At 70.6% G+C, this 83,785-nt stretch carries 82 protein-coding genes (1 of these 82 cut by a window edge); 41 read left to right on the top strand and 41 right to left on the bottom strand.

What is annotated here, in order from left to right; translation table 11 throughout:
• The coding region (locus DEJ31_RS17765; RefSeq protein WP_375537617.1) for an IS3 family transposase at positions 1-74 on the top strand (74 nt) is incomplete at its 5' end.
• Between the two features lie 72 nt (positions 75-146).
• Here the strand turns inward: DEJ31_RS17765 and DEJ31_RS08840 are convergent.
• Both DEJ31_RS08840 and DEJ31_RS08835 read right to left on the bottom strand, forming a co-directional pair.
• On the bottom strand, positions 147-2,357 hold the full coding sequence (locus tag DEJ31_RS08840) for an NADP-dependent isocitrate dehydrogenase (RefSeq protein WP_110902782.1): 2,211 nt from the start codon (positions 2,355-2,357) through the stop codon (positions 147-149).
• 151 nt (positions 2,358-2,508) lie between these two features.
• A complete protein-coding gene (locus tag DEJ31_RS08835) occupies positions 2,509-2,997 on the bottom strand; it encodes a hypothetical protein (RefSeq protein ID WP_110902783.1) in 489 nt (162 codons plus the stop codon).
• 147 nt (positions 2,998-3,144) lie between these two features.
• On the opposite strand from DEJ31_RS08835, the gene DEJ31_RS08830 reads away from it, so the two are divergent.
• The 4 genes from DEJ31_RS08830 (at position 3,145) to DEJ31_RS08815 (ending at position 6,597) form a co-directional block, all read left to right on the top strand.
• A complete protein-coding gene (locus DEJ31_RS08830) occupies positions 3,145-4,167 on the top strand; it encodes a M23 family metallopeptidase (protein WP_111121667.1) in 1,023 nt (340 codons plus the stop codon).
• Between the two features lie 70 nt (positions 4,168-4,237).
• Positions 4,238-5,146 (top strand): helix-turn-helix transcriptional regulator, encoded by a 909-nt coding sequence (locus DEJ31_RS08825; protein WP_181421486.1) that lies wholly within the window; start codon positions 4,238-4,240, stop codon positions 5,144-5,146.
• A gap of 59 nt (positions 5,147-5,205) precedes the next feature.
• Positions 5,206-5,952, top strand: coding sequence for a class I SAM-dependent methyltransferase (locus tag DEJ31_RS08820; RefSeq protein ID WP_111043564.1), 747 nt, complete (start codon positions 5,206-5,208; stop codon positions 5,950-5,952).
• 165 nt (positions 5,953-6,117) lie between these two features.
• Complete coding sequence (locus DEJ31_RS08815) at positions 6,118-6,597, top strand: FBP domain-containing protein (RefSeq protein WP_111043565.1); 480 nt, start codon at positions 6,118-6,120, stop codon at positions 6,595-6,597.
• A gap of 70 nt (positions 6,598-6,667) precedes the next feature.
• Here the strand turns inward: DEJ31_RS08815 and DEJ31_RS08810 are convergent, their stop codons facing one another.
• Complete coding sequence (locus DEJ31_RS08810; protein WP_110902787.1) at positions 6,668-7,087, bottom strand: nuclear transport factor 2 family protein; 420 nt, start codon at positions 7,085-7,087, stop codon at positions 6,668-6,670.
• Positions 7,084-8,094: an NADP-dependent oxidoreductase gene (locus tag DEJ31_RS08805; protein WP_181433483.1), complete on the bottom strand. Its 1,011-nt coding sequence runs from the start codon at positions 8,092-8,094 to the stop codon at positions 7,084-7,086. Before DEJ31_RS08805 ends, DEJ31_RS08810 begins: the two co-directional genes overlap by 4 nt.
• A gap of 93 nt (positions 8,095-8,187) precedes the next feature.
• Here DEJ31_RS08805 and DEJ31_RS08800 point away from each other — a divergent pair, with 93 nt between their 5' ends.
• Positions 8,188-8,730, top strand: coding sequence for a TetR/AcrR family transcriptional regulator (locus DEJ31_RS08800; RefSeq protein WP_110902788.1), 543 nt, complete (start codon positions 8,188-8,190; stop codon positions 8,728-8,730).
• Between the two features lie 114 nt (positions 8,731-8,844).
• Here the strand turns inward: DEJ31_RS08800 and DEJ31_RS08795 are convergent, their stop codons facing one another.
• On the bottom strand, positions 8,845-9,831 hold the full coding sequence (locus DEJ31_RS08795; RefSeq protein ID WP_110902789.1) for an aldo/keto reductase: 987 nt from the start codon (positions 9,829-9,831) through the stop codon (positions 8,845-8,847).
• 184 nt (positions 9,832-10,015) lie between these two features.
• Positions 10,016-10,402, bottom strand: a complete 387-nt coding sequence (locus DEJ31_RS08790; protein WP_111043566.1) for a hypothetical protein — start codon at positions 10,400-10,402, stop codon at positions 10,016-10,018.
• A gap of 94 nt (positions 10,403-10,496) precedes the next feature.
• Here DEJ31_RS08790 and DEJ31_RS08785 point away from each other — a divergent pair, with 94 nt between their 5' ends.
• The 6 genes from DEJ31_RS08785 to DEJ31_RS08760 all read left to right on the top strand — a co-directional run bounded on the left by DEJ31_RS08785 (position 10,497) and on the right by DEJ31_RS08760 (position 16,855).
• Positions 10,497-11,033, top strand: coding sequence for a thioesterase family protein (locus tag DEJ31_RS08785; RefSeq protein ID WP_110902791.1), 537 nt, complete (start codon positions 10,497-10,499; stop codon positions 11,031-11,033).
• 16 nt (positions 11,034-11,049) lie between these two features.
• Positions 11,050-11,664, top strand: coding sequence for a YdeI family protein (locus DEJ31_RS08780; RefSeq protein ID WP_110902792.1), 615 nt, complete (start codon positions 11,050-11,052; stop codon positions 11,662-11,664).
• A gap of 9 nt (positions 11,665-11,673) precedes the next feature.
• A complete protein-coding gene (locus DEJ31_RS08775; RefSeq protein ID WP_110902793.1) occupies positions 11,674-12,555 on the top strand; it encodes an aldo/keto reductase in 882 nt (293 codons plus the stop codon).
• 159 nt (positions 12,556-12,714) lie between these two features.
• Positions 12,715-13,317, top strand: a complete 603-nt coding sequence (locus DEJ31_RS08770) for a PadR family transcriptional regulator (RefSeq protein ID WP_110902794.1) — start codon at positions 12,715-12,717, stop codon at positions 13,315-13,317.
• Positions 13,314-14,045 (top strand): ABC transporter ATP-binding protein, encoded by a 732-nt coding sequence (locus DEJ31_RS08765; RefSeq protein ID WP_111121666.1) that lies wholly within the window; start codon positions 13,314-13,316, stop codon positions 14,043-14,045. Before DEJ31_RS08770 ends, DEJ31_RS08765 begins: the two co-directional genes overlap by 4 nt.
• Positions 14,042-16,855 (top strand): FtsX-like permease family protein, encoded by a 2,814-nt coding sequence (locus DEJ31_RS08760; protein WP_111121665.1) that lies wholly within the window; start codon positions 14,042-14,044, stop codon positions 16,853-16,855. The genes DEJ31_RS08765 and DEJ31_RS08760 overlap by 4 nt, the downstream gene beginning before the upstream one ends.
• Before the next feature lie 80 nt (positions 16,856-16,935).
• Here the strand turns inward: DEJ31_RS08760 and DEJ31_RS08755 are convergent, their stop codons facing one another.
• The 3 genes from DEJ31_RS08755 to DEJ31_RS08745 all read right to left on the bottom strand — a co-directional run bounded on the left by DEJ31_RS08755 (position 16,936) and on the right by DEJ31_RS08745 (position 18,668).
• The gene (locus tag DEJ31_RS08755) at positions 16,936-17,220 is read right to left on the bottom strand and encodes a hypothetical protein (RefSeq protein WP_110902797.1); all 285 of its coding nucleotides are present in this window, start codon (positions 17,218-17,220) and stop codon (positions 16,936-16,938) included.
• Between the two features lie 296 nt (positions 17,221-17,516).
• Positions 17,517-18,182: an SDR family oxidoreductase gene (locus DEJ31_RS08750; RefSeq protein WP_110902798.1), complete on the bottom strand. Its 666-nt coding sequence runs from the start codon at positions 18,180-18,182 to the stop codon at positions 17,517-17,519.
• 105 nt (positions 18,183-18,287) lie between these two features.
• Entirely contained in the window at positions 18,288-18,668 is a 381-nt protein-coding gene (locus tag DEJ31_RS08745) for a hypothetical protein (protein WP_110902799.1), read from the bottom strand.
• Positions 18,669-18,748: 80 nt separating this feature from the next.
• On the opposite strand from DEJ31_RS08745, the gene DEJ31_RS08740 reads away from it, so the two are divergent.
• Both DEJ31_RS08740 and DEJ31_RS08735 read left to right on the top strand, forming a co-directional pair.
• On the top strand, positions 18,749-20,107 hold the full coding sequence (locus DEJ31_RS08740) for a DUF2254 domain-containing protein (protein ID WP_181433482.1): 1,359 nt from the start codon (positions 18,749-18,751) through the stop codon (positions 20,105-20,107).
• Between the two features lie 86 nt (positions 20,108-20,193).
• Positions 20,194-21,312 (top strand): sorbosone dehydrogenase family protein, encoded by a 1,119-nt coding sequence (locus DEJ31_RS08735; RefSeq protein WP_111121663.1) that lies wholly within the window; start codon positions 20,194-20,196, stop codon positions 21,310-21,312.
• Between the two features lie 21 nt (positions 21,313-21,333).
• Here DEJ31_RS08735 and DEJ31_RS08730 read toward each other — a convergent pair whose 3' ends face one another.
• The 5 genes from DEJ31_RS08730 to DEJ31_RS08710 form a co-directional block, all read right to left on the bottom strand.
• On the bottom strand, positions 21,334-22,401 hold the full coding sequence (locus DEJ31_RS08730; RefSeq protein WP_111121662.1) for an SDR family oxidoreductase: 1,068 nt from the start codon (positions 22,399-22,401) through the stop codon (positions 21,334-21,336).
• 146 nt (positions 22,402-22,547) lie between these two features.
• Entirely contained in the window at positions 22,548-23,186 is a 639-nt protein-coding gene (locus DEJ31_RS08725) for an ABC transporter ATP-binding protein (RefSeq protein ID WP_111121677.1), read from the bottom strand.
• Positions 23,186-25,213, bottom strand: a complete 2,028-nt coding sequence (locus tag DEJ31_RS08720; protein ID WP_111121661.1) for a hypothetical protein — start codon at positions 25,211-25,213, stop codon at positions 23,186-23,188. Before DEJ31_RS08720 ends, DEJ31_RS08725 begins: the two co-directional genes overlap by 1 nt.
• A gap of 74 nt (positions 25,214-25,287) precedes the next feature.
• Positions 25,288-25,683, bottom strand: a complete 396-nt coding sequence (locus DEJ31_RS08715; RefSeq protein ID WP_111121660.1) for a lactococcin 972 family bacteriocin — start codon at positions 25,681-25,683, stop codon at positions 25,288-25,290.
• 98 nt (positions 25,684-25,781) lie between these two features.
• Positions 25,782-26,762: an NAD(P)-dependent oxidoreductase gene (locus tag DEJ31_RS08710; protein WP_111121676.1), complete on the bottom strand. Its 981-nt coding sequence runs from the start codon at positions 26,760-26,762 to the stop codon at positions 25,782-25,784.
• Between the two features lie 88 nt (positions 26,763-26,850).
• On the opposite strand from DEJ31_RS08710, the gene DEJ31_RS08705 reads away from it, so the two are divergent.
• Positions 26,851-27,831, top strand: a complete 981-nt coding sequence (locus DEJ31_RS08705; RefSeq protein ID WP_111121659.1) for an aldo/keto reductase — start codon at positions 26,851-26,853, stop codon at positions 27,829-27,831.
• Positions 27,832-27,908: 77 nt separating this feature from the next.
• Here DEJ31_RS08705 and DEJ31_RS08700 read toward each other — a convergent pair whose 3' ends face one another.
• From DEJ31_RS08700 to DEJ31_RS08680, 5 genes are all read right to left on the bottom strand, one after another.
• The gene (locus DEJ31_RS08700; RefSeq protein ID WP_111043576.1) at positions 27,909-28,403 is read right to left on the bottom strand and encodes a DUF4126 family protein; all 495 of its coding nucleotides are present in this window, start codon (positions 28,401-28,403) and stop codon (positions 27,909-27,911) included.
• Positions 28,404-28,460: 57 nt separating this feature from the next.
• On the bottom strand, positions 28,461-29,387 hold the full coding sequence (locus tag DEJ31_RS08695; protein WP_220034852.1) for a carbohydrate ABC transporter permease: 927 nt from the start codon (positions 29,385-29,387) through the stop codon (positions 28,461-28,463).
• Positions 29,384-30,367 carry a carbohydrate ABC transporter permease gene (locus DEJ31_RS08690; protein WP_110902806.1) on the bottom strand — a complete coding sequence of 328 codons (984 nt, stop codon included), beginning with the start codon at positions 30,365-30,367 and terminating at the stop codon, positions 29,384-29,386. The genes DEJ31_RS08695 and DEJ31_RS08690 overlap by 4 nt, the downstream gene beginning before the upstream one ends.
• 90 nt (positions 30,368-30,457) lie before the next feature.
• On the bottom strand, positions 30,458-31,786 hold the full coding sequence (locus DEJ31_RS08685) for a sugar ABC transporter substrate-binding protein (protein ID WP_110902807.1): 1,329 nt from the start codon (positions 31,784-31,786) through the stop codon (positions 30,458-30,460).
• 40 nt (positions 31,787-31,826) lie between these two features.
• Complete coding sequence (locus DEJ31_RS08680) at positions 31,827-32,972, bottom strand: ROK family transcriptional regulator (protein ID WP_111121658.1); 1,146 nt, start codon at positions 32,970-32,972, stop codon at positions 31,827-31,829.
• Between the two features lie 216 nt (positions 32,973-33,188).
• Between DEJ31_RS08680 and DEJ31_RS08675 the strand changes: the two genes are divergently transcribed.
• Positions 33,189-34,094, top strand: coding sequence for an ROK family protein (locus tag DEJ31_RS08675; protein ID WP_111121657.1), 906 nt, complete (start codon positions 33,189-33,191; stop codon positions 34,092-34,094).
• A 168-nt stretch (positions 34,095-34,262) separates the two neighbouring features.
• On the opposite strand, the gene DEJ31_RS08670 is transcribed toward DEJ31_RS08675, so the two are convergent.
• Complete coding sequence (locus DEJ31_RS08670; RefSeq protein ID WP_111121656.1) at positions 34,263-34,820, bottom strand: MarR family winged helix-turn-helix transcriptional regulator; 558 nt, start codon at positions 34,818-34,820, stop codon at positions 34,263-34,265.
• A gap of 320 nt (positions 34,821-35,140) precedes the next feature.
• On the opposite strand from DEJ31_RS08670, the gene DEJ31_RS17580 reads away from it, so the two are divergent.
• Together DEJ31_RS17580 and DEJ31_RS08665 are read left to right on the top strand one after the other, a co-directional pair.
• A complete protein-coding gene (locus DEJ31_RS17580) occupies positions 35,141-35,266 on the top strand; it encodes a hypothetical protein (RefSeq protein WP_258366233.1) in 126 nt (41 codons plus the stop codon).
• Positions 35,267-35,391: 125 nt separating this feature from the next.
• Entirely contained in the window at positions 35,392-35,919 is a 528-nt protein-coding gene (locus DEJ31_RS08665) for a hypothetical protein (protein ID WP_111121655.1), read from the top strand.
• 13 nt (positions 35,920-35,932) lie between these two features.
• Here the strand turns inward: DEJ31_RS08665 and DEJ31_RS08660 are convergent, their stop codons facing one another.
• Entirely contained in the window at positions 35,933-36,511 is a 579-nt protein-coding gene (locus DEJ31_RS08660) for a TetR/AcrR family transcriptional regulator (RefSeq protein WP_110902812.1), read from the bottom strand.
• Between the two features lie 88 nt (positions 36,512-36,599).
• On the opposite strand from DEJ31_RS08660, the gene DEJ31_RS08655 reads away from it, so the two are divergent.
• Complete coding sequence (locus DEJ31_RS08655; RefSeq protein WP_111121654.1) at positions 36,600-37,481, top strand: SDR family oxidoreductase; 882 nt, start codon at positions 36,600-36,602, stop codon at positions 37,479-37,481.
• Positions 37,482-37,676: 195 nt separating this feature from the next.
• Entirely contained in the window at positions 37,677-39,134 is a 1,458-nt protein-coding gene (locus DEJ31_RS08650; protein WP_111043583.1) for a sugar porter family MFS transporter, read from the top strand.
• An 85-nt stretch (positions 39,135-39,219) separates the two neighbouring features.
• On the opposite strand, the gene DEJ31_RS08645 is transcribed toward DEJ31_RS08650, so the two are convergent.
• The gene (locus DEJ31_RS08645) at positions 39,220-40,986 is read right to left on the bottom strand and encodes a hypothetical protein (protein WP_111121653.1); all 1,767 of its coding nucleotides are present in this window, start codon (positions 40,984-40,986) and stop codon (positions 39,220-39,222) included.
• A gap of 303 nt (positions 40,987-41,289) precedes the next feature.
• Positions 41,290-42,342, bottom strand: coding sequence for a BLUF domain-containing protein (locus tag DEJ31_RS08640; protein ID WP_111121652.1), 1,053 nt, complete (start codon positions 42,340-42,342; stop codon positions 41,290-41,292).
• A 219-nt stretch (positions 42,343-42,561) separates the two neighbouring features.
• On the opposite strand from DEJ31_RS08640, the gene DEJ31_RS08635 reads away from it, so the two are divergent.
• The 6 genes from DEJ31_RS08635 to DEJ31_RS08610 all read left to right on the top strand — a co-directional run bounded on the left by DEJ31_RS08635 (position 42,562) and on the right by DEJ31_RS08610 (position 46,205).
• Positions 42,562-43,158, top strand: coding sequence for a hypothetical protein (locus DEJ31_RS08635; protein WP_111121651.1), 597 nt, complete (start codon positions 42,562-42,564; stop codon positions 43,156-43,158).
• 42 nt (positions 43,159-43,200) lie between these two features.
• Positions 43,201-44,520, top strand: a complete 1,320-nt coding sequence (locus DEJ31_RS08630; RefSeq protein ID WP_111121650.1) for an alpha/beta hydrolase — start codon at positions 43,201-43,203, stop codon at positions 44,518-44,520.
• Positions 44,521-44,522: 2 nt separating this feature from the next.
• Positions 44,523-45,029 (top strand): hypothetical protein, encoded by a 507-nt coding sequence (locus DEJ31_RS08625; protein WP_110902819.1) that lies wholly within the window; start codon positions 44,523-44,525, stop codon positions 45,027-45,029.
• Positions 45,026-45,226 (top strand): hypothetical protein, encoded by a 201-nt coding sequence (locus tag DEJ31_RS08620; RefSeq protein ID WP_110902820.1) that lies wholly within the window; start codon positions 45,026-45,028, stop codon positions 45,224-45,226. Before DEJ31_RS08625 ends, DEJ31_RS08620 begins: the two co-directional genes overlap by 4 nt.
• Before the next feature lie 116 nt (positions 45,227-45,342).
• Positions 45,343-45,702, top strand: coding sequence for a hypothetical protein (locus tag DEJ31_RS08615; protein ID WP_146236673.1), 360 nt, complete (start codon positions 45,343-45,345; stop codon positions 45,700-45,702).
• Between the two features lie 50 nt (positions 45,703-45,752).
• Positions 45,753-46,205 (top strand): hypothetical protein, encoded by a 453-nt coding sequence (locus DEJ31_RS08610; protein WP_146243122.1) that lies wholly within the window; start codon positions 45,753-45,755, stop codon positions 46,203-46,205.
• A gap of 99 nt (positions 46,206-46,304) precedes the next feature.
• On the opposite strand, the gene DEJ31_RS17170 is transcribed toward DEJ31_RS08610, so the two are convergent.
• The 9 genes from DEJ31_RS17170 to DEJ31_RS08565 all read right to left on the bottom strand — a co-directional run bounded on the left by DEJ31_RS17170 (position 46,305) and on the right by DEJ31_RS08565 (position 57,086).
• Entirely contained in the window at positions 46,305-49,853 is a 3,549-nt protein-coding gene (locus DEJ31_RS17170; RefSeq protein WP_181433481.1) for an Ig-like domain repeat protein, read from the bottom strand.
• Positions 49,854-50,016: 163 nt separating this feature from the next.
• Positions 50,017-50,301, bottom strand: coding sequence for a hypothetical protein (locus DEJ31_RS08600; RefSeq protein ID WP_111043587.1), 285 nt, complete (start codon positions 50,299-50,301; stop codon positions 50,017-50,019).
• Between the two features lie 80 nt (positions 50,302-50,381).
• On the bottom strand, positions 50,382-51,302 hold the full coding sequence (locus DEJ31_RS08595) for a PfkB family carbohydrate kinase (RefSeq protein ID WP_111121648.1): 921 nt from the start codon (positions 51,300-51,302) through the stop codon (positions 50,382-50,384).
• On the bottom strand, positions 51,299-52,807 hold the full coding sequence (locus DEJ31_RS08590; protein ID WP_110902826.1) for a cytosine permease: 1,509 nt from the start codon (positions 52,805-52,807) through the stop codon (positions 51,299-51,301). Before DEJ31_RS08590 ends, DEJ31_RS08595 begins: the two co-directional genes overlap by 4 nt.
• 90 nt (positions 52,808-52,897) lie before the next feature.
• Complete coding sequence (locus DEJ31_RS08585; RefSeq protein WP_111121647.1) at positions 52,898-53,941, bottom strand: ADP-ribosylglycohydrolase family protein; 1,044 nt, start codon at positions 53,939-53,941, stop codon at positions 52,898-52,900.
• On the bottom strand, positions 53,938-54,648 hold the full coding sequence (locus tag DEJ31_RS08580; RefSeq protein WP_111121646.1) for a GntR family transcriptional regulator: 711 nt from the start codon (positions 54,646-54,648) through the stop codon (positions 53,938-53,940). The genes DEJ31_RS08585 and DEJ31_RS08580 overlap by 4 nt, the downstream gene beginning before the upstream one ends.
• Positions 54,649-54,706: 58 nt before the next feature.
• Positions 54,707-55,273: a hypothetical protein gene (locus tag DEJ31_RS08575; protein WP_146243121.1), complete on the bottom strand. Its 567-nt coding sequence runs from the start codon at positions 55,271-55,273 to the stop codon at positions 54,707-54,709.
• A 155-nt stretch (positions 55,274-55,428) separates the two neighbouring features.
• Positions 55,429-56,466 carry a zinc-binding dehydrogenase gene (locus DEJ31_RS08570; RefSeq protein WP_111121644.1) on the bottom strand — a complete coding sequence of 346 codons (1,038 nt, stop codon included), beginning with the start codon at positions 56,464-56,466 and terminating at the stop codon, positions 55,429-55,431.
• A 53-nt stretch (positions 56,467-56,519) separates the two neighbouring features.
• Complete coding sequence (locus DEJ31_RS08565) at positions 56,520-57,086, bottom strand: TetR/AcrR family transcriptional regulator (protein ID WP_111043594.1); 567 nt, start codon at positions 57,084-57,086, stop codon at positions 56,520-56,522.
• A 92-nt stretch (positions 57,087-57,178) separates the two neighbouring features.
• On the opposite strand from DEJ31_RS08565, the gene DEJ31_RS08560 reads away from it, so the two are divergent.
• The 6 genes from DEJ31_RS08560 to DEJ31_RS08525 all read left to right on the top strand — a co-directional run bounded on the left by DEJ31_RS08560 (position 57,179) and on the right by DEJ31_RS08525 (position 64,104).
• Positions 57,179-58,255 (top strand): zinc-binding alcohol dehydrogenase family protein, encoded by a 1,077-nt coding sequence (locus DEJ31_RS08560; RefSeq protein ID WP_111121643.1) that lies wholly within the window; start codon positions 57,179-57,181, stop codon positions 58,253-58,255.
• Positions 58,255-58,959: an NAD(P)-dependent oxidoreductase gene (locus DEJ31_RS08555; RefSeq protein WP_111043596.1), complete on the top strand. Its 705-nt coding sequence runs from the start codon at positions 58,255-58,257 to the stop codon at positions 58,957-58,959. The genes DEJ31_RS08560 and DEJ31_RS08555 overlap by 1 nt, the downstream gene beginning before the upstream one ends.
• 1,067 nt (positions 58,960-60,026) lie before the next feature.
• Entirely contained in the window at positions 60,027-60,503 is a 477-nt protein-coding gene (locus DEJ31_RS08540; protein WP_111043598.1) for an ASCH domain-containing protein, read from the top strand.
• Positions 60,500-61,024, top strand: a complete 525-nt coding sequence (locus DEJ31_RS08535) for a hypothetical protein (protein WP_111121640.1) — start codon at positions 60,500-60,502, stop codon at positions 61,022-61,024. The genes DEJ31_RS08540 and DEJ31_RS08535 overlap by 4 nt, the downstream gene beginning before the upstream one ends.
• An 89-nt stretch (positions 61,025-61,113) precedes the next feature.
• A complete protein-coding gene (locus tag DEJ31_RS08530; RefSeq protein WP_309147276.1) occupies positions 61,114-61,989 on the top strand; it encodes an alpha/beta fold hydrolase in 876 nt (291 codons plus the stop codon).
• Between the two features lie 213 nt (positions 61,990-62,202).
• On the top strand, positions 62,203-64,104 hold the full coding sequence (locus DEJ31_RS08525) for an ABC transporter ATP-binding protein (protein ID WP_111043601.1): 1,902 nt from the start codon (positions 62,203-62,205) through the stop codon (positions 64,102-64,104).
• Between the two features lie 91 nt (positions 64,105-64,195).
• Here the strand turns inward: DEJ31_RS08525 and DEJ31_RS08520 are convergent, their stop codons facing one another.
• Entirely contained in the window at positions 64,196-64,435 is a 240-nt protein-coding gene (locus tag DEJ31_RS08520) for a PLDc N-terminal domain-containing protein (protein ID WP_111043602.1), read from the bottom strand.
• 545 nt (positions 64,436-64,980) lie between these two features.
• On the opposite strand from DEJ31_RS08520, the gene DEJ31_RS08515 reads away from it, so the two are divergent.
• Both DEJ31_RS08515 and DEJ31_RS08510 read left to right on the top strand, forming a co-directional pair.
• Positions 64,981-66,921 (top strand): alpha/beta hydrolase, encoded by a 1,941-nt coding sequence (locus DEJ31_RS08515; protein WP_111121639.1) that lies wholly within the window; start codon positions 64,981-64,983, stop codon positions 66,919-66,921.
• 33 nt (positions 66,922-66,954) lie between these two features.
• Positions 66,955-67,443, top strand: a complete 489-nt coding sequence (locus DEJ31_RS08510) for a hypothetical protein (protein WP_146240596.1) — start codon at positions 66,955-66,957, stop codon at positions 67,441-67,443.
• 391 nt (positions 67,444-67,834) lie between these two features.
• Here DEJ31_RS08510 and DEJ31_RS08505 read toward each other — a convergent pair whose 3' ends face one another.
• Positions 67,835-68,482, bottom strand: coding sequence for a hypothetical protein (locus DEJ31_RS08505; protein WP_111043605.1), 648 nt, complete (start codon positions 68,480-68,482; stop codon positions 67,835-67,837).
• 220 nt (positions 68,483-68,702) lie between these two features.
• Complete coding sequence (locus DEJ31_RS08500; protein ID WP_111043606.1) at positions 68,703-69,440, bottom strand: SDR family NAD(P)-dependent oxidoreductase; 738 nt, start codon at positions 69,438-69,440, stop codon at positions 68,703-68,705.
• A 135-nt stretch (positions 69,441-69,575) separates the two neighbouring features.
• On the opposite strand from DEJ31_RS08500, the gene DEJ31_RS08495 reads away from it, so the two are divergent.
• Positions 69,576-70,499: an AraC family transcriptional regulator gene (locus DEJ31_RS08495; RefSeq protein ID WP_111121638.1), complete on the top strand. Its 924-nt coding sequence runs from the start codon at positions 69,576-69,578 to the stop codon at positions 70,497-70,499.
• A gap of 203 nt (positions 70,500-70,702) precedes the next feature.
• A complete protein-coding gene (locus tag DEJ31_RS08490) occupies positions 70,703-71,227 on the top strand; it encodes a hypothetical protein (RefSeq protein WP_111043608.1) in 525 nt (174 codons plus the stop codon).
• Here DEJ31_RS08490 and DEJ31_RS08485 read toward each other — a convergent pair.
• Positions 71,191-71,991 (bottom strand): LuxR C-terminal-related transcriptional regulator, encoded by an 801-nt coding sequence (locus DEJ31_RS08485; protein ID WP_258366232.1) that lies wholly within the window; start codon positions 71,989-71,991, stop codon positions 71,191-71,193. The two genes, DEJ31_RS08490 and DEJ31_RS08485, sit on opposite strands and share 37 nt — an antisense overlap.
• 157 nt (positions 71,992-72,148) lie before the next feature.
• Between DEJ31_RS08485 and DEJ31_RS08480 the strand changes: the two genes are divergently transcribed.
• Positions 72,149-72,793, top strand: a complete 645-nt coding sequence (locus DEJ31_RS08480) for a VanZ family protein (protein ID WP_258366231.1) — start codon at positions 72,149-72,151, stop codon at positions 72,791-72,793.
• 64 nt (positions 72,794-72,857) lie between these two features.
• Here DEJ31_RS08480 and DEJ31_RS08475 read toward each other — a convergent pair whose 3' ends face one another.
• From DEJ31_RS08475 to DEJ31_RS08465, 3 genes are read right to left on the bottom strand one after another with little or no spacing between them, the layout of a single operon-like run.
• On the bottom strand, positions 72,858-73,631 hold the full coding sequence (locus DEJ31_RS08475) for an SDR family NAD(P)-dependent oxidoreductase (protein ID WP_110902854.1): 774 nt from the start codon (positions 73,629-73,631) through the stop codon (positions 72,858-72,860).
• Entirely contained in the window at positions 73,624-74,214 is a 591-nt protein-coding gene (locus DEJ31_RS08470; protein ID WP_111121636.1) for a TetR/AcrR family transcriptional regulator, read from the bottom strand. The genes DEJ31_RS08475 and DEJ31_RS08470 overlap by 8 nt, the downstream gene beginning before the upstream one ends.
• A 54-nt stretch (positions 74,215-74,268) precedes the next feature.
• Positions 74,269-75,153 carry a CPBP family intramembrane glutamic endopeptidase gene (locus DEJ31_RS08465; RefSeq protein WP_111121635.1) on the bottom strand — a complete coding sequence of 295 codons (885 nt, stop codon included), beginning with the start codon at positions 75,151-75,153 and terminating at the stop codon, positions 74,269-74,271.
• Between the two features lie 131 nt (positions 75,154-75,284).
• On the opposite strand from DEJ31_RS08465, the gene DEJ31_RS08460 reads away from it, so the two are divergent.
• Both DEJ31_RS08460 and DEJ31_RS08455 read left to right on the top strand, forming a co-directional pair.
• Entirely contained in the window at positions 75,285-76,439 is a 1,155-nt protein-coding gene (locus DEJ31_RS08460) for a sensor histidine kinase (protein WP_111121634.1), read from the top strand.
• Entirely contained in the window at positions 76,436-77,110 is a 675-nt protein-coding gene (locus DEJ31_RS08455; protein WP_258366230.1) for a response regulator transcription factor, read from the top strand. Before DEJ31_RS08460 ends, DEJ31_RS08455 begins: the two co-directional genes overlap by 4 nt.
• 495 nt (positions 77,111-77,605) lie before the next feature.
• Here the strand turns inward: DEJ31_RS08455 and DEJ31_RS08445 are convergent, their stop codons facing one another.
• The gene (locus DEJ31_RS08445) at positions 77,606-79,813 is read right to left on the bottom strand and encodes an MMPL family transporter (RefSeq protein WP_111121633.1); all 2,208 of its coding nucleotides are present in this window, start codon (positions 79,811-79,813) and stop codon (positions 77,606-77,608) included.
• Between the two features lie 387 nt (positions 79,814-80,200).
• On the opposite strand from DEJ31_RS08445, the gene DEJ31_RS08440 reads away from it, so the two are divergent.
• Both DEJ31_RS08440 and DEJ31_RS08435 read left to right on the top strand, forming a co-directional pair.
• The gene (locus DEJ31_RS08440) at positions 80,201-81,214 is read left to right on the top strand and encodes an SDR family NAD(P)-dependent oxidoreductase (protein WP_111121632.1); all 1,014 of its coding nucleotides are present in this window, start codon (positions 80,201-80,203) and stop codon (positions 81,212-81,214) included.
• 65 nt (positions 81,215-81,279) lie between these two features.
• Positions 81,280-83,067, top strand: a complete 1,788-nt coding sequence (locus DEJ31_RS08435) for a glycerophosphodiester phosphodiesterase family protein (protein WP_181433480.1) — start codon at positions 81,280-81,282, stop codon at positions 83,065-83,067.
• Between the two features lie 18 nt (positions 83,068-83,085).
• Here the strand turns inward: DEJ31_RS08435 and DEJ31_RS08430 are convergent, their stop codons facing one another.
• Positions 83,086-83,785: the 3' portion of an SMP-30/gluconolactonase/LRE family protein gene (locus DEJ31_RS08430; protein ID WP_258366229.1), read on the bottom strand. Its footprint extends 293 nt past the window's final position; only the last 700 of its 993 coding nucleotides appear in the window; the start codon falls outside the window, past its right edge; the stop codon is at positions 83,086-83,088.

Here is an 83,785-nt window from a genome sequence, read left to right as displayed (position 1 = left end):
ACACCACCCGCATCCAGGAACGCCTCGAGGGCATGAGCCCGGTCCAATACCGAGCCCATGCCCTCGCGGCATAACCTGAATTCACAGTCCAACAAACAGGGACCAGTTCACTGGCACCGGGCCTCCCGTCCGTCGTGTGGTCGCGCCTACAGGCTCGCGAGCGCCGCGTTCAGCGTCGCCGACGGACGCATGACCGCACTGGTCTTGGCGTCGTCGGGCCGGTAGTACCCGCCGATGTCCGCCGGCTGGCCCTGCACCGCGACGAGCTCGTCGACGATCGTCTCTTCCTGGTCGGCGAGGGTCGTCGCGAGCCCCTGGAACGCCGCGGCGAGCTCGGTGTCCTCGGTCTGCGCGGCGAGCTCCTCGGCCCAGTACTTCGCCAGGTAGAAGTGGCTGCCACGGTTGTCGATCGAGCCGAGCTTGCGGCCGGGCGACTTGTCCTCGTCGAGGAAGGTCCCGGTGGCGCGGTCGAGCGTGTCCGCCAGCACCTTCGCGCGGGCGTTGCCGGTCACACCGGCCAGGTGCTCGAGGCTGACCGCGAGGGCCAGGAACTCGCCCAGGCTGTCCCAGCGCAGGTAGTTCTGCTGCACGAGCTGCTGCACGTGCTTCGGCGCGGAACCGCCGGCACCGGTCTCGAACAGACCACCGCCGCCGAGGAGCGGGACGACGGAGAGCATCTTCGCCGAGGTGCCGAGCTCCATGATCGGGAACAGGTCGGTCAGGTAGTCGCGCAGGACGTTGCCGGTGACCGAGATGGTGTCCTCACCACGCCGGATGCGGTCGAGCGAGAAGCGCATGGCTTCTTCCGGCGACAGGATCTCGATCTGCAGCCCGTCGGTGTCGTGCTCCTGCAGGTAGGTGCGGACCAGGCCGATCAGGACGGCGTCGTGCGACCGGGTCTCGTCCAGCCAGAAGACCGCGGGCGTCGCGCTGGCACGGGCGCGGGTGACGGCGAGCTTCACCCAGTCGCGGATCGCGATGTCCTTCGTCTGGCAGGCGCGCCAGATGTCGCCCTGCTCGACGTCGTGCTCGAGGACCGTGTCCCCGGCGGCGTTCGTGACGCGGACGACGCCGTCGCCCGGCAGCTCGAAGGTCTTGTCGTGGGAGCCGTACTCCTCGGCCTTCAGCGCCATGAGCCCGACGTTCGGCACCGAACCCATGGTCGCCGGGTCGAAGGCGCCGTGGGCGCGGCAGTCCTCGATGACGGCCTGGTAGATGCCGGCGTAGCTGGAGTCCGGGATGACCGCGACGGTGTCGTGTTCGTCACCGTCCGGGCCCCACATGTGCCCGGAGGTGCGGATCATCGCGGGCATCGAGGCGTCCACGATGACGTCGCTCGGGACGTGCAGGTTCGTGATGCCCTTGTCCGAGTCGACCATGGCCAGGTCCGGGCCGGCGTCGATGCCGTCCTGGAACGCCTGCTTGATCTCGGCACCGTTCGGCAGCGCGTCGAGCCCGGCGAGGACCGAGCCGAGGCCGTCGTTCGGCGTGAGCCCGGCGGCGGCGAGGTCGGCTCCGTAGCGCGCGAACACGTCGGGGAAGAACGCCCGGATGACGTGCCCGAAGATGATCGGGTCGGAGACCTTCATCATCGTGGCCTTGAGGTGGACGGAGAACAGGATGCCCTCGTCCGCCGCGCGCTGGATCTGCTTGCGGAGGAACTGCTCGAGCGCGGCGACGTGCAGCACGGTGCCGTCCACGACCTCACCGGCGACGACGGGGATCGACTGCTTGAGCACCTGCTCGCTGCCGTCCTGCCCGACGAAGGTGATCGTCAGGATGTCGTCGGCCGGGGCGACCCAGGTCTTCTCGTTGGAGCGGAAGTCGTCGACGCCCATGGTCACGACGTTCGTCTTGGAGTCCGAGCTCCACTTGCCCATGCGGTGCGGGTGCTTGCGGGCGTAGTTCTTCACGGACAGCGGCGCGCGGCGGTCCGAGTTGCCTTCGCGCAGGACCGGGTTGACGGCGCTGCCCTTGACGCGGTCGTAGCGGGCCCGGACGTCGCGCTCGTCGTCCGTGCTCGGCTCGTCGGGGTAGTCCGGCAGGTCGTAGCCCTGCGACTGCAGCTCGGCGATGGCGACCTTGAGCTGTGGGATCGAGGCCGAGATGTTCGGCAGCTTGATGATGTTCGCCTCGGGCGTCCCGGCGAGCTCGCCGAGCTCCGCCAGGGCGTCGTCCAGGCGCTGCTCAGCACTGAGCCGCTCCGGGAACAGGGCGATGATCCGGCCCGAGAGCGAGATGTCTCGGGTCTCCACGTCGACGCCCGCGGTCTTCGCGAAGGACGCGATGACGGGCAGGAAGGAGTGGGTGGCGAGGAACGGGGCCTCGTCGGTGAGCGTGTAGATGATCTTGGCCATGCTGGCGGGTACTCCCTTGTTCGCGCGGTCCGTGCCCCCCACGCTACTCGCGGCGTGAGATGTCTCGACATCAAGATACCCGTCCTGTGGACGGGCACCACTGCCGGCCGCACCTGTGGAGGAAGGGCACAGCACCGCAGGGCTCCGGGGCTCAGACCGTCAGGCGGAACACCCGGAGGCCGGCGGCCCGCAGCCCTGCCGTCCCGAGCCGTGTGCGCAGGTTCCGGAAGGGTCGGCGGAACCCCGACTCCGCCGTGGCCACACCGAGCTGGTGCAGGACCTCTGCCGTCAGGGCGTGTTCGAGCTTCGGCGCGAGCCTGGTGACCCGCGAGACGGTGATGACGATGCGGACCGCGCCCGGGCGGAGCAGGGGCTCGAGCATCTCGGCGGCTTCCTGCGCACGGTGGAACGCGGGGTCCTCGCCGGGCCGGCGGATCGCGATGACGGCGAGTTCGGCACTTCCGCTCCCGTCCACCTCGGGCACGTCGTCGACACCGACGACGTGCATCCGTGTCGCGTCGACCCCGGCACGGACGGCAGCCGCCCGCAGGACGGGGAGCAGGTCCTGGGTACCGGCGAGCACGACCTCCGCCGACCGCAGGTCGATGGGTTCGTGCCGCTCCCGCGGCGATCGGGCCATGAGGGGTCCTCTCCGTCGCTTGCCTCGACCCTACTGATCCACAGCCGGGAGGCCCGGATCCGGTCGCTCTCCGCACTCCCCACCGCAGATGGCCGCGGAACGAGGGGCTGTACAACCGGACAGCTTCGTGCAGAATGGGCTCCGGCCATGACTCCCCCAGATGCAGACCACCCCAGCAGCACGCCCGTCGTGCACCTGACGCGTCGCGCTGCCCTGGCGGCGGAGCGGGCCGAGCAGGCCGCCGCGACGAAGCCGCGCCTGCGAGCTGCGCGACCGGCAGCCGTCCCGGACGTCGCGACCCGGGACGTCACCACCCCGGTCGTCGCGACCCCGGACGTCACCGCCCCGGTCGTCGCGGCCCCGGTCGTCACGCAAGCCGACACCCGCATCCGCCGGGTCCCGCGGCGGGCTGTCGCGATCGCCAGCACGACGACGGTCGGCACCGGCACCGCGAGCACCAAGACTCCCGTCAGCCGCCGACGCGGAGCCCGGGCCAGCCAGCTCACCCTGACGAGCGCCGCCGCCGCCCTCGCCATGTTCGGTGCCGCCGCGATGCCCGCTCACGCCGGCACCGGGGGGTCCTCGGCGATCGCGACCCTCGCCCCCGCGGTGAGCACCCAGGACTTCGCCGTCACCCAGGTGGCGCTCCCGAGCACCTCGCGCGACGGCTTCACGGTCGGCGGCGGTGTCGCGTCGACGGACGCCGGCGCCGTGGTGGCCGGTGAGACGGTGACCTACGGCGACGCGATCCGCTCCCCGTTCCCGGGCCCGGTCCGGATGAGTTCGGGCTTCGGGTACCGCTCCGCTCCTTGCGGCGCGTGCTCGTCCCTGCACCAGGGGCTCGACTTCAACCCGGGCATGGGCGCTCCGATCGGCGCCGTCGCCGCGGGCACCGTCCGGGTGTCGGGGATCTACTTCTCGTACGGCGAGACCGTCATCATCGACCACCAGGTGGACGGCCGGAAGGTCTCGACCCTGTACGGCCACATGATCCCCGGGTCGTCGCCCCTGCAGGTCGGCGACCGCGTGGAGCCCGGACAGTTCATCGGCAGCGTCGGGTCCTCCGGTGTCTCGACCGGAGCCCACCTGCACCTCGAGGTCCTGATGGACGGCACCCTGCCGGTCGACCCGGCCGCCTGGCTCGCCGCCCACACCGGCCGCGCACTCTAACGAGCAGGTCTCCGAACCGGTACCGGGCCTCCCGTCCGGTGCCGGAGGGACGCACACGTAGCCTTGGCGCATGGGTATCGACGTCCGCAACGAGATCCGCGACTTCCTGTCCAGCCGTCGAGCCCGGCTCACCCCGGACCAGGCCGGCATGCCGGCCTTCGGCGGAGGCACCCGGCGCGTCCCGGGACTCCGACGACACGAGGTCGCGATGCTCGCCGGCGTCAGCGTCGACTACTACACACGGCTCGAACGAGGCACCCTGAAAGGCGTCTCCGAGGGCGTGCTCGACGGCCTCGCCACGGCGCTCCAGCTGGACGAGGCAGAGCGGGCGCACCTGGCGGACCTCGCGCACCTGGCGAACGCCGGTGTGAAGACCACCCACCGTCCGGTGCCGACGTCGGTGCGCCCGGCGGTGCAGCGACTACTCGACGCGATCACCGGCGCCCCGGCGTGGGTGCGCAACGAGCGGCTCGACATCGTCGCCGCGAACACCCTCGGCCACGCGCTCTACGCCCCCGTCTTCGCCGGCGCCGGACGTCCGGTGAACACGGCGCGCTTCGCGTTCCTCGACCCCGCGGCCCGCGACTTCTTCCCCCGCTGGGAGCAGACCGCCCGCGACGCCGTGGCCGTCCTCCGCACCACGGCGGCATCGAACCCGTGCGAGCCCGGGCTGATGACACTGGTCAGCGAGCTCTCGGCGAAGAGCGAGGAGTTCCGCACCTGGTGGGCCGAGCACGACGTCCACGTGCACCGCTCGGGCCGGAAGCACCTACACCACCCGATCGTCGGTGACCTCGAGCTGACGTTCGAGGCGCTCGACCTGGTGGCCGACCCCGGGCTGACGGTGTTCACGTACGGCGCCGACGCCGGGTCGGAGTCCGAACGGTCCCTGTCGCTCCTCGGCACCTGGGCCGCCACCGAGCTGGCCGAGCAGCGTGCGGCGGCCCGGACCTCGGAGCCGGTCGACCAGGTCGACTGAGACCGGCTTCGACAGACCGGGACCGGGTGCCGACGACGTCACCGCCGTAGGCTGACGGCGTGACGAGGACTGCGGACGGACCCGCCGGCGAGGCCGAGCACGGCAGGGCCGACAGCACCGCCGACAGCGCGTCCCGTCACCGCCGGCCGGAGCCGGTCTTCGAACGGGCGATCCGGGTGGCGCTCGGGCAGGCCCGCACGGTCCTCCACGTCCGAGCCGGTGCGGATGCGGGCGCTGGTGCCGGCGCGTACGAGCCGCGCGACCGGGACCTGACCGCCGTCGAGCCTCCCGACGAGGCCCTGCCCTTCGCCGACGACTCGTTCGACGCCGCCTCGTCGGCCTTCGCACTGCCCGTGTGGCCCGACCTGGAACGGGGTCTCGCCGAGGTCCGTCGGGTCACCCGTGGGCCGGTCGTCCTGCTCACCCGCGACCCGGCCCGCATCGAGGACCACTGGCTCGCCGACTACGCCCCGGACGTCCTGGCGAACGAGGCCCGGCGCTGGCCGACACTCGACCGGATCGGCGACGCCCTCGGCGGGGTGGTCACGACGACGCCCGTGCCGATCCCCTTCACGTGCGTCGACGGGTTCTCCGAGGCGTACTACGCCCGGCCGGAACGACTGCTCGACGCCAGCGCGCGCCGGGCCGACCCGGCGTGGGTCTCGGTCGACGAGATGACCGCCGCCCGCTCGGTCGCCGCCCTCCGCACCGCGATCGAGGACGGCTCGTGGGACGCCCGGTACGGCCGGCTCCGCGTGCAGCCGTCGTACGAGGGCTCGCTGGTGCTCGTCGTCGCCCAGCCGTAAGGTGAGGCCGTGAGCAACCGTTCCGAGGAGGTCGTCGGCGCCTGCGCCGACATCAGGGCCTGACGCCCCTGCCGTGTCATCGACACGGCTTCGTCGTCGACCCCTCCAGAACGAACGCACCTGAGACGCACACTGCTGCGCCGGTGCCAGAACGACAGGTTCACCATGCTCCCGATCACCATCGAGGCCCTCCGCGCCTCCTTCGTCAACGCCTCCCGCCGCGAGGTCACCGACATGACCGTCCCCGACCTCGACGCCGTCGACTGGGAGGACCTGACCTTCCTCGGGTGGCGTGACCCGAAGACCTCGCGTCGGGCCTACGCGGTCATCCCGACCCTCGACGGCGCCCTGATCGGCATCGTGTTCCGGCAGGCCGAAGCGTCGCCACGCTCCCGTGCCCAGTGCTCGTGGTGTCAGGACGTGAAGCTGCCGAACGACGTGGTCTTCTACTCGGCCAAGCGCTCCGGTCCGGCGGGTCGGAAGGGAGACACCGTCGGCACCCTGGTCTGCCAGGACTTCCAGTGCTCGCGGAACGTCCGGAAGACCCCGCCGCCGGCGTACGAGGGCTACGACGTCGAGGCCGCACGGCTCCGGCGCATCGAGGACCTGCAGCTCCGCGTCGCGGGCTTCGCCGCCGAGGTCTGACCCCGGGACCTGGACCGCTCAGGGACGGACGGGAGGCGCGGTGCCGGCCCGCACCGCGCCTCCCGTCCGGTCAGTGCGGCAGCGGTGGGTTGTCGAACGCGATGCGGAGCGTTGCGATCCGCCACACCTCGTCGGCCACGCTGAGCGTGAAGGTGGCCGTGCCCGTCGCGACGATGACCGGCGTGGTGCCGTCGACGGCGATCAGCGTCAGGAGGGCGGTCGCCCGGCTGGTCCCGTCCGCGGCACCCGTGATGACGGTGTTCGTGAGCAGGTGCCGCTGCTGGACGGGCGGCCCGTCCGGTGGTGCGGAAGCGAAACCGATGATGGCGTCCCGCCCGCGGATCGGGCCCATGACGACCTGGTCCCTGACGGCGAAAGACCATTCGGCGTCGTCCCGGTGCACGGCGGCGAGGGCGTCGAGGTCGTGCGTATCGAGCGCCGAGCCGTACTGCGCGATGACCTGCTGGATCTCGTGGGTGGCGGCGCTCATGCGACGGTGAGCACGATCTTGCCTTCGAGGTGGCCTGCGGCGGCCCGCTCGTGCGCGAGCTGCGCGTCGGCCAGGGTAAAGGTGCTGTCGATCGCGACGCGCACGACCCCCGTCTCGAGGAGTTCGGCGAGCTGGGCGAGCTGGGCACCGCTCGCGCGCACCTGGGTGCTCGAGACCGACACCTCCGCGGCCGCGGCCTGCTCGGGGTCGACGGGACCGGAGAAGACCGGGAAGAGCGCACCACCGCGCGTGACGTTCGCGAGGAACCGACCGGTGGCCGGCCCGCCGACACTGTCGAGGACGAGGTCGAACTCCGCACCGGATTCCTCGGGGGGCGTCACCGTGTAGTCGAGGAACTCGTCCGCTCCGAGTTCCTCGAGGAACTGTCGGTGCGCTCCCGAAGCGACCGCGACGACGTACGCGCCCTTCCACTTCGCGAGCTGGACGGCGATGTGGCCCACACCGCCGGCGGCTCCGTTGACCAGGACCCGGGTTCCCTCGTGCAGCGGCACCGGGCGGTGCAGCTCCGCTTGGAACGACGGCACGGTGTCGTGCCCGAGCTCGATGAGGAACTGCCAGGCCGTCAGCCCCGCCATCGGCGCCGCGGCCGCGTGGACGTGGTCGATGCTCGCCGGCTTGTGCGCCAGGTCGGTCGCCGGTGCCGCGACGTACTCCGCGTACGCGTTCGCCGGGGCGTCCGGGAAGCGGATCAGGCCGAAGACCTCGTCGCCGGGCACGAAGTCCGTGACGTCGGGGGCGACCGCTTCGACCACGCCGGAGATGTCCGAGCCGAGGATCAGGGGGTAGGCGAGGACGGGTCGCCACTCCGGCGGCAGGATCGTCATGCCGTCCCGCATGTACCAGTCCGGTGGGTTGAGCCCGATGGCGTGGACCCGGACGAGCACCTCGCCCGCCTGCGGCTCCGGCCGGGTCACCTGCTCGTACCGCAGGACCTCCGGTCCGCCCGGGGTGTGGACCTGGACTGCGTGCATCATCAACTCGGTCATCGTGTCTGCCTGTCGGTCATCTAGACTGGACCGAAGTGGACCAGTGGTCCGAATATATGGACCACTGATCCAGATAGCAAACGAGGTGCCCGGATGCGAGCAGACGCACGCAAGAACCACGATGCCCTGGTGGACGCGGCTGCCGCCGTCTTCGCTGAGGACGGGGCCGACGCGTCCCTCCGCGTCATCGCCCGTCGTGCTGACGTCGGCCTGGCGACGCTCCTCCGGAACTTCCCGACCCGGGACGCCCTGCTCGAGGTGCTGCTCCGCACCGGCTTCACGGAACTGGCTGAGCACGGACGAGCCCTGATGACGGCGGACGACCCCCGCGCTGCGCTGCTCACCTGGGTCCGGGAGTTCGTCAGGAGCGCCGACGTCTACCGTGGTGTCATCGACGTCATGGCCTCGGCGATCCACGACCCGGACTCCGCCCTGCATGCCGCGTGCGTCGAGATGCGGACGTCGGGCGCGGAGCTGCTCGCACGCGCGCAGCAGGCCGGGGTCGCTCGGTCCGACCTGGACGGCGACGACCTGTTCATCCTCGCCGCCGGCTTCGCGTGGACGCGCAGCCAGGCTTCCGCACCCGCTCGCCGCGAGCACGTCCTCGACGTGCAGCTCGCGTCGCTCGGGACCTGATCGCGGCCCCCCGGGCCCGACGACGAGTGGCCGTCCGCGCGACGCCCCACGCGGAGACGGACGGGAGGCCCGGTGCCAGCTGGCACCGGGCCTCCCGTCCGACCGGTGGTCGCGTCAGCGACCGATGCTGGACATGTCCGGGTAGCGGTCGCCGGTCGGCAGCGGCAGCGACGTCAGGCGCTCGACCTGCTCGGCCGTGAGGGTGAGGTCGGCGCCGCCGACGTTCTCCTCGAGGCGCGTGACGCGCTTCGTGCCGGGGATCGGGACGATGTCGTCGCCCTGGGCGAGCAGCCAGGCGAGCGCGACCTGCGCCGGGGTGCCGCCGACCTCGTCCGCGATGCCCTTCACGACGTCGACGATCTTCATGTTCGCCGCGAATGCCTCCTGCTGGAAGCGCGGGTTCGCGGAGCGGAAGTCGTCGTCACCCAGGTCGGACGGCTTCGTGATGGCTCCGGTGAGGAACCCACGGCCGAGCGGCGAGTACGGCACCAGACCGATGCCGAGCTCACGGAGGGTGTCGAGCACGTCACCCTCGGGGTCCCGCGTCCAGAGCGAGTACTCGCTCTGGAGGGCCGTGATCGGGTGGACGGCGTGGGCCTTCCGGATCGTGGCGGCACTGGCCTCGGAGAGACCGATGTGGCGGATCTTGCCCTCCTGCACGAAGCCGGCGAGCTGTCCGATGACGTCCTCGATCGGCACGGCCGGGTCGACGCGGTGCTGGTAGTAGAGGTCGATGTGGTCGGTGCCGAGCCGGCGGAGCGAGCCCTCGAGGGCGACGCGGACGGACTCCGGCGCACTGGAGATCGCGCGGGTCTGGGTCGGCGTCTGCTCGTCGGCCTCGTGGTGGTACAGGCCGAACTTGGTGGCGATGACGACCTCGTCGCGGCGGCCGTGCAGGGCCTCGGCGAGGAGCTCCTCGTTCGTGTACGGGCCGTACGCCTCGGCGGTGTCGAAGAGCGTGACGCCGAGGTCGATGGCGCGGTGGATGGTGCGGATGGACTCGGCGTCGTCCGAGCCGGCACCCGAGTAGAAGGCACTCATGCCCATGGTGCCGAGGCCGATCGCACCGACCTGGAGGTCGGCGAGTGTGCGTGTCTGCATGCGTGGTCCTTTCGTTCGCAGTCCCCGGTGTACTCGCCTCCGCCGGAGCCGAGGGAGGCACTGACCGTGCCCGCCTGACGGGAATGCACGGCAGCGGCGTCTGCGCACGAGACCACGAACGCCGACGGACCCGGTCCGCGCGATGTGCGCGGTACCGGGTCCGTCGGGTGGTGCGAGCTGGTCGTCAGTGCTTGCGGAAGTACGCGTTCGACGCCGGCAGGAACATCAGTACGGTGGCGACGATGACCAGGATCAACGTGATCGTCCCGAAGACCGAGAAGGCGGCGAAGATGCCGAGCAGCTGCAGGATCGCCAGGACGAGCAGCACGATGCGGGCCCAGTTCCGGCCGTCACGCATCTTGAAGACGATGAAGAGCTCGACGAGTGCGATGACGATCGCGATGACCGCGCCGACCGTCAGCCCCGCGCGCATGGTCGTGTCGTCCGTCTGCGATCCGACACCGATGACGTTGATGATGCCGCCGATGATGCCGACGACGACGACGATCAGCCAGAGGATGAACGAGACGGTGACCGTGGTCGGACGACCGGTCGCGGAGGTGGTGCTCATGCTGAGGATCCCTTCGTGGCTCGGCGAGCCTGTTGAAGCTGAACGTAGTCTTCGAAACAGCTGATGTCCGTTCTCCGCGTGGTCGGATCGGGGCGTGAACCTGACCTTCCGGCTCCTGTTGCTGACGCTGCGCGTGCGCCTCTCCCCGCGTCGCCGGCTGTCGCTGTGGGACGAGTCGCGGACCCCGTTCCGCGTGACGCTCACGGACCTGGACCCGCTCCGGCACGTGAACAACGGCAAGTACCTGTCGCTGCTCGACCTCGGCCGCTTCGAGCTGATGCTCCGGTCGGGTGCCTGGCGCACCTTCGGTGAGCACGGGTGGTACCCGGTCGTCGCCGCGCAGACGATCACCTACAAGCGGTCGCTGACGCTCGGGCAGCGCTTCGAGTTGCGGTCGCGGGTGCTCGGTGTGGACGAGCGCGCCGTGTACATGGAGCAGACCTTCGTCCGCCACGAGGACGTCATAGCCCGGGCCGTCGTGCAGGCCCGGTTCCTCCGTCGGACGGGAGGCACGGTGCAGCCCGACGAGCTGCTCCCGGCCGTCGGTGGGTCACCCCGCGACCTGACCCTGCCGGGCTGGGTGACGGCCTGGGCCGACGCCGTGCGGGTCAGCGGCGCCGGGAGGGCCTGAGTCCTACCATCGGGCCATGGAGATCGAGCCGTTCGTCGTCGCCGACGCCGCTGCCTGGCGCGCCTGGTTGGACGGCCACGAGGACCTGTCCGACGGGGTGTGGCTGGTGCTCGCGAAGAAGGGCACCACGAGTCCGACGAGCCTGACGTACGCGCAGGCCCTCGACGAGGCGCTCTGCTCGGGGTGGATCGACGGGTCCAAGCGCGGGCTCGACGCGGCCACGTTCCTCCAGCGGTTCACCCCGCGGCGGAAGGCGTCGCTGTGGTCGCAGCGGAACGTCGGGTTGGTCGCGGGGCTGATCGCGGCCGGACGGATGCGGTCCCGTGGGCAGGCGGAGATCGACCGGGCGCAGGCCGACGGCCGGTGGGACCGGGCGTACGCGGGTGCGGCGACCGCCGAGGTGCCCACCGACCTCCGTGTGGCGCTCGACGTGGTGCCGACGGCGGCTGCGCTGTTCGCGGACCTCGACGCGACGAACCGGTACGCCGTCGTGCACCGGGTGGTGACTGCTCCGAGTCCGACGGCGCGAGCGAACCGGGTGGCGAAGCTGGTCGGGATGCTCGAGCGCGGTGAGACGCCGTACCCCCGTGCCCGGGCGGACCCTCAGGAACGTGGTGCCGGGCAGGCGTAGACCGGGTGGATGACCACTGGCACTGACACCACGAACCGTCCGGCCGCATCTTCCGGCACCTTCCGCATCGGCGGGGACCTCGAGGTCAACCGCCTCGGCTACGGCACCATGCAGCTCACGGGCCCCGGCGTGTGGGGACCGCCGAAGGACCACGACGAGGCGATCCGCGTCCTCAAGCGCGCCGTCGAACTCGGGGTGAACTTCTTCGACACCGCGGACTCCTACGGCCCCTACGTCGCCGAGGAGCTCCTCAAGGAGGCCCTCCACCCCTACGGCGACGACGTCGTCATCGCGACCAAGGCCGGCCTGACCCGCACCGGCCCGAACGAGTGGCCGCCGGTCGGCCGCCCGGAGTACCTGCGCCAGGAGGCCGAGATGAGCCTCCGCCGCCTGGGTCTCGAGCGCATCGACCTGTTCCAGCTGCACCGCATCGACCCGAAGGTCCCGCTCGAGGACCAGATCGGTGAACTCAAGAAGCTGCAGGACGAAGGCAAGATCCGCCACATCGGGCTGTCCGAGGTCTCCGTCGACGACGTGAAGGCCGCGCAGGAGATCGCCACGATCGTCTCCGTGCAGAACCTCTACAACCTCACCGACCGGTCGGCCGAGGAGCTCCTCGACTGGTCCGAGCAGCAGGGCATCGGGTTCATCCCGTGGTTCCCGCTCGCGACCGGTGGGCTGACCGGCGATGACTCGCCGCTGACCGAGCTGGCGAAGCAGAAGGACGCCACCCCGGCGCAGGTCGCACTGGCCTGGCTGCTCAAGCGTTCGCCCGTCATGCTGCCGATCCCGGGCACGTCGAGCGTCGACCACCTCGAGGACAACCTGCAGGGCGCGACGATCGAGCTCTCCGACGACGAGTTCCAGGAGCTGTCGAAGCTGCACAGCTGACGCACCGAACCGCATGACAGGAGGCTCCCCACCGGTCCGGTGGGGAGCCTCCTGTCCGTCGTCCGGATGATCTCCGTCCCGACCGCTTGCCGAACCATACCGGGTATGTGCATACTCGGTATGCCCGAGGGGAAGTGCTCCGACGGTCGAGGGGGAACGATGAGCGTTCGCATGGGCGTACTCGCACTGCTGGTGGCCGAGCCGGGCTACGGCTACCAGCTCCGGGGGGAGTTCGAGCACCGCACGGGGGGCAGCTGGCCGCTGAACATCGGCCAGGTCTACACGACGCTCGACCGGTTGGAACGCGACGGTCTCGTGGCCCGCGGCGACGCCGACGACGACGGACACGTCGTCTACACGGCGACCGACGCCGGGCGTGAGGCCGTCGACCGCTGGTTCAACGAGCCGGTCCCCACCAAGCGCGGTCGCGACGAGCTGGCGATCAAGTTCGCGATCGCGGTCACCGTGCCCGACGTGGACGTCCGACACCTGGTGCAGGTGCAGCGGACTGCGGCGCTCCGGGCGCTGCAGGACCTGACCCGACTGAAGCGCACGACGGACCCGGCGACGGAACTGGCGTGGTCACTCGTGCTCGAGTCGATGGTGTTCCAGGCGGAGTCCGAGGTCCGGTGGCTCGACCACGTCGAGTCGAGCGTCGCGCGGTACCAGCCGGCGCCCCGAGCCACGATCGACACCCCCGACGACGAGGACGCCTACGGCAGCGAGCCAACCGGCCGCCGTGGCACGGGAGCCGTCCGATGAGCACCGCACCGCTGCTGGAACTCGACGCCGTCGCCGTGCAGTACGGCAGCGGCGCGCAGGCTGTGACCGCCCTGGCCGGTGTCGACCTGACGATCCGACCGGGCGAGATGGTCGCCGTGATGGGCACCTCAGGCTCGGGCAAGTCGACACTGCTGTCCGTCGCCGGCACCCTGATGCCCCCGACGAGCGGCGAGGTCCGCATCGACGGCGAATGGGTGTCCGACCGGCCCGCCCGTGAACTCGCAGCGCTGCGGCGACGGGTGCTCGGGTTCGTGTTCCAGGACTTCAACCTCATCCCCTCCCTGACCGCGGTCGAGAACGTGGCGCTGCCGCTGGAGCTCGACGGCTGGCGGACCGGGCGTGCACGGAAGGCCGCGGAGCTCGCGCTCGAGAGCGTCGAACTCGGACACCGTCTGGACGCCTGGCCGGACGACCTCTCCGGTGGTCAGCGACAGCGCGTCGCCATCGCCCGCGGGGTCGTCGGGGACCGCAAGCTCGTCCTCGCCGACGAGCCGACCGGTGCCCTCGACTCGCAGACCGGCGAGGTCGTCCTCCGCATGCTCCGTCGGCACGTCGACTCCGGCGCCGGGGCACTGCTCGTCACGCACGACGCCCGGCACGCCGCGTGGGCGGACCGCATCGTGTTCCTCCGCGACGGCCGGATCGTCGACGAGTCGTCGTACGCCGGCGTCGAGCTGGTCCTGACCGACTTGCAGGAGCAACCGTGAGCGAGCGGCCCCGGCGGGACACACACCGTCCGACGATCCGCAGCCGCTCCCCGTTCGCCGTCCGCCCGGCACTGCTGCTGGCCCGACGTCTGGCGTTCGCCCGGCCCGGGCGTGCGGTGCTCGTCGCGGCGCTCATCGGCTTGCCGATCGCCGGCCTGGCCGCGGGCGGGGTGGTCATCGCGTCGAGCACGCAGAGCACCGAGGACCGGTTGACCGTCGAGCTCGGGCAGTCCGCGGCGATGCTCGAGGCGAACGGCCCGGACCTCGCCGGCATGCGGCAGGACCCGGTGGACCGGTACACGTCGACCATCGCGAAGAAGAGCCCGCTGCAGCGGTACTACGACCGTCCGGACACCTCCGACGCCGACGCCAGCGCCTTCCCGACGCCCGACCTGCTGGGCTCGGTACCCGACGGCGCGGCGTCGATCCCGGTCCGGCAGGGCACCGCGGTCGTCAGCGGCCCCCGCGTCCCGGTCACGGTCAACGCCGTCGAGGGCCAGACCTGGGCCGGCGCACTCCAGGGGCACTGGGAGCGCATCGACGGCGGTGTCCCGCGGTCCGGGGACGAGGTCCTCGTCACCCCGGCGACCCTCGATCGTCTGGACATCGCCGTCGGCCAGACGCTCCAGCTCAACGACCCCGTCCAACGGCAGGTCACCGTCGTCGGGACGCTCCGCGACCTGGGTGTGCCGAGTTCGACCCTCGCGGTCTTCGGCCAGTGGGGGTCGCTCGGGCTCGAGGACGACGGCACCGCACAGGTGTTCCTGCCCGACCGCAGCGTCACCTGGCCCGAGATCCAGCGGTACAACGACCACGGCATCGTCGTCGAGTCGCGTGCCGTCGTGCTCCACCCGCCGTTCCCGAGCACGAGCACGCGCGGCGCGGGGTCCCTCATCAGCTACGGGTACGTCGGCCTGGCCGGGGTGTTCGCCCTCTTCGAGGTCGGGCTGCTCGCCGCTGCCGCGTTCCTGGTCAGCTCTCGAGCCGACACCCGGACCCACGCGGTGCTCGCCAGCGTCGGCGGGGACCGGCGCTTCCTGTTCACCGTGGTGTCCTCGTCCGGGCTCGTGCTCGGTGCCGTGGGGGCCGTCGTCGGCAGCGCGCTCGGCATCGTCGGCGGTGTCATCGCGTTCCACCTGCTCGACTCCGGCGACCGCGCGCAGTACCCCGGCGTCCACCTGCCCTGGCTGGTGCTGCTCGTCGTCCTGGTCCTCGGGCTCCTGGCCGGCTGGGCGGCGTCGCTCGTCGCCGCCCGGAGCGCCAGCCGGGTCGACGTGGACAGCGCCCTCCGTGGTGCGACCCGCCCCGCCCCGGTGTCGCGTCGACGACGGGCCGCGGCGGCCGGACCGGTGCTCGCCGTCGTCGGCATCGTGATGACCCTGGCCTGCGGCATCGGGGTCCTCGCCCTGAACGCCCGCCCCGTCCAGGAGGACCACCTGGCCCTCGTCGTCGGCGCCGGGGTCGCGCTCGGGCCGTGCCTGGCGCAGCTCGGCATCGTCATGGCCGCCCGTCGACTGCTCGGCGCGGTCGCCCGCGTCGGCGAACGATTCGGCCTGCCCGCCCGGATCGCCGTGCGGGACGCCGTCCGCAACCCGGTCCGGACCGTCCCGGTGCTCGCGAGCGTGATGAGCGTCGTGTTCGTCGCGACCGTCGTCCTGACCTTCACCGCGTCGCAGTCGACCCAGAGCAACGAGCAGTACGAGTTCAGGACCGCGACGGGCGTCGGGACGACCGCGGTCACCGACGTCGACGGGGTGCCGGACGCCGACCTCACCGCGCGGGCGGTCCGCGTCGTGCGACAGGTCGTCCCGGAAGCCCACCTCCGCGTGCTCGGCGCGGGCATCGAGAACCGCTCGGACGACGCCCCGGTGACGTTGCCGGTCGACGTGCACCGCCCCGACTGCACGAGCGCCGGCAGCGGACCCTGCGCCGGGTGGTTGGTGGGGCCGGACAGCACCAGCCCGCACGTCCTGACCGGCAGCGCCGACGACCTCGGCGTGCTGATCGGACACCGGCCCTCCCGGGCCGCCCGGGCAGCGCTCGAGCGCGGTGACGCCGTCGCCGTCCGCCCCGAGTTCGTCCAGGACGGTGTCGTCCGGTTCGACACCCGCAAGGCATCGCAGTTCGCGATGTACGGGGAACGACCGACCGGTCGCCCCCTGCACACCATGACCGTCCCGGCCGTGGTCGAGCACACCGAGGAGCCGCTGCAGATCGCCGTCTTCCTCACTCCGCAGGGTGCCGCACGACACGGCCTGGAGACCGAGCCGAACTACCTGGTCGGGAGCTTCCCCGACGGCATGTCGACGGAACGCTCCGACGCCCTCGCCGCCACCTGGCAGGCCTCCGCCGGACAACAGGCGGACTCCTGGTACCCGTCGTTCAACGTCGAGGCCGGACCGCAGGACCCGTTCCGTCCGATCGCCCTGGTCGTCGTCCTGCTCGCCGGCATCGTCACCCTCGGGGCCACGACCGTCGCGATCGGACTGGCCCGCGCCGACGGCCGCCGCGACGACGAGGTCCTCGACGCTATCGGCGCCTCCCCCGGGGTCCGTCGTCGGGTCTCCACCTGGCAGGCCGCGGTGCTGACCCTGGTCGGTTCGCTGGTGGGCGTCGCGCTGGGGGTCCTGCCGCTCCGGGCACTCACGCTGCGGTTCACCCCCACCCCGCTCGGCGTCTCGCACCTGCCGTTCGCGCCGGACCCGACCTCGCTCGTCGTGCTCGCGCTCGGCCTGCCGCTGCTGGTCACCGCCGGGGTGTGGGCCGTCGCGGGGCGTCGGCGGAAGGTGGCGGTGCGCCGGACGGCCTGACGGCGGACGGCCTGCACGCCGGACGGGAGGCGCGGTGCCAGCTGAAACCGGGCCTCCCGTCCGGTGTGCGGTCGCCGCCGCTACTCGGTGAGCTTGATGAGCAGGGGCAGGAAGAGCCCGGCGAGCCAGGAGAGCACGAGCACGGAGGCGCCGATCGCAAGGAGCCGACGGCGACGACGCTGCCTGGGGCTCTCGGCGACGCCCCAGACGCCGGCACGGACCAGCAGGCGGTTCGCCTCGCCGACCAGGCGGCGGACCTCCGGGTCCTCCATGTCGAGGTGCCCGTTCTCGGCGTGCTCCGCGATCGCGGTGGCCTCGTCGACCGTCAGCGCGGTGTCACCCGTCGCGCGGTCCCTGCGTCGCATGCGCCCACGGTAGCCCGCGGGTGCCCGGAGGGCCACCGGTGGCGCCGGGCGGCACCCGCGGCGTGCTCCCGCGGCGCGCTCCCGCGGCGCGGTCAGGCTGCGCACAACAGGAACCGGCTCGAACCGCGGACTCCCGTGGCTCGAGCCGGTTCCTGTTGTGCGGCGGCAGTGCGCCTCGGTGGCGGGGCGCGCCGGTGGCGGGGCGCGCCAGTGGCGGGCTGCCACCGGCGGCGCCGAGGTGGGCGGCGACGGACGGGAGGCGCGGCGCGGTCCGGCACCGCGCCTCCCGTCGGCGGTCACTCGGGCAGCGGCTCAGCGTAGGTGCGGAACTCGCCGCGCTCCGTGTGGATCGCCCACAGTCGCTCGGCGATCGACTCACCCGAGTGGTCGTCCTGGCCGTCGTCGATGCCGAACGGGATGATGAGCTGGCCGACGTGCACGTCCTCGTCGCGGACGGCGTCGTGGAGCAGCTGCGCGTAGGCGCTCTCGCCGGCGAACGCGACCGAGGTACCGGTCACGCGCGCTCCCGGGCGGACGGCACTGCCGCCGTTGACGAACAGGATCGTGCCGTGCCCGAGCGACCGCATGCCCGGCAGGACCTGGCGGACGGCGTTCACCGAGCCGTAGACGGAGAACTCGATCGGGCCGACGAGGTCTTCCGCGGTCGTCTCGAGGACCGGCCGCATGTACTCCTTCGCCGGCAGCGGGCTGTACTGCAGGACCTCGATCGGGCCGAGCTGCTCGGTGGCCTGCTCGAGCGCGTGCCGGAGCGAGTCGCCGTCCCGGACGTTCGCGGCGAACCCGGCGGCCTGGTGGCCCTGCTCACGGAGCGACGCGGCGAGTTCGTCGAGCCGCGCCTGGTTGCGGGAGATCAGGGCGACGGCGAAGCCCTCGCGGGCGAAGCGTTCCGCGACGGCGAGCCCGAGGCCCTTGCCGGCGCCGACGATGGCGATGGTGGTCATGTGTCCTCCAAGGACAGTGAGGTGGTCCTCCCACTGAACCAGGCCACCTGGTCCGGCCACTCGGGCAGGTCGAGGCCCGCGGGCGCGCCGGTGGCAGCCGGATGGTCACGGCAGCGGCCGGGAGATCGGGTCGAGTCGGCATCCCTCCCCCTCGACCGCGAGGCGGCACCTCGGCGGCAGCGCCGAGATGAACTCGATCTCGAAGACCCCGGCACCCTCGATGGTCGCGGTCTCGATGTCCAGGAGGAACTCGACCTCGGCCCAGCCCGGGTTCCCCGGACCCGCCGGTGCTGGCAGCACACGCGCCGAGAAACCCGCGACCCAGGCCCGGTGCAGGACGCCCGGGAGGCTCCGCGATCGGACACGACGCGGCAGGACGACACGCATCCACATCCGGAGCACCTCCACCTGCACGGTCCGCCGCGAGCCACGACGTCCCTGGATCGAACCTCGGTCGTCCTCCGGGCGTCGATCAGCGTCGCGCATCCCGGATGGGGACCGTGAACTCCACCGGCGAGCGCGGCTCCTGCGTGCACGCCGAGGTCTCCACCCGCAGCGTGGCAGGCATGTCCCGTCCCACCTCTCCCCACCGGATCACCCGGGAGAGCGCTCGTGCGGCGCTCTGGTTCTGGCCGTCCGTCTGGGCAGGCGTCGCCGTGGTCGTGACCCTGCTGCTGCTCGTGGTGCGTCCGGGCCCGTCCGGGTGGCGCTGGCCGGGCGGGCAGGAATCCGCCGGTGTCCTGCTCCAGGTGGTCGCATCGAGCGTGATGGCCGCGACGACGGTCACGTTCTCGCTGACGGTCGTCGCGCTGCAGTTGTCGTCACAGCAGTTCTCCCCGCGGCTGCTCCGCGAGTTCGCTCGTGACCGGGTCACGCAGGCCGTGCTCGGGATCCTGCTCGCCACCTTCGTGTCCGCCCTCACCTGCGTGCTCGGGATCGGCGGCACCCGGCTCCCGGTGTTCGCCCTCGCGCTGGTCTTCGTCCTGGGGATCGCGTCCGCCGGCGCGCTCATCGCGTTCGTCGGGCACATCGTCCGGTCGCTCCGGATCGACTCGCTCATGCGGGCGGTCCACGGTGAGACGGCGGCGATGATCTCGGCGACGTACCCGCCGAGGACCGACGGGAGGCCCGGGGCCGGCTCCGACGGACTCCCGGACGACCGGCGGGACCCGAGCCGATCCCTGCCGGACCGCGTGCCGGAACTCGACCTGAGGGCGCGTCGCACCGGGTTCGTCCGACGCATCGACACGGAAGCGCTGACACGCGCCGCCCGGCGGGACGACGTCGTGGTGCAACTCCGGGTCATGCCCGGGGACCACGTCACCCTCGGCGCACCGATCGCACGGATGTGGTTCCGGAGCCGCCCAGCCGACCCGTGGGACGTCGTCGAGCGGGCCCTCGAGATCGGGTACGAGCGGACGATGGAGCAGGACATCGCGTACGGGTTCCGCCAGCTCACGGACATCGGGGTGAAGGCGGTGTCCCCGGCGATCAACGACCCGGTCACCGCCGTGCACGCGATCGGCTACTGCGCCGACCTGCTCGTGCGGCTGGAAGGTGTCGTCATCCGCGACCGCCGGGTGCAGGACGGAACCAGTGTGCTGCGGCTCGTCGTCCCGGACCGGGACCGGCGGTATTGGCTCGACCTGGTCTGCGGTCCGCTCCGCCGCTACGGTTCTGCCGAGCCGATCGTCCTGGGTGCACTGCTGCGGATGCTCCGGGACTGTGCGGCCTCCACCCAGGACCCGCTCGACGGCGAGGAGTTGCTCCGGCAGGCCGACCTGGTGCTCGAACAGGCGTCGACCACGCTCGCGGCGGTCGACCTCGAGGAGCTCGCCGATCGGCACCGGCGGGTCGGTGCTGCGGTCCGGGGCGACCTCGACGCAGCGTACGACGACCGGGCCGGCGAGACGAGGTCGGTCTGATCCCGTGGCTGCTCGGAGCCGTCAGCACCCAGCGGTTCCGCACCTCCGCGGGGTGCAATCGAGGGACATCGCCCGGGAGGCTCACCATGGGAAGAACCCGTCGCACCGTCTCGGCCGCGAGCGTCGCGCTCGTCGCCCTGGCGCTGACCGCCTGCACGAGCGAGGACGGGACCGACCCCTCGGACGCACCCCGGGCCTCCGCCCCGGCCGACCTGGCAGCCGGGCAGGTCGCACCGGACGGTGCCACGACCGACGTGGTGGCCGGACTGGAGGCCCCTTGGTCCGTCGTGCGCACCGGTGACGGTGCCGACGCCCTCGTCAGCCTGCGGGACTCGGCGGAGGTCCTCGAACTGTCGGAGGACGGCGAGCGACGCACCGTCGGCACCGTCCCCGGCGTCCGACACGGCGGGGAGGGCGGCCTGCTCGGACTCGCACTGCAGGACGACGGGCTGTTCGTGTACTCGACCGGGGAGGACGGCAACCGCATCGAGCGCTACGACCTGCAGGGGTCGACGGGTTCGTACGAGCTCGGTGACGCCACGACGGTCATCGACGGGTTGCCCGCCAACACGTTCCACGACGGAGGGCGGATAGCGTTCGGCCCGGACGGCATGCTCTACGCCAGCGTCGGCGACGCGGGGGCGAGCGAGGACGCCCAGGACCGGGACTCCCTCGCCGGCAAGATCCTCCGGCTCACCCCGGACGGCGACGTGCCCGCTGACAACCCGTTCCCGGACTCCCCCGTGTGGAGCCTCGGACACCGGAACGTGCAGGGTCTGGGGTGGAGCGCGGACGGGACGATGTTCGCCTCCGAGTTCGGGCAGGACGCCCGCGACGAGCTCAACGTCATCGAACCCGGCAGCGACTACGGCTGGCCCGAGGTCGAGGGCACCGGCGGCGAGGACCAGGGGTTCGTCGACCCCGTGCAGCAGTGGGCCACCGACGACGCGAGCCCGAGCGGCCTGACCGTCGTCGGCGACACCGTCTTCATCGCCAACCTGCAGGGCCGGATGCTCCGCGGGGTACCCGTCGACGACCCGAGCAGTGCGCAGGAGTACTTCGTCGGTGAGTACGGCCGCATCCGGACGGTCCTGGCAGGGCCCGACGACACGTTGTGGTTCGTCACGAACAACACCGACGGACGCGGCGACCCCGGCGAGGACGACGACCGGATCGTGCAGGTCCCGCTGACCACGGGCTCGTGAGCCCCACCGGGGTTCGCTCCGTCAGGGGACGAGCCGCTCCGCGCGGTAGCGGTCGAACAGCCGGGTGAACGAGTCGAGCGTCCGGTGGTGCTCGGTGAAGCCGGCGAGTCGGCTCTTCGACATGTCGGTCATCACCTCGATGTCCCGCCCGAGGTCGGCGTCGGTGTGCCACCAGGACGCCAGCCGCTCCAGGTCCGGCTCGACCAGGCCGTGCTCGGCGACGATCTCGGCCCAGACGGGGGCGGCGTCGACCATCTGCTCCTCGAAGGGGCGGGGTGCGGTGTCGAAGCCCTCGGCCTCGACGCCCAGGTGCGCAGCGAGCCGCGGCCACATCCAGCGCCAGCGGAAGACGTCGCCGTTCGCGGTGTTGAACGCCTCGTCCGACCCGGCCGGGTCCGTCGCCGCCCACACCATCTGCGCGGCGAGCAGGTCGGCGTCGGTGACGTCGGTCAGGCCGTTCCACTGCGTCTCGCTGCCGGGGAAGACCATCGGTCGGCCGGTGTGGCGGCTGATCGCAGCGGCGACGGCGATGGTGAGCCCCATGTTCATCGCGTTCCCGACCGCGTACCCGAGCACGGTGTGCGAGCGGTGCACCGACCACGTGAAGCCCTGGCGCGCGGCGGCGGCGAAGAGCTCGTCCTCCTGCGCGTAGTAGAAGTTGTCGACCTCCAGGCGTGGCTCGTCCTCGTGGAACGGAGTGTCCGGCATCGCGCCCTGCCCGTACGCCTCGAACGGACCGAGGTAGTGCTTCAGGCCGGTCATCAGCGCCACGTGCTGCACGGGTGCGTCGGCGTGCGCCGCGAGCAGGTCGCGGACCATGCCCCCGTTGACGGCGATGTTCTCGACTTCGGTCGCCTGCCGTGACCACGCCGTGAAGAACACGTGGGTGGCCGGGACGTCCGCCAGGGTCGAGTTCAGCGACTCCGCGGAACGCAGGTCGGCGGAGCGCCAGGTGACGCCCGGCCGATCGGCTCCCGGGCGGCGGGACAGTGCGGTGACGGTCCAGCCGTCGGCGACGAGGTGGCCGACGATCGCCGATCCGGCGATGCCGGTGGCACCGACGACGAGGGCGTGCGGGGTCGCGGTCATGCGGGTCCTTCCGGTGGAGGGCGGTGAACCGGAGACAACACCTGTCGGCTGTGTGCATTCCGTCCCGCGGGTGGTCCTCGGACGGGAGGCGCGGCGGACAGGGGTACGGACGTCACCTCCCTCGTGTGGTCGCCTCCGCGCTCGGGTCACCGTGGGTCGATCGGCCCGAGCCGCAGGACGGTCGCCGCCCAGTCCTCGACTGCCGGCGCATGGGTCGCCACGATCACCGTGGCCCCGGCTGATGCGAAGTCGGCGAGCGCCTCCAGCACCATCCGCGCGTTGTCGTCGTCGAGTGCGCTCGTCGGTTCGTCGGCCAGGATGACGTCGGGCTGCTTCACGAGGAGTCGAGCGAGGGCGACGCGCTGCTGCTCGCCGCCGCTGAGGTCGTGTGCCCGGTCGCTCCCACGCCCCGCGAGTCCCACCCGCTCCAGCGCCTCGGCTACGGACGTCCGGAGTCCGGTCCGTGCACGACCCGGACGGCCGATCCGGATGTTGGCGTCGACCGTCATGTCGGGGACGAGGCCGAAGTCCTGGAAGAGGTAGCCGAGGTGGTCGCGCCGGAGTCGTCTGGCTCGACCGGGGCTCCTGCCCGCGTTGGTCCCGTCGATGCGGACCGTTCCGGAGTCCAGCGAGTCGATGAGCCCGATGCAGTCGAGGAGGGTCGACTTGCCGGAGCCGCTCGGCCCGGTGAGCGCGAGCACCTCCCCGCACGCCACACCGAACGACAGGTCCCGCCAGAGCAGCCGTCCGCCACGGTGCTTCGCGGCGCGGTGGACCTCGAGCATCACGAACCACTCCCCCGGGACCGGACGACCGCCCTCGTCGAGACGGCGACCACAGCGACGGCGACCACCGTGAGCACGACGAGCGCTGCGACTGCGGAGACTCCGCTCACGCCAGCGGCACGCGCAGCGGGATCGAGCGCCGAGACGGCTCCTGACCCGTCAGCTCGCGTCTGCCACCAGCGATGCACGACGGCGATCCCGCCGGCTGACAGCAGGAGACCCTCGACCAGCAGGAGGTCGCCGTTCACGCGAGCCGGTGGTCGACCGGCGGCGATGCCGGCGAAGAGCCGACGGCCGTGACGTCGGTGATGTGCCGCGGTACTGATCACGGCGAGGACGACGGCGACGGTGAGACCGCTGATCACCGCGAGGACCCCGATGCCGACGGCGGTCGCGGCCTGCCGTTGGCGTTCAGCCACCGCCTGCCCCACGGAGACGACCGCGCTGAACTCGTCGCCGAGACCAGCGGCCTCGATCGCACGGTCGGCGACGGCCTCGGAGGTGAAGACGACGTCGCCGGTGGACAACCAGGCACCGAGTTGGTCCGGCGTGAAGACACCGGAGGCATCGGGGACGACGACCACCACGGCGTCGGTCGACCAGGAGGCCGCCGAGGAGTCACCTGCGTACGTGTACGCCCCGGTCGATCGGAGGGCCCCGCCGCCGATGTGCCGTCGTTGCTCGTCGGGCGCCCCGCGGAGTTCCCAACCCACCAGCGCACGGATCACCGCCCTTCGGTCGAGGTCCGACCCCGGCGGGGTCCAGACGGTGATGCGGTCGTCCGTCACGGTGATGCGGTCACCGTTTTCGGCGCGGAGGTCCTGATGACGCAGGTACTCGGCGTCGACGAACAGTCCCGGCACCGAACCCGGACCGGTTCCCGTGCCCACCTCGACCGCAGCGGTGAGCAGGGCATCGTGCCGGTCCAGGGCGCCGCCGACGAAGTCGCCGATCCGGTCCCAGTAGCCCTGCGTCTCGGATCCGGGCCGCGGGTCCGGGGTCACCCAGAGCTGGACGGCGTCCCCGGCTGCCTGCAGCTCGCGGTCGCCGGAGTCCGACCTGGCCGCGGCGACGGCAGCCGTCACGTCGAACACCGCGGCGACCAGCAGCAAGACCGCTGGCAGTCGAGCGGCATGTGCCACCAGGACGAGCGCGCCCGGAAGCCGAGCTCCCCGCAGGGTGGCCGCGATGGGCCGGCGAACGGCGATGAGCGTGCCGACGACGTGGGCTGCCACGACCGGGACGAGCAGCGCTGTGGTGAACACCGCGGCCGACATCGCGAACGTCTCCCACGACGCGAGCCCGTTGTGGAACCAGAGGAGGAGTCCCACGACTGGTACGCCGACCAGCACGACGGTCAGGGTCGCTCGGACCTCGGACAGCTCGGCGCACACGATCGCGCCTGCGCTGCGGCCGTGCAGTCGGCGCACCGCGGTCCGTCGCGGTGCGCCGATCGTGCCGACGAAGCAGAGCGCCACGCAGCCGAGCACGAGGGTGCCGGTGAGCTGGGACGTGTTCTGGACGCCGCCGGTCACGCCGATGCGATCCAGGACCGGCACCGTCTCGGAGCTGGTCGTGAAACCAGCACCACGGAGTGCTGCGGCGGTCGCACGCTCGGCTCCGTGGTCGCCGATGACCTCGTACGAGCCGGTGGGGTCGTAGCGGTCGAGTGCTGCCATCGGTCGCACCGCCGTGCGCACCGTCCGGGAGAAGTCGGGGTAGCCGTCACGCAACCAACCGGCCCCGTCGGTCCCCGGAGCAGCGGTCACCAGAGCAGTGCGCCGGGTGGTCGGTGCCGACCGGTCGGCGACGGTCCGGACGATCGTGGCGTGGTGTCGTCGAGCGACGTCCTCGAGGGAGACGGCGATGCGGCCGTTCGACGTCGTCCCTGTCCCGGCCGCCGCCGTCACGACCGACGAGACACCGACCACTCCGGAGTCGCTCAGTCGCAGCATGCCGAGGAAGGCGAGGACGACGGCGAGCAGGGGTGGGATGACGTAGGCGAGTCGCACTGACCGCATCCGCATGGAGTCTCCTTCCGGTCCGCGGCAGGACCGCGGCCGCGAGCGGGGCGTTCCGACGGGAACGCCCCGCTGTCCGGTCAGCAGTTGTGGTAGTACGCCTTGTTGCCGCTCCGGGCCTTGGGTGCCGTGGCGAGCGCGTACCTGCCACCTGCCACTCCGGTGACGCGCTTCGACTTCACACCGACAGCTGTGGCTCCGTGACACCGACGCTCGCGGAAGAAGTTCGACCAGGCGTCGTCCTTCCCGACACCCCACTGCCAGAAGCTCCCACCGCCACCGTCGTCCTTGCGTGCCGTGCTGCCGCGGGTCTCACCGCTCGAGCCAGGACCGTCGTCCGTCATCAGGACGCCGCCCGCTTCAGACCCGTGCCCGAGTACCTCGGTCGGTGAGGCCGATGCGACGGCGGCGGGTCCGACGACGAGTGCGGACGCCAGCGCGAGTCCGACCACCAGTGCTGGTTTCTTCTTCTCCATGTCTGTTCCTCTTCCTGCCCCCCGATGGGGCAGGAAGAGGCTGTCAGCACGAGAGCGACGACGTCGAGTACTTCGTATTCCAGAGGATGCGAAGCGGCTCACACGACGAGCGGCCCCGCCACCTCGACCTCGCCGCGCTCCACGAGCCACCGCACGGCGTCCAGCACGGTCTCCTCCGCCGTGTACCGGGGCGCGTAACCGAGCAGCCGCCGGGCCTTGTCGATGCTGAACACGTGACTGCGCGACAGGTGCTCCCAGCTCGCGTCGGCGTGCTCCGCAGCGGTGGCGGCGCGGAACCGGTCCCACGTGACGGACTCGAGTCGGGCCTCCCGTCCGAACCAGGACGCGGCGAGCGCGGCGTACCCGCGGGCGGTGAGCGCGGTGGGGGCGACGACGGAGAAGTCCTCGCCTGACGCCGCATCGCGGTGTTCGACGGCGAGCGCGAAGGCCTGGGCGACGTCGTCGGCGTGCACGTGGTGCATGGTCTCGGCGCCGAGGCCGGGCACGAGCAGGGGTTCCCCGGCGGAGAGCGTGCGCCAGACCGACGGGTCGAGGTTGCCGACCGGGCCGATCGGCGCCCAGCCGGGGCCGCTGATGTGGCCGGGGTGCAGCGACGTCGTCGCAAGACCCCCACGGGCGGTTTCCTCCTTGAGCATCCGGGCGATCGCGTCCTTCTCGATGCCGTACTCGCCCTGCGGCGGGGTCGCGTTCTCCTCGGTGACGGGCAGCACTGCGCTGGGTCCGGCGCGCCAGATCGAGCCGCAGTGGATCAGGTGCGCGTCGGTTCCGCGGAGCGCCGTGACGAGTGCGGTGGCGGACTCGAGGGTGAAGCAGACGAGGTCGATGACGACGTCGGGTCGCAGCGCGACGATGCGGTCGCCGAGGACGCCGTCGCGGTCCTCCAGCTCGCGGTCGGCGGTGACCTGCTCGACCTGCTGCCACTCCGGGGCGTCGACGTAGGCCGAGCGGGTGCCGCGGCTGATGGTGACGACGTCGTGGCCGGCACGCACCAGACGCGGGACGAGGAAGGTGCCGATGTGGCCGGTGGCCCCGATCACGACGACGCGCTGTCTGCTCATGCCGTCACCGTACGCGCGGCCGACCCGCAGCCACGCGCAGCGGACGATGCCGTCGTCCGCCCGGTGGTGAGGGGCTACCGTCGATCCCATGCAGCGACGCACACTGGGCCGTACCGGCCGTGAGACCTCCGTGATCGGACTGGGCACCTGGCAGTTCGGCGGTGACTGGGGTCCGGTCGCCGCGGAGGACGCCTTCGCCGTGATGGACGCCTCCGCCGAGGCCGGCATCACCCTGTTCGACACCGCCGACGTGTACGGCGACGGCCGGAGCGAGCAGCTCATCGGCCGCTGGACCGCCGCGCACCCCGATGCCGGGGTCACGGTCGCCACGAAGATGGGTCGCCGCGTCGACCAGGTCCCGTCGAACTACGTCGCCGCGAACTTCCGGCAGTGGGTCGACCGGTCGCGCGAGAACCTCGGCCAGGACACGCTCGACCTCGTCCAGCTGCACTGCCCGCCGACTCCGGTGTTCGAGGACGACGCCGTGTACGACGCCCTGGACGCGCTGGTGTCCGACGGCTCGATCGCCGCGTACGGCGTCTCGGTCGAGACCGCCGACCAGGCCCTCACCGCGATCGCCCGTCCCGGGGTCGCGAGCGTCCAGGTCATCCTCAACGCGTTCCGGCTGAAGCCGCTCGACCGCGTGCTGCCCGCCGCCCGGGAGGCCGGGGTCGCGATCCTGGCACGGGTCCCGCTGGCCTCGGGGCTGCTGACCGGCAAGTACACGACCGAGACGACGTTCGCACCGGAGGACCACCGCACGTACAACCGTGACGGTCAGGCCTTCGACCAGGGCGAGACCTTCAGCGGTGTCCCGTTCGCGGACGGCGTCCGTGCCGCGCAGGAGTTCGCCGCGGCTCTGCCCGAGGGCGTCTCGGTCCCGCAGGCCGCACTGGCCTGGGTCGTCGCGCAGGAGGGGGTCACCGCCGCGATCCCGGGTGCGCGCAACGCCGAGCAGGCACGGTCGAACGCCGCGGCCGGGTCCCTCGACCTGCCCGGGGACCTCGACGCGACCGTCCACGACCTGTACGACCGGTGGTTCCGTGCCACGGTCCACGAGCGCTGGTGATCGCGACCGCGACCACCGACGGACGGGAGGCCCGGCTCACCAGGTGAGTCGGGCCTCCCGTCCGTCGGGTGGTCGGCTCAGCCGGCCTTGACCACGGCGCGTGATCCGGCGATGACGGCGACGTCCTCGGCGACGGCGACCACCTTGTCGGGCAGCACGGTGCCGACGGCCTTGCGGGCGCCCCAGGCGACGTAGGAGCCGACGAGGGCCCCGATCGCGCCGAGGATCGCGCCCTCGATGCGCAGGTCCGACTTGCCGGACTTCGTCGTGGTGCCGAGCGCGAGCCCGGCGAACGCGCCCGCACCGATGCGGCCGAGGAGCGCCGGGAAGGCGATCCGGTTCGGGGTCTTCGGCAACTTGTCACCGATGATCTCGCCCGCCGCACCGGCGACGAGACCGGCGCGACCGATCGACGAGTCGAAGGTCTTCCAGTCCTGCCAGTCACCGCGCAGGTTCTTGTCGCCCTGGTGCAGGCCGAGGACGGCGAGCGGTGTGGCGGAACGGCCTCCGCTGAGGATCCCGAGCAGCAGTGCACGCGTCAGGGTGCTGGTGGTCCGGCTCTTCTTCGACATGTGTTTCGTCTCCTTCGTGTCGCCGTCGACGCTACTCAGCCCGGCTGTCCCCGAGGCTCAGCCCTTGACCGCACCGGCGGACATGCCGGAGACCAGGTTGCGCTGGATGATCATGAAGAACACCACGACCGGCAGCGAGAACAGCACGGAGGCAGCCATCTGTCCGGTGAAGTCGGTGCCGGCGGTCTGCGTCGTGAAGGACGCCAACCAGACCGGCAGCGTGTAGTGCGCCTGGTCCTGCATGAACGTGTACGCGACGATGTAGTCGTTCCACGCGGCGATGAACGCGAAGACGCTCGTCGCGATCATGCCGGGCATCACGAGCGGGAACAGCACCTTCGTCAGCACCTGCCAGGTGCTCGCGCCGTCGATGCGGGCAGCTTCCTCGATCTCCATCGGGATGGCCAGGAAGAACCCGCGCATCACCCAGATCGAGAACGGCAGCACCGCGGCGACGTAGGCCAGGATCAGCCCGGCGTAGCTGCCGGTGAGTCCGGTCTGGTTGAAGATGAGGAACTGCGGGATGAGCAGCGCGGTGCCGGGCAGCATCTGGACGAGCAGGATCACCACGAGGATGGTCCGACGTCCGCGGAACCGGAACCGGGACAGTGCCGCCGACGCCAGGATCCCGAGCACCAGCGACAGGACGACCGCCCCGACCACGACGATGCTCGAGTTCTTCAGGTAGACGAGGAAGTCGGCGCGGGTGAACGCGGTGACGAAGTTCTCGACCGTCGGGTGTGCGGGGGCGAACAGCGGGGTGCTCGTCAGCGCTTCCGACCGCGGCTTGAAGGCGGTGTTCACCATCCAGTAGACGGGGAAGATCCACACCACGCAGAAGACCACGGCGATGGTGCTGCTGACCCACTTGACCGGACGACGTCGACGACGGATGCGTTCGGTGGCGGCGACGCCCTTCGGGGTCGGGACGGCTGCGGGGACGTCGGCCTCGACGGGGATGCCCGTCGGCAGTGCGGTTGTCACAGCTCTTCTCCCGATCGGACGAGGTTCCGGATGTAGAGGGCGCTGAGGACCATGAGGATCAGCGCAGCGATCACGGCGACCGCGGAGCCGGTGCCGATGTCGTGCCCGACGAAGGCGGTGATGTAGGTGAAGACGCCGAGGGTCGAGGTGGCACCGTCCGGGCCGCCCTGCGAGACGAGCCAGATCTGGTTGAAGACGTTGAAGTCCCAGATGATCGACAGCATCGTCACCAGCAGCAGCGTCGGCCGCAGGTACTCGATGGTGACGACGCGGTAGACCGTCCACTCGGAGCCGCCGTCGAGTCGGACGGCTTCCTTCACCTCGAGCGGGATCTGGGTCTCGGCCGCGTACAGGGTCAGTGCGATGAAGGGCACCGCCTGCCACACGACGAGCATCCAGATCGACGTGTACGCCAGACCGGCGCTGTTGCCCCAGTCGGTGTTCGTCATGTCGCCGAAGACGTGCAGCTGCGTGAGCATCCAGTTGACGACGCCGTAGCCCGGCTGGAACAACCAGTTCCACACGAGCGAGGACGCCACGTTCGGCATGCCCCACGCGCAGATGAGGACGATCGTCACGGCGTAGCGGAGGACCACCCCGAGCCGGGTCATCAGGTGGGAGACACCGGCGCCGATGAGGATGCTGCCGAGCACCATCGCCGCGGTGAACAGGATCGTGCGCACCAGGGAAGCCCAGAACGCCGGGTCGGTGAGGATCTGCACGTACTGCGCCAGGCCGACCGCGTCGTAGGCACCGGTGTAGAGCGAGCGCTGGTCGTAGTCGGTGAACGACGTGAAGACCAGGAAGACGATGGGGGCGATCGTCACGAAGACGAGCACCAGGCCCGCCGGCGTGAGGAGCCACAGCGGGGCGAACGAGCGGGTGGCGCGACGGCGGGGTGACCCACCGGGCCGGTCGTCGCGCGAGCGGGTCGGACGGTCGGTGCGCTCCTGGCTCGGGCGGGTGGCGGAGACGGTCACGTCTGGCCTTTCCGTGAGGGGCGGACGGTGCGGGTGCCGCGGCGTGTGCCGGGGTGCCCGCACCGTCCTGCGTCGGTCGAGGAGTGCGGCCTACTCCTTGTTGAGCGTGGAGTCGGCTGCCTTGTCGAAGGTCGCGGCGGCTTCCTCCGGGGTCTTCGAGCCGGAGACGATGCTCGAGAACAGGTTGTTGATGCTCTGGTCACCCTCGAGGTCGGCCCACCGGGAGTTCGCCGGCGTGGCCTTCGAGTTCAGCGCTGCCGTGAAGAAGCCCTTGTTGATGTCACTGAGCGTCGAGTCGGCGGCCTTGATGCCGTCGGTGCTGTTCGGGATCCAGCCGTTGTCGCCGTACACGTACTTGCTCTGCATCTCCGGGCCGGACGCGATCTTCACCCACTGCAGGGCCAGGTCGGTGTTCTTCGACTTGGCGGCGACACCCCAGTCGGAGCCGCCGAGCATCACCGGCTGGGTCTTGCCGGACTTGCCCGGGAACGGGAAGGTGCCGAGCTTGTCCGCCGTCATCTCGGGGTTCGCCTGCTCGACGAGCCCGAGCGTGCCGCTGGTGCTGAGGATCGCCGAGGCCTTCTCGTCGGCGAAGACCTGGTTCATGTCGGGGCTGTCGGTGTTGAGCGTCGCGGAGGCCTTCGAGGAGTAGTCGTTCGCGAACTCCTTGAAGTCCGCCAGACCCTGCTGCGCCTTCGCGTCGCCGAAGCCGGCCTTCCAGGTGCCGTCCTGCTCGGTCGCGATCTCGCCGCCCGCGTCCCAGACGAACTGCATGCCGGCGTACCAGTACTGACCGGGCATGTAGAACGCGGAGAAGTCGCTGGCGGTGTTCTTCGCCTTGACCTTGTCGAGGTCAGCGGTGAGCTCCTCGTACGTGGTCGGGGCCGTGGTGATGCCGGCGTCGGCCCACATCTGCTTGTTGTAGATGACCGATCGGGCACCGGCGAACCCGGGGACGCCGTACAGCGAGCCGTCGACGGTCGCCGGGTCCGAGAGCCCACCGAGCCAGGTCTGCCCCTGAGCGAGGTCCTTCTTGTACGGCGTCAGGTCCAGGAGCGCCCCGTTGGCGGCGTAGCTCGCGACCTGGGTGTTGCCGAGGTCCAGGACGTCCGGCGGGGTGTTCGTCGCCAGGGCTGTGGAGATCTTCGTCGTGATGCCGTCCCACTGCTGGATCTGGACCTTGACCTTCGCGCCGGTCTTCGCCTCGAACTCCTTGTTGATCGCGGCGATCGTCTTGTCCGAGTAGTCGCCGGTCATGGCCCACACGGTCAGCGTCTTGCCGTCGCCCTTGACGTCGGCGACGTCCTTGGTCCCGCCGCCGCCCCCGCTGCCGGCGTTGCCGGCGCTGGAGCAGGCCGTCAGGCCCATGGCGAGGGTCAGGGCCACGGCAGTTGCTGCCGCGAACTTCTTCGTACGCATTGCTTCTCCTTGGTGGTCGTTCTGCTGTGTCGGTGTCGGGTCAGCTCACGCCGAGCTCCGCGGCGAGCAGGAAGGCTGCTCCGCCCCGGAGGATCAGGTCGCTGTTGGTGGAGGTTGCGGTCACGGAGAGGTCGTTGCCGACGCTCGCGAGGGTCCGTGCCGTGGCCGTCACGCGGACGGCCTGGATGAAGGGGCCCTGGACGAGGTCGGCGGGGCCGGTGACGACGATCTCGGTGATGTTCACCGCGCTGATGATGGGCGCGAGGACACCGCCGAGGGTGCTGCCGGCGGAGCGCAGGACCTCGTCGCGGTCGTCGGGCGACGCAGCGATCCGGCGGGTCAGGTGTTCGGCGCCGATGAGGACCTCGAGGCAACCGCGACGACCGCACAGGCAGGGTTCGCCGTCCTCGTCGATCGTCAGGTGTCCGATCTCACCGGCGGCGAACCGCTCGCCGAGGACCAGACGGCCACCGAGCACCATGCCCGTGCCGACACCGTGCTCGAGTGCGACGACGAGCAGGTCGTTGCCGGGCTCGACCTCGAAGGCGTGCACGCCGAGGGCCGCGGTGTTGGCGTCGTTGAGCACGTGCACGGGCAGCCGGAAGTGCTCGGTGAGCTGTTCCTGCAGCGGCAGGCCGGCGCCGAGGGCCACGGAGTGCAGCACGGTGCCCGCGGCGTCGATGACCCCGGGGCAGCCGACCGCGATGCCGAGCAACCGGCGGGTGGTCATCGTGGTGAGGCGTTCCACCAGCCGGATGATGCGGACGACGGCCTGTTCCCCGGTGGCGCCGTCGACCTCGATCTTCGCGCTGTTCACGACGTCGCCGCGGAGGTTCGTGACGGCGCCGACGAAGTGGTCGGGGAGCGACAGGTCGACGACGACGATGTGGAAGGCGTCGACGTTGAGGTTGATGAGGGTCGCGGGTTTGCCGACCCGCAGGTCCTCCCGCGGGCCGAGCTCGGTGACGAGCGCGTCGGCCTCGAGCTCCGCCACGAGTCCGCTGACCGTCGGGCGGGTGAGGCCCGACTGCCGGGACAGGTCGGCGCGGCTCATGGCCCCGTCGGTGAAGAGCGTCTGCAGGATCAGCGAGCGGTTGTGGGCCCGGCTGTGCTGTGGGAGCGCCTTGCTGCGCGGGCGTCGGAGCTGCGCGCCGAAGGCGGTCTGTGCGTCCGTCTCGTTCGGCATCAGATCTCCTCCCTCCGAGCGGTTGCCTTAGTAAAGGACCGTTCCTAATCGCCTGTCAAGACCCGATCTGCAGCCGTAACAAGCGCGTGATCTGGCGGAAACAGGCGGAAGTCACTGCTTGCCACGGATGCGTAAGGCGTGTTTACTAACCCGCATGCGCAGCCCAGACGCCGCGTCCTCGACGCCGAGGCCGGACACCCCGACGACCGGTCCCCGATGAGGATCGGCCTGGACATCGGCGGGACGAAGATCGACGCCGTCGCGGTCGCTCCGACCGGGGAGACCGTCGACCGGGTCCGCGTGGCGACCGGCTTCGGTGCCGAGACGGTGGTCGCGAACACGCTGCAGGTGATCGACTCGCTGCGGGCACGGACCGGCACGACACCGACCGCGGTCGGCATCGGGATCCCCGGGCTCATCGACCACGAGACCGGCTGGGTCCGCCACGCGGTGAACCTCGGGCTGTCCGAGGTCGCGCTCGGCCCGCTCGTCGCCGACCACGTCGGGCTGCCCGTGCAGGTGGAGAACGACGTCAACGTCGCGGCACTCGGCGCGGCGCAGGCGATGCACCTCGACGGCCCGCACGCCTACCTCAACATCGGCACGGGGTTGGCCGCCGGCATCGTGGTGGACCGCCGGCTCTGGCGTGGAGCCCGCGGGAACGCCGGCGAGGTCGGCCACATCCCGGTGCTCGCCGACGGCCCCGTGTGTGTGTGCGGGCAGCGCGGCTGCCTGGAGACCGTCGCGTCCGGCTCGGCACTCGCCACCGCCTGGCCCGGGCACCCGGGCAGCACCGCCACGAGCGTGTTCGACAGTGCGGATGACGGCGACCCGGCGGCGACCGCCGTGCGGGACCGCTTCGTCGGCGGCGTCGCCTCGGCCGTCCGGATCCTCGTGGTCACCGCCGACGTCGAGTCCGTCGTCATCGGCGGTGGGCTCGCCGCCCTCGGCCAGCGCCTCCTCCTGCCCCTGCGTGCGGACTTCGACGAGGCCGCACGCTCCTCCCCCTTCGTCGCGTCGCTCGGCCTGTCGTCACGCGTGCTCCTCGCGCCCCTCGACCAGCCGCTCGCCGCACTCGGCGCCGCTTTCCTGGCTCCCGAGTCAGCCGTGACGGCCGCCTGACGCGAGGGGCGGGACCCGGCCGAGCCGGGCCTCCCGTCGCGTCGAGTCGGGGACAGTGGCGGGCGGGGCGCGTGTACTTGCCCGCGAAAGCGACAGATCAGCGCGGACCGCACGCGCACATCTGTCGCTTTCGCGGGGTGGACCGAGCAGCGCCACTCGGCGCCGGGGTCAGTGGTGTGCGGTCAGCGCCACGGCCCCGGCGCTGCGGGCGTCGTCGGGCACGAGGTCGCCGGTCGCTGCGTCGTCCATCGCGGCGGTCATCTCCGCGAAGAACGCGCTCATCTCCGTGAGGGTCGTGGCTGACAGCCGGTCCGCCGCTGCGATCATCCGGGCGTGGACCCCGGTCAGGTGCGACCGGACGGTGTCGTCGCCGTTGTCGGTGGCGACGAGCACGAACCCGCGACCGTCGCTCGGGTCGGCGCGGCGTTCGACGTGGCCGGCGGCGACGAGTCGCTTCACCAGGGCCGTGGTCGACGCGGTCGTGATCCCGAGGTGCTCCGCCAGGCCGGTCGGCTTCACCACGGTGCCGCGCTGCCGGGCCTGGAGCAGGTGGCGGACGGCGGCCATGTCGGTCGGGCCGAGCTGCATGGTGTCGCGGGTGCGCTGCCGCATGGCGACCTCGGCGGACCGGTAGCGGCGCATCGCGTTGAGGAGTTCCACGCCGGTCTTCGTTGAGCGGTCGGGGTACCAGTACCCGGAGTCGTCGTAGGTCCTCGCGTCGGCCATGGGGTCCCACCTCGTCCTCGGCCACTGGGCGCAGCCGATCCCCCAGGACTACCAGCACGGCGGGTTGGCGGGTCCAGCGCCTCCGCGGGCTTGTCCCCCGGTCGCCCGGCCGGTCCTGCCACGGCGAGACGCCCCCGTCTGTGTGGAACGCCCCGGGGACGGCCGAGACGCCGCAGGGATCGGCGGCGTCCCGGCACGATCGCGGCGTCTCGCCGGGACACGGGCGTCTCCGCTGGACGTACCCCGTGAACCACACCGGAGCGGGAATGCGCGCAGGGCTGCGCGTGTACAGATCATCACCTCGACGAAAGGAGTCCGCCGTGATCGACGACGACCGCACCCCAGGCCAGCGCACCGACGTGGCCCAGCACCCGCAGTTCCGACTGCAGGACGACGAACCGACGGGCTTCGGCCGCTGGCTCGGACTCATCAACGCCGGAGACTGAGCTCTCCGGGCGCGACCACGACACAGACGGGAGGCCCGTCACCGGTCCACGAGACCGGTGACGGGCCTCCTGTGTGTTGTCCCGGCGACCGGCGGCACGTCCGCTCACGCGCGTACGGTCGGAGCGTGCACGGCATCGGTGAGATCGACGAAGCCGGGCGGCTCCGGCTGCTCGGCAGCGCGGCGGCTGGTGCGGGCTTCGCGCTCGTGTTCACCATGCTCGTCCTGTCGTCGTTCCAGACCGCGACCCCGCAGGTGCTCGTGACCGTCGGACTGCCCGCAGCCCTGGTCGGTGCCGCGGTCGCCGGCTGGTTGCAGCTGCGGTCGTGGCGGGTCGACGGCGGCTACGAGAACGTCGTGATGGTCCAGCGCTGGGTGACCGAACGGCACGTGCCGAGCGGGGTGCCCGCCGAGATCTGGGTCCCGCGACTGCAGGCCCAGGCCGACCAGCAGACCGCAGGATGGGGCAAGATCGTGCTCGCTGTGTTCTGGAGTGCGATGACCTGGTCGATGCGCGACCAGCACGGCACCGTGATCACACTGCTGCTGCTCGGGCTGTGGGCCGGCCTCGCGCTGTGGAGTGCGCTGTGGGTGATCCCGCGCTCTCGGGTGGCACGCGACATGCTGCGGCAGGGCGTCGTCGCCCGCGACTGAGTCGTGGCTGCGATCAGCCGAGGGCCGCCGTCGCGGCCCGGAGCTCCTGCAGGACCTCGAGCGCGTGGCGTGCCAGCCCGTCGTCGTCGCTCCGCTCGCCCTCTGACCAGCGGGCGTAGCCCTGCTTGAACGCCAATACCCCCATCTCACTGGCCAGGTGGGCCGTCGTCTCGGGCACCCCGCGTTCGAGCAGCGCCGTGGTCATCGCGGCCGCCATGCCGACGCTCTTCAACGCGTCGCGCTCCTGCAGTTCGGTGCTCGCCGCGACGGCGGCCTTCAGTCGTGGCCCGAGTTCGCGGTTCCGGGGACCCATCTCGCCGGAGGCCCGCTCGAGTCCGGCGGCGACAGCCTCCAGGGGGCTCGCGTCGGCCGGGGCCCCGGTGATCCCTTCGGCGAGCAGGCGGCTCAGGGTCTCCTGCCCGGCGACGAGCAGCTCGCGCTTGTCGGGGAAGTGCCGGAAGAAGGTGCTCTTCGTGACACCGGCACGCTCGGCGATCTCCGTCACGGTCGTCGCGTCGTAGCCCTGCTCAGTGAACAGGTCGACGGCGGCGATGACGAGTCGATCCCGTGCCCCTGGTTCCCATCGCGCCATGGTCCGATCCTAGCCGATGGGACAATTGTCCCATCGCGGGTCTACAGTGACGGTACACATGTCCCATCACTCGACTCGAGGAGTCCCCATGCACGTCTTCGTCACCGGTGGCACCGGCACGATCGGCACCGCCGTCGTCGCCGAGCTGCTCGCCCACGGCCACACCGTCCTCGGGCTCGCCCGCTCGGATGCCTCCGCCACCGCCCTCGAGACCGCCGGTGCCGAGGCCCTGCGCGGCTCCCTCACCGATCTCGACGTCTTGCGTGACGGCGCCACCCGCACCGACGGGGTCATCAGCCTCGCGTTCAGCCGCGACTACGGCAGCGCCGACGCACTCGAGCAGGGACTGACCGAGGAACGTGAGGCGATGGCGACCCTCGGTGCCGCACTGATCGGGACGGACAAGCCGCTCGTCACCGTCTCGGGCACCCCGTGGGTGAACGGGCGTGCCTCGACCGAGGCCGACCCGCTGCCGATCGAGGGGCCGGTCGCGAGCCGCGCGGTCGCCGTCAACGACCTGCTCGCACTGTCGTCGCAGGGCGTCCGCACCTCCGCCGTCCGGATGCCCCGCACGGTCCACGAGGACGGGCAGGGCGGGTTCGCCGGGCTGCTCACCCAGGCCGCGCGGAGGACCGGGGTCGCCGGGTACCCGGGTGACGGCCAGCAGCGCTGGCCCGCCGTGCACGCCCGCGACGCCGCTGCGCTCTTCCGGCTCGCGCTCGAGTCCGCACCCGGCGGCACCGCATGGCACGCCGTCGCCGACGAGGGTGACCGGGTCGTCGACATCGCGACCGTGGTCGGTCGTCGCCTCGGCCTGCCGGTCGAGTCCGTGCCGGACGACACGTTCGGGCCGTTCGGGCCGATCTTCGCCATGGACCAGCCGTCGTCCAGCGTGCACACCCGGCAGGCGCTCGGGTGGGAGCCGACGCACCCGTCCCTACTCGAGGACCTCGAGGCGCTGCAGCCCTGACGGACCGCGCACGACGACGGACGGGAGGCGCTCCATCAGCTGGTGGGGAGCCTCCCGTCCGTCCACCCGCCACTGCGCTGCCCGGACGTGCCCGGCACGGCGCGATCCGTACAAGCTCCTCGTCCACTCGCCCCACCCCGTCTACCGTGACCGCCGGTCCGGCGCGTGCCGGACGCGGCGAGGTGGAGGGCGCAGATGACGAACACGACGAGCACCGAGGACCAGGTCGCCGGTGTCCCTCCGACGGTCCCGGACGACGACGGCGGTGCGGAGCAGGCCCGCACCACGCGGCACCACGTCACGCGCGTCGCGTTCATCGCCGCACTCGGCGGGTTGCTCTACGGGTACGACACCGGCGTGATCTCGGGCACCCTCATCGAGATCGGCAAGGAGTTCTCGATCGGCTCGGCCGTCAAGGAGTTCATCACCGCGTCCATCCTCGTCGGCGCGATCCTGGGCGCCTTCCTGACCGGTCCGGTCTCGGCACGGATCGGCCGACGCCGCACGATCCTGCTCATCGCCGCGGTCTTCATCCTCGGCGTCCTGTTCGCCGCGGTGTCGCCGAGCCCGGTGTTCCTCGTGCTCAGCCGGCTCTTCCTCGGCCTGGCGGTGGGCGGGTCGACGCAGACGATCCCGACGTACATCGCCGAGATCGCGCCGGGGTCGCGGCGCGGGAGCCTGGTGACGGTGTTCAACTGCGCGATCGGCGTCGGGATCCTGGCCGCGGCGCTCGTTGGGGTGACGCTCAACGGTGTCGTGTCATGGCGGTTCATGATCGGCGTCGCCGCGGCCCCCGCGATCGTGCTGCTGCTCGGGATGCTGCGGTTGCCGGAGAGCCCGCGGTGGTTCGTCTCCCAGGACCGCGTCGGGCCGGCACGCCAGGTGCTGCGATGGCTGCGGCCGACCCACCGCGCAGCCGAGGACGAACTCGACGAGATCCGGCGACTCGACGACGCCGAACCGGACTCGCGCTCGGGGCAGTGGGCGCAGCTCCGGAAGCCCTGGGTCCGTCCCGCGCTCGTGGCGGGCCTGATCGTGGCCGCGTTCACACAGCTGACCGGCCTCGAGATGATGATCTACTACACGCCGACGATCCTGACGGACGCGGGCTTCCCGCACGTCTACTCGCTCTGGGCCAACGTCGGCGTCGGGGTCGTCTACCTGCTGATGACCTTCGTCGGGTCGCGGATCGTCGACCGGGTCGGCCGCCGACGGCTGACGCTCGTCATGCTGCCGGGAGCCGCACTGAGCATCGGTGCCTTCGGCGTGCTGTTCTTCGTGCAGGGCGGCAAGCCCTCCCCCGTGCTGACGATCGTGCTGATCCTGCTGTTCATGTTCTTCCAAGCCGGCGGCATCCAGGTCGTCGGATGGCTGATCGGCTCCGAGATGTACCCGCTGCGGGTGCGTGCCGCGGCGACGAGCCTGCACGCGATGGTGCTGTGGGGTGCCGACCTGCTCGTGACCTCGACGGCACTGACGCTGACCGGGTGGATCGGGCTCGGCGGCACGATGCTCGTCTACGCAGCCCTCAACGTGCTCGGGTGGGTACTCGTGTTCCTGCGGGTGCCGGAGACGAAGGGGCGCTCGCTCGAGCAGATCGAACAGTCGCTGCGTGACGGGACGTTCCTGCCGCGGTCGTCGAAGCGGTCCTGACCGACGCACCACGAGACGGACGGGAGGCCCGGTGTCAGCTGCACCGGGCCTCCCGTCCGTCAGGTGGTCGCGTCGCGACCGCGGGTCAGTTGTAGCTGGCCACCCGGTTCGGCGCGGTGTTGCCCGCCGGGGTCGGGACGGCACCGCCGACGCCGTTGATGACGCTCGAGATGGTGCCGACGTCACCGAGGGACACCGTGACCAGGCCGTGCGCCTTCACGCCGGCCGTCTGCGGGACCTCGAAGGCGCGGTCGGCGTGCACCGACTTGTTGGTGTTGAAGAAGCAGTAGACGCCACCGCCCCAGATCTCGTGCTTGGTGACGGTCGACGCCACCTTGTAGGCCGCGTACCCGGCGCCGGTCGGGCTCTGCCACGAGGCGTTGTCCGGCACGTCGTACGGCATCTCGTTCTGGAAGAAGATCGTCCGGCCGTTGTTGCCGTTCCACTGCACTTCGTACTTCTGGTAGTGCTCGACGAAGAGGCCGGTGGCCAGGACGTCGTTGCCGTTCACCTCGACACCGGTCGCGCCGGTGTTGACCGTCCAGCCCGTGGCGGCTCCGCCGTGGTCGGCGCGCCAGGCCCAGATGTGGTCGACGAGGGTGTCGTCGGCGTTCACCTGCAGCGTCGTCGTCGCCCTGCCCTGGATGCTCGAGCCGACGCGGAAGAACACGTCCTGGATGCTCTGCGGGTCGGCCGCGTGGTCGACGTGCGACCCGCTGGTGCCGAGACGGAGCAGCTGCGCGCTGTTCTGCGTTCCGGCGTCGACGACGAGGTTCGAGACGTTCACGCCGGCGACGTCGGACGAGGTCAGCACGGCGTTGCCCCGCGTCGGGACGAGCGTCGGGAAGCCGATGCCGGTGACGACCGTGTCGGCCCGCGTGATGTTCAGCGCGGAGTCGAGCTGGTAGGTGCCGGGCGTGAAGAACAGGTTGAGCCCCTGCGCCAGCGCACTGTTGATCGTCGCCGCCGAGTCGCCCGGGTGCGCGACGTAGAAGTTCCGCATCGGGATGTCGGTGCCGCCGGTGTTCGGCCAGGTGACGCCGCTCGAGTTCTGCTTGAGCGACGGCACGAAGACGTGGTACTTGTCCGACGAGTCGATGTACAGGTACGGCTTCTCGCGGGTCGTCGGCGTTGTGGCGAGCGTCGTGTAGCTCTTCGAGAAGTCGTTCGCCGGAGCGCCCTGCACGCCCGAGAACGTCATGTTCCAGTTGCCGCCCTGCCACGAGCCGAGCGTGGAGTTGCGGGTGTACCACTGCTGCTGTGAGCCCGAGGTGACGGTGCCGTCGACCTTGCTGTCCGCGATGTACCCGCCGGACGAGTAGCCCTGGCCGCCGTCCTGGTTCGACGGACCCATGGTCAGGTTGCCCTTGATGTGCACCCGGCGCATCGGCGCCGCCTGCGACACCGCCCAGCGGTCGGTGCCGCCCTCGGGCACGATCGCCAGGTTCTCGACCGAGCGCCAGAAGTTCTGCGTGGCGTTCGACTCGTCGCCGGCGTTCCACCCCGAGTCCACGTTGACCGCGCCGTTGATCGTGACGTCGTCGGGGTTCTTCCCCAAGCCCGCGACCGAGGTGTAGAACCCCAGGTTCGCCCACACCCGGCCGTAGTTGCCGGGCTTGAACATGAAGGCGTACCGCTGCGATCCGAACTGTGCGGTGGTGCTGCGCAGCTGCGAGTTGAACGCCGCGTCGACGTCCGCCTGGATCGTCGACGTCGGCGTCGAAGGGCTGTAGACCTTGACGCTGCTGCCGAAGTCCGGGGTGTCGCTCGTCGTGACCGCCTGGGCCGAGATCGCCGGGACCAGCGCCCCCACGACGCCGGCACTCACGGCGAGGGCGACGAGGCTTCTCATCCGTCGTTGCATGATGCTCGATTCATGACCGGTGCGGCCCCGTTGCCGCACGGTCGCGACGCTAGACCCGATCCGACATGCTCCGCAGTCGGACGAACGGCGGACAAGTGCCGGTCCCCGGACGAACGCGTTCGGCCGCCTGATCACCACCCGAAGGCGACCAGACGGCCGGCTCACCACCCTGGGTGAGAGAGCAGAGCGCAGATACCCGGTCCGCGCCCTGGAGCCATCATGGCGGAACCGGGAGTGCTCCACCGCCCCCACTCCACGGCTAGACCGTTCCGTCGGCCTGGTGGTCGGCGCTCAGCGGGTGGGGGTGACCGGGATGTCCCAGTACGTCGGCTGCTCGTACTGCTCGGACCAACCGCGGCGCATCCGGGCGGCCGCACGGTCGAACGCGTCGACCGGGTCCGTGTCCGGCGTCAGCAGCGCCTGCAGCCGGAGCCCGTCGTAGAGCGCCAGGAGCTGCTGCGCACCCCGCTCCGGGTCCATCGTGGCGGGCTCGCGGCCGTCTCGGACGTCCGCGGCCAGCGCCGTCCGGATCGTCTGCCGGAACTGCAGGTACACCGACCGGTAGTAGTCGGCACCGTCGACGGTCGGGTCGGTGGCAGCGCCGAGGATCGAGGCGAGCAGACGCATCAGGCCCGGCTCTTCGACGTGCGCGGCGAGCAGCGCGTGCAGGAACGCGACCGTGCCGCGCTCGGTGATCATCGGCAGGAGCGGCGCCGAGACCGCCAGGCTCCAGCGCTCGACGGTCGCGGCGAGCAGGGCGTGCCGGTTCGGGAAGAGCCCCTCGATCTCGGCGACGCGCATGCCGCACCGCTCGGCGACCGCCTCGGTGGAGAAGGCGGCCGTGCCGGCGTCGTGCAGCACCGCGATCGCGCCGTTCAGGACCCGCGTGCGCGGGGCTTCGGCGTCCGCCGGGTCCTGGCTCGTCAGCGGAGCGAGGGGGTGCTTGCGGAACCACTCCAGCAGCGCGCGGGCTCGGGACGCGCCGAACTCCGCGTCCGTCGGCCGCTGCGTGTCGAACAGGTCGCTGAAGCCCGGGACCTCGCGCATCAGCGGGTCGAGGGGCTGGAACGCCATCGACCAGTCCGGGAACGAGCGCTGCTGCACCGGGTCGTCGCAGAGCACCCGGACGTTGGTGTGGCGCGGGTCGAGGCGGATCTGCTCGAGGCGCTCGTGGACGACGTCGTCCTCGCCCTCGATGATGCCGATGCAGTTGGCGTCGCGGTGCGCGAGCATGCCGGTGATGCCGAGCCGGGTGTTCTTCTCGCGTCCCACTGCCAGGATCTGCGCGAGTTCGGAGTCCGAGATCGGTCGGGTCTGCGTGCTGGTGTAGACGAGTGTGCGCACGGTCGGCCTCCCTGGTCGTGGCAGGGCGGGGTGCCCTGGAACGAGTCAAGTGCGCGACCAGTGGCGGCACCAGTCCCGTGTTCGGGTCGCGTGGGCGCGGTGGCGGCGGGACCGCCGGACGGGAGGCGCGGGCCGGCGCCGGTCCGCGCCTCCCGTCCGGAACGATGGGTACAGTCGGAAGAACGAGCCCGGGGCGGGCGCGCAGAGGGGGAAGACTTCGTGGGGGACATCCAGTACGACGAAGCGTCAGCCGATGCGCTCGTGCGTGCGGCGAGCGCTGCCGCTGAGCAGCTCCGCGGTCAGGGGGCGGGTCGACGGGCAGCCGTCGAGCTCGGCACCGACGACTTCGACGGCGCGTACGCCAAGCGCTTCGAGGAATCCGCGCGGATCGAGGCAGCCGACCGCCCGAAGTTGGCATCGGTACTCGACGACCTGGGCGACCAGGTGAACGACGCGACGGCGGCAGCGAAACGCGAACGAGAGCGGCGAGAGGACCTCGCGGCCTGGCAGGTACGGCAGGACGAACGCGACCGGAAGGCTGCCGAAGCACCGGTGAGCCTCTTCCCGACGCCACAGCCGCCGAGCTTCGACTTCAAGCCGTCTGAGACGCCGATCGCGCCGCCGAGCATCTCGGCCGCGTTCTCGGCACGGGCTCGGACGCGGACCGGAGGTGGCACGCCCAGCGGGAAGAGCTCCGCCGATCCCGACAACCTGCGGTCCTTCGCCAGGGACTACCGCGCTCTCGACCGGAGCACCGCGGAGAAGCAGACGACCTTGCTCAACGCTTGGCACGGCTTCACCGGCTCCTGTGGATGAGTCCGCATCTCGTCCGCGACCTTCTTCATCGGGTTCAACCGGTTGCTCGAGGAGAACGGTGAGGACTCCGCGTGGGCCGACCGGATCGCCGACGCGTTCGAACGGGCGGGAGGCCACGGGTCGCTCTCGAACGCGACGCTCGACGTGTCCGCCGCTGCCGACCTGCCCCCCGCGATGCAGCAGATGTTCGCCCCCGGCCTGACTCCGGCCGAGGTCGCCGCACTCTGGGCGAAGCTCGGCTACACGTCGGCGGACGCAGCGGACCTGAAGTCCCTCCCGCTCCCGGTACTGGGCAAGCTCGGCAACCTGGAGGGTGTCGACTACTGGGCCCGCTCGACGGCGAACCGGGTCGTGCTGAAGGCTCGGATCACCGAGGCAGCGGACGAGGTCGAAGCGCTGAAGTCGACGATCGCCTACGACAACGGCGCTGCGTGGAGTCGGGCGTCGACGAACCTCGACGCGCTGCGCAACATCGACGACTCCCTGGACAAGCACAAGCACAACGGCGACCGGTACCTGATCACCCTGACCGAGGACGTCCCACCACTCGCTGCGGTGTCCATCGGCAACCTCGACACGGCGAAGGACGTCACCTGGGCGGTTCCCGGCATGGGCTCCTCGACGACGGGCATGGATTCGTGGACGAACTCCGCGCAGAACATCTACGACCAGCAACGCAAGGGGGGCCCGGCCGACCGAGCGGTGATCGCCTGGATGGGGTACGAGGCTCCTCCCGTTCCAGTGATGTCGGGCAGCGCAGACCCAGGCGTGCTCTTCAACGGCTACGCGAAGCCGGGCGGCGACAACCTCGCTGCGTCGGTGCGCGGCCTCGATGCGGTCCGGTCCGGAGACATGCCCGTCACCAACGTCGTTGCGCACTCCTACGGGTCAACCACGTCTGCGTTCGGTCTCACGCAACCCGGCGTCCAGGTCGACACGTTCACCACGATCGGATCCGCTGGGATCCCGAACTCGATCCCGACGGCGGACGACATCCACGCCGACCACGTGTACGCGGGCCAGGCGCGCAACGTCTGGGCGATCCCCGGGGACGAGAAGGGCGACCAGTGGGCCGCGTCGGGTCGGCTGAGCCCGGTGCACAACATCGACCCCACCTCGAGCGACTTCGGTGCGACGGCGTTCGGCGCGGACGGGATCGAGGGCGATGACACGATGCGCGGGGTGAAGGACCACGGTGTCAGCACACCCGACGGCGAAGGCTACCTCGACCTCAACACCGAGTCGCTCGCGAACGTCGGGTACGCCACCACCGGACAGCCTGAACGCATGACCGCGTACGAGCCGAAGGGGTTGACCGACTTCGAGAAGTCACTCCTCGAAGAGATGATGAGAGCGCCCTGACGATGAACCGAAGCACCCACCGGGCGGGGCGACTGGGCTTCATCGCCGTCGTCGCCGTGACCGCCGCACTCACCCTGACCAGCTGCGGAAGCAGCACGCCCGGAGGCATCACCGTGAAGCCGTCAACCGTCAAGAAGTCGATCGTCGACCTCGTCGAACGCTCCACCGCTGCGATCGGCGGCAAGTGGGAGGTGTACAGCGGTCCGTCGGTGGAAGCCTGCGGGGAGGGCGCTGAGGACAAGGCTCGCTACGTCTACATCATGGACAGGGTCGACCAACCGACCGGTGACCCGACCGCGGACCTCGGCAAGATCAAGGCACTCTGGAAGAGCGATGGGATCGAGGTCACCGACTACAAGAGCGGCGGCGCGGACCCACTGCTCGGAGTCCGCGGTTCCGGCGGCCCGACGACGTCCATCGGCTTCGACGCCTTCCCGAAGGGCTACAGCGTCACCGGGGTGTCCCAGTGCGCCGACGGGAACGTGAGCGAACTGCGCAAGTCGGAGTGACCGTCACAGCAGCCGGTGCACTTCCTGCGCCCGCTCGCTTCGTCTACATCCTCGAGCGGGCCGGGGCGGACGGTTCGGCTCCTGAGACCGACATCGCCACCGTCGAAGAGCTCTGGAAGAGCAAGGGGATCACGACCGAGCGTTTCGTCAGCGGCGGAGCCTCCGGGAACGTGAAGGACCTCCGGCAGCCAGAGTGATGCACACACGAACGTGTGCCGGCCTTGCGCTCCTCGTGACGACGGCACTGACCGTGAGCGGCTGCAGCGGCAACACCACCGATCCGTCGGATGCGAAGGAGACGATCGTCGACCTCGTGGAGGAGTCGACCCGTGCGGTGGGCGGTGCGTGGACGCTGTACCGAGGTCCCGCTGCTGAGGTCTGCGAGCAGCCCGGCGGCGGAGAGGGCGCACACTTCGTGTACATCCTCGAGCGGGAAGGCGCCGATGGTCCTGCGCCGGCTGCGGACATCCGCACCGTGGAGAGGCTCTGGAGGAGCAAGGGGATCACGACCGAGCGCTTCCAGAGCGGGAGCGCGGACCCCTTGACCGGCGTGAACGGAAGGGGCGGTCCCGTCACCACGGTGGGCTTCGACGCGTACCCACAGGGCTACACCATGACCGGCATTTCGAAGTGCTCGGACGGCGACGTCAAGGAACTGCGTCGCGAAGAGTGACCCGGCCTCGATCGCAGAGCAGGAGGACCACCACCGTCGCTCTGGTCCTCGTGGGTGCGTCACTCGCACTCACCGCTTGTGGGAACGACCCGCCCGGACGCGTCGTGCCTCCCGATCAAGCGAGGAGCACCGTCGTCGACGTCGTCGAGGAGACGACCGAGGCAGTCGGTGGCGACTGGGCGCTCTACCGCGGCCCTGATGCCGAGGTGTGCGAGCAGCCGGACGGGAGGGACGGCGCTCGCTTCGTCTACATACTCGAGCGGAAGGGCGCCGACGGCTCCACGCCGGCAACGGACATCCGCATGGTCGAGGAGCTTTGGGAGGGCAAGGGGATCACGACGGAGCGCTTCGCCAGCGGCGGTGCCGACCCATTCACGGGTGTCCGAGGCGCCGACGGCCCCGTGACCTCGGTGGGCTTCAACGCCTACCCGCAGCGCTACAGCGTCACCGGCGTCTCGACGTGCTCCGACGGCGACGTGGCCGAACTGCGACAGACGGAGTGACGCCCCGGTCCGGCACGCCGCACGGCACTCCACGCTGACCGCAGCGAGCAGGGCCGCACCCCCCCGGGTACGGCCCTGCTCCGGATCAGCTCACCGACCTCATTCGGTCCGTCGACGACGTGCCACGGTGATCCCGACTCCGGCCGTCAGCAGCAGGAGCGCCGCGAGGGCCGCCGACCCGATCTCGGCACCGGTCCAGGCGAGGGAGCCCGGCCGCTCGGTGACCGCACCGCCCGCGGGCCCGGAGCCGGAGCCCGGGTCGCCGACGGTGCCGGTCGGCGTCCCTGCGGTGCCGCCCGGTGCAGGCGTGCTCGGCGTCCCACCACCTGGTGTTCCCGCTCCCGGCGTTCCGGCTCCCGGCGAGGGAGCCGGGGTCGGCGTCGGGGTCGGCGTCGGCGTCGGGGTCGGCACCACCGGTGCTGCCGCCACGGTGACGACCACCGGGTCGGACGCGGACGCGTCCGCCGTGGCGGTCGCGCCGAACGCCGCCACCAGCGTGTGGTCACCGGCGCTCAACCCGTCGGTCAGGGTCAGCGTCGCGACCCCGTCCGTCACCTCCGCCGTTCCGAGTGTCGCCGCGGCGGCACGGGCACGAGCGGAGGGCTCGCCGTCGCGGAACGTGACGGTGCCGTCGGTGTCGCGGCCGGTGACCGTGGCGGTCAGGACGACCTCGTCGCCTGCGACCGGCTCGGCCGGGGTGACGGACAGGACCGTCTCGGTGGGTGCGAGGACCGCGAGGGTGGCCTGGGCCTCCCGGCCGGAACCGGCGCCCTCGGCGGACACGGCGAGTGCACCGAGGTCGGCGTCCTCCGCGATCCGCAGGGTCGAGCTGGCCGTGCCGGCGCTGTCGGCGACCACCGTGTCGATGACCGTCGTGCCGGAGCGGAAGGTCACGGTCTCACCGCCGCGGAAGCCGGTACCGGTGAGCTCGACCGATCCGCCGGGTGCGACGGTGTCGGCGGACGTACCGAGGGTCACCGGGGTGACCGCGGCGGCGCGTTCGGCGCAGACGTCACCCTGCGCGCCGACGGGCGGCAGCTCGGTCGCCGGTGCCGTGACACCGTCGTCCTCGCGGACCGTCAGGTTCGTGAACGCCGTGGCGCCCATGACCGCGTTCCGGGTGTTCGTGACGCTCACCTTGAACGCCGAGCTCGGCGTCGCGGAGACCGCGGTGTTGCCCGCGGTCGGGACGGTGACGGCCTGGCAGGTCTCGCCGGGCGCGAAGGTCACGCGCTCCATGCCGACACCGACCGACCCGGTGGCGGAGCCGAGCACGCTGACGTAGCCGGTGACCGGCCGGTCGGAGGCGCGGGACAGGTAGACGGCGACGTCGGCGGTGCCCGGGCCGTCACCCTCCTCGACCGTGGTCGGGGCGACGTTCACGGTGGTGCGGGTCGCCGCGACGGCGGTGCCGACGCTCGGGGTGCCGAAGGCGAGGTCGGACAGGTACACGCCACCGGTCCCGGTGCCGTCCGCGCCGACGCCCGCGGTGAAGCGGACCTCGCGGACGTCCGTCAGGTCGACGCCCGTCATCGAAGCCGTGGGGATCGCGAGCTGCTGCAGCACGATCTTGTTGAGCGTGGTGTTCGTGCCGCCCGGCATCCGGTTGACGGCGAGCGGGTTGATCGCCGATGCGGCGGTCGACCAGCTGCCTCCGGAGCCGTCCAGGACCGTGACCCGGAAGTCGGTGCCGGTGGGCACGGCCTCGTCGGGTGCGGTCTTCAGCGTCATCTGTGTGCTGCCGGTGACGTTGCGCGCGGAGGCGGGGACGGACACACGGAGTTCACCGGTGCTCGGCACCGCGGGGTCCGTCGTCGAGGCACCCGTCCAGAGGAAGCGGGTGGTGGGGAACGTCGGGACGTTCGGCGCGAACGAGCCCGGCGTCCAGTGCGGGACCTGTGCGGAGGCCTTCGTCGTGGCGCAGAACGGGTTCGACTGCGGCAGCGTGCGACCGGTCAGGTTGGTGCAGACCGCGGCCGTCGCGCCACCGACCGTGCGGACGAGCGAGCTGGACGTCGTGAAGTCGGTGACGAGCTGGGTCTTCCCGGTGGGCTGCGTCGCCATGGTCCGGACGTCCGCGAACGGCGTCGCGGTGGTCGCGGGCTTGACCGATCCGTCGAACATCGACTGGAACTGCGTCTCGCCGCCCATGGTCAGGCGGAAGAAGCCGGTCATGTAGCTGACGCCGACCTGGTACTGCTGCGCCGCGGTGAGGCGGGTCGGGTTGGTCGTCGAGCAGGTGGACGTGGTGTCGCTCGTCCGCCAGTCGTCGCCCGTGGCCGCCGGGTACAGGCCCGGGGTCCACACGGTGTTGAAGAAGTTGTGGTTCGCGCCCATCACCCACACGGCGGACCGGAGGACCTGGTCGCCGAAGGCGTGGCGGGAGTCGTCGATGAAGTGCTGCCCCTGCTGGTTCGACACGTCGCCGTCGCAGTAGGGCAGGAAGACGGCGGTCGGGACGTCGGGCAGCGTCATGCGGCCGAAGTCGACGGGCGCGAGCGGCAGGACCGCCTCGATCCCGTACGGCTTCGGGAGCGCCTGGTTGAGGGTGGCGGCCGAGACCACGCCCTCACCACCGCGGGAGTGGCCCATGATGCCGACGTGGCTCAGGTCGAACCGGCCCTTCAAGGACGCTGCGGTGAGACCGGAAGCGACGGCCGGCTGGTCGGTGCGGGTGGTCGCGCGGACGAGGGCGTCGTCGAGGGTGCGGGTGGTCGTGGTGCTCGGGGTGGCGTCGGTCGCCGTCGTGACGTCGTCGTAGGAGACGGCCGTTCCGGCATCGGCCTTGCCGAGCATCCCCAGCGTGTCGAGGATGAGCTGGCCGCGGGCCTCGGCGCCGTAGTCGAGCGCGAGCTGGTTGTCGTTCGAGTTCACGGCGTTCGCCGCGATGGAGACGACGTTGTAGCCGCGGGTCGCGAGCGCCCGGGCCGTGCCCTCGTACCCGAGGTACGAGCGGACGTTCGACTGCGTCGGGCCACAGGGCCAGCGCAGCGGGTTCGCACCGGTGCCGGCGCACGAGGTGTGGCGGCCGTGCAGCAGCACGACGGTCGGGCGCGCACCGGCGGCGCTCGTCAGGTACATCTTCCCGGTGAGCTCACCCCGGATGCCGCCGATCGCCGCGAGCGGGATCGCCTGGTCGCCGAAGTCGTACTCCGCCTCCGTCACGGAGTAGGCGCCCGCGGTCGACGGGTCCTCGACGGCAGCGGCCGTCGCGAGCGACTTCATCTGCCGCTTGAGTGTCCGGTTCTCGGGGACGGGCGGCGTGACCGGGGCCGTCGTCGTCTCCGCAGCCTTGTCCTCGTCACCGCTCGACCAGGCCTTGCTGACGTCGGTCGCGTCGGCGACGGACCGGTCGGCCGTGAGGACCTGGAGGGTGCGGCCGTCGGCGGACTCGGTCGCGAGACCCACCGGCTCACCGTCGACGACGAGCGTCGGGGCGTCGTCGACCATCGGCAGGGGCTCGTCGAGGTCGAGGGACACCAGGTACCCGCCAGGGGTGGTGGTGACGTCCCAGTCGCTGCCGGATGCGACGACGGGATCAGGGGTCGGTGCCGCGAACGCAGGGACTGCGGTCAGGGCGAGGGCGGGAGTCAGCGTGGCGGTGATCGCCAGTGCAGCGAGCCGACTCCGGGAACGGGTTCTGGGCAAGGGGCTCCTCGTGTGAAGGGTTTCTCATGAGGAAGCTTCGAGGGGACTCAGCGTCTGCCGAGCATCGGAAACGGGGTCGTAACCAACACTTGACGGGCAGGAAACACCCGCGGCATGCCTGGTCCGCAGAGCGCAGCGAGCGGTCCGGACGGGTGGTCCGCGATCAGCGCGCGAACAGCACCTGGACGGTCGCGATGACGACGACGATCCCGATCGGCACGCCGGCGATCAGCAATGCGGCCGGGATCCGCGTGCGTCGGATCGTCCGGGGTCCGCCGGCGCCGCGGGCGAACTCCGTGGCCGCGACGAGTTCCGGCGCCGCAGCGGGCAGGATCGGCGGAGGAGCGGGTCGGTCGTCCTCGAACGCCGGGACCTCGACCACGAAGGCGGCCGGGTCCACGGTCGGGGGCAGCTGGGTGTACCGGCTTCGCTCGGTCCGCTCGTCCATGGTGCCCTCCCTGCGTGCACAACATGCCGCCCGCCGGGAGTCCGGAAGTGCAACCAGTGGCTCGCACCACCGCGCACCGTTCACCCCGCAGCGAGCAGCGCGTCCGTCTCCTCCGCCGTCGGCGCGGTCGCCGGTCCGGTGCGGGTCACCGCGAGTGCCGCCGCCGCGTTGGCCCGTCGGACGGCGTCCTGGAGGCCCGCCCCACGTCCCAGCGCCGCCGCCAGCACGCCGTCGTGTGCGTCTCCCGCCCCGTTGGTGTCGACCGCGACGACGGGGAACCCGGGGACCAGGACCGGTTCGCCGCCGGACTCGACGACCCAGCAGCCGTCGGCACCGTCCCGGACGAGGGCGGTGCCCCGCGCGGCCGCGGCGATGGCCGCGGTCGCCTCGGCGAGGGTGGCCGACGTCGGGGACAGCAGACGGGCCTCCCGGCTGTTGGCGCTGACCACGTCGGAGCGTGCGGACACGGCGGCCAGGACGGCGGCCGGCAGGGTGTCGACGAGGGGTGACGGGTCGAACACGACGCGGACGGACGAGGGCACCGTGCCGAGCCAGCCCGCGATGGCCGCGCCGTTGACCGCGTGCGCCAGGCCGTAGCCGGAGACGAAGACGACGTCGTCGGCGCGGAGTGCGACACGGTCGAGGTCGGCGCGCGTGAGCTGCCCTTCCGCGCCGACGCTCGTGACGAAGGTGCGCTCGGTGGTGGCGTCGACGAGGGCCACGCAGTAGCCGCTGTCGACGTCGGGGAGACCGGGCTGCACGACGGTGACACCGGAGTCGGCCAGGGCGCGGCGGACGACGTCACCGAAGGGTCCGGTGCCGTACTGCCCGGCGAAGACGACGTCCATGCCGTCGCGGCGGGCGGCGACCATGGTGTTGAGGCCACCGCCGGCCGTGATCTCGGAGCCGTCGGCGATCACGTCGCCACCGGGCTCGGGCAGTTCGCCGATGCGCATGACGATGTCGACGATGACGTTGCCGACCGAGACGAGGCGGCTCATCGGACGGTGTGCTCGGTGCGCGGGAGCGGCGCGGACTGGTCGGGCTGCTCGTGCAGGGTCCCGCGCGGGCCGCCGGTGAGCAGGTAGACCGCCGCGGCGACGATGAAGGTGACGACCCAGCCGAGGCCGTTCGCACCGATCCACGTGTCCGAGAACGCGCCGACGAAGACCGGGTCGGCGTCGCCCACCTGGACGTTGGTGAACAGGAAGCCGACGACGATCGCGACGACCCAGGCGGTCACGGCACGCCAGGCGATGCCGCCCGCGTACCAGTAGCGGCCACCGCGGCGCAGGTCGAGCAGCGCGGCCGGGTCGTACCAGGTGCGGCGGACCATGTCGGCGATGAAGACACCGAGCCAGGCGGTGATCGGGACGGCGAGCACCGAGATGAACGTGATGAAGGGGGCGTAGAAGCCGTCGGCGACCAGCATGAAGTACATGGCACCGAGCGTGGTGATGACGACGTCGACCGCGACGGCCCACACCCGCGGGACCTTCACGCCGAGGGTCAGCGTGGTGAGGCTCGCCGAGTACACCGACAGGTGGTTCGACAGCAGCAGCCCACCGAACGCGGCGATCAGGTAGGGCACCGCCATCCAGCTGGGCAGCATGTCGCGGATCGCGGCGACCGGGTCACCGGCCTGGGCGAGTGTCGGGTCACCGGCGGACACCAGGGAGCCGAGCCCGACCAGGACGACGAGGGGGATGCCGGCACCCGCGGCGCTGGCGGCGACGAGCTTGCCGGCGCGGACGCTGGTACGCGTGTAGCGGGCGATGTCGGCGCCGGCGGTCGCCCAGCCGATGCCCGTGCCGGCGGCGATGGTGCCGACGCCGATCACCATGGCGGCGATGGGTCCGGCGGGCTGCGCACCGACGACGTCCCAGTCGATGCGCGCGACCAGGAACACCGCGACGAAGACGTTGAGGGCGCCGAAGACCCACGTCGCCCACTTCTGCACGGCGACGATGAACGCGTGGCCGAGGCCGGAGATGAGCACCGTCGCGGCGACGAACAGCAGGATCGCGACGACGGTGACGACCGGGTGGGCCTTCGAGCCGCCGTCCGTGCCGAACAGGATCGTGAAGAGCGACAGCAGCACGAACGCGGCCGTCGTGGTGTTCACGGTCTCCCATCCCAGGCGACTGAGGAGCGAGACCGCGGTCGGTCCGATGTTGCCCCGGACGCCGAAGACGGCGCGGCTCAGGGTCAGGCCGGGTGCCCCGCCCCGACGGCCGGCGATCGAGATGACCCCGACGACCGCGAACGACCCGGCGGCTCCGATGACGGCGACGAGCAGCGCCTGCCAGACGGTCAGGCCCTGGAACGCGACGAGGGTGGCGCCGAGGGGCAGCCCGAGGATCGAGATGTTCGCGGCGAACCAGACCCAGAACAGCGCACCGGGTGTGCCGGTGCGTTCGGCGACCGGGACGGGCTCGATGCCGCGCTGCTCGATCGTGGTCAGCGTGCCGGACTTGGTGCCGGAGTCCGTGGGAGTCGTGGTCATCAGGTCCTCTTACGTCGTCGGAAGGGTGCGAGGGGTGGGGCCGGGCGGCGGTGAAGGGGGGAACACCACCGCCCGGCGGTCTGGAGGGCGCTACCGGGGGGCGGCGGCGCGGAGGGCGAGGAGCTGCTCGGTGAGCTCGTCGAGGTGCAGGTCGTTGACGGTCTCGACACGGTGCACGGCGTCGTCGGACCACGACGCTGCTCCGTGCACGGCGCCGAGGACGGCTCCGGCCATGGCGGCGATGGTGTCCGTGTCGCCGCCGATGCTCGCCGCCGTGCAGACGGTCTGCCAGGGGTCGAGGTCGAGGGCGACGAGGGCGAGCGCTGCGACGACGGACTCCTGCGACGCCACACTCGTGCCGATGAGCCCGGAGACGACGTCGATCCGCTGGTCTGCCGGCACGGTGGCGAGGTGCCTGCGGGCCCACTCGGTGCGCTCGGCGATCGAGGCACCGGCGACCCAGTGTCCCCGCGTCGCACCGATCCGGGCCGCGGCGACCGCCACGTCGAGCACCTCGGACCGTGTGGCACCGTCGATGCCGGCGGAGACCGCCGCGGCGATCGCGCTGGCACCGGCGATGCCGAGTCCGGTGTCGTGGGTGACGCGCGAGGCGTCCTGGACAGCGTCGACGAGAGCCGTGACACCGTCCGTGCCGGTTTCCCCACGCCCGGAGAGCGGTGTGGCGATGCCGACCGGGGTGATCCGCATGGCCGCCCCGTTCGTGGTGCCGGTCGAGCCGGCTTCGGAAGCGGGGACCCCGTCGAGGATCCGCTGCACGGCCGTCTTGGTGCTCGGTCCGAGGAGGTCGAGCGAGCCCTTCGCCGCCATCGTCCGTTCCCAGGCGATGAGGGCCTCGGCGAAGTCGACCGGGTCGAGTCGTCCGCCGCCCTGCACGAGCAGCTGCGCCACGAGGACGGCCTGCTCGGTGTCGTCGGTGATGCTCGCCGCGGGCATGCCGTGTGCGATCCGCTGGTGGGGACCGGCGTCGACGAACCCGTCGATCACCCCGTGGTCGGCGCGGATCTGGTCGAGGGACATCGACTGCGTGGGCATGCCGAGTGCGTCCCCGATCGCCAGCCCACGGAAGGCCGCGAGCGCGTGCTCGTACCCGGCGGCGGTGGTGGTGGTCGTCATGACGCGCTCCCGAACTTCATGTGCAGGCGGAACCGGCTCGGGTCGAGCAGGCTGTCGACAGCCTCCACGAACCTGCCGTCGGCCGTGCGGGAGACCCGTCGGCTGTGGATGAACGGCTCCCCGACCGCCCTGTGGAGGGAAGCCGCTTCCTCCGCGGTGAGCGGCTGCACGTCGACCCACTGCTCGGCGAGCGCGGGCACCAGCCCGGCGCTCGCGATGGTGGCGGTGAGCGAGTCGTCGACGAGACCGTCGTCGACGGCGCTGGCGAGCCTCCCGAACGGCGGGACCAGGCTGCGCTCGAGCGAGACGTCCGGTCCACCGACCACGTGGCGGACGCGATCGACCGCGATGAAGTCGGGGTCGTCGAGCCCGAGCTCGGCGGCCTGCCCGGGTCGGCTGACGCGCTCGATGCGCAGGACGCGGACGGCGATCTCGGTGCCGGTGGCAGCGAGCGAACGTGCCCAGCCGCTGCGGGGGTCGAGCGCGGCGCCGTCGAAGGTGACGATCGAGCCGATGCCGCCGTGGATGGCGATGTACTCCTGGTCGGCCAGGTCGGCGAGCGCTGCCCGCACGGTCCCGCGGCTGACGGCGAAGCGTTCGGCCAGGTCGTGTTCGCCCGGCAGGCGTTGGCCCGGCGCGTACCGGCCCGTCGCGATCGCGTCGCGCAGGGCGTCGGCGACGAGGCGTCGCTTCGGTGAGACGGGCATGAACAGCAGACTACATGTACAAGACCTGTTCAGTTCGACGCAGGGTCCCACGCTCCGTTCAAGCGGAGCGTGAACAGCAGCGGATCGTCGTTCGGCCGGAACGACGTGCTGGGCCCGAAGTCGAGCCGCCCGTCTTCGGCACGCCGGCTTCGACGCCGACCCGCTGCGACGCATCCACCGGGTCGACCGAGTCGGCCGAAGCGATCTCCTCCTCGAGCTCGCCGACGGACGCGTCCGGCAGGTCGAGCTGCCGGAGGACGTCACGGTACCCGTCGACACCGGCCTTCGCGCCCGCCACCGGCACGGTGTTGACACGGAGGTGGAACAGCCGTCCCTTCGGCAGGATCACCTCGCCCGACGCGTCCTGCATCTCCTGCGCGTTGTCGAGGGCGTCGAAGACCACCTGGGTCGCCTGTACCCGGACCTGCTTGCCGCCGGGGAGCAGGAACCGGACCGGACGTCCCCCGGCTGCCTCCGAGCCGTACGCACCGACCCGGGTCCGCGCGCCCTCCGGCACGTCCGTGTCGATCCCGAACGCCTCGACCGAGGGCGGCACCGTCAGGTCCCAGGTCTCGACGCCGTTCTCGTAGGAACGGGCAGTGGGTTCGGGGCCTCGGTGGCTCACGCCGTGCTCGCTTCCCCCGGAGGAAGGTGAGCCGTCGGCGCATCCGGTGAGCAGCACGACCACGGCGGCGGCCAGCGCAGTTCCGAGAACGTGACGGCGACGCGGTCCGCCGCGGCTGACCCGGACTGCGCCGGCGATCCCGCGGTCGGCCGCGATCACAGCACGACCACCGTCGTACCCGCCGACGTCGCCGGCCGGTCCATCGCGGCGAGCGCCGCCGGTGCCTCGTCGAGGGAGATGGTCCGGCCGACCAGCGCTGACGGGTCGAGCCGCCCCTCGGCGATCTCGGCGAGCATCGCCGGGTACTCGTGGGCGGACATGCCGTGACTGCCGAGCAGTTCGAGCTCGAGCGCGATGACCCGGCCCAGGTCGACGTGCGGGGTGGCGTCCTCGCCCGCAAGCAGACCGACCTGCACGTGCCGACCGCCGGGGCGGAGCGCGGCGATGCCCTGGCGGACGAGGGACGCACGGCCGAGGGCCTCGACGACGACGTGGGCGCCGCCGTCCGTCGCCGCCCGGAGCTGCTCGTCGACGTCGTCGGTCCGCGCGTCGACCGTGGTGGCGGCACCGAGGGAACGAGCGAGGGCGAGCGCCTCGGCGGAGACGTCGACCGCGACGACCCGGGCACCGCGCGAGACCGCCACGACGATCGCCGAGAGCCCGACTCCCCCGCAGCCGAAGACGACCACGTGCTCCCCCGTCGCCGTGCGTGCACGGTTCACGACAGCCCGGTACGCGGTGGCGAACCGGCAGCCGAGTCCCGCGGCCGTGGGGTCGTCGATGGCGTCCGGCACGGCGACCAGGTTCGTGTCGGCATGGTGCACGACGACCTGTTCCGCGAACGAGCCGGGGCGGTCGAAGCCGGGCTGGGTCTGGTTCGGGCAGATGCTCTGACGGCCGGCGACGCACGTGGGGCAGGTGCCGCACGCGTTGACGAACGGTGCGGTCACACGTGTGCCGGGCTGCCACTGCCGGACCTGGTCGCCGACCCGCTCGACGACGCCGACGAACTCGTGACCGGGGACGTGCGGCAGCGCGACGGTGTCGTCGTGGCCGTGCCAGGCGTGCCAGTCGCTGCGGCAGACGCCGGTGGCGACGACGCGGACGACGGCAGCGTGCGGTGGGCACGCGGGTTCCGGGACGTCGGTGACGACGGGCGTCGCGGAGAAGGAGTCGAAGGTGACGGCGCGCATGAGCCCGATCCTGCCACCCGGGCAGTCAGCGCCCGGCAGTCAGCGCCGGGCGATCAGGGCCGGCCGGCGAGGGGCAGTGCGGCGAGGACCTCGTCGATCACGGCGGACATCGGTCGGGCAGCGGCAGCGTCGTCCTCGGCCCAGGTCTCGAGCGCGACCTGGAACACGAGCACGCCGACCTCGGCCAGGACGGTGGCCTGCAGCGGGGTCTCCCCCCGTTCGACGAATGCGCCCCGGGCAGCGCGGACCAGGTCGGATCGCTTGCGGGCGTCCCGGTCGCGGAGTTCGTCGTTCCCCTCGACGATCCGGCGCCAGGCGGCGGTCTGCTCGTGGTTGCCGTCGAACCGTGCGGCGGCGACCTGGTGCAGCACGCTGCGGATGACCTGCATGGGCTCGAGGTCGGTGGGGGCGTCGGCGATGAGTCGTGCGGCGTTCGTGGGGATCTCGTCGCCGGCGAAGACGACCTCGCGCTTGTCGGCGAAGTGTCGGAAGAACGTCCGGGTGGTCAGGCCGGCGCGTGCGGTGATCTGCGGCACGGTCGTCGCCGCGAAGCCCTGCTCGGCGAAGAGCTCGAAGGCCGCGCGCTCGAGTCGACCTCGTGCATCCGGAGCCCATCGCATCGGTCGATCGTACCCGATGACACATCGTGCCATGAAGGGATACGATGACATCACGTGTCATCATCGCTGACGCCCGAGAGCGAGGAGCTCCCATGCCCACCCCCGATCCCACCGACACCCCGACGAACGAAGCCCTCTGGCTCCTCGGCCCGCGCGCACCCTTCGAGGTGCGCCCGACCCCGATGCCCACCCCCGGTACCGGTGAGGTCGTCATCCGGGTCCGTGCGATCGCGGTGAACCCCGTCGACGCCATCACCGGGCCGCTCCGCCGACTCGTCTCGCCGTGGGTCCGGTTCCCGACCGTCCTGGGCAGCGACGTCGCCGGCGAGGTCGTCGCGGTCGGCCCGGACGTCACGGACGTCCAGCCCGGCGACCGGGTGACCGCGTTCGCCGCCGGGCAGGAGCGAGCGCGGAACCGCGCGTCCGAAGGCGGGTTCCAGCGGTACGTGACAGTCCTCGAGCGCGTCACCACGCGCCTCCCGGCCGACGTGGCCTTCGAACGTGCCGCGGTCCTGCCGCTGGCGCTCGCGACGGCCGCCGCCGGCCTGTACGAGACGGACCAGCTCGGCCTGCCGCTCCCCACGGTCGGGGCGTCCCGTGCCGACGGGGTCGTCCTGGTCTGGGGCGCGTCGACCAGTGTCGGGATGAACGCCGTCCAACTCGCCCGGGCGAGCGGCTACACGGTGGTCGCGACGGCCGGACGGGCGAACCACGACCTGGTCCGCTCCCTGGGTGCCGAGACCGTCGTCGACTACCGCGACGCCGACGTAGACCGGCAGGTCGTCGCAGCCCTCGGCGGGCGGCGCCTCGTCGGCACCGTCGCGATCGGGAAGGGCTCGCTCGGACACGCCCTGCGCATCGCTCGCCCCGTCCCGGGCACGAAGCGGATCGCGTCCGCCTACCCCGACCCGGCGACCGCGGTGCGCTCGCGCATCGAGCGGATCCGCGGCATGCACGTCACCGCGATCTGGGGTGGCACCCCCGTCGTCTCGCCGGTCGGGCCGGCGGTGTTCCGCGACTTCCTGCCTGCGGCTCTCGCCGACGGACGGTTCCGTCCGGCACCCGAGCCGACGGTCGTCGGCCGCGGACTGGAGGCCCTCCCCACCGCTCTGCAGACCCTCCGGGACGGCGTCTCGGCGACCAAGATCGTCGTCGGGATGGACGCCTGATGGAGTCGCAGCGCACGATCCTGGTGTTCGGCGGGACCGGACAGACCGGCCGCCACCTCACCGACCTCGCCCTCGCGGCCGGACACCGCGTCCGCGTCCTCGCCCGAACGCCCGCCAAGGCCGGTCCACCGCGTGCCGGACTCGACGTGCGGCAGGGGTCGGTGACCGACGACCTGGACCTCGACGGACTGCTCGACGGTGTCGACGCGGTGGTCTCGCTGCTCGGTGACGTGCAGGCGCAGCGGACCGCGATGGTGAACACGGCGTTCGTCCGACGCCTGGTGCCCGCGATGCGCCGGACCGGGGTCCGCCGGTTCCTCTACCAGGCGGGTGCGCTCAGTGCGCCGCCGCACGGCCGGTTGACGCCCGCGCTCTGGGCGATCCGGAACACCGTCGCCCGCAGCTACGACGGCCAGCACCGGGACAACGAGGCGGTGATGCGGTACCTGGCCGACGAGGCGACGGACCTCGAGTGGATGGTGCACCGCGCCGGCATCGGGTCGGACGGCCCCTCGAAGGGCGTGCTCGAACGAACCGAGGGGACGCCGGGCATCGGGACGTTCGGGGACTGCGCGGCCTACGACCTGCGGCTGCTCGACGACCCGACGGCGGTGCACACGACGAGCCTCAGCGCGTACCGGAAGACGGCGGGTCGGAAGACGGCGGGTCGGGAGCGCGCAGACCGGTGGACCGCCGGCCGGTAGGACGCCGTCGCAGCAGGGCGACCCCCACCCAGCCGATGACCGCCGCGAGGACGACCGCCACCAGTCCGCGTCCGAGCACATCGCCGAAGAGGCCCGACCCGAACGCGACGAGCTCGAGGGGGTACGGGGCCAACACCCGCATCCCCGCCGCACCGTCGACGGCGGTGAGCAGTGCCGGCCCGACGAGCAACACGACGAGCGCGACGAGCACCCGACCACCCGGCCGGCGGAACGGACACCGGTCACCGCGATGCCGAGCCCGACCACGACCGGCGCGACCCACCACGCCCACCCGGCGATCGTGCTCTGCAGTCCGGTCGAGAGGGTCGCCGGCGGCAGCACGAATCCCCGCAGCCACTCGGCGAGCGCCACCGCAACGACGGCGAGCGCGACCACCGCGACGCCGTCCGGTGCGAGCGCGAGGAGCAGCACGAGCCCGGCCCCGAGCAGGACGGTGAGGGCGGAGCCGACCACGAGGGCGACGACGTAGATCTCGGAGGCGCTGATCGCGCCTCCCGTCCCGACGGTGCGGTCCATGCCGAGGCCGGCCGTCGTGACGACCGTGGTCTGCACCACCGCGACCACCTGCACGAGCAGCAGTCCACCGAAGGCCGCGAACACCCCGGGGCGTCCCAGACGCCCGTGGAGCCGACGGGCCGTGACGCCGACGATGCCGGCCCCGGTCAGCAGCAGAGCGGCCAGGAAGGTCAGGAAGTACTGGTTGAAGGGCAGGAACGCGATCGGCATGTCCCGTTCGTCGGCGACCGACGTCTCCCACAGGTTCTGCAACGGCAGGTGCATGCCGGTGACGATCCACGGCAGCAGGCCGAGGACCGCCCCGACGATGCCGACGGCGGCGCCGAGGCCGAGCGTGGCTCCGGCCCCCGAGCCCGTGTGTGGCGTGTACCCGGCTCGCGTCGACGCGGACGTGTGGTCGTGCTGTTCCCCCGTGGACATGCGGACCACGGTACCGGCCGCGGTTCCCAGGACCGGCTCAGTGCCACCGGCGTCCGCGGTGCTGACAGGTCTCCTCGCGCGGGAACCGGCGGCACCGCTAGGGTCGCGCCATGGACGCAGCGTCGCCTTCCGTGGCCGCCTTCTGGGCCGCCCGCCGCCAGGAGTCCCCGGACCTGCCCGAGGAAGTGCCCCTGGCATGGGCGTTCGGCGCGACGCCCGAGCACGCCGACGACCTGCTCGCGCTGGTCCTCGCCGGCGTCAAGGACGGCACGGCGTCATCACTCTGGGACTACGAAGCGACCGCGGAACCACTGCCCGAGGCCGGCGAACACAGCGTCATCCTCGACGGCGCCGACCAGCCGAGCGCGGTCATCGTGACGACGGACGTCCGGACCGTCCCGTTCGACGAGGTCGACGCCGAGCACGCCCGAGCCGAGGGTGAGGGCGACCGGACCCTGGCGTACTGGCGGGCGTCACACGAACGGTACTGGCGCCAGCACTCCGAGGACCCGCGGGGCTGGGCGCCGGACATGCCCGTCGTGTGCGAACGCTTCCGGCTGCTCTGGCCGACCCGGGCCGAGTCGTGACGAGGGTCCGGCTCGGCACCCTCGTCGCAGCGGCGTTGCTCGCCGCCGGCTTCGTGACGGTCACCGGCTGCTCGTCCGGGTCCAGCGGCTCCCGAGCGCGGATGTACGACTCCGTCAGCAGCATGGCCGACCACAGTTCCCTCGTCGTGACCGGCACCGTCCGACAGCAACGCGTCGCGAACGACGTCGCGAACGCCAGCCCCACCACACTGTCCACGGTCCGGATCGTGGCGACCGCCAAGACCGACCCCGACCATCCGGCCGGGTCCACGGTCGTCGTCCGCCAGCACGGCACCACCCGCTCGCCGGGTCCGGGGATGCTCCTCGAAGACGGGGGCACCTACCTGCTCTACCTCACGCCGTCGGCGCTCGACGGCGACCTGGCCGACCAGTACTTCATCACGGGCGGTGCAGCCGGTGTGTACGTCGGCGAGGACGGTCGCACCGACTTCCGCCGGGGCATGGACGAGGGCGACGAACTCCCCACTCACCTCACCCTCGCCGACGCCCTGCACGGCTGACCCGGCCGGTAGCGTCGAGCCATGCCGTACCCGAGGACCGAACCCAGTGCCTCCGGCCTGCTCGACGTCGGTGACGGAACGTCCCTCTACTGGGAGGAGTCCGGCTCCCCCGACGGCGTCCCCGCCCTCTGGCTGCACGGCGGCCCCGGCGGCTCGCTCGGCAGCGGCTGGTACGGAACGCACTTCGACCCCGCCCGCTACCGCCTGATCGGCGTCGACCAGGTGGCAGCGGCCGGAGCCGCCCCCTCGTCACGGAGTCCCGCGACCGGCTCGCCGCCCACACCACCCAGCGGCTGATCGCCGACATCGAGGCTCTCCGGCAGCACCTGGGCGTCGAGGACTGGGTCGTCGCCGGGATCTCGTGGGGCACCACCCTCGCCCTCGCGTACGCGCAGCAGCACCCGTCACGTGTCCGCGCGCTGGCCCTGATGGCCGTCACGACGACCAGCCGCGACGAGGTCGACTGGATCACGGAGGGTGTGGGACGCGTGTTCCCGGTGGAGTGGGAGGCGTTCGAGCGAGCCAGCCAGCGCCTCCCGGGCGAGCGCGTCGTCGACGCATACGCACGTCGCCTGGCCGGTGCCGACCGGGAGGCCCGTGCGGACGCCGCGCAGGCTTGGGACCGGTGGGAGAACGTCCACGTCTCCCTCGACGACCCCGGGCTTCGTGAGCGCGGTCACCTGGGTCCGGAGCTGCGCGAGGGCTTTGCCGCTCTCGTCACGCACTACTGGGCGAACGACGGGTTCCTGCCGGGCGATCAGGCCGTGCTGGCGCGTCTGCACCGGATCGCGCACGTCCCGACGGCGCTCATCCACGGGCGGCGGGACATCAGCGGGCCGGCCGTCACGGCCTGGCGTGTGCACCGGGAACTCCCGCAGAGCACGCTCACCATCGTCGAGGACGAGGGGCACGGCGGGCCGGGTGGGAGCGCGGCGCTGACGGCGGCGCTCGACGGGTTCTGCTGAGCAGCCGGCACGCGCGGGGTCCCGCGTCACCGATCGGGACGTCCGACCGGCAGATCACACTGCAGCATCTCGCCAGCCGCGTTGCGCACGCCACCCACCCGCTCCGCGCCGGTCGAGCCGTATCCTGACTCCCTGGTCGCCGCCGCCGCTGAGGACCCCGAGTCCGGGCAACCGCCACCGCAGCAGGGCCGGCCGGCCACGGAGGGAACTGTCATGAGCATGGAAGGCGTGGCCTGGAGCTCGCTCTACAAGATCTCGACCGCCCGGGACGGCAAGCACGGCATCTCCCGCGAGTCCGTGCGGCGGATCATGACGTTCGCCGTGCCGTACCGGTCCAAGCTGGTGGTCTTCATCGTCCTCTCCGTCGTGGGGGCGTTCCTGGCGGTCGCGACGCCGGTGCTCGCCGGCCAGGTGGTCGACGTCATCGCGGCCCGGGGCGCGGTCGGCACCATCGTCTGGCTCGCCGTCGTCATCGCCCTGGTGGCCGTCGCCGACGCCGCCGCGTCCCTGGTGACCCGCTGGTACTCGGCGCGGATCGGCGAGGGCGTGATCCTGGACCTCCGCACCGCCGTGTTCAACCACGTGCAGAAGATGCCGATCGCCTTCTTCACCCGCACCCGGACGGGCGCGCTCGTGAGCCGTCTGAACAACGACGTGATCGGCGCGCAGCAGGCCTTCAGCGGCACGCTGTCCGGCGTCGTCACGAACGTCGTGGCGCTGGTCCTCACCCTGGCCGTGATGCTCAGCACGTCCTGGCTCGTGACGGTGCTCGCGGTGGTCATGCTCCCGGTCTTCCTCATCCCCGCACGCCGGATGGGCAGCCGCCTCGCTGCACTGCGCCGCGAGGCCGCCGACCACAACTCCGCGATGAGCACGCAGATGACCGAGCGGTTCTCGGCGCCCGGTGCCACCCTCGTCAAGCTGTTCGGCCGTCCCGACGAGGAAGCCGAGGAGTTCCGCGTCCGCGCCGCCCGCGTCCGCGACATCGGGGTCCGGAGTGCGCTGCTGCAGTTCGTCTTCGTCACCGCGCTCACCCTGGTCTCCGCCCTCGCACTCGCGCTCGTCTACGGGGTCGGTGGTTCCCTCGCACTCGGCGGGCAGCTGAACACCGGCGACGTGGTGACCCTGGCCCTCCTGCTCACCCGCCTCTACGCGCCGCTGACCAGCCTGGCGAACGCACGGGTCGAGATCATGAGCGCCGTGGTCAGCTTCGAGCGTGTCTTCGAGGTCCTCGACCTGAAGCCGCTCATCCAGGAGAAGCCCGATGCCGTCACGATCCCCGACGGCCCGGTCGCGGTCGAGTTCGACGACGTCCGCTTCGCCTACCCGTCTGCGGACAAGGTGTCCCTGGCCTCGCTCGAGGAAGTGTCCACGCTGGACACCCGCGGCGGGGACGAGGTCCTGCACGGGGTCTCGTTCCGGATCGAGCCGGGGCAGACCGTCGCCCTCGTCGGCACGTCCGGCGCGGGCAAGTCGACGGTCGCGCAGCTGCTCTCGCGCCTGTACGACGTGGACAGCGGTGCCGTCCGCCTCGGCGGGACCGACGTCCGCGACGTCACGTTCAGCTCCATGCGGCACACGATGGGCATGGTGACGCAGGACGGCCACCTGTTCCACGAGACCATCCGCTCGAACCTGCGGCTGGCCCGGCCCGAGGCCACCGACGACGAGGTGTGGAACGCGGTCCGCCGCGCCCGGCTCGAGCCGCTCATCCGGTCCCTGCCGGACCAGCTCGACACCATGGTCGGCGAGCGTGGCTACCGGCTGTCCGGTGGTGAGCGTCAGCGGATGACCATCGCGCGCCTCCTGCTCGCGCAGCCGCGCGTCGTCATCCTCGACGAGGCGACGGCCGCTCTGGACTCGACGTCCGAGGCCGCCGTGCAGGCCGCGCTGAGCGAGGCACTCGAGGGCCGGACGGCGATGGTGATCGCCCACCGCCTCTCCACCATCCGCAGCGCGGACCTGATCCTCGTCGTCGAGGACGGCTCGATCGTGGAGCGCGGGACGCACGAGGAACTGCTGGCCGCTGGCGGACGGTACGAGGAGCTGCACCGGACCCAGTTCGCGGTGCAGAAGGAGGTCGCGGCGGACGAAGCAGCGGTCAGCGCGACCTAGTCCTCGCGATCCGGCCGCCGGTCGCACACGCTGTTCCTCGCCGACACGGTCGGGCCCGCCCTCAGCACCACGGCGGGGCGGGGCGGGGCGGTCAATCATGGAGCGGGCTCGAACGTCGGCGGAGATCCCGCCGTCCGACGAAGAACCAGACGAGCGACCCCAGCACCGGGAGCACGATCACCCCGAAGACCCACACGACCGTCGCGAGCAGAGTCATCCGCGCGGTGTTCCGGACGACGGAAACGACGGCCGCGACCATCAGTGCCAGGACCGCGACGAGCACGATCGTCCATGACGTGTCGTACTGCTGCGGGATGACGGCGTTGTGCATGGCAGGACCTCCGGCTCCCGTGCGACCCTTCCGCAGGAACACGAGCCGATCAAGCCCTGAGACACAACGGTGACGTTCTCGATCGGCATGGTCGAGCCATGGAGTTGGTCTTCTGTCCGTCGGGACATCGTTGAGCCGTCCGACCGTGACGAACTCATCGGTCTCCTGACGCGGGACCGAACCGGTCGGGCTGCGCGGTGACGAAATGCATCACGCAGGTCGCCCCCTGGGAGAACTGGGCCAGACCCCAGTCGTGCCGGTCGGTGGTGACAGGCAGGTGCATCCCGAGCCACCGCGGCACACTGAGCACACCATGCGTTGAGTAGCGCGACCAGAACGCCCCGCTCGTCAGTACAAGAAATCGTCGGGAGGGCCGACGGACGCGTCAGCACCGTCCGACAAGCGAGCTTCGGAGGGACACACGATCAGCCCCACGCGGATGGAACGTCCTGACGCTGCCTAAAGGACCGGACGAGGCCGGCACGAGTTCGGCCTAGGCAGGTACGCTGCCGACGAGAACAGAGGACACATCTGGGGGATGAGTCATGGACAAGATCGATTTCAACGACGGTACCGCGGATCGTCTGGTCAAGGCGGCGACTTCTGCCGCCGAAGTACTACGGTCTCAGGGGGCCGTCCGAAGGTCCGCGGCCGAGGACGCCGCCGAGGACTTCGATGGGGCGTACGCGAACCGCTTCACCGAGTCCGCGCAGGTCGGGTCAGAGGACCGCTTGAAACTCGCCTCGGTCCTGGATGAACTCGCCGACCAAGTCACGAAGGTGAAGGCAGAAGCGGCGAAGGAACGGAAGCGCCTGAGCGAAGTCGCGGCATGGGAGGCCCGCCAGGAGGAACGCCGGCGAGCGGTAGCTGCCTCCCCCGTGGGTGGAATCGACCTAACAGCGCAGAATCCGTTCGACTTCAAGCCGTCCGAGCCGGAGGTGCGACCAACTCCCATCGCTGGCGTCTTCGCCCCTCGCGGACGAACGCGGACGGGGCAAGGTACCGGAAGTGGGAGGAGTTCGGCTGACCCGGCGAAACTGCGCTCCTTTTCGTCCGTGGCTCGCGCCAATGACACCGCCGCCTCGTCTCAAGCGACTGCACTGAAGAACGCCTGGTCGGCATTCACTGGTGCATGTAGTTGGGCAACGGTGAATACGTCATCGTTTGTTCTGGGATTCGACCGTTGGCTTCAGGAAAACGGCTCCGACTCAGCGTGGATAGAACGCATCGCCGATGCTTTCGACCGCGCTGGCGGGCACGGATCGTTGTCCAACGTATCGCTCGATGCCGCTGACGCGTCCGGAGTACCGAAGGACCTCGAGAAATTGTTCGCGCCAGGTCTCACGGCTGCTCAGGTGGCGGCACTCTGGGGGGAACTCGGCTACAGCAATGCCGACTCCCGAGACCTTGCTGCACTGCCCCCTGAAGCGTTGAGTGAACTCGGCAACCTCGAAGGAGTGCCGTATTGGGCCCGGAGCACCGTCAACATCGCCGCACTGGATCAACGGATCGCGGACGCCAAGGACTTCCTTCACAATCTCAACCAACCATCCTACCAGAATCAGGCCGAGCGCGCGAAGAACGCCCGAGGTCTCCTCGGTCTCGAGAACATCAAGATCGCGCTGCAGCAGGGCTCCCGGGCTGGCACCCGCTCCTTGATCTCGTTGAGCGACGACGCTCCCCCTCTGGCCGCGATCTCGATCGGCGATCTCGACACCGCAACGAATGTCACCTGGGCGGTGCCGGGGATGGGGTCGAGCAGCCGGGACATGGTCGGCTGGACTAACGCCTCGCAGAACGTCTACGACGTGCAAGCAGCGGTTCAAGGTCCTGAGGACCGAGCTGTGATCTCGTGGATGGGGTACGACGCACCGGCGATCCCTGGAACAGCACCAGACGTTGGGGTTCTGTTCGGTGAACGAGCTGCGGACGGCGGGCAAGAGCTCGCCGACTCGATCAGGGGACTCGGCGCAACGCGATCGTCGGACATGCCGATGACCAACATCGTGGGTCACTCTTACGGAACGACAGCAGGTGCGTACGGGATCACCGAACGTGGGGTGCACGTCAACACGTTCACGGCTGTTGCGTCTGCGGGAATTCCCGATTCGATTCCTGATGCAGACGCGCTCCACGCTGATCACGTCTACGCAGGGCAGGCCCGCAACGTGATCCCACTCATCGAATCCGGAGACGGTTGGGCAGCCACCGGTCGCGAACATAGCTGGGACCATCACCAGGATCCGACTGCGGACGACTTCGGAGCGACTACGTTCGGAGCTGATGGCTCCGGAACCCTCGAAGGCGTCACGAACCACGGGGTGCACACGTCGGACGGTACTGGCTACCTCGATAAGAACACAGAATCACTGTGGAACGTCGGTTTGGCCACCACGGGGCAGGGAGAGAAGATGACCGCTTACCATCCGAAGGGGCAGACCCCGCTCGAGGCGGGCCTGGGGATCATCGTCGGGTCTGGGTTCTGAATCATGTTCCCGACGAGGAAACAAATTGGCTCGATGATCGCCACCGTCAGTGCAATGACGGCGATCATCACCTTGACAGGTTGTAGTGGAGGAAACCCGATGGGGTCAGAAGTCAGCAAGACCATCAGCACTACTGAGGCTCGACAGTCCGTCCAGGAAATCGTCGACCAGTCGACGATTTCACTCGACGGTGAATGGCAGGTTTACAGCGGACCATCTGTAGAACAGTGCACCAAGGGGAACGGAGGCGACGGTGCGGCCTACAGCTACATCAAGTCGCTGGATGGACCGAGCGGAGACCCCGCCCAGGACATTGCCACCGTCAAGAGGCTCTGGGAAGGCGCGGGGATCACGACGGCGCCGTACAAGAGCGGGGGCTCGGACCCGATTCTCGGTTTGCGGGGTGTCGGGGGTCCGACCACCTCGATCAGCTTCCTTGCGGGCGCCCAGCGTTACACGATCACCGCGGTGTCGGAGTGCGCCGACGGAGACGCGGTGGAAATGCAGGGCAACGGCGAGTGACGGTGGGGTCCAGGGCGTGACGCGCTGAAAGAGCCCTTCACGACTCCTTCGGAGCAGCCCGTAACCCGGTCCCGCAGCACGCTCGCCTCGTCCGGTCGCGAGCCCCAGCGTGGCGTCTCGGTCTGTTGCTCCCGGGGGACGGATTACCGGACGATGCTCGGCCGTCAGGACGTGACTCGCTGAGTCGTGGGAGATCCCCGCTCATCCGAGCGGGGTCATCTCCAGGCGATCGCGGTAGCGGATCATCCCATCGTGCGGATCACGAACGCATCCCCCGACCCAGGGCATGTCCTCGTTCAGGAACATGCTGCCGTCAGCACGGTCGTGGACTGCGTCGCGAGTCCGCGGCCAATCACTTCCGGCTCATGGGCGCCTCACCGGAAACCCGCCGTCAGGACGCCACTGGCGTCATCGGCGCATAGAAGTCCTTCGCCGTGATCTGCGTGCCGCCGTTCGACGCGGCGGCGTTGCGCTGGTACTCCAGGTCGAGCACGTCGGACGGGTCGGCCACCGAGTAGGCGCACCAGCCCTCCCCGGACTGCCCCTGGTCCACCTTCGTCAGCGCCGGGTAGCCGGCGGCCTTCATCGCGTCCTCGACGACCGACGTCGTGCCCTGGGACGTGTACGACTCCGTGCTGCCGTGGGCCTGCACGCGGATCGCCAGGCAGTCCACCGTCGAGTAGTACTTCTCCCCCGCGGTCACGGCGACGTGGACCAGGACCTGCTCGTTGTCGTCACGGTCCGCGAGCCCCGACTGCGCCGACGTCCACGGGAAGTTCCGCACGACCTTGTCGGCCTGCACGGTGTGGCCCATCTGGTCGTCGGTGATCTTGTCCGACGTGACGTCGACCTCACCGGACGCAGCGGGCTTGCTGCTCGGCGTCGGGCTCGGCGTCTGCTGTTCCGCAGCCTGGCTCTGCGACGGCTCCGCCGATGCCGTGATCGGAGCGGACTTCCCCGACTGCGACGAGCATCCGGCGAGCGCGACGGTCACGACCGTGATCCCGACGACGGTGGTGATGACGTGCTTGAACGACATGGTGTCCCCTCAGGTACTGCGCCGAGAGAACAGCTCCGCTCCCCCAGCGGTCGCCCCGGCTTCTGGTGCAGGCAGCCGGGACCACTCCTGACCGCACGCCCCACCGTGCACCCCGGTCGCCGTCGCGGGTCGGTCACGAACCGGGGTGGATCGAGCGTATCCGACCGCCGTCAGGCTCGACGCGGCTCCCGTGGCGCGCGAGCCACCGGCCGCCGTCGCCTCACCAGGCGACCGGCCCGTTCACGTCGGTGAAGGTCCCGGTCGGTCCGTCGGAGGGGATGGTCGCCATGGTCACGGCGGACCGGGCTCCTTCCGCCACCGTGAGCAGACCGCGATGACCGTTCAGGTCCGTCGCCACGAAGCCCGGGCAGACGGCGTTGACGAGGATGTTCTCCGACGCCAGGTCGCGTGCGTACATCATCGTCACGGCCGTGAGCGCGGTCTTCGACGGCACGTACCCGAGGGCGATCGGATCGGTGTTGGAGAAGTCCGAGATGGCGGCGAGCGACCCCGCGCTGCTCGAGACGTTGACGATCCGAGGTGACGCCGAGCGACGCAACAGCGGCAGGAACGCGCTCGTGACGGTGATGACGCCGAAGACGTTCGTCTCGAACACGGCCCGGACGTGGTCGACGTCGGCCGACCGCGGCAGCTGCCCGGCGGGGTCGGCGCCGGGCTGGTGGCTGATCCCCGCGTTGTTGACCAGCGCGTCGAGCCGGCCGTACGCATCGGCGACGTGCTCTGCGGCCGCGGCGACCGAGGCAGCGTCGGTCACGTCGAGCGCGACAGCGGTGACGGTGCCACCGTCTGCCCGGAGTTCCGCCGCAGTCTCCTCCCCGCGCTCCAGGCTCCGAGCGCCGATGACGACGGTGTGGCCGAGGCGTGCGAGCTGAGCGGCGATCTCGCGGCCGATGCCCTTGTTGCCTCCGGTGACCAGGGCGATCAGGGGTGCAGTCATGATGTGGCCTTCCGTGCCGCCCAGTGGCGGTGTGATGACGTGACCAGGGGAACCTGGTCCGGAGACCAGCCTGGGGGCCTTGCGGTCGTATCCGGAATCATGCTCCGTCGCCTTTTCATGTCCTAGAGTCCAGGTATGCCTGTCGATCGGTTGTCCGAGGTGCTCGACCTCATCGAGGTCCGCGGGGTCGTGTCCGGCGGCTCGGCCCTCCGTGGCCGGTGGCACACCCGGAGCGTCATCGACGACGACCTCAAGTTCATCGCCGTCGTCCGCGGGTGGGCGACGCTGGAGACCGAGGGGGCCTCGGCGCCGGTCCGCCTCGACGCCGGCGACGTTGCCGTCCTGAACGGGAGGTCGTGGCTGACACTCGACGGCGGTGACGGCCCGGAAGACCCCGTGGTCGTCGAGCCGCCGACGGCGGGATCGCGGATCTCGGACGCCGACGCTGCGGCGAGCGACGTGGACATCGTCATCGGTGGCCGCATCGACCTGAACGCCACCGGCCGAGAGCTGCTCCTCCGCGTCCTGCCACCCCTGATGCACGTCGGCGCGGACAGCACGGTCGGGGCGCAGGCCCGAGGCCACGTGCAACGACTGTTCAGCGAGATCACCGGAGGCCGGATGGGATCGGACTTCGCGATGCGGCAGTACGCGCAGCTGCTGGTCCTCGATGTCGTCCGCGGGTTCGCCGACGACGCCGAACTGCCGGCCGGGTGGCTCAAGGTCCTGGCCGACGAGCAGCTCCGCCCAGCGCTGGACCTGATCCACGACGGGCCCGCCAGGAACTGGAGCCTGGAGGACCTGGCCCGTGCCTCGTCCATGTCCCGCAGCACGTTCGCGGCACGCTTCCGCGCGGCTGCCGGGACTCCCCCGCTGGCCTACCTGATCGCCTGGCGGATGGTGCTGGCCCAGCGTGCGCTGCGCTCGAGCGACACCCGCGTCGGGGCGTTGGCCTTCACGCTCGGGTACAGCTCGGAGAGTGCGTTCAGTACGGCGTTCAAGCGGCACGTCGGGGAGTCGCCGGCGGCGTTCCGAGGGCGGGTCGCAGGCACTTCGTGATCGCCCCCCACCCACGATGACGAGCGAGCAGTCGCGCGGTCAGCGCAGTTCCCACACGCCAGCGGTGAGACCGATCGGCACCTGAGCTGCGCCGAGCGTCGTCGGAACAGGTGCTGGGAATGGCACCCTCCCCTGGGTGGGGATCGTCCGAACCACACCCTGGGGCGGTGTCGGCAGGTTTGCCCGACCACGATTCTCGGAGCATGACAACCACCCTCTGGATCATCGACATCACCCTCATCGCGCTCGTACTGCTGCAGGTCCGCCGGAGGCGCCTCACCATGGTGCAGATCCTTCTTCCGATCGCGCTCGTGCTCTGGGCTGGCATCGCGTTCGTGCACTCCGTCCCGCTCGGCGGTCACAACGCATCGGTGATCGGTGTTCTCATCCTGGCTGGCGCGCTCCTCGGGACAGCGATCGGTTTCACGACGCAGATGTCGACAACGGACGGGAGGGTCACAACTCGGGCCGGAGTCGTTGCAGCAGCGCTCTGGATCGCCGGCATGGGAGCGCGGCTGGTGTTCCAGCTGTGGGCCACCGGAGATGGCCGCCTGGACCTCGGGCGCTTCGACTTCGAGCATGCGATCAACAACGACGTCTGGCCGGCGGCCCTGGTGCTGATGGCTGGGGCGACGGTGTTGCTCCGTGTCAGCGTCATCTTGGCGCGGGCGCGTCGACTTCGTGCAGACCGTCAGCCGTCGGTTGTGACGGATGACGTCAGAGCGTGAGGGGAAGCTTCGTGCGACGTCGTACCGAGCACGAGCGCGATGGTCTGCGCACGATCCCTGGCTGCCAGCTTCGCGAACAACGAATTGACGTATCCCTTCACCGTCGCGACCGTGATGGACAAGGTGACCGCGATTTCGTCGTTCGATCGGCCTCTGCAGATCAGAGCGAGCACTTCCGCTTCCCGCGGGGTGAGCCCCAGGAACCGCGTGCGCAGCGCCGTCGGCAGCAACAACCGATCGACGGACACCTGCATGCGCGCCAAGTCCGCGGCGTACTGACGGTCGAGGCCAGCGAACCTGCTCTCGACTTCGAGTGCGTTCCTGCGTCTGGCGCGACCAGCAAGCGTCGCGATCGCGATGGTCAATGCAGTGATCCCCACAGACACCGGCTCGTGGGCACCCACGACGAAACCGATGACGGCGGACGATGCAGCCAGGACGGGCCACGCCCAGGCCCGCCAGCGCCCGTGTGCGGTCTTGCCGAGGACGATGACGAGGCCACCCGCCACCGGGTACAAGCTGATGCCGTACGTGGGTCCGGCAGCAAGTGCCGAACCGATGACCATCACCATCAGAAGACCGACATCGCCTACCGAACGATCCCTCGCGCGGACCAACACGCGAACCATCCAGGCCACGGCTGCCGAACCCGCGCAGACCACTGCCCAAAGGGGAGCACCCAGTGTGTACCCACCGACCGTCATGGAGACAGCGAGGCTGGCAACCGCAAGCGCGAGTTGCATCGACACCCCGGGTTGCTTCATGGGTACCAGTGTGCCGCGTTGACGACGATCCGCCCGCTCGGGCGGAGACAACCACCTCGTCGAGCGTGTCCCGCCGCGCTCTTCGAGGTCAGTCACCGGAATTGCTCGACGACGGCCTCGCCCTGGATGATCGCTGCGACGGGACCGGTGGCTGGTCATGGTCCTCTGGACGAGAATCCGCACGTCGTGGTTGCGACTCCGCGCCGCTTCAGGTCACGAGAGGGAAGACGAGATGTTCGGAGCGGTACCGGTGCTGCCGGTGGTCATCCCGCTGAGCGCCGCGCTCTTCGTGGTGCTGATCGCGGTCCTGCGGGCACGACGTTGGTTGACGCTGCCGCGCGCGGCGGTCGCGGCAGCGCTGTCGGTCTACGCCGGCGGCATCTTGGCCAACACCGTGTTCCCGATCTATCTCGACCGGCCCCCGAGTGAAGGGCCGTGGATCCCACCGGTCAACTTCACACCGGTCGTCGGTTACGAGTGGCAGGACGCGGTGGTGAACATGCTGGTGTTCCTGCCGCTCGGGATACTGGTGCCGTTGCTGGTCTCCCGGCCGACGTGGAGGCGGGTCGTGGCGGTGATCGCGGGCATCAGCGTCGCGGTCGAGCTGGCCCAGTTCATCACCGCAGATCTCGCCGCGGGCGGCCACATCGCAGACGTCAATGACTGGTTGTGCAACACCGCGGGCGGCGCGGTCGGATTCGGACTGCTCACCGTGCTCACCAGGCTCACCGTCGCCGCGTCGCTCATCGACCGTTTCCGCTGGCACGAGCCGTACCGCTCAGAACCGCACCCCGACGACTGAGGCAGCACATCGTCGCCGCCTCAGCATCTCCCGCGCCAGCTCCAGCCGGAACACCTCGGGCGCGTCAGTGGGGCCAAGGAGCCGTTCCTCCGTCGACGCCGAGCGTCATCCCGCTGACGTAGCTGGACCGATCGCTCAAGAGCCACGCAGCAGCCTCCGCGATCTCTGTGGGTTGCCCGACACGACCGAGTGCGGCGAGTGAACCGAGATGTTCGATGATTCCCGGGACACGCTGTTCCCAGGTCGTCATCATGTCGGTCATCGTCGCGCCGGGTGCGATGGCGTTCACGCGGACGCCCTCGCGCCCGTACTCAGCGGCAGCCGCCCGGCTCATTGCGATGACCGCTGCTTTCGTGGCGCCGTACACACTCTGTTCCGGGGCACCGAATGTGCCGCCGATGCTGCTGACGTTCACGATCGATCCCCCGTTCGCGCCCGGAGCGGTCATCGCTCGGAGTTCCGCACGCATCGCGGCCCAGACTCCCTTGAAGTTCACGTCGACGACGGCATCGAACACGTCGTCGTGAACCTCTGCCAGCCGGGCGCCGCCCTGGCTCCGGCCCGCGTTGTTGAGAGCACCGTCGATCCCGCCCCATCGGGAGACTGCGGCATCGATCGCGCGCTGCACATCGTCAGGAACAGTGGTGTCAGCCTGCGCGACGATCACGTCGCCGCCGTCCTCCCTGATGGTGTTCGCGACCCGTTCCAGTTCGGGGAGACGTCGAGCGGTGAGGAGCAGGCGGGCTCCTTCCCGTGCGAAGAGCCGCGCGGAGTGTTCCCCGATGCCAGCAGAAGCACCTGTGATGAGGATCGTCTTGTCGACGAGGAGATCAGTCATGAGTCGTGCCTTCCTTCGGGCCGTTGTCGATGAGTCGAGCGATCACGGCGTCGCGGACCGTCGCGGACACCTTCTGGTTGTCGGGGTCTTCTGGCACAGCCGCGACCATGTGCGCCACGCCGCGGAGAGCCGCCCGCAGGGCCGCGTCGGCGAGGCGGGCTGAGATGCCATCCGCGAGTACCCCGTCGCGTTGGAGCCGGTCGAAGCTGCCACGGAGCAGCGCTGCGCTCCGTTCGAGGTTCGGGGACTGCGGTCCCACGACGGGGTACATCGCCGGATACAACCCCGGATGACTCCGTGCGAACTCGACGTGTGCGTCCCACCCCGCAGCGATCGCCGCGGCCGGCTCCGACTCGTCCAGAGCGCCCGCGTCCTTCTGCGCGAAGTACTCGTCGAACGCACGGTCGACGACTGCGCTGATGAGCCCGGCACGGTCGCCGTAGTGGTGGTACAGGGTCGGAGCCTGCACGCCGACGGCAGCGCACACGGCCCTCGTCGACACCGCCTCGACCCCGTCGGCGACCGCGATCGCGAGTGCTGCCTGGAGCAGTTGTTTGCGGATGGTTCCCTTGCTCTGTAGCATCGTTACATAGTGTAGCACTGGTACACGCCGATCGTTCTTCGGCTTTGCTGTCTCCTACGAGGTCATCCGGTCGTCCGAGACGGTGGACCGCTGGCGGGCGGTGGCCGTCAGCATCGGAACGGCGATGGCGATGCTGACGATGACCGGGACGAGCGAGGCTTCGAGGCCGAAGGTGCCGCCGGTGAGAACTCCACTGCCGTGGACGGTGGTGATGAAGAGTCCAGGGTTGCGATGCCCGGAGACGGGGATGCCGAGCAGCCCCTCGATGACGTTCCAGGCGAAGTGGATGCCGATGACGAACCAGAGGCTCCGTCGCCAGAGGAACGCGGCACCGAGGAGCACGCCAGCTTCGATTGCGATGGCGAGTGAGGTCCACAGCGTCGCACCGGGGTTCATGATGTGCAACGCACCGAAGAGCGTCGCCGTCACGGTGAGGGCGATCCATCGACCATGCTTCGGACCGCCGAGTCGTTCAATCCCCTGGAACAGCAGCCCGCGGAAGGTGAGTTCTTCGATGACGGCAGCGCTGGCGTTCACGGCGATGGCGAGCATGAGGGTCTTGCCGACGTCGCGGGGGGCCCAGTCGATGCTGTACCCGCCGGCGACGAGGACGATGCCGTAGGAGGCCATGACGAAGGCGGCGCCGATCCCGAGGCCGGCGAGCGCCTCGCGCGGAGCCGTCCGGCGGGCGAGCTCGGGGATGCGTCGCCGGGCGATCACGCGCATCGTCAGCACGTAGAACGCGGAACCGGCTGCCATGCCGGTCAGCGCCATGAGCGCCATGCCACTCGGGCCCGACTCGGCACCGATTGCCGTGAAGACGGCGGAGGTGAGGAACACGAGGACGGTCCCGACGACCATCCACGTGACCGGGAACGTCCGGAGTCGGTTGATCACTCCCCGACGATGCGGAGCAGCCGGCGCGGAGGTGTTCGTCATGGTCGTCCTCTTTCTCGGGGTGCAGCGAAAACTGCCTGGACACGACGCTAGGAACCGGCGAGGTGTCCCCGAGTCCCCCGAAGGTCGACAGTGTTCCCTGCACGAGACCGGGCGACGCTAGCGTCGCTCTCATGCGCTTCGGCAGCACGACCTCGCGATGGAGTGAACAACCAGTCATGGTGCGCGACGCCATCGGCGCGATCGCACTCCTCGCGGCTGCGCTGCTGCCACTCGGCATCCCCGGAGTGGAGCTCGGGGAATTGCACCGCAGCCCGCCAGAGTGGGCCGGACCGGTGCTCGCCGTGGCGCAGACGCTGCCCTTGACCTTCCGACGTGTCCGTCCGGCGTTCGTACTGCTCGTGGTCGGCGCCGCGTTCACGACCGCGCAACTGTCCGGTGTCGACTCCGGTCCAGCCGGGCTCGGCGTGCTCGTCGCCCTGTACTCGACGGGCGCGTACCAGGAGCTCCATCGTGCGATCGTCGCCGTGGCCACCGTCGCTGCGTACGTCCTCCTCGCGCTCGCTCTCGAGGGATCGGGTTCGCCAGAACGCCTGGTGGACTGGGTCACCTTCAGCCTGGTCCTCACGGTGCCGTGGACCGCTGGGCTGCTCGTCCGGCACCGGCTCACCGAGCAGGACGCCCGTGAGGCCGCGGCTTCTCGGGAAGCTGTTCGTCGGGCGAAGGACGCTCTCGCCCGTGACCTCCACGACGTCGTCACGCACCACATCACCGCCATGGTCGTGCAGTCCGAGTCGGCCGCCTACCTCGGACGGGACGACCTCGCTGGCCGTGACGGGACCCTCGAGGTCGTGGGCCGGACGGGCCGGCAGGCGCTGCAGGAACTCCGTTCACTCCTCGGTGCCCTCGAACAGACCACGACGACCACACCCGGAACCTTGCCGGTCACTCCGGTGGGCGGCGACGTGCGCACCGTCGTCGAGCAGCTGGCTGCCACGGGGTACCCCGTGCGGTTCACAGAGCTCGGCGAACCCTCCGAGCCGTCGGCCCCCGTTGCCACCACGTTGCACCGTGTCAGCCAAGAGGCCCTCACGAACGCGATGAAACACGCGCCCGGCGAGCAGGTCACGGTCGCCATGACGCACACCGCGGACGCGATCGAACTGCTCGTCGAGAACAGGATCCGCGGCGGAACGGCCGACATCCCGGGTCGGGGCCTGAGCGGGATGGCGGAACGGGTGGCGCTCGTCGGCGGCACCCTCCGGACAGGGCCGGTCGATGGACTCTTCCGAGTGGCCGCCGTGTTCCCCCGCGGAGCATCACGGTGACCTCGGCGGGCATCGTACGGGTCGCACTCGTCGACGACCAGCTCCTGGTGCGGGACGGCTTCGCCCGGATCATCCGAGCGCAGGCAGACATGGAGGTCGTCGGGCTGGGAGTGAACGGCCGTGACGCAGTGGACCTCGTGCGCTCGATCCACCCGGACGTCCTGGTGATCGACATCCGGATGCCAGTGCTGGACGGGATCTCCGCCATCCGGGAGATCATCTCCTTCGTCGAGGCCGACGCTCTCCAGCCGAGAATCCTCGTCGTCACGACCTTCAACCTCGACGAGTACGTCTTCGAGGCACTCCGTGCAGGAGCGAGCGGGTTCCTCCTCAAGGACTCGACGCCCCGCCGGTTGCTCGACGCGATCCGGACGCTCGCATCCGGCGAAGCCATCGTCGACCCGACCGTCACGCGAGACCTCATCGGAGCATTTGCGGGTCGGATCAGACCAGTACCGACCGAGCCACCCGGCCGGGAACTCCTCACTCCCCGCGAACAGGAAGTGCTGCGGTTGCTGGCGCAGGGCATGTCGAACGCCGAGATAGCGGCAGCGATGTTCGTCACACGGGAGACGGCGAAGACCTACGTGTCCCGCATGCTGCTGAAGCTCGGAGTCCGCGACCGTGTACAGGCGGTCGTGTACGCCTACCGGCACGGGCTCGCCCAGTGAGCACTTCGTGCGTGGCGTGGGGCGGCGGAACTCGTCAGATCGTTCGGACGTTCAACACGGCGTTGCCGCTGCGGCTGATCGTGAGCGCAGCCTGCCAGTCCTCAAGAGGGAACGCTGCGGCGACCGGCACTCGGAAGCGTCCCTCGGCCGCGAGTGTGGCGAACTCCGGCAACGCCTTCGCGGTGCCCTGCGACGGGGTTTCTCGTCTGGCTACTTCACCTACGGTCGTTGACCGCGCACCGCTCGAGCAGCGGGTCTGCTGATGTCGCGCTCAGCAGGGCGGTTCGGGATCCTGACCGTTCAGCTCTGGTGCGGAGCCTTTCTCGACGAACGCACGATCTGCTTCCACTGCGAGGTAGGCGGTGATGTCGATGGGCTGAGTCGGGGGGAGGTGGATGTCTTCGGGGCGGACCGGGTGCTGCATCAGCTGGTCACTTTCGTTCGACGAGCGGAGGACGAAGGGCCCCGGTGTGTTCACCGGGGCCCTTCGAGTTGTCAGCCGACGAGGACTCGTGGCTGGTCCTGCGCGGCAGGTGCCGCGGCGTCGTGCTCGTCGAGGGCGTGGCCTTCGACGTCGACGTCGGGGAGGACCTTGTCGAGCCACTTGGGGATCCACCAGGCGGAGCGTCCGAGGAGGGACAGCGCGGCTGGCATGAGGACCATGCGGACGATGAACGCGTCCGCGGCGACGCCGACGAGGAGCCCGAACGCGATGGAGGCGCCGATCGCGAACTCCCCGGTGGCGAACCCGCCGAAGACGACGATCATGATGCTCGCCGCAGCGACCAGGACCGGTCCGGATCGGGAGAAGCCCTCGCGGATGGCCTGCTTGGGATCGAGGCCCTTGCGGTACATCTCCTGGATGCGGGAGACGAGGAACACCTGGTAGTCCATCGCGAGTCCGAAGAGCACTCCGACGAGCAGCAGCGGCAGGATGCTCAGCATCGGGTCGCCCTGCGGTGCGGGCAGGAAGTCCAGCCAGCCCCACTGGAACACCGCGACGCTCGCGCCGAAGGATGCGCCGACCGAGAGCAGGTAGCCGAGCGTGGCGATCACGGGGATGAGGAGCGATCGGAACAGGACGATGAGCAGGATGATCGAGATGACGACGATGACGACGACGTACTTCACCAGCGCCTGAGCGAGCTGGTCGTCGGAGTCGATGCCGATCGCGGTCTCACCGGTGACCTCGAGGTGCGCTCCGCTGATGCTGTCAGCGTCGTCACGGATCTGGTGCACCAGGTCCTTGGTGGAGTCGTCGATCGGCCCTTCGGTGGGGATGACCGTGATCCGTGCGTAGTCGCCGTCGGAGCTGACCTGAGCCGGGACGACCTGCTGCACGCCGTCGAGAGCGGTGAGTTCCTTCTCGATCACGGCGGTCTTCGAGGTGATGTCGTCGCCCTCGGCCAGGACGATCAGGGGGCTCTGGATGCCGCCGAACTCGTCGACGATGAGGTTGTAGGCGGTGCGTTCGGTGGACTCCGGGTCGGACCCGCCAGGGACGTTCGAGGCGGTCTTCATGCTGAGCATGGGGAGCGCGACGACGACGAGGACGAGCACCCCGCCCAGGAGAGAAACGATCGGGCGCTTCACGACGAAGCTGCCCCACGAGCGGAGGACGCCGCGCTTCTGCGGGCCGTCTTCGGTGAAGAGTTCCCCGCGCTGCAGCGCCGCACGGTGCTTCTTCGACAGGGCCTTGACGCCCATGAACCGCATCAGTGCCGGCAGCAGGGTGAGCGAGAGCAGGACGGCGACGGCGACGGCGAAGGCGGCGGCGACACCCATCTCGGTGATGTAGCTGAGGTTCGCGACCAGGAGCGCGACGAGGGCGACGACGACGGTCATGCCGGCGAAGACCACGGCGGTGCCGGCGGTACCGGTGGCCCGGGCGATCGCGTCGTCGACCCTCCGTCCGGAGCGGAGTTCGGTCTTGAAGCGGGACAGGATGAACAGGCTGTAGTCGATGCCGACGGCGAGGCCGAGCATGGTGGCGAGGATGATCGCGTTGTCACCGATCGGGGTGAGCGCGCCGTAGGCGAGGACACCGATCAGGCCGACGCCGACGCCGTAGACGGCGACGAGGAGGTTGATGCCCGCAGCCAGCAGCGAGCCGAACGTGATCGCGAGGATGATGAACGCGATGATGACGCCGGCGCCTTCACCCGGGCCGGTGGCCGGGGCGCCGAGGGGAACCAGGTTCCCGCCGAGCTCGACGCCGAGCGCCGGAGGAGCGTTCTCCTGCAGGTCGAGGGCCGCGTCGTAGAACTTCGTCTGCTGGGCCTTCGTCAGGTCGCCGTAGGTCAACGTGGCGACGGCGACCGTGCGGTCCTTCGAGATGTACGGCTGTTCCGCATTCAGCGGGTCGCTGACGGACTGGACTCCGTTGACCTTGTCGGCCTTCGCGAGGAACGACTCGATCTGCTTCGCGGTCGTCGCGTCCGTGACGTCGCCGGACTTCGGTTGGAACACCAGCTGCAGGGACGCGGTGTCCGCGCCGGTCGTGGAGGGGAACTCCTTGTTCATCCGCTCCAACGCCTGCGATGCCTTGGTGTCGGGGATGCTCGTGGTCGCGGCGTCCTTCTCGATGCCGCTGCCGACGACGAAGATGCCGATCAGCACGGCCATGATCAGGAGCCACGCTCCGATCACCAGCCATCGGAACCGGGCACTGAAGCGCCCGAGGTGGGACAGGAACGTGGACATGCGGTTTCCTTCGTCGTCGTGGTCCGCGAGGTGCGGACAACGTCAACGATCCCGTCCGGGACGCTTCGGCACGGCCTCCTTTTGCAGCGTTCGAACTACTCCATTTGCAGTAGATCCCCCCTCTCCCAGCGCAACCAGTAGGCGCGACGGTCCGCCGCTCACTGAGCGGCAGTCGGTTCCGAGGGACGCAGGTGATCGGATCAGGCGAGGAGGCAGACCTCCCACCCTCGTGCACAGCACCGCTGTCCGTCACGGTCGCCGATTGACGGTGTTGCGCCAGCGCTGCCGCACGTACTGCCGATGCAGTAGACCGATCGATCCGAGACGACGATGCGTCGCCCTGTGCAGAGCCGGACGATGGGGGCACGCAACGAAAGGACGAACATCATGTCGAACGACACCGCCATCCTCACCGCCGCCTCAACCGTCGGCACATGGTTGGACCACCCCGTCGGCGGTGAGCTCATCCGCGAGCTCCTCGCCCAGGGCGGCACCGACCCCGAGTCGCTCACTCCCGTACGTGGCCTGCCCCTACAGCAGCTCGTCGCACTCTCGAACGGTCAGCTCCCCCAGGCCGCGATCGACGGGCTGGTCCTCGCGGCGAACGGCGGAGAGATGCCCGTCGAAGCGGCGGCGAACGGAGACGCAGAGGTGGTCGTCCCGGGCCGCTTCGCGGGACAGACCGTCGTCGTCACCGGTGCCGGCGGCGGCATCGGCCGCGCCACCGCGTCCCGCATCGCCCGAGAAGGCGGGCGTGTAGTCGCAGTAGACATCGCCCCGGCCGGCTTGGAGGCACTGGTCGACGAGTTGCCCGGGTCTGATGTCGTGACCGTGGTCGGTGACATCACGAGCGAGGACGACGTCCAACGCGTGGTCCAGGCCGCGGGCGACCGCATCGACGGACTCGCCAACGTCGCGGGCATCACCGACACGATGGCGCCACTGCACGAGACGTCCGACGCCGTCTGGGAGCGCGTGATGGGCGTGAACGTCACTGGGATGTTCCGCCTGACCCGAGCGGTGCTGCCGGCCATGCTCGCGGCTCGGCGCGGCTCGGTCGTGAACATCGCCTCGGAGGCGGCGTTGCGTGGCAACGCGGCCGGGCTGGCCTACACAACGTCGAAGCACGCAGTCGTCGGCCTCACGAAGAACAGCGCCTTCATGTACGGCCCGAGCGGCATCCGGATCAACGCAGTAGCGCCGGGCGGCGTCGCAACCGGCATCCCGACCCGATTCGAGTCCGAGCTGGGATCATCCCGGCTCCAGCCGCTCCTGCAGACGATCCCGGCGGTGGCGACGGCGCAGCAGCTCGCCGCGTCGATCACGTTCCTCCTCAGCGATGACGGCACGAATCTCAACGGAGTCGTCCTGCCGTCCGACGGCGGATGGTCGGTCCAGTAGTCGACACGGTCACGGACTGGACGGGAGGCGCCGTGCGAGCTCACGACGCACGTCCCGTCCGTTTCGTGGTGCCGCCCCTCCGCAACACGCTCACCCAGCTGGTCCGGGTCCCGGCCCGCGTGTGGCTGCTGCTCCTGGTGGCCTCCGCTGTCATCGCGGTGGCCGTGCGTCCAGCGGCTCGGTGGTCGATCGCGCTCGCGACCGACCGAGCCAACGGGGTGGCTGCGACCCCAACCGGTTTCGCTGCCCTGCTCGGTGACCCGATCGCCCTCGCCGGGATCGCGACCGCGGCGGGTCTCACGCTCGCCGCCACCCTCGGCTGGGGCGTCCTCGTCCTGACGGTTGCCGACCTCCAACTCGCAGGTGAGCCGCTGTCCGTCCGAGCAGCGGCGCGTGGAACCCTGGCTTCGGCTCGACGGTTCCTCCGCCCGGGCGTGGTCGTGACCGGGCTGCAGCTCGCCGTGTTGCAGCCCCTAGCGGGGATCGCGGTGTTCGCGCCGCTCACGGGCGGACTCGCTGTCCCACCGTTCATCGGGCGGGAATTCCTCAAGGCGCCGCTCAGCGCGACACTCTGGTGCACCCTCGCTGCCCTGGTCGTCTTCGTCAGCCTCCGTCTCATTCTCGCTCCGGCGTTCACGATCGTCGCTGGGCAGGGGCCGGCCGCAGGGATCATCGCCAGCCTCCGAGCCACACGCCGCGGTGGTCTCGCCGTCGCAGGTCAGGTGACGGTGCTGCTCGCTGGCTCCACCATCGTCAACTCGCTGGTCATCCAGACTTCGACTGCACTGATGAGACTCGTCCCGTCCGTGCGGGTACAGGAAGCGGTCGATGTCCTCCCGGTCCTCGTCCTGTCCGCTCTCTCGGTCGTGGTCGCGCAGGCGGTCGCCCTGTCCCTCGTGGGGACCGTCCGGGCAACAGTCGGACGGCCACCCGCTGTGAACGAACGGGTCCACGTCCGGCGTTCGGCGTCTGGCCGCCTCGTGGCGGTGGGGATGGTCGTCACCCTGGGCTGCAGCATGCTCCTCGTTCCCTCGCCCGCCGTGTCACGACCTGCCGTCCCCCCGTCCGTCGTCGGCTCAGAAGGAGGCGCCTCGGTCATCGCCCATCGTGGGCACGATCGTGGCGGTCCGGAGAACACGATCGCGGGCCTCGAAGCGGCGGCTGCCCTGCATGCGGACCGTGTGGAGGTCGACGTCCAGCAGACGCGGGACGGCACGTTCGTCGCGAGCCACGACACGAACCTCCTCGTGCTCGCAGGCCGGGACGAGGACATCCCGAACATGTCGACCGCTGCAGTCACGAGCACAACCGTCCGGATGCACGGCCACGCCGACACCATCCCGACGATGACCGCGTACGTTGAGCGCGCACGACAGCTCGGCATGCCGCTGCTCATCGAACTCAAGGTGACGGCAGCGACCAACGGCGGATCCGTTCGGGACCTGTTTGCGCAGCTCGATCGTGTGGGCCTACCGCCCGGCACGTGGTTCCACTCGCTGGACCCGACGGTCGTGCACGAGATGCTCGAGCAGCACCCGGAGCACCGTGTCGGCCTGACTGTGGGGCCACACGTCGGTCCACTCCCGGAGCTCCCCGTCGACTTCTACGCGGTGGAACAGGCGTCCATCACGTCGGCGATGATCCGTCGGGCCCATCGCGACGGACGGGCGGTCTATGCATGGACGGCGAACAGCGACGTGCGCATCCGGGTCCTGCTCAGGGCGGGCCTGGACGGCGTCATCACCGATCGGCCGGTGGCGACCCGTTCGCTGGTCGCGGGCATTGCACGCGAGTCGCCGGGGGCACCGGGAGCGCTCCGGGACCAGCTCAGTCTTCGCTGGCTCGTCTCCTGACGAAAGTCCGAGGTCTGGTCACCCGCCGTTCGACTGCTGCGTACCCTTGCCGTAGGCGCGGAACCCGTACACGAACGACCCACCCGGGCCGCTCACCGTCATGTACGCATCGGTCGTCCCCGGCTTGATCGCGAGGTTCGTCGCGGAGGTCACGGCTCGCCGGTCGTCACTGGGCACGGTGACCTGCGCGACCGGGTCACCGTCGCGACTGAAGACATCGATCACGGGCTTCCCTTCGTACCCCTGGTAGACGTTGCCGGCGGCATCGACGGCGACGGAGTCGACCCGGCTCGCCCCGGCGTCAGGCCGGATGGCGGGATACGCCGCCGTCGCCTCCTCGTGTTCGGCGTCGAGCTGGACGTGGTCGATCTGGTTGCGGTTGTACTCGCTCACCCACAGTCCACGGTGGTCCTCGTCGAAGGCGATTCCGTTCGCCGACGCGAGCCCGTCAAGCACCACCGTGGCGCGGTGGGTAGCAGCGTCGATCCGGACGACCCGTCCGACAGGGTCCTCCGTCGATGCAGCATTCCCTGCCGCATCGCTGACGAACATGTTCCCGTCCTGGTCGAAGGTCAAGTCGTCCGGCTGCATGGGCCGGCCGTCCACGGGGCCCTCGAACTCGACGCGGAGGCCACCGCCCCGGCCGTCCACGCTGACGACCTTCCCCGTTGCGAAGTCGGTGACGTACAAGCGGCCGTCGCGCGGGTTGAACTGCGCA

The organism is Curtobacterium sp. MCPF17_031 (genome assembly GCF_003234035.1).
Taxonomy (GTDB): Bacteria; Actinomycetota; Actinomycetes; order Actinomycetales; family Microbacteriaceae; genus Curtobacterium.
The sequence above is the reverse complement of the archived record's forward strand: the minus strand, read 5'-3'. Positions and strand labels throughout refer to the sequence as shown.

Bases quoted from the DNA above. Each gene is read 5' to 3' on its own strand.
- DEJ31_RS08735 (WP_111121663.1), top strand. From the start codon at position 20,194: ATGGGAAGAACCCGTCGCACCGTCTCGGCCGCGAGCGTCGCGCTCGTC.
- DEJ31_RS08505 (WP_111043605.1), bottom strand. From the start codon at position 68,482: ATGTCGTTCAAGCACGTCATCACCACCGTCGTCGGGATCACGGTCGTG.
- DEJ31_RS08540 (WP_111043598.1), top strand. From the start codon at position 60,027: ATGGACGCAGCGTCGCCTTCCGTGGCCGCCTTCTGGGCCGCCCGCCGC.
- DEJ31_RS08830 (WP_111121667.1), top strand. From the start codon at position 3,145: ATGACTCCCCCAGATGCAGACCACCCCAGCAGCACGCCCGTCGTGCAC.
- DEJ31_RS08775 (WP_110902793.1), top strand. From the start codon at position 11,674: ATGACCACTGGCACTGACACCACGAACCGTCCGGCCGCATCTTCCGGC.
- DEJ31_RS08840 (WP_110902782.1), bottom strand. From the start codon at position 2,357: ATGGCCAAGATCATCTACACGCTCACCGACGAGGCCCCGTTCCTCGCC.
- DEJ31_RS08485 (WP_258366232.1), bottom strand. From the start codon at position 71,991: ATGAAGCAACCCGGGGTGTCGATGCAACTCGCGCTTGCGGTTGCCAGC.
- DEJ31_RS08560 (WP_111121643.1), top strand. From the start codon at position 57,179: ATGCCCACCCCCGATCCCACCGACACCCCGACGAACGAAGCCCTCTGG.
- DEJ31_RS08490 (WP_111043608.1), top strand. From the start codon at position 70,703: ATGACAACCACCCTCTGGATCATCGACATCACCCTCATCGCGCTCGTA.
- DEJ31_RS08555 (WP_111043596.1), top strand. From the start codon at position 58,255: ATGGAGTCGCAGCGCACGATCCTGGTGTTCGGCGGGACCGGACAGACC.
- DEJ31_RS08480 (WP_258366231.1), top strand. From the start codon at position 72,149: ATGGTCCTCTGGACGAGAATCCGCACGTCGTGGTTGCGACTCCGCGCC.
- DEJ31_RS08810 (WP_110902787.1), bottom strand. From the start codon at position 7,087: ATGAGCGCCGCCACCCACGAGATCCAGCAGGTCATCGCGCAGTACGGC.
- DEJ31_RS08595 (WP_111121648.1), bottom strand. From the start codon at position 51,302: ATGAGCCGCCTCGTCTCGGTCGGCAACGTCATCGTCGACATCGTCATG.
- DEJ31_RS08570 (WP_111121644.1), bottom strand. From the start codon at position 56,466: ATGCGCGCCGTCACCTTCGACTCCTTCTCCGCGACGCCCGTCGTCACC.
- DEJ31_RS08835 (WP_110902783.1), bottom strand. From the start codon at position 2,997: ATGGCCCGATCGCCGCGGGAGCGGCACGAACCCATCGACCTGCGGTCG.
- DEJ31_RS08755 (WP_110902797.1), bottom strand. From the start codon at position 17,220: ATGCGACGCAGGGACCGCGCGACGGGTGACACCGCGCTGACGGTCGAC.
- DEJ31_RS08815 (WP_111043565.1), top strand. From the start codon at position 6,118: ATGCTCCCGATCACCATCGAGGCCCTCCGCGCCTCCTTCGTCAACGCC.
- DEJ31_RS08515 (WP_111121639.1), top strand. From the start codon at position 64,981: ATGGACAAGATCGATTTCAACGACGGTACCGCGGATCGTCTGGTCAAG.
- DEJ31_RS08495 (WP_111121638.1), top strand. From the start codon at position 69,576: ATGCCTGTCGATCGGTTGTCCGAGGTGCTCGACCTCATCGAGGTCCGC.
- DEJ31_RS08500 (WP_111043606.1), bottom strand. From the start codon at position 69,440: ATGACTGCACCCCTGATCGCCCTGGTCACCGGAGGCAACAAGGGCATC.
- DEJ31_RS08750 (WP_110902798.1), bottom strand. From the start codon at position 18,182: ATGACCACCATCGCCATCGTCGGCGCCGGCAAGGGCCTCGGGCTCGCC.
- DEJ31_RS08705 (WP_111121659.1), top strand. From the start codon at position 26,851: ATGCAGCGACGCACACTGGGCCGTACCGGCCGTGAGACCTCCGTGATC.
- DEJ31_RS08655 (WP_111121654.1), top strand. From the start codon at position 36,600: ATGCACGTCTTCGTCACCGGTGGCACCGGCACGATCGGCACCGCCGTC.
- DEJ31_RS08585 (WP_111121647.1), bottom strand. From the start codon at position 53,941: ATGACGACCACCACCACCGCCGCCGGGTACGAGCACGCGCTCGCGGCC.
- DEJ31_RS08580 (WP_111121646.1), bottom strand. From the start codon at position 54,648: ATGCCCGTCTCACCGAAGCGACGCCTCGTCGCCGACGCCCTGCGCGAC.
- DEJ31_RS08790 (WP_111043566.1), bottom strand. From the start codon at position 10,402: ATGAGCACCACCTCCGCGACCGGTCGTCCGACCACGGTCACCGTCTCG.
- DEJ31_RS08510 (WP_146240596.1), top strand. From the start codon at position 66,955: ATGATCGCCACCGTCAGTGCAATGACGGCGATCATCACCTTGACAGGT.
- DEJ31_RS08770 (WP_110902794.1), top strand. From the start codon at position 12,715: ATGAGCGTTCGCATGGGCGTACTCGCACTGCTGGTGGCCGAGCCGGGC.
- DEJ31_RS08675 (WP_111121657.1), top strand. From the start codon at position 33,189: ATGAGGATCGGCCTGGACATCGGCGGGACGAAGATCGACGCCGTCGCG.
- DEJ31_RS08825 (WP_181421486.1), top strand. From the start codon at position 4,238: ATGGGTATCGACGTCCGCAACGAGATCCGCGACTTCCTGTCCAGCCGT.
- DEJ31_RS08590 (WP_110902826.1), bottom strand. From the start codon at position 52,807: ATGACCACGACTCCCACGGACTCCGGCACCAAGTCCGGCACGCTGACC.
- DEJ31_RS08600 (WP_111043587.1), bottom strand. From the start codon at position 50,301: ATGGACGAGCGGACCGAGCGAAGCCGGTACACCCAGCTGCCCCCGACC.
- DEJ31_RS08680 (WP_111121658.1), bottom strand. From the start codon at position 32,972: ATGCCGAACGAGACGGACGCACAGACCGCCTTCGGCGCGCAGCTCCGA.
- DEJ31_RS08660 (WP_110902812.1), bottom strand. From the start codon at position 36,511: ATGGCGCGATGGGAACCAGGGGCACGGGATCGACTCGTCATCGCCGCC.
- DEJ31_RS08520 (WP_111043602.1), bottom strand. From the start codon at position 64,435: ATGCACAACGCCGTCATCCCGCAGCAGTACGACACGTCATGGACGATC.
- DEJ31_RS08565 (WP_111043594.1), bottom strand. From the start codon at position 57,086: ATGCGATGGGCTCCGGATGCACGAGGTCGACTCGAGCGCGCGGCCTTC.
- DEJ31_RS08470 (WP_111121636.1), bottom strand. From the start codon at position 74,214: ATGCTACAGAGCAAGGGAACCATCCGCAAACAACTGCTCCAGGCAGCA.
- DEJ31_RS08795 (WP_110902789.1), bottom strand. From the start codon at position 9,831: ATGCAGACACGCACACTCGCCGACCTCCAGGTCGGTGCGATCGGCCTC.
- DEJ31_RS08445 (WP_111121633.1), bottom strand. From the start codon at position 79,813: ATGTCCACGTTCCTGTCCCACCTCGGGCGCTTCAGTGCCCGGTTCCGA.
- DEJ31_RS08525 (WP_111043601.1), top strand. From the start codon at position 62,203: ATGAGCATGGAAGGCGTGGCCTGGAGCTCGCTCTACAAGATCTCGACC.
- DEJ31_RS08730 (WP_111121662.1), bottom strand. From the start codon at position 22,401: ATGACCGCGACCCCGCACGCCCTCGTCGTCGGTGCCACCGGCATCGCC.
- DEJ31_RS08440 (WP_111121632.1), top strand. From the start codon at position 80,201: ATGTCGAACGACACCGCCATCCTCACCGCCGCCTCAACCGTCGGCACA.
- DEJ31_RS08700 (WP_111043576.1), bottom strand. From the start codon at position 28,403: ATGTCGAAGAAGAGCCGGACCACCAGCACCCTGACGCGTGCACTGCTG.
- DEJ31_RS08800 (WP_110902788.1), top strand. From the start codon at position 8,188: ATGCGAGCAGACGCACGCAAGAACCACGATGCCCTGGTGGACGCGGCT.
- DEJ31_RS08740 (WP_181433482.1), top strand. From the start codon at position 18,749: ATGTCCCGTCCCACCTCTCCCCACCGGATCACCCGGGAGAGCGCTCGT.
- DEJ31_RS08465 (WP_111121635.1), bottom strand. From the start codon at position 75,153: ATGACGAACACCTCCGCGCCGGCTGCTCCGCATCGTCGGGGAGTGATC.
- DEJ31_RS08805 (WP_181433483.1), bottom strand. From the start codon at position 8,094: ATGACCGAGTTGATGATGCACGCAGTCCAGGTCCACACCCCGGGCGGA.
- DEJ31_RS08715 (WP_111121660.1), bottom strand. From the start codon at position 25,683: ATGGAGAAGAAGAAACCAGCACTGGTGGTCGGACTCGCGCTGGCGTCC.
- DEJ31_RS08670 (WP_111121656.1), bottom strand. From the start codon at position 34,820: ATGGCCGACGCGAGGACCTACGACGACTCCGGGTACTGGTACCCCGAC.
- DEJ31_RS08710 (WP_111121676.1), bottom strand. From the start codon at position 26,762: ATGAGCAGACAGCGCGTCGTCGTGATCGGGGCCACCGGCCACATCGGC.
- DEJ31_RS08745 (WP_110902799.1), bottom strand. From the start codon at position 18,668: ATGCGCGACGCTGATCGACGCCCGGAGGACGACCGAGGTTCGATCCAG.
- DEJ31_RS08625 (WP_110902819.1), top strand. From the start codon at position 44,523: ATGAACCGAAGCACCCACCGGGCGGGGCGACTGGGCTTCATCGCCGTC.
- DEJ31_RS08765 (WP_111121666.1), top strand. From the start codon at position 13,314: ATGAGCACCGCACCGCTGCTGGAACTCGACGCCGTCGCCGTGCAGTAC.
- DEJ31_RS08650 (WP_111043583.1), top strand. From the start codon at position 37,677: ATGACGAACACGACGAGCACCGAGGACCAGGTCGCCGGTGTCCCTCCG.
- DEJ31_RS08725 (WP_111121677.1), bottom strand. From the start codon at position 23,186: ATGCTCGAGGTCCACCGCGCCGCGAAGCACCGTGGCGGACGGCTGCTC.
- DEJ31_RS08460 (WP_111121634.1), top strand. From the start codon at position 75,285: ATGCGCTTCGGCAGCACGACCTCGCGATGGAGTGAACAACCAGTCATG.
- DEJ31_RS08645 (WP_111121653.1), bottom strand. From the start codon at position 40,986: ATGAGAAGCCTCGTCGCCCTCGCCGTGAGTGCCGGCGTCGTGGGGGCG.
- DEJ31_RS08685 (WP_110902807.1), bottom strand. From the start codon at position 31,786: ATGCGTACGAAGAAGTTCGCGGCAGCAACTGCCGTGGCCCTGACCCTC.
- DEJ31_RS08720 (WP_111121661.1), bottom strand. From the start codon at position 25,213: ATGCGGATGCGGTCAGTGCGACTCGCCTACGTCATCCCACCCCTGCTC.
- DEJ31_RS08475 (WP_110902854.1), bottom strand. From the start codon at position 73,631: ATGACTGATCTCCTCGTCGACAAGACGATCCTCATCACAGGTGCTTCT.
- DEJ31_RS08780 (WP_110902792.1), top strand. From the start codon at position 11,050: ATGGAGATCGAGCCGTTCGTCGTCGCCGACGCCGCTGCCTGGCGCGCC.